General features: G+C 41.8%; 106 protein-coding genes and 1 tRNA gene (1 of these 107 only partly in view). 23 read left to right on the forward strand and 84 right to left on the reverse strand.

Annotation, left to right across the window (positions count from 1 at the left end; genetic code table 11):
* Positions 1 to 12 precede the first annotated feature (12 nt).
* The 42 genes from cheY to PQR79_RS05730 form a co-directional block, all read right to left on the reverse strand.
* Positions 13 to 396 (reverse strand): chemotaxis response regulator CheY, encoded by a 384-nt coding sequence (gene cheY, locus PQR79_RS05525; protein WP_007649667.1) that lies wholly within the window; start codon positions 394 to 396, stop codon positions 13 to 15.
* A gap of 45 nt (positions 397 to 441) precedes the next feature.
* Positions 442 to 1,161, reverse strand: coding sequence for an RNA polymerase sigma factor FliA (locus tag PQR79_RS05530; RefSeq protein ID WP_238107139.1), 720 nt, complete (start codon positions 1,159 to 1,161; stop codon positions 442 to 444).
* A complete protein-coding gene (locus PQR79_RS05535; protein WP_238107232.1) occupies positions 1,154 to 2,035 on the reverse strand; it encodes a MinD/ParA family protein in 882 nt (293 codons plus the stop codon). The genes PQR79_RS05530 and PQR79_RS05535 overlap by 8 nt, the downstream gene beginning before the upstream one ends.
* 4 nt (positions 2,036 to 2,039) lie before the next feature.
* Complete coding sequence (flhF, locus tag PQR79_RS05540) at positions 2,040 to 3,428, reverse strand: flagellar biosynthesis GTPase FlhF (RefSeq protein WP_238107138.1); 1,389 nt, start codon at positions 3,426 to 3,428, stop codon at positions 2,040 to 2,042.
* Between the two features lie 29 nt (positions 3,429 to 3,457).
* Complete coding sequence (gene flhA / locus PQR79_RS05545) at positions 3,458 to 5,557, reverse strand: flagellar biosynthesis protein FlhA (RefSeq protein ID WP_238107137.1); 2,100 nt, start codon at positions 5,555 to 5,557, stop codon at positions 3,458 to 3,460.
* A 114-nt stretch (positions 5,558 to 5,671) separates the two neighbouring features.
* Positions 5,672 to 6,805, reverse strand: a complete 1,134-nt coding sequence (gene flhB / locus PQR79_RS05550; RefSeq protein WP_238107136.1) for a flagellar biosynthesis protein FlhB — start codon at positions 6,803 to 6,805, stop codon at positions 5,672 to 5,674.
* Positions 6,806 to 6,814: 9 nt separating this feature from the next.
* On the reverse strand, positions 6,815 to 7,618 hold the full coding sequence (gene fliR / locus PQR79_RS05555) for a flagellar biosynthetic protein FliR (protein ID WP_238107135.1): 804 nt from the start codon (positions 7,616 to 7,618) through the stop codon (positions 6,815 to 6,817).
* 3 nt (positions 7,619 to 7,621) lie between these two features.
* Positions 7,622 to 7,891, reverse strand: coding sequence for a flagellar biosynthesis protein FliQ (gene fliQ / locus PQR79_RS05560; RefSeq protein WP_188917944.1), 270 nt, complete (start codon positions 7,889 to 7,891; stop codon positions 7,622 to 7,624).
* Positions 7,892 to 7,902: 11 nt separating this feature from the next.
* Positions 7,903 to 8,622: a flagellar type III secretion system pore protein FliP gene (gene fliP / locus PQR79_RS05565; protein WP_238107231.1), complete on the reverse strand. Its 720-nt coding sequence runs from the start codon at positions 8,620 to 8,622 to the stop codon at positions 7,903 to 7,905.
* 41 nt (positions 8,623 to 8,663) lie between these two features.
* Positions 8,664 to 9,065 (reverse strand): flagellar biosynthetic protein FliO, encoded by a 402-nt coding sequence (fliO, locus tag PQR79_RS05570; protein ID WP_238107230.1) that lies wholly within the window; start codon positions 9,063 to 9,065, stop codon positions 8,664 to 8,666.
* Positions 9,066 to 9,107: 42 nt separating this feature from the next.
* Positions 9,108 to 9,491, reverse strand: coding sequence for a flagellar motor switch protein FliN (fliN, locus tag PQR79_RS05575; RefSeq protein WP_160054621.1), 384 nt, complete (start codon positions 9,489 to 9,491; stop codon positions 9,108 to 9,110).
* Positions 9,492 to 9,501: 10 nt separating this feature from the next.
* On the reverse strand, positions 9,502 to 10,530 hold the full coding sequence (gene fliM / locus PQR79_RS05580; protein ID WP_238107134.1) for a flagellar motor switch protein FliM: 1,029 nt from the start codon (positions 10,528 to 10,530) through the stop codon (positions 9,502 to 9,504).
* Between the two features lie 29 nt (positions 10,531 to 10,559).
* Complete coding sequence (gene fliL / locus PQR79_RS05585) at positions 10,560 to 11,081, reverse strand: flagellar basal body-associated protein FliL (RefSeq protein WP_303648316.1); 522 nt, start codon at positions 11,079 to 11,081, stop codon at positions 10,560 to 10,562.
* A 93-nt stretch (positions 11,082 to 11,174) separates the two neighbouring features.
* On the reverse strand, positions 11,175 to 13,010 hold the full coding sequence (locus PQR79_RS05590; RefSeq protein ID WP_238107133.1) for a flagellar hook-length control protein FliK: 1,836 nt from the start codon (positions 13,008 to 13,010) through the stop codon (positions 11,175 to 11,177).
* A 287-nt stretch (positions 13,011 to 13,297) separates the two neighbouring features.
* On the reverse strand, positions 13,298 to 13,744 hold the full coding sequence (fliJ, locus tag PQR79_RS05595) for a flagellar export protein FliJ (RefSeq protein ID WP_238107132.1): 447 nt from the start codon (positions 13,742 to 13,744) through the stop codon (positions 13,298 to 13,300).
* 3 nt (positions 13,745 to 13,747) lie between these two features.
* Positions 13,748 to 15,088 (reverse strand): flagellar protein export ATPase FliI, encoded by a 1,341-nt coding sequence (fliI, locus tag PQR79_RS05600; protein WP_238107131.1) that lies wholly within the window; start codon positions 15,086 to 15,088, stop codon positions 13,748 to 13,750.
* On the reverse strand, positions 15,085 to 16,152 hold the full coding sequence (fliH, locus tag PQR79_RS05605; protein WP_238107130.1) for a flagellar assembly protein FliH: 1,068 nt from the start codon (positions 16,150 to 16,152) through the stop codon (positions 15,085 to 15,087). Before fliH ends, fliI begins: the two co-directional genes overlap by 4 nt.
* 106 nt (positions 16,153 to 16,258) lie before the next feature.
* Positions 16,259 to 17,305 (reverse strand): flagellar motor switch protein FliG, encoded by a 1,047-nt coding sequence (gene fliG / locus PQR79_RS05610; protein WP_238107129.1) that lies wholly within the window; start codon positions 17,303 to 17,305, stop codon positions 16,259 to 16,261.
* The gene (fliF, locus tag PQR79_RS05615; RefSeq protein ID WP_238107228.1) at positions 17,298 to 18,980 is read right to left on the reverse strand and encodes a flagellar basal-body MS-ring/collar protein FliF; all 1,683 of its coding nucleotides are present in this window, start codon (positions 18,978 to 18,980) and stop codon (positions 17,298 to 17,300) included. The genes fliG and fliF overlap by 8 nt, the downstream gene beginning before the upstream one ends.
* A gap of 72 nt (positions 18,981 to 19,052) precedes the next feature.
* On the reverse strand, positions 19,053 to 19,394 hold the full coding sequence (fliE, locus tag PQR79_RS05620) for a flagellar hook-basal body complex protein FliE (protein WP_238107128.1): 342 nt from the start codon (positions 19,392 to 19,394) through the stop codon (positions 19,053 to 19,055).
* A 189-nt stretch (positions 19,395 to 19,583) separates the two neighbouring features.
* A complete protein-coding gene (locus PQR79_RS05625) occupies positions 19,584 to 20,933 on the reverse strand; it encodes a sigma-54-dependent transcriptional regulator (protein WP_238107127.1) in 1,350 nt (449 codons plus the stop codon).
* Complete coding sequence (locus tag PQR79_RS05630; RefSeq protein ID WP_238107126.1) at positions 20,926 to 22,122, reverse strand: sensor histidine kinase; 1,197 nt, start codon at positions 22,120 to 22,122, stop codon at positions 20,926 to 20,928. Before PQR79_RS05630 ends, PQR79_RS05625 begins: the two co-directional genes overlap by 8 nt.
* A 332-nt stretch (positions 22,123 to 22,454) precedes the next feature.
* The gene (locus PQR79_RS05635) at positions 22,455 to 23,885 is read right to left on the reverse strand and encodes a sigma-54 dependent transcriptional regulator (RefSeq protein ID WP_238107125.1); all 1,431 of its coding nucleotides are present in this window, start codon (positions 23,883 to 23,885) and stop codon (positions 22,455 to 22,457) included.
* Positions 23,886 to 24,313: 428 nt separating this feature from the next.
* Positions 24,314 to 24,718, reverse strand: coding sequence for a flagellar export chaperone FliS (fliS, locus tag PQR79_RS05640; RefSeq protein ID WP_238107124.1), 405 nt, complete (start codon positions 24,716 to 24,718; stop codon positions 24,314 to 24,316).
* A gap of 6 nt (positions 24,719 to 24,724) precedes the next feature.
* Complete coding sequence (locus tag PQR79_RS05645) at positions 24,725 to 25,051, reverse strand: flagella biosynthesis chaperone for FliD, FliT (protein WP_238107123.1); 327 nt, start codon at positions 25,049 to 25,051, stop codon at positions 24,725 to 24,727.
* Between the two features lie 13 nt (positions 25,052 to 25,064).
* The gene (fliD, locus tag PQR79_RS05650) at positions 25,065 to 26,429 is read right to left on the reverse strand and encodes a flagellar filament capping protein FliD (protein WP_238107122.1); all 1,365 of its coding nucleotides are present in this window, start codon (positions 26,427 to 26,429) and stop codon (positions 25,065 to 25,067) included.
* Between the two features lie 110 nt (positions 26,430 to 26,539).
* Entirely contained in the window at positions 26,540 to 26,944 is a 405-nt protein-coding gene (locus PQR79_RS05655; RefSeq protein WP_238107121.1) for a flagellar protein FlaG, read from the reverse strand.
* Between the two features lie 105 nt (positions 26,945 to 27,049).
* A complete protein-coding gene (locus PQR79_RS05660; protein WP_238107120.1) occupies positions 27,050 to 27,868 on the reverse strand; it encodes a flagellin N-terminal helical domain-containing protein in 819 nt (272 codons plus the stop codon).
* Positions 27,869 to 28,167: 299 nt separating this feature from the next.
* The gene (locus PQR79_RS05665; RefSeq protein ID WP_238107119.1) at positions 28,168 to 28,989 is read right to left on the reverse strand and encodes a flagellin N-terminal helical domain-containing protein; all 822 of its coding nucleotides are present in this window, start codon (positions 28,987 to 28,989) and stop codon (positions 28,168 to 28,170) included.
* 80 nt (positions 28,990 to 29,069) lie between these two features.
* Positions 29,070 to 30,272 carry a flagellar hook-associated protein FlgL gene (gene flgL, locus PQR79_RS05670; protein WP_238107118.1) on the reverse strand — a complete coding sequence of 401 codons (1,203 nt, stop codon included), beginning with the start codon at positions 30,270 to 30,272 and terminating at the stop codon, positions 29,070 to 29,072.
* Positions 30,273 to 30,282: 10 nt separating this feature from the next.
* Complete coding sequence (gene flgK, locus PQR79_RS05675; protein WP_238107117.1) at positions 30,283 to 32,196, reverse strand: flagellar hook-associated protein FlgK; 1,914 nt, start codon at positions 32,194 to 32,196, stop codon at positions 30,283 to 30,285.
* On the reverse strand, positions 32,196 to 33,332 hold the full coding sequence (gene flgJ, locus PQR79_RS05680) for a flagellar assembly peptidoglycan hydrolase FlgJ (RefSeq protein ID WP_238107116.1): 1,137 nt from the start codon (positions 33,330 to 33,332) through the stop codon (positions 32,196 to 32,198). Before flgJ ends, flgK begins: the two co-directional genes overlap by 1 nt.
* A gap of 17 nt (positions 33,333 to 33,349) precedes the next feature.
* Entirely contained in the window at positions 33,350 to 34,447 is a 1,098-nt protein-coding gene (locus PQR79_RS05685) for a flagellar basal body P-ring protein FlgI (protein WP_238107115.1), read from the reverse strand.
* A gap of 10 nt (positions 34,448 to 34,457) precedes the next feature.
* The gene (flgH, locus tag PQR79_RS05690) at positions 34,458 to 35,132 is read right to left on the reverse strand and encodes a flagellar basal body L-ring protein FlgH (RefSeq protein ID WP_238107114.1); all 675 of its coding nucleotides are present in this window, start codon (positions 35,130 to 35,132) and stop codon (positions 34,458 to 34,460) included.
* 9 nt (positions 35,133 to 35,141) lie between these two features.
* Positions 35,142 to 35,930 carry a flagellar basal-body rod protein FlgG gene (gene flgG / locus PQR79_RS05695; protein WP_188923629.1) on the reverse strand — a complete coding sequence of 263 codons (789 nt, stop codon included), beginning with the start codon at positions 35,928 to 35,930 and terminating at the stop codon, positions 35,142 to 35,144.
* A gap of 11 nt (positions 35,931 to 35,941) precedes the next feature.
* Complete coding sequence (gene flgF / locus PQR79_RS05700; RefSeq protein WP_188917902.1) at positions 35,942 to 36,685, reverse strand: flagellar basal-body rod protein FlgF; 744 nt, start codon at positions 36,683 to 36,685, stop codon at positions 35,942 to 35,944.
* Between the two features lie 251 nt (positions 36,686 to 36,936).
* Positions 36,937 to 38,292 carry a flagellar hook protein FlgE gene (gene flgE, locus PQR79_RS05705; RefSeq protein WP_274408414.1) on the reverse strand — a complete coding sequence of 452 codons (1,356 nt, stop codon included), beginning with the start codon at positions 38,290 to 38,292 and terminating at the stop codon, positions 36,937 to 36,939.
* Positions 38,293 to 38,352: 60 nt separating this feature from the next.
* Positions 38,353 to 39,132 (reverse strand): flagellar hook assembly protein FlgD, encoded by a 780-nt coding sequence (gene flgD, locus PQR79_RS05710; protein ID WP_238107113.1) that lies wholly within the window; start codon positions 39,130 to 39,132, stop codon positions 38,353 to 38,355.
* Positions 39,133 to 39,155: 23 nt separating this feature from the next.
* Complete coding sequence (gene flgC, locus PQR79_RS05715; protein ID WP_238107112.1) at positions 39,156 to 39,572, reverse strand: flagellar basal body rod protein FlgC; 417 nt, start codon at positions 39,570 to 39,572, stop codon at positions 39,156 to 39,158.
* Between the two features lie 2 nt (positions 39,573 to 39,574).
* Entirely contained in the window at positions 39,575 to 39,973 is a 399-nt protein-coding gene (flgB, locus tag PQR79_RS05720; protein WP_188917894.1) for a flagellar basal body rod protein FlgB, read from the reverse strand.
* A gap of 136 nt (positions 39,974 to 40,109) precedes the next feature.
* A complete protein-coding gene (locus tag PQR79_RS05725; RefSeq protein ID WP_238107111.1) occupies positions 40,110 to 40,943 on the reverse strand; it encodes a CheR family methyltransferase in 834 nt (277 codons plus the stop codon).
* Between the two features lie 55 nt (positions 40,944 to 40,998).
* Complete coding sequence (locus PQR79_RS05730; protein WP_238107110.1) at positions 40,999 to 41,919, reverse strand: chemotaxis protein CheV; 921 nt, start codon at positions 41,917 to 41,919, stop codon at positions 40,999 to 41,001.
* A gap of 378 nt (positions 41,920 to 42,297) precedes the next feature.
* Between PQR79_RS05730 and flgA the strand changes: the two genes are divergently transcribed.
* The 3 genes from flgA (at position 42,298) to PQR79_RS05745 (ending at position 43,930) form a co-directional block, all read left to right on the forward strand.
* Positions 42,298 to 43,005 carry a flagellar basal body P-ring formation chaperone FlgA gene (gene flgA / locus PQR79_RS05735; protein WP_238107226.1) on the forward strand — a complete coding sequence of 236 codons (708 nt, stop codon included), beginning with the start codon at positions 42,298 to 42,300 and terminating at the stop codon, positions 43,003 to 43,005.
* Between the two features lie 73 nt (positions 43,006 to 43,078).
* Positions 43,079 to 43,408, forward strand: coding sequence for a flagellar biosynthesis anti-sigma factor FlgM (gene flgM / locus PQR79_RS05740; protein ID WP_238107109.1), 330 nt, complete (start codon positions 43,079 to 43,081; stop codon positions 43,406 to 43,408).
* 96 nt (positions 43,409 to 43,504) lie between these two features.
* Complete coding sequence (locus tag PQR79_RS05745; protein WP_238107108.1) at positions 43,505 to 43,930, forward strand: flagella synthesis protein FlgN; 426 nt, start codon at positions 43,505 to 43,507, stop codon at positions 43,928 to 43,930.
* Positions 43,931 to 44,042: 112 nt separating this feature from the next.
* Here the strand turns inward: PQR79_RS05745 and PQR79_RS05750 are convergent, their stop codons facing one another.
* Positions 44,043 to 44,603 carry a chalcone isomerase family protein gene (locus PQR79_RS05750; RefSeq protein ID WP_238107107.1) on the reverse strand — a complete coding sequence of 187 codons (561 nt, stop codon included), beginning with the start codon at positions 44,601 to 44,603 and terminating at the stop codon, positions 44,043 to 44,045.
* A 69-nt stretch (positions 44,604 to 44,672) separates the two neighbouring features.
* Positions 44,673 to 45,152, reverse strand: coding sequence for a DUF2947 domain-containing protein (locus PQR79_RS05755; protein WP_238107225.1), 480 nt, complete (start codon positions 45,150 to 45,152; stop codon positions 44,673 to 44,675).
* Between the two features lie 454 nt (positions 45,153 to 45,606).
* On the opposite strand from PQR79_RS05755, the gene pseB reads away from it, so the two are divergent.
* The 6 genes from pseB to PQR79_RS05785 all read left to right on the forward strand — a co-directional run bounded on the left by pseB (position 45,607) and on the right by PQR79_RS05785 (position 51,859).
* A complete protein-coding gene (pseB, locus tag PQR79_RS05760; protein ID WP_238107106.1) occupies positions 45,607 to 46,620 on the forward strand; it encodes a UDP-N-acetylglucosamine 4,6-dehydratase (inverting) in 1,014 nt (337 codons plus the stop codon).
* 13 nt (positions 46,621 to 46,633) lie between these two features.
* Positions 46,634 to 47,329 (forward strand): pseudaminic acid cytidylyltransferase, encoded by a 696-nt coding sequence (pseF, locus tag PQR79_RS05765; protein WP_238107105.1) that lies wholly within the window; start codon positions 46,634 to 46,636, stop codon positions 47,327 to 47,329.
* The gene (locus tag PQR79_RS05770; protein WP_238107104.1) at positions 47,326 to 48,186 is read left to right on the forward strand and encodes a sugar nucleotide-binding protein; all 861 of its coding nucleotides are present in this window, start codon (positions 47,326 to 47,328) and stop codon (positions 48,184 to 48,186) included. Before pseF ends, PQR79_RS05770 begins: the two co-directional genes overlap by 4 nt.
* Positions 48,170 to 49,258 carry an N-acetylneuraminate synthase family protein gene (locus PQR79_RS05775; protein ID WP_238107103.1) on the forward strand — a complete coding sequence of 363 codons (1,089 nt, stop codon included), beginning with the start codon at positions 48,170 to 48,172 and terminating at the stop codon, positions 49,256 to 49,258. The genes PQR79_RS05770 and PQR79_RS05775 overlap by 17 nt, the downstream gene beginning before the upstream one ends.
* A complete protein-coding gene (locus tag PQR79_RS05780; protein WP_238107102.1) occupies positions 49,240 to 49,923 on the forward strand; it encodes a glycosyltransferase family 2 protein in 684 nt (227 codons plus the stop codon). The genes PQR79_RS05775 and PQR79_RS05780 overlap by 19 nt, the downstream gene beginning before the upstream one ends.
* A 622-nt stretch (positions 49,924 to 50,545) precedes the next feature.
* Positions 50,546 to 51,859, forward strand: a complete 1,314-nt coding sequence (locus PQR79_RS05785) for a tyrosine-type recombinase/integrase (RefSeq protein ID WP_238107101.1) — start codon at positions 50,546 to 50,548, stop codon at positions 51,857 to 51,859.
* Here PQR79_RS05785 and PQR79_RS05790 read toward each other — a convergent pair.
* From PQR79_RS05790 to PQR79_RS05845, 12 genes are all read right to left on the reverse strand, one after another.
* A complete protein-coding gene (locus PQR79_RS05790) occupies positions 51,845 to 52,666 on the reverse strand; it encodes a sterol desaturase family protein (RefSeq protein WP_238107100.1) in 822 nt (273 codons plus the stop codon). The genes PQR79_RS05785 and PQR79_RS05790 overlap by 15 nt on opposite strands.
* Before the next feature lie 559 nt (positions 52,667 to 53,225).
* The gene (locus PQR79_RS05795; RefSeq protein ID WP_274408415.1) at positions 53,226 to 55,106 is read right to left on the reverse strand and encodes a UvrD-helicase domain-containing protein; all 1,881 of its coding nucleotides are present in this window, start codon (positions 55,104 to 55,106) and stop codon (positions 53,226 to 53,228) included.
* Complete coding sequence (locus tag PQR79_RS05800; protein WP_238107098.1) at positions 55,099 to 57,309, reverse strand: ATP-dependent nuclease; 2,211 nt, start codon at positions 57,307 to 57,309, stop codon at positions 55,099 to 55,101. Before PQR79_RS05800 ends, PQR79_RS05795 begins: the two co-directional genes overlap by 8 nt.
* A gap of 117 nt (positions 57,310 to 57,426) precedes the next feature.
* Positions 57,427 to 57,903 carry a hypothetical protein gene (locus tag PQR79_RS05805; protein WP_238107097.1) on the reverse strand — a complete coding sequence of 159 codons (477 nt, stop codon included), beginning with the start codon at positions 57,901 to 57,903 and terminating at the stop codon, positions 57,427 to 57,429.
* 119 nt (positions 57,904 to 58,022) lie between these two features.
* Positions 58,023 to 59,912, reverse strand: a complete 1,890-nt coding sequence (locus PQR79_RS05810) for a replication endonuclease (protein WP_238107096.1) — start codon at positions 59,910 to 59,912, stop codon at positions 58,023 to 58,025.
* The gene (locus tag PQR79_RS05815; RefSeq protein ID WP_274408416.1) at positions 59,905 to 60,183 is read right to left on the reverse strand and encodes a hypothetical protein; all 279 of its coding nucleotides are present in this window, start codon (positions 60,181 to 60,183) and stop codon (positions 59,905 to 59,907) included. Before PQR79_RS05815 ends, PQR79_RS05810 begins: the two co-directional genes overlap by 8 nt.
* Positions 60,183 to 60,401 carry a hypothetical protein gene (locus PQR79_RS05820; protein WP_274408417.1) on the reverse strand — a complete coding sequence of 73 codons (219 nt, stop codon included), beginning with the start codon at positions 60,399 to 60,401 and terminating at the stop codon, positions 60,183 to 60,185. The genes PQR79_RS05815 and PQR79_RS05820 overlap by 1 nt, the downstream gene beginning before the upstream one ends.
* The gene (locus tag PQR79_RS05825) at positions 60,385 to 60,570 is read right to left on the reverse strand and encodes a helix-turn-helix domain-containing protein (protein ID WP_238107095.1); all 186 of its coding nucleotides are present in this window, start codon (positions 60,568 to 60,570) and stop codon (positions 60,385 to 60,387) included. Before PQR79_RS05825 ends, PQR79_RS05820 begins: the two co-directional genes overlap by 17 nt.
* 131 nt (positions 60,571 to 60,701) lie before the next feature.
* The gene (locus PQR79_RS05830) at positions 60,702 to 61,844 is read right to left on the reverse strand and encodes a hypothetical protein (protein WP_238107094.1); all 1,143 of its coding nucleotides are present in this window, start codon (positions 61,842 to 61,844) and stop codon (positions 60,702 to 60,704) included.
* Positions 61,845 to 61,858: 14 nt separating this feature from the next.
* Positions 61,859 to 62,737, reverse strand: a complete 879-nt coding sequence (locus tag PQR79_RS05835; RefSeq protein WP_238107093.1) for a hypothetical protein — start codon at positions 62,735 to 62,737, stop codon at positions 61,859 to 61,861.
* Positions 62,738 to 62,946: 209 nt separating this feature from the next.
* Positions 62,947 to 63,022, reverse strand: a tRNA-Arg gene (locus PQR79_RS05840).
* A 158-nt stretch (positions 63,023 to 63,180) separates the two neighbouring features.
* A complete protein-coding gene (locus PQR79_RS05845; RefSeq protein ID WP_274408418.1) occupies positions 63,181 to 64,386 on the reverse strand; it encodes a flagellar assembly protein FlgT in 1,206 nt (401 codons plus the stop codon).
* 281 nt (positions 64,387 to 64,667) lie between these two features.
* Between PQR79_RS05845 and PQR79_RS05850 the strand changes: the two genes are divergently transcribed.
* Both PQR79_RS05850 and PQR79_RS05855 read left to right on the forward strand, forming a co-directional pair.
* Entirely contained in the window at positions 64,668 to 65,375 is a 708-nt protein-coding gene (locus PQR79_RS05850) for a FlgO family outer membrane protein (protein ID WP_274408419.1), read from the forward strand.
* Positions 65,372 to 65,821, forward strand: coding sequence for an LPP20 family lipoprotein (locus PQR79_RS05855; protein WP_238107091.1), 450 nt, complete (start codon positions 65,372 to 65,374; stop codon positions 65,819 to 65,821). Before PQR79_RS05850 ends, PQR79_RS05855 begins: the two co-directional genes overlap by 4 nt.
* 87 nt (positions 65,822 to 65,908) lie before the next feature.
* Here PQR79_RS05855 and PQR79_RS05860 read toward each other — a convergent pair whose 3' ends face one another.
* Together PQR79_RS05860 and PQR79_RS05865 are read right to left on the reverse strand one after the other, a co-directional pair.
* Entirely contained in the window at positions 65,909 to 66,841 is a 933-nt protein-coding gene (locus tag PQR79_RS05860) for a TonB-dependent receptor (RefSeq protein WP_438270806.1), read from the reverse strand.
* Positions 66,842 to 66,940: 99 nt separating this feature from the next.
* The gene (locus PQR79_RS05865; RefSeq protein ID WP_238107090.1) at positions 66,941 to 67,591 is read right to left on the reverse strand and encodes a TetR/AcrR family transcriptional regulator; all 651 of its coding nucleotides are present in this window, start codon (positions 67,589 to 67,591) and stop codon (positions 66,941 to 66,943) included.
* Between the two features lie 220 nt (positions 67,592 to 67,811).
* On the opposite strand from PQR79_RS05865, the gene PQR79_RS05870 reads away from it, so the two are divergent.
* Both PQR79_RS05870 and PQR79_RS05875 read left to right on the forward strand, forming a co-directional pair.
* Entirely contained in the window at positions 67,812 to 68,933 is a 1,122-nt protein-coding gene (locus PQR79_RS05870; protein ID WP_238107089.1) for an efflux RND transporter periplasmic adaptor subunit, read from the forward strand.
* Positions 68,930 to 71,971 carry an efflux RND transporter permease subunit gene (locus PQR79_RS05875; RefSeq protein ID WP_238107088.1) on the forward strand — a complete coding sequence of 1,014 codons (3,042 nt, stop codon included), beginning with the start codon at positions 68,930 to 68,932 and terminating at the stop codon, positions 71,969 to 71,971. Before PQR79_RS05870 ends, PQR79_RS05875 begins: the two co-directional genes overlap by 4 nt.
* A gap of 53 nt (positions 71,972 to 72,024) precedes the next feature.
* On the opposite strand, the gene PQR79_RS05880 is transcribed toward PQR79_RS05875, so the two are convergent.
* Complete coding sequence (locus tag PQR79_RS05880) at positions 72,025 to 72,648, reverse strand: pseudaminic acid biosynthesis-associated methylase (RefSeq protein ID WP_238107087.1); 624 nt, start codon at positions 72,646 to 72,648, stop codon at positions 72,025 to 72,027.
* Between the two features lie 303 nt (positions 72,649 to 72,951).
* Between PQR79_RS05880 and PQR79_RS05885 the strand changes: the two genes are divergently transcribed.
* Positions 72,952 to 75,423, forward strand: a complete 2,472-nt coding sequence (locus tag PQR79_RS05885; RefSeq protein WP_238107086.1) for a 6-hydroxymethylpterin diphosphokinase MptE-like protein — start codon at positions 72,952 to 72,954, stop codon at positions 75,421 to 75,423.
* 75 nt (positions 75,424 to 75,498) lie between these two features.
* Here PQR79_RS05885 and cydX read toward each other — a convergent pair whose 3' ends face one another.
* The 4 genes from cydX to purL all read right to left on the reverse strand — a co-directional run bounded on the left by cydX (position 75,499) and on the right by purL (position 83,234).
* Positions 75,499 to 75,609 carry a cytochrome bd-I oxidase subunit CydX gene (gene cydX / locus PQR79_RS05890; protein WP_059747876.1) on the reverse strand — a complete coding sequence of 37 codons (111 nt, stop codon included), beginning with the start codon at positions 75,607 to 75,609 and terminating at the stop codon, positions 75,499 to 75,501.
* A 17-nt stretch (positions 75,610 to 75,626) separates the two neighbouring features.
* Positions 75,627 to 76,766 carry a cytochrome d ubiquinol oxidase subunit II gene (gene cydB / locus PQR79_RS05895; RefSeq protein ID WP_238107085.1) on the reverse strand — a complete coding sequence of 380 codons (1,140 nt, stop codon included), beginning with the start codon at positions 76,764 to 76,766 and terminating at the stop codon, positions 75,627 to 75,629.
* Between the two features lie 15 nt (positions 76,767 to 76,781).
* Positions 76,782 to 78,338, reverse strand: a complete 1,557-nt coding sequence (locus tag PQR79_RS05900) for a cytochrome ubiquinol oxidase subunit I (protein WP_238107084.1) — start codon at positions 78,336 to 78,338, stop codon at positions 76,782 to 76,784.
* A 1,014-nt stretch (positions 78,339 to 79,352) separates the two neighbouring features.
* Positions 79,353 to 83,234: a phosphoribosylformylglycinamidine synthase gene (gene purL, locus PQR79_RS05905; protein ID WP_238107222.1), complete on the reverse strand. Its 3,882-nt coding sequence runs from the start codon at positions 83,232 to 83,234 to the stop codon at positions 79,353 to 79,355.
* Between the two features lie 358 nt (positions 83,235 to 83,592).
* On the opposite strand from purL, the gene mltF reads away from it, so the two are divergent.
* A complete protein-coding gene (gene mltF, locus PQR79_RS05910) occupies positions 83,593 to 85,029 on the forward strand; it encodes a membrane-bound lytic murein transglycosylase MltF (protein WP_238107083.1) in 1,437 nt (478 codons plus the stop codon).
* Between the two features lie 312 nt (positions 85,030 to 85,341).
* On the opposite strand, the gene tadA is transcribed toward mltF, so the two are convergent.
* The 3 genes from tadA to guaB form a co-directional block, all read right to left on the reverse strand.
* Positions 85,342 to 85,851 carry a tRNA adenosine(34) deaminase TadA gene (gene tadA / locus PQR79_RS05915; protein WP_372943390.1) on the reverse strand — a complete coding sequence of 170 codons (510 nt, stop codon included), beginning with the start codon at positions 85,849 to 85,851 and terminating at the stop codon, positions 85,342 to 85,344.
* A gap of 177 nt (positions 85,852 to 86,028) precedes the next feature.
* Positions 86,029 to 87,606 carry a glutamine-hydrolyzing GMP synthase gene (guaA, locus tag PQR79_RS05920; RefSeq protein WP_238107082.1) on the reverse strand — a complete coding sequence of 526 codons (1,578 nt, stop codon included), beginning with the start codon at positions 87,604 to 87,606 and terminating at the stop codon, positions 86,029 to 86,031.
* Between the two features lie 91 nt (positions 87,607 to 87,697).
* A complete protein-coding gene (gene guaB / locus PQR79_RS05925; protein WP_238107081.1) occupies positions 87,698 to 89,170 on the reverse strand; it encodes an IMP dehydrogenase in 1,473 nt (490 codons plus the stop codon).
* Positions 89,171 to 89,289: 119 nt separating this feature from the next.
* On the opposite strand from guaB, the gene xseA reads away from it, so the two are divergent.
* Complete coding sequence (gene xseA, locus PQR79_RS05930) at positions 89,290 to 90,630, forward strand: exodeoxyribonuclease VII large subunit (RefSeq protein WP_238107080.1); 1,341 nt, start codon at positions 89,290 to 89,292, stop codon at positions 90,628 to 90,630.
* Between the two features lie 106 nt (positions 90,631 to 90,736).
* Here xseA and PQR79_RS05935 read toward each other — a convergent pair whose 3' ends face one another.
* Both PQR79_RS05935 and PQR79_RS05940 read right to left on the reverse strand, forming a co-directional pair.
* Positions 90,737 to 91,414 carry a YiaD family glycine zipper/OmpA-like lipoprotein gene (locus PQR79_RS05935; protein ID WP_238107079.1) on the reverse strand — a complete coding sequence of 226 codons (678 nt, stop codon included), beginning with the start codon at positions 91,412 to 91,414 and terminating at the stop codon, positions 90,737 to 90,739.
* Between the two features lie 94 nt (positions 91,415 to 91,508).
* Positions 91,509 to 92,357 carry a choice-of-anchor H family protein gene (locus PQR79_RS05940; protein ID WP_238107078.1) on the reverse strand — a complete coding sequence of 283 codons (849 nt, stop codon included), beginning with the start codon at positions 92,355 to 92,357 and terminating at the stop codon, positions 91,509 to 91,511.
* Positions 92,358 to 92,620: 263 nt separating this feature from the next.
* Here PQR79_RS05940 and PQR79_RS05945 point away from each other — a divergent pair, with 263 nt between their 5' ends.
* The 4 genes from PQR79_RS05945 (at position 92,621) to PQR79_RS05960 (ending at position 96,579) form a co-directional block, all read left to right on the forward strand.
* Complete coding sequence (locus PQR79_RS05945; protein WP_238107077.1) at positions 92,621 to 92,965, forward strand: PepSY domain-containing protein; 345 nt, start codon at positions 92,621 to 92,623, stop codon at positions 92,963 to 92,965.
* 3 nt (positions 92,966 to 92,968) lie between these two features.
* The gene (locus PQR79_RS05950; RefSeq protein ID WP_238107076.1) at positions 92,969 to 93,652 is read left to right on the forward strand and encodes a response regulator transcription factor; all 684 of its coding nucleotides are present in this window, start codon (positions 92,969 to 92,971) and stop codon (positions 93,650 to 93,652) included.
* Positions 93,645 to 94,973 carry an ATP-binding protein gene (locus PQR79_RS05955; protein WP_238107075.1) on the forward strand — a complete coding sequence of 443 codons (1,329 nt, stop codon included), beginning with the start codon at positions 93,645 to 93,647 and terminating at the stop codon, positions 94,971 to 94,973. The genes PQR79_RS05950 and PQR79_RS05955 overlap by 8 nt, the downstream gene beginning before the upstream one ends.
* A gap of 118 nt (positions 94,974 to 95,091) precedes the next feature.
* Positions 95,092 to 96,579, forward strand: a complete 1,488-nt coding sequence (locus PQR79_RS05960; RefSeq protein ID WP_238107074.1) for a DUF3300 domain-containing protein — start codon at positions 95,092 to 95,094, stop codon at positions 96,577 to 96,579.
* A 79-nt stretch (positions 96,580 to 96,658) separates the two neighbouring features.
* Here PQR79_RS05960 and PQR79_RS05965 read toward each other — a convergent pair whose 3' ends face one another.
* The 7 genes from PQR79_RS05965 to PQR79_RS05995 all read right to left on the reverse strand — a co-directional run bounded on the left by PQR79_RS05965 (position 96,659) and on the right by PQR79_RS05995 (position 102,472).
* A complete protein-coding gene (locus tag PQR79_RS05965; RefSeq protein ID WP_238107073.1) occupies positions 96,659 to 98,059 on the reverse strand; it encodes a sensor histidine kinase in 1,401 nt (466 codons plus the stop codon).
* Between the two features lie 37 nt (positions 98,060 to 98,096).
* On the reverse strand, positions 98,097 to 98,756 hold the full coding sequence (locus tag PQR79_RS05970) for a response regulator (protein ID WP_238107072.1): 660 nt from the start codon (positions 98,754 to 98,756) through the stop codon (positions 98,097 to 98,099).
* Positions 98,757 to 98,760: 4 nt separating this feature from the next.
* A complete protein-coding gene (locus tag PQR79_RS05975) occupies positions 98,761 to 99,675 on the reverse strand; it encodes an FAD:protein FMN transferase (RefSeq protein ID WP_238107071.1) in 915 nt (304 codons plus the stop codon).
* An 80-nt stretch (positions 99,676 to 99,755) separates the two neighbouring features.
* Positions 99,756 to 101,051 (reverse strand): DUF3570 domain-containing protein, encoded by a 1,296-nt coding sequence (locus PQR79_RS05980; protein WP_238107070.1) that lies wholly within the window; start codon positions 101,049 to 101,051, stop codon positions 99,756 to 99,758.
* A complete protein-coding gene (locus PQR79_RS05985; protein WP_238107069.1) occupies positions 101,042 to 101,281 on the reverse strand; it encodes a DUF4266 domain-containing protein in 240 nt (79 codons plus the stop codon). Before PQR79_RS05985 ends, PQR79_RS05980 begins: the two co-directional genes overlap by 10 nt.
* Entirely contained in the window at positions 101,274 to 101,789 is a 516-nt protein-coding gene (locus PQR79_RS05990) for a TlpA disulfide reductase family protein (RefSeq protein ID WP_238107068.1), read from the reverse strand. Before PQR79_RS05990 ends, PQR79_RS05985 begins: the two co-directional genes overlap by 8 nt.
* 116 nt (positions 101,790 to 101,905) lie before the next feature.
* Positions 101,906 to 102,472 (reverse strand): cytochrome b/b6 domain-containing protein, encoded by a 567-nt coding sequence (locus PQR79_RS05995; RefSeq protein WP_274408420.1) that lies wholly within the window; start codon positions 102,470 to 102,472, stop codon positions 101,906 to 101,908.
* Positions 102,473 to 102,613: 141 nt separating this feature from the next.
* Here PQR79_RS05995 and PQR79_RS06000 point away from each other — a divergent pair, with 141 nt between their 5' ends.
* Positions 102,614 to 103,018 carry a hypothetical protein gene (locus PQR79_RS06000; protein ID WP_238107067.1) on the forward strand — a complete coding sequence of 135 codons (405 nt, stop codon included), beginning with the start codon at positions 102,614 to 102,616 and terminating at the stop codon, positions 103,016 to 103,018.
* Here the strand turns inward: PQR79_RS06000 and PQR79_RS06005 are convergent.
* The 9 genes from PQR79_RS06005 to rlmN all read right to left on the reverse strand — a co-directional run bounded on the left by PQR79_RS06005 (position 103,002) and on the right by rlmN (position 112,197).
* Entirely contained in the window at positions 103,002 to 103,217 is a 216-nt protein-coding gene (locus tag PQR79_RS06005; protein WP_238107066.1) for a DUF3565 domain-containing protein, read from the reverse strand. The two genes, PQR79_RS06000 and PQR79_RS06005, sit on opposite strands and share 17 nt — an antisense overlap.
* A 68-nt stretch (positions 103,218 to 103,285) precedes the next feature.
* A complete protein-coding gene (gene der, locus PQR79_RS06010; RefSeq protein ID WP_238107065.1) occupies positions 103,286 to 104,752 on the reverse strand; it encodes a ribosome biogenesis GTPase Der in 1,467 nt (488 codons plus the stop codon).
* A 103-nt stretch (positions 104,753 to 104,855) separates the two neighbouring features.
* The gene (gene bamB / locus PQR79_RS06015; protein WP_238107064.1) at positions 104,856 to 106,088 is read right to left on the reverse strand and encodes an outer membrane protein assembly factor BamB; all 1,233 of its coding nucleotides are present in this window, start codon (positions 106,086 to 106,088) and stop codon (positions 104,856 to 104,858) included.
* Positions 106,089 to 106,100: 12 nt separating this feature from the next.
* Complete coding sequence (locus tag PQR79_RS06020; RefSeq protein WP_238107063.1) at positions 106,101 to 106,721, reverse strand: tetratricopeptide repeat protein; 621 nt, start codon at positions 106,719 to 106,721, stop codon at positions 106,101 to 106,103.
* 14 nt (positions 106,722 to 106,735) lie between these two features.
* Positions 106,736 to 108,010 carry a histidine--tRNA ligase gene (gene hisS / locus PQR79_RS06025; protein ID WP_238107062.1) on the reverse strand — a complete coding sequence of 425 codons (1,275 nt, stop codon included), beginning with the start codon at positions 108,008 to 108,010 and terminating at the stop codon, positions 106,736 to 106,738.
* 91 nt (positions 108,011 to 108,101) lie between these two features.
* The gene (ispG, locus tag PQR79_RS06030; protein WP_238107061.1) at positions 108,102 to 109,217 is read right to left on the reverse strand and encodes a flavodoxin-dependent (E)-4-hydroxy-3-methylbut-2-enyl-diphosphate synthase; all 1,116 of its coding nucleotides are present in this window, start codon (positions 109,215 to 109,217) and stop codon (positions 108,102 to 108,104) included.
* A 34-nt stretch (positions 109,218 to 109,251) separates the two neighbouring features.
* A complete protein-coding gene (locus tag PQR79_RS06035) occupies positions 109,252 to 110,259 on the reverse strand; it encodes a RodZ domain-containing protein (protein WP_238107060.1) in 1,008 nt (335 codons plus the stop codon).
* A complete protein-coding gene (gene pilW / locus PQR79_RS06040; protein WP_238107059.1) occupies positions 110,259 to 111,044 on the reverse strand; it encodes a type IV pilus biogenesis/stability protein PilW in 786 nt (261 codons plus the stop codon). The genes PQR79_RS06035 and pilW overlap by 1 nt, the downstream gene beginning before the upstream one ends.
* A 31-nt stretch (positions 111,045 to 111,075) precedes the next feature.
* Positions 111,076 to 112,197: a dual-specificity RNA methyltransferase RlmN gene (rlmN, locus tag PQR79_RS06045; protein ID WP_238107058.1), complete on the reverse strand. Its 1,122-nt coding sequence runs from the start codon at positions 112,195 to 112,197 to the stop codon at positions 111,076 to 111,078.
* Between the two features lie 240 nt (positions 112,198 to 112,437).
* Between rlmN and PQR79_RS06050 the strand changes: the two genes are divergently transcribed.
* Positions 112,438 to 113,496 carry a CNNM domain-containing protein gene (locus PQR79_RS06050; protein ID WP_238107057.1) on the forward strand — a complete coding sequence of 353 codons (1,059 nt, stop codon included), beginning with the start codon at positions 112,438 to 112,440 and terminating at the stop codon, positions 113,494 to 113,496.
* 269 nt (positions 113,497 to 113,765) lie between these two features.
* Positions 113,766 to 115,343 carry the 5' portion of a bifunctional metallophosphatase/5'-nucleotidase gene (locus tag PQR79_RS06055; RefSeq protein WP_238107056.1) on the forward strand. The gene runs 177 nt beyond the window's last position, so only the first 1,578 of its 1,755 coding nucleotides appear in the window; the start codon lies at positions 113,766 to 113,768; its stop codon lies off the right edge, out of view.

The raw sequence follows: 115,343 nt of genomic DNA on the forward strand, positions 1-115,343 counted from the left end.
ACTTATCCTTGCTTATGCGAGTCGTTCAAAGATTTTGTCTAACTTTTCTTTTAACGTAGCTGCGGTAAAAGGTTTAACAACATAACCGTTTACGCCAGCTTGGGCCGCAGCAATGATTTGTTCGCGCTTAGCTTCAGCGGTCACCATTAATACGGGTAAATGTTTCAGTGAATCGTCTGCTCGAATTGCTTTAAGTAAATCAATCCCCTGCATTCCTGGCATGTTCCAATCTGTTACAACAAAGTCAAAATCGCCTTTTTGTAACATCGGTAAGGCCGTTGAGCCGTCATCTGCTTCTTGAGTATTATTAAATCCCAAGTCTCGCAACAAGTTCTTAATGATACGTCTCATTGTTGAAAAGTCGTCAACAATAAGAATCTTCATATTCTTGTCCAAGGTTTCCTCCGGTGAGCTAACAATCGTTTGCTCTATAATTAGTTATTATTCTTGTGTCCAATGCTTGAGTTTCGCTTTTAACCGGAGCATAGCCTGACTTAATATCTGGCTAACTCGCGACTCGCTGACTTCAAGGATGGCACCAATTTCTTTTAAGTTTAATGCTTCGTCGTAGTATAACGACAGCACTAACGCATCTCTTTCTGGCAATGTTTTAATTGCTTCGACTAGCGCAGATTGGAATTGTGTCTCAGCAAGAGAGTCAAATGTTTCATCTGGTGATTCGTCATCTGTGATTAACACATCCTGAGAAACACCAAGATCTTCTATGCCTATGATTTTCCCCACGGAAACATCATTTAAGATATGATGGTACTCATCAAGAGACATATCAAGCTTTTCAGCTATTTCTGTGTCACGTGCATCACGGCCTAACTGTTGCTCTAGTTCATCAATGACTTGAGCAACACGACGATTGTTACGATGAACAGAGCGCGGAACCCAGTCACCACGACGGATTTCGTCAATCATTGCCCCGCGAATACGAATACCGGCAAAGGTTTCAAACTTAGCCCCTTTACTGCCATCAAATTTTGATGACGCTTCAAGTAGCCCCATCATGCCGGCTTGCAATAAGTCGTCTAGTTGCACTGATGCTGGTAATCTTGCCAACATATGATGAGCAATTCTTTTCACCAACGGTGCATACTGTTCAACAATCGATGTTTTGTTATCGAACTGAGTATACGCTGCGGCTTTATTCACTCGCTCTTTCCTCTTCTGTTGACTTACGTTGTACTAAACGTTCAACAAAAAACTCTAAATGACCACCCGGTTGCTGTGGAATAGGCCAAGTCATAATTTTGTTAGCCAAACCATGGTAAGCAATCGCTGATGGAGACTTGGGGAAAGCTTCAACAACTAATTTTTGTTTACGGACAGATTTACGTAAGTTCTCATCAAAAGGAACAGTAGCAACCAATTCGAGTGCCACATCTAAAAATCTATCTGTCACTTTACTGAGTTTAGCAAATAATTCCATACCTTCGCGCAAACTACGCACCATATTTGCCACAATTTTGAAGTGGAACACACCGTGCTCGCGACTTAAGATTTTAATTAAGGCATAGGCGTCAGTAATGGATGTAGGCTCATCACACACAACAATGAGCACATCTTGCGAAGCTCGTGAAAAACTCAACACCATATCTGAAATACCGGCTGCAGTATCGACGATTAGTATGTCAAATTGAGTACGCATTTCGCTAAATGCACGAATTAATCCTGCATGCTGCGCTTGAGTCAATTCAACCATGGCTTGGGTGCCTGAGGTTGCTGGTACAATACCAATGCCTTTAGGCCCACGCACAATGATGTCATCTAGCTCTGCATCGCCAGATAATACATGTGATAAGTTTTTCTCTGCTCGGATACCGAGCATGACATCGACGTTGGCTAAGCCTAAATCAGCATCAAGCACCAATACACGTTTGCCCTTTTCGGCTAATGCAACTGCGGTATTAATTGACACGCTTGTTTTGCCGACTCCACCTTTACCACCGGAGACGGCAATGACTTTAACTTTATCGTTATTTGGTTGATTCATCATACGTAAACCACTTGCTTGATCCCGAGTCATATCTTTACTCAAATGCATAGGCACTGTCGTTTGACCATGCCGTGTCTTGTGACGTTTGTTGTTCTGTATCGTTTAATGCTGTTAGGGCTTGTTTAGCTAATTCTAACGTATCAGCCACTTTCATGTCTTCAGGAACACGCTGGCCGTCAGTCACATAACTTAATGGTAACTCATTTTGAATCAATACGCTCAATGCACCTGCAATTGAGACGGATTCGTCTAATTTGGTCAAAATAGCACCTGATAATGGAATGCGTTTAAAGTGCTCAACGGCATCTTGTAACACACGACGTTGCCCTGTGGCAGACATGACCAAGTAACTGCGGATAGGGATCCTACTATTTGCTGTCAAATTATCAAGTTGTTGATAGAGACGCATGTCACGTTGTCCCATACCCGCGGTATCAATTAACACTAGCTTACGATTTCTAAATTGATACAAAATTTGCTCTAACTCACTTAAATCATGTGCTTGCTTTACTGGGCAGCCCATAATTTTACCATAGGTCGCCAATTGCTCATATGCCCCGATACGATAATGATCGGTAGTAATTAATGCCACTTGCTCTGGGCCATGGTGTGCAGCAAAACGCGCAGCAATTTTGGCAAGTGAAGTGGTTTTTCCTACACCCGTTGGCCCCACAAACGCCACAACACCGCCACGTTTAACAATATCATCACCTTGGTTATCCAGTAGGTTAGCCAAGCTTTGCGGTAATGCTCTAACTAAGTCAGCGGGGGAATAATGCTGACTTAATCCGGCTAGTTTAGCAGCAACCGCAGGAGAAAACTCTGCAGCGACTAATTTACTTTCTAACATTGCGCCCACAGGATCTGTACGCTTTTTATGATCTTTCATTAACGATGACACTTGATGAGTCAATAAGCTTCTCAGTGACGCCATTTCTTCCCGTAATGAATCCATTTCAGCAGAGTGGTTCTTATTGGATTTGTTAGATTTATCTAGCTGATTAACTGGCGCCACACTTGGGCTAGGCTTAGGGGTTTTCGCCCCTTCTAATTGGCGCGCCCATTCAGGCAGTTCAGGCTCATCATGACGGGTAGCGGTCATTTGTTGAGTCATGCGATTGTGTTGCTTTTCAAGTAGGGCTTGCAATGAGTCAGCGGCTGGAGGCGGACTGACTTTTGAATGCGCTTTGACAGCGGGTTTAGCCCCTAGTGATACTTTGTCTTCGCTCACATCCATAAAACTGGTTGTGGGTGCTTGAGAGGCAATGGCCGCTTTTGGCTCGTCGTAGTCAACTGCAGCAACGATTTCGATGCCACCAGTGACTTTTTTGTTTGACATAATGACAGCGTCAGACCCTAGGGTGTCTTTTACTTGAGCCAATGCTGCACGCATATCTTTGGCAAAAAATCGTTTAATTTTCACGTACGCACCTCTTTAAACTGACATTATCACTATTGACCTACCGCAGAAACAATCCTGATTTGTTTCTCATCGGGAATTTCTTGGTAAGAAATCACCCGTAAATTTGGAATAGTGTATTTAACAAATCGTGACAAAGTGGATCTTAGCATGCCAGATGTCAATAATATGGCTGGTTGTCCTACCATTTCTTGCTTCTGGGCAGCGTCTAAAAGTGACTGCTGCATGCGTTCTGCGAGACCAGGTTCAATATTTGGCCCTTCTCCACCTGTCGCCTGCATGGACTTATGCAACATCTGTTCCAATTCAGGTGCCAATGTTATGACAGGGATTTCTAATTCTGGTCCTGAGATTTCTTGCACTATCATGCGTTTTAACGCGATACGCACCGCAGCGGTCAGCACCTCGGTATCATTACTCTTACCGCCATACTCTAACAAGGTTTGTACAATGGTGCGTAAATCACGTACCGACACCCCTTCGTTAAGTAGATTTTGCATCACTTTAACCACCGACCCCAGCGGCATGATGTCAGGTACAAAACCATCCACAAGTTTTGGCGAGTTCTTAGCGAGCATATCCATTAATTGTTGCACTTCTTCGTAGCCCAACAACTTAGCAGCATTATTACTGAGTAATTGACTAATATGGGTTGCAACAACGGTCGCGGTATCCACAACGGTGTAGCCTAACGTTTGTGCATGTTCTCGCTGTTCAGGTGCAATCCACACGGCTTCTAAACCAAAAGCAGGATCACGGGTTTCGATACCATCCAGCTTGCCATATACCTGACCAGGGTTAATCGCCAGTTCACAATCATGTCTCACTTCGGCTTCACCGACCACCACACCCATCAATGAAATACGATACGCATTAGGCGATAAGTCAAGGTTGTCACGAATATGCACTGCTGGCACTAAAAATCCGAGTTCTTGAGACAATTTTTTACGTACACCTTTAATTCGGCCTAATAATTCACCACCTTGTGATTTATCGACCAGTGGGATCAATCGATATCCCACTTCAAGGCCAATTGTATCCACATGGCGAACATCATCCCAGCTCAATTCTTTTGGCTCTTTATCTTTGGTTTCTGCAGGACCTTTTGTCGCCACCGCTAATGCCGCTTGTTTTTTATCCATATTGCGTTTGTAAACAAAATAAGCCGCACCCGCAGTAATGAAAGCAAACGTTAAAAAGGCCACATGGGGCATGCCAGGCACAACGCCCATGATAAATAACAACCCTGCAGCAATAGCTAACGACTTATGATTGTCAAACATCTGACTCATCATCATCTGGCCCATATCACCAGACTCGTTTTGACGGGTTACCATTAATGCCGCGGCAATCGACAATAACAAACCTGGAATTTGCGCGACTAAACCATCACCAATAGTTAATAGGGTATAAATTTCAACCGCACTGGAGAAATCAAGATCATGTTGAACAATACCAATAACAAAGCCACCTAAAATGTTGATGACAAGGATCATAATACCGGCAATCGCATCACCCTTAACAAATTTTGACGCACCGTCCATCGCACCGTAAAAATCGGCTTCACGAGTGACTTCAGCACGGCGAATGCGCGCTTGATCTTGGGTTAAAGTGCCAGCGTTTAAGTCAGCATCAATGGCCATTTGTTTGCCGGGCATTGCATCTAAGGTAAAGCGGGCACTAACTTCAGAAATACGCCCAGCACCTTTAGTCACTACTGCAAAGTTAATAATAATAAGAATAAGGAAGACCACTAAACCCACAGCATAGTTGCCACCAATCACCACAGAACCAAAGGCCTCAATCACCTTACCTGCTGCATCGCCGCCATTATGCCCTTCAAGTAATACGATTCGAGTAGAGGCGACGTTTAATGCCAATCGCAGCAGCGTTGCAACCAATAACACGGTAGGAAATGCAGCAAAATCAAGAGGACGGTCAGTATAAATCGCCACCAGCAATACCACTAAAGCCAGTGCAATATTAAATGAAAATAAGATATCGAGTAGAAAAGCGGGGATTGGCAATACCACCATGCCCAACGCAGCAAGCACCAATAATGGTGTACCTATGCCTTTAAACGTGGCTGGTCTTATTTGTTTAAATTGCCCAAAAGCTGCTTTTGCATCCATAAAAGAGGAACCCTTTGTGTCAGTCTACGGCGTCAAAGGACTGTTAATTGACGCGAATAAACCTACGAAGCAAAAATTAAGCCATATATAGTAAAGCAACAAAGATTAATTGATTTAGTATTTTAAATCGTCAGGAATAGGTTGATTGAGTGGGATAGGTTTAGGCCTGCGACCTTTACCTTTTTGATATTGCCTAAGTTGAAAGACATAAGCTAAAACCTGCGCAACGGCAGTAAATAAGCCCTCGGGCACTTGTTGATCTATCTTGGTGGTGTGGTAAATCGCCCGCGCGAGTGGCGGCGCTGACACAATCGCCACATTATGTTCGCGAGCAATCTCGCGAATTTTAAACGCAACATCATCCACACCTTTGGCAACTAAAAAGGGTGCTGATGAACGGCTAACATCATATTTAACCGCCACTGCGTAATGCTCTGGGTTAACCACAATCACATCAGCATTAGGTACCTCTGTCATCATCCGTCGCTGTGCCATCTCGTGCTGCATTTGTCTAATGCGGCTTTTCACTTCTGGCTTACCTTCGGTATCTTTGTACTCGTCTTTGACTTCTTGTTTGGTCATTTTAAGCTGTTTATTGTGATTCCAGATTTGAAATGGCACATCAATCACCACAATTAATAGCATCGAACTGCACAGTAAAATAAACATCCACACCAACAGATCCAACGCGTGGTATACATTAGCGGGCAGATGATCACTTGATAAGGTTAAAATATCGAAAAAGTAAAAGCGTAATAAAAAATAAGCAGATAATGCCACTACAGAAAATTTAGCTATCCCTTTGGCTAACTCAACTAATGCTTGGGTTCCAAACATCCGCTTAAAGCCATTCATGGGGTTTAATTTACTGCCTTTTGGCATAAAGGCTTTGACCGAAAATGACATACCACCTAAGGCGATATTGCCAATAAACGACACCAATGCCAGCAAGGCAATAAAACTAATCAACGGCCAAGCAAGTTCATTTCCGACCACTCCCCAAACACGAAACATCGAGTTGGTATCAAATATTTGGTCGCGCTCCATTGTGAAAATTTGTTTCATCATGGTGTACAGACTGATGGCGATTGACGGCCCCGTCATTGCAAAACCCACCGATGCAGCGAGTAATACTGCTGCAGTGCCTAACTCTTTTGAACGAGCGACTTGGCCTTTTTCACGTGCTTGCTCAAGTCGCCTCCCGGTGGGGTCTTCTGTGCGCTCTTGACTACTATCATTTTCTGCCATGCCGCCTCCTTAAAATACGACAACAGCATCTGTTTGACATTGAAGTTGCAATACATCGCACATCAATACCTGTGCTGCCTGCCAAACTTCATCAAAATGCGCCATGATAGGACTCAAAGTTAACCATAAAATCAACAAGCCGCTGACCATGGTTACAGGGAAACCGATTGAGAAAATGTTGAGCTGCGGTGAAGCTCGTGTCATCACACCAAACGATAAGTTAATCAATAACAGGGCAACAATCGCAGAAATTGACATGGTTAATGCAGAGCCAAACATAAAGCTACCCCACTCTGCCAAAGCGCGGTAATTGGCAATAGCGATACCTTGAGTTGACACCGGAATGGTTTCAAAGCTGGCCACCAGCATTCTAAACATCAGCAAATGGCCATCAACGGCTAAAAATATTAACGTCGACAATAATAAAAAGAAGTTGCTCACTACCGGCGTTTGCTCACCAGAGCCAGGGTCGACCATTGAAGCAAAACCTAAACTGGTTTGCATACCAATAATTTGCCCTGTTAACACAAAGGTTTGCATCACCATTAATGTAATAAACCCTATCGTCACACCAATCAAAATTTGCTGAGCAATGACAAACACTGAGCTAAATGCCATCAGTTCAATGCTATCCATAGGCGGCAAAACAGGCGCGACAGCCATGGTAATGGCCACCGCTAATAACAGTCTGACCCGAGAGGGTGTAGTGTTAGCGCCAAATACCGCCATCACCATCAACATTGACGAAATACGAAAAAATGGCAGCAGGTATGCAGCAATTGTTTGACTGATTTCATCAAACAAAATATCCATGATTTACCCTATTACCATGGGAATGAGATTCACCATCTCAATAAAGAAGTCCATCATGGTTTGCACCAACCAATGCCCTAAAAACATCAAGGCAAATAAGGTCATCAATAAGCGAGGTAAAAAACTTAAGGTTTGTTCGTTAATCGAGGTTGCCGCTTGGAATACCGCGACAATTAAACCAATAAATAAGCCGGGTAAAATAATCGCTGACACGATCAGAACAATAACTGATAGTGCTTCTCGAAAGATATCAATGAGCGATTCAGGAGACATAAATATCGGCCTTATATTCCGAAACTGTTAGCTAATGTACCCATCACTAGGCCCCAGCCATCAACTAACACGAATAACATTATCTTAAACGGTAGCGACACAATCATCGGTGACAACATCATCATACCCATCGCCATCAAAATACTGGCGACCACTAAATCAAGCACTAAAAATGGCACAAATAACATAAAGCCTATTTGGAAAGCGGTTTTTAGCTCACTGGTAATAAATGCGGGGATCACCACGCTCATTGGCGCTTGTTCGGGTGATTGAATGTCTTTATAACCCGATATTTCAATAAAAGTTTGTAAGTCTGTTGTGCGAACTTGCGACAACATGAATGTTTTAATCGGCTCTTTACCCACATCATAAGCTTGGGTGAGTGTCATGGTTTCATTTACATAAGGCTCAACAGCCTCAACATAGATTTTGTCAAATACTGGCGCCATGATAAAAAAAGTCATAAACAAACTAATGCCAATAAGCACTTGATTTGATGGCGTTTGCTGTAAACCTAACGCCTGACGTAATATTGACAACACCACGATGATTCGCGTAAACGAAGTGAGCATTATCACCATGGCAGGGATAAAGCTCATTGCGGTCATTAGCAACAAAATTTGTAACGTAACCGAATACTCAGTAGATCCATCTGCGCCTGTGGTTACGGTCACAGCAGGCAGCACACCGTCTTGTGCCAATGCCTCTGGCGCAAGTAACATTGCCACCATGGAGACGATGGTGATCACCAATAAACTGGTGCATTTATTCATTATTGCTGTTCCTTGGCTTGTTTAAGACGGTTGGCAAATGAGCTGGTTTGTACGTCAACTTGGGTGTCTAACTTATCAATTAAACTGATTTGTTGCGAAGTCACCCCAAGTAAATATTGTTGACCGTTCACCTCAATCAACACCACTTTCTCACGTTGACCAATAGGCGTTACCGCAAGGCTTTTAATCACTCCGCCGTTTGAGGGGACAAGATTTAACCGTTTAACGATGTATGCCAATACAAAAATGAGGGCGAGTACCACAATTAACCCGCCAACCATGTTTGCTAAAGTCGCGGTGTTTGACGCCTCGCTAGTGCGAGTGAGTACTGCGGTAGTGGTTGAGTTAGCCGCATCGACATCGGTCAGTGCTTGGGCCATCACACTAAGCATTGAAATCATATTCGCCACGGTAATCCCTTGTGTTGTTGTCGATAAAAAAGATTACTTAAGCTTTTTGATGCGTTCAGTTTGGCTAATCACATCTGTTAAACGGATACCAAATTTATCGTTAACTACGACCACTTCGCCATGAGCTATCAAGGTACCGTTCACCATGACATCAAGAGGTTCACCCGCAACACGGTCAAGTTCAACTACCGACCCTTGGTTTAACTGCAGTAAATTACGAATGCTGATAAAACTGCGACCCACTTCCATTGAAATAGTCACCGGAATATCAAGAATGGAATCGAGTTTAGCGGCTTCTTCTTTTGTGATAGGTTTAGAGTCGTCAACTAACTCATCGAGTTCAACTTGTTGCGCTTCTTCTAAAGCCTGTTCAGCCATTGCTGCAGCCCAATCATCACCAGTATCTTCTGTACTCATTTACATCACCTTATAAATCTGAAATATCACGAGATTTGCCTTTACGTGTTACCAGTTGTAATTCTGATTTAACCGTTTCAGGTCGAGCTATTTTCTCACTGATTTTTAATGCTAAATTATCTCGTGACTTGCCTAGCTTACAACGATAAGTGGGTAAGTCTTCAATTCGCATCATAATATGTTCTGGCAGGTCTATTGGAATAATATCACCCGCTTTAAACCCCATCACATCACGCAACGTGACTTCATGCTCTACAATGTTGGCATCAAAGCCGACTTGAACATCCATGATTTCATCACGTAACGCTTGCGACCAACGCATGTCGGTATCTTGCTTATCACTTTGTACACCGGCATCAAGCAGTTCACGAATAGGCTCAATCATCGAGTAAGGCATGGTGATATGGAAATCCCCGCCGCCGCCGTCAACTTCAATATGGAATGAATTAATGACCACAACTTCAGTCGGGCTCACAATGTTAGCCATTGCAGGATTGACTTCTGAGTCAAGATATTCAAACTCAACATCCATCACCGGTGCCCAAGCGTCTTTATAATCTTCAAAAATAATCTTTAACAGCAATTGGACAATACGGCGTTCTGTTGGAGTAAATTCACGGCCTTCAATTTTGGCATGAAATCGTCCATCGCCACCAAAGAAGTTATCCACCAATATAAACACTAAACGTGCTTCCATGGTGATCAGAGCCGTGCCTTTTAATGGACTAAAGCGCACCATGTTCAAACTGGTTGGTACAAATAGCGTATGGACATATTCGCCAAACTTAAGCATTTGCACGCCATTAATTGACACTTCGGCCGCTCGACGCATCATGTTAAACATGCTGATGCGAAGATGACGCGCAAAACGTTCGTTGACGATTTCAAGCGTGGGCATTCGTCCACGTACAATCCGGTCTTGGGACGAAAAGTCATAAGAGCGCGCCTCTTCGCTGCTCTCCTCAATTTCATCCTCATCGACATCATCTACTCCATGAAGTAGCGCATCGATTTCATCTTGGCTTAATAAATCACTCACATCGTAGCCTTAGCAGTTAATGCATTTGGTTATTGCATAACAAAACCAGTAAACAGGACTTTTTCGACCACTTTTTTGCCTGTTATTGGTTGCAGCGTATTTTGCACATTAAGTAATGCTAATTGACGAAGCTCATCTTTACCTGCTTGGGTACTGAGCTTTTGCACATCAGCACCGCTAAAAGTGGTGAGTAATGCATCTTCAATTAAAGGAATATGTTTTTTGGTTAACACGCTGTCATCTTCACCGCGCACCATCAGCTGCACTTTTATTTCAACTAAACGTGCACGGTCAACACCGGGTAAATTAAATAAAAAAGGTCTTGGCATGCCAACATAATCGGCTTGAGCCATCACTTCGGGCTCTGTTATCTGAGCCTCTGCCTCGTTGGGGTTTTCAATAGCTGTTGCATCGTCTGAGCCCATAAAAAACCAAGCAGCACCCGCAGCCAATAACACCACCACTAAACCAATACCGCCAAACAGCACCAACTTGTTTTTCTTTTTGCCACCCTCTGCGGCATCTTGTAACTCTAATTCTTCTTCAGCCATGATGGTTCCCAATTAACAATGTGATCAATATGATGACAAACTCAATCACCCATTGTTATAAAAAAATCGTATTATCTCATATAGGTTACCTGCTTAAGCATAATAATCTATAGCAGAATGTAAACTCCTTGACGAATTTGTCATCAAGTTCACTTCTTGTGCTGCAATTTCATCCAATTGACTGTCTGTGGCTGCGCCCTGATGTCCACTTTGTCCTTGTTGCTGTTCACGCCCATCCCCCCCTTGAGACACATGGCTATCGGTCAGTTGTAACCCTTCACTGGCTAACATGTCACGTAAACGAGGAATCGCTTGCTCAACTAAGTCACGAGTTTGTGATTGCGCAACGTTAAACTGCACCTGGGTTTGGTCGCCTTGAATTTGAATTTTAACGGTAAGGTGGCCTAACTCTGGTGGATCAAGGCGGATTTCAGCCTGCTGAATACCATTGCTTACCATTGTGATTAACTGCTGTTTCATCACCGGCGAAAACTTCTGGATCATCTCCTGCATTTGCGTACCCGCCTCTGCCTGAGCTTGCGGTCTTAACGATAGTTGAAACTGTGGTACCTCACTCTTGTGTGCTGGGGTAAAACTGCTTTGATTTTGCAATGCTTTAGTCTCTAAATCGCCGGTTTCAGCCATAAAGTCGAAGCCATTTGTGGTAACGCTGGCTGTATTACTTAATTCATTGGCAGATACTTTAGCGGCAACGGAGTCGAGTACCACAGAAAATTCAGCCTTTGCCAAAACCTTACTATTGCTAGGATCTGCTTGAATATTACCGTCAATACGGGTTTTATCGCCTAAAATTGATTTAGGGTCAGCGGTTAAAGTCGAAGCGGTTTGTAAATCAACTTTAGACGCTGAAGCCTCTACGCCAAGTGTTGACACTGACGCGGAATTTGATGATGACGATGCGGTTACCGGAGACGTTGATTGCGTCAAAATGATATCCATATCGTCACCATCTGTGCTGTCCATGTTAGCGGTTGTAACATCAACATCATCTGAAGCTGTTGCCGAAGCTTTAATATCACTGTCTTTTGACGCTGTTGTAAAATCAATGCCATCAATATTATCAGTTACAGCTTGTGACACTGACGCGGTATTCTCTTTGACTTGTCCAGTAAAAGTGGCGCCAAGTGCTTTGTCTATTTCACTTTGCTCATCACTATTAAGCAGTTGCAGCGATACCTCTTCAGTATCATCTAATTCAAAGTCAATGTCTGCCATCGCTAAAATTGACTCATCGACCACAGGAGCCTGCAAATTAAAGTCAGTAATGATTGCACTTAACTGATCGCGATCTAAAGCCTGCAATTCTTTTGCTGATAAATGACTAAAGGCCATTAAATCACTGAGCTCTTGTTCACTCAGTTGCGCCACCACCTCTTTTGACGAGCTAAGCTGCGGCGCAAGATCAATCGCATTGGTAAATAATTCGCCTTCAATCTCAATAGTATCAAGGTTAATTTGATCAAGTTCGAATGAGTTATCTGTCACAGGAGTCGCAGATGAAGAAACCACACTTGGCGCATCAACAACCGGTTCTAATTGAGCACTTTGCTCAACGTATACCCCGAACTTGTCAATATGCGGCAATTGATTTCCGCCACCAGAGTGACGCTTACCGATTGAGTCTGCCATGGTTAACTGCGCAAAAATCATATCAGCGTCAGCATTTTCATCAACAAGTTGCTCGGCCGTTTTATTGAGTTCTTTTTCGATATCGGCATCGTATATTGGTACTTCGATATTTGTATCGGCGGCATTCGCACTGGTGTTTTTTGATTGCTCACTTGATTCATTCGCTTGATAAAAAGCAGACAAGAATGATGTGTTTTCAATATCTTGTATATTATTCTTCGAACTTACATCAGCAGATTGGCTGCTATTACTAAGTAAGATATTGCTCATTTGCTGCATAATGGGCTCCACTTAATCAAATCAAGTTTACTGTTGTATTATCAACAACGGGTTTAACTTACTTTCACCAGCGGGGGATTCATTCCCCTCATCACCCCAGACAATAAATACGGCTAAAACACCATTGGTGACTGTCACTTCGCTGACGACTTTGCTATCAATTAATAACATTAAGCAATTAAGGTGCCACTTATTTTCTGTACATGATGGTAGATGGGCAAAGAGAAAGTGAAGTGACTGAAAAGTGAAATCAAGCAGAGGTAGAGAGCGCAATAACAGCGAGTACACTATTTCATTTTATTCCTAAAATATTGTTGCATAGCAAACTCATCAGACATTTTTTGTTCGCGTTTTGATTCTGCCAATTGTTCTTTGGTGGCTTTTTTAGCGAGTAGCATTTCAACGGCTTTGCGTTTTTGTTGGGTTTCTTGCCAATGTTGCTGCCGATAACCTACTTGTTTCTCACCGTCTTGTACAACCGCCACTTGTTGATTTATCGCACTGTCTACCTGACGAATAAACTGATGAAATTGATGATACTGATTTGCACGCAATGTTGTGCCGGTATGGCCTTCCATTTGTTTCATGTAATCTAGGCGGTAATTATTTAATGCATCGAGTTGTCCTTGACGCTTTTGCCGCTCAAACTGGGCCGCTTTTAACTGCAATGCGGCTTTCTCTTCGGCCTCGACCGCTAATTTAAGTACTGTTACAAGGGGATCTGTTTTAGCCATGGGTTAACCTTGGCACTGTGCAGCAATTTGAGTCAGCATCACTTTACTGTCATCAAAACTCACTGGGTCTTTAAAGCCTTGGCGTAAAAAGGCATTCATGGCAGGTTGTAAGCGAATGGCATTATCAATACGCGGATCGCTACCTTGCGCATAAGCCCCAATAGAAATTAAATCGCGGTTTTGTTGATAAAGCGAATACATTTGCTTGACTCGGCGCATGGCCTCTAAATGCTCACTACTAATGACCATTGGCGCCACACGGCTAATCGATGCTTCAACATCAATGGCAGGATAATGGCCAGAGTCAGCCAGTTGACGCGACAACACCACATGACCGTCTAAAATCGCCCGCGACGCATCGGCAATGGGATCTTGTTGATCATCACCTTCGGTTAATACGGTATAAAACGCGGTAATTGAGCCTTGTCCAGGCCCGCCATTACCTGCGCGCTCAACTAAGCGCGGCAATTTGGCAAATACTGACGGCGGATAACCTTTGGTGGCCGGTGGCTCACCCACAGCTAAAGCAACCTCACGCTGAGCCTGAGCATAACGGGTTAAGCTGTCCATGAGCAGTAATACGTCATAGCCTAAATCACGAAAGTACTCGGCAATACGAGTCGATGTTTCGCAAGCACGCAGTCGCATTAATGGCGATGTATCCGCAGGCGCGGCGACCACAACCGAGCGCGCACGACCTTGTTCACCTAAAATCTCTTCAATAAATTCTTTTACTTCTCGGCCACGCTCACCCACCAGCCCAACCACAATAATGTCGGCAGTTGAGCCGCGGGTCATCATGCCTAACAACACACTTTTACCCACACCAGAGCCGGCAAACAAGCCCATACGCTGGCCCTTGCCGACGGTGAGCATTGAGTTAATGGCTCTTACGCCCACATCTAAAGGTTCTGTGATTGCTCTGCGTGATAACGGATTAATATTGGGGCCGTGGCGAGCCGCTTGCTGATCGGTATTAAGTGGCCCCAATCCATCTAATGGAGCGCCACTGCCGTCTAGCACTCGCCCAAGTAATGATAAGCCAACCTGTAAACTCGACTGCTCACCTAACGGCCTGACGCGCGCACCGGGTAATACCCCGCGCAGTTCTTCAATGGGCATTAAGTAAAGTAATTTATCATCAAAACCAACCACCTCGGCAACCAATTCGCCCGCCATGGTTTCAATAGAACATAAACTGCCTACTGGCGCACGACAACCGGTGGCTTCGAGTGTTAACCCAACAACCCGCACTAACTGCCCGCTGGCAACAGGCCGAAGCGGTAACACTTGCTTATGGTGAATGGCAAATTTATTGAGTAACTGTTGCTGACGCGAACTCATCCATTGTCCTTAGCATCATTGGGTTCATCTGTGAGCGTCACATCTTGTTCAGCACGCTGAGTAGAAGTTTGTGACTCTGCCGCTAATGTTGGTTCTAGCTCAGGTTCGAGTTCTGTTGCAGCCGCATCTGGGGTTTGCTCAGCTTGCGCGAGATGTTGCGGTTGTGAATTTTCTGGCTCAGTTTGCTTAGCTTGAGTTTGTGCTTGCTGGTAAGCACTTAAATCATCCACTGTGGTTGTTTGATATGTGGGTGTTGCTGTTTTTAATTGCTGTGCATTTTTGGCCAATTGATCTGCCTGCAGTGCTAACTCAGTAAACACTTGTTCAATGCGCTGCTCTACCCGTAAGTCTACCGATGAGCGCACGCTCTCAATGACACAGTCGCCATTTGATAAGGTTGGGTCAATATCGATTTGCCATTGATTTTTTTGCAGTTGTTCTGAAGAATAACTGTGTGAAACTAGATCAGCATCATGTTGATTTAAGCGTAATTTAACCAACTGATCTTTTAAAGGCAGTGCGTCAACACCTTGACGAAGGGCCGATAAAATATGTTCTGGGTGGGTTTTTAATTCATGCCCAACTACCGACTTAGCTAAGCTAATGGTCATGGCCAGCAATTCTGCTTCAATTTCAGCATCTAAAACCGCAAGCGGTTGTTCAAACTGGCTAATGAGTTGAGACAGTTGCTCAAGCAACTGATTAACTTGGATTTGGCCAGCTTCTAGCCCTTGTTGTTCACCTTGAGCAAAGCCCTCACTGTGGCCTTGCTCTAAGCCCTCTAAGCGACCTTGTTCTAACCCTTGCTGATAACCGTCTTGCTTGCCTTGCTCAAACCCTTCTTGTTCAGCAGCAGCACGAATATCTTCAATCTGTGCCATGGTTGGCGGCGCCATTGATTTTTCAGCCGTGACGGGTTTGGCTTCGTATGGTTTTGACGACTGACCAAACATATTTGATGGGTCTTGACTTTGATCTCGGGTGATATCAGGCAGCTGCCAATGACTGAATTCAACTTCATCATCAACACTAAGCACTTTTTTAGACGATTTGGATTCAGACATAGGAGTCTCTTTAGTTGTCGCTGTCGGTTATCATGGCAACAAAGTATTGCCGTAATCAAACGGTATCAAAAGCTAGCGAGATAAGGCTAGAGTGGTCAGTTAACAGTTATAAAAACTCTTCACCACCGCCACCGCCAAGCATAATCTCACCACTGTCGCTTAAACGACGTGCAATGGATAAAATTTCTTTTTGCGCCACTTCCACTTCGCTGATACGAATAGGGCCCATCGCCTCTAAATCATCACGTAACAGTTCTGCGGCACGTTTAGACATATTGCCCAAGATTTTCTCTTTTAGGGCTTCGTCAGCACCTTTAAGGGCTTTCATTAGAATATCTTGCTGCACTTCACGTAACAAGGCTTGAATGCCACGGTCGTCTACATCGATAAGGTTTTCGAACACAAACATCATGTCTTGAATTTGCTGCGCCATCTCTTCATCAGACTCACGCATGGTTTCCATGATTTGGCTTTCAATGCCAGTATCGAGGTAGTTCATAATATTGGCAGCGGCTTTTAGGCCGCCCATTTTAGCGGCTTGCGCCCCGCCTTGTCCGGCAAACTGTTTCTCCATGATGTCGTTCAACTCTTGTAATGCTGCTGGTTGCACTTCTTCAAGATTGGCAATTCGCATCATTAAGTCTAAACGCGTGTTTTCAGGGAACTGGCTAAAAATTTCTGCCGCTTGGTCCGGTTCTAAATAAGACAACACAATGGTTTGAATTTGCGGATGTTCATTTTGAATAATGGTAGCCACCTGGCGTGCATCCATCCATTTTAACGAATCAAGCCCTTTGGCGCCGCTGCCCATAATGATTTGTTCAATCAAGTTACCGGCTTTATCTTCACCGAGCGCTGCGGTTAACGCTTTGCGCACAAACTCTTCGCTGTTAAAGCCAATTGACGAAAACTTTTGAATATCGTCCAAAAACAACTTATGTACACCAATGACCTTTTCTTGGCCAAAGTCTTCCATTGCCGCCATCGCCATACCCACTTTTTGAACCTGTTTAGGCTCTAAGTGCTTTAAAATTGACGCGGCATCGGCTTCACTTAAACTCAGGAGTAAAATCGCGGTTTTTTCAATACCGCTTAGTGACTCAGGGTCAAAAGCTGCGGCTTTTGCGGGTGCTTTTTCATTTTCATTAGCCATTGTCTTGTAACCAATTCTTAACTACTTGAGTGGAAAGCTCAGGCTCATTGGCCACGAGTGCTCTAATTGCTTTAATCATATCATCATCTTTATGCAAATTAGGAATTTGAATTGATCCATCATCAGCATAACTGTATTCCGCCTCTCTGGTATTGAGCATACCTAAGGTATCTGCAGCGTATTGGTCTTCAATTTCAGCTAATTCATGCCCTGGGCGTGTTTCTGGCGGCATTTCGGTGCCTTGCGGATTTGTGAGCTTTTTAAGCATTGGACGAACCACGGCTAAAAACAACACTAAAATTAATAATGCGCCTAACACCAATCTAATGGCACGCCAAAACCAAGGTTGCTCCCACATGTCTGGCTCAGGTAACTCTTCAATCAACTGATCCATAAACGGCACGGTGACCACTTCAAGCGCATCGCCACGTTGAGTGCTAAAGCCCACAGCCCCCTCAAGTAAACGGCGAATGTTGGTTAACTCTTCTTCAGTACGAGGCACACGAGACACCTGGCCATTTTCATCTACTTGTCCGGGTTTAAAGTCAATGGCTACCGACACGCTCACTCGGCGCACCACACCTATTTGCTGGCGAGTATGGCTAATGGTGGTATCAAGTTCATAATTACGGGTCGCCTCTTTAGACATATCGCCAGAGGTTGTTGAAGTACTGCCCGCCTCGCCTGCAACTTGCGGAATGTTAGACTCCATTGGCGGTTGATTACTTAACGCCCCAGGAATGCCACCAGCACTTTGACCTGTTGAGTTACGTTCAATGGTCATTTCGCTGCGAATAGCGGGTAAATCAGGTGAAAAACGCTTAGCGGTTTGCTCAATCGCGGTAAAATCCATATTCACATCCACTTGCGAAGTGAAGTTTTCAGGCCCGAGAATGGGCATTAATATGGATTCGATTTTTCTGCGGTACTCAGCTTCTTTTTGTTGTACCAGCTCAGACTCGCGGCGTGCTCTAGCAGACGTACCATCCTGACTGCCCGAATTTAGTAAGCGGCCATTTGAATCCGTCACTGTCACGCGAGACGGCTCAAGCCCAGGCACTGCAGAGCCGACGATATCAACAATAGAATCAATTTCTTCTTGGCCTAATCCACCACGGCGAACACTCACAACCACAGTAGCGCTAGCCTTTGAGGCATTGCGAGCAAACACGTTTTCTTTAGGTAGGGCTAAAATCACTTTGGCGCGGCTAATACTTTTTAACTCTTCTATGGCGCGCGCAAGGTTTAATTCTTGGCTGTGTTTTAAGCGGGCCTGCTCCATGCGCTGACTGACGCCAAAGCCACTGTCTTGGCTTAAGTAGTCATTCGCTTGGGTAGTGCTTTCAATACCCGCACGACTTAATAACAATTTTACATCTTGGTATTTATCTTCTGGTACCTTAACCACATCAACATTAATTTGATAATCAATTTGGTTTTTATCAAGTACATCAAGTACCTGGATCATTTCTGCCGTGTCCATTTTACCCAAAGGACGATATTCAGGCTCTTGCGCCCACATCATCACAAATACCGCTAACGCAAGACACACTGCCAACGCCAAAATCATGATCACCTGGCGCATCATGTCAGCCCCGCCAACACCGCCCATTAACCCAGACTTATTCTCTTGTTGGACACCGGCGTCAACTGTTGAATCTGAACCTACCATTATGTCTGTGCTCACAATATGTACCTGCTATCTGTCTGATGTGATTAATTACCTAGCGCTTAAAACCGACAGCGGCTAAACAGGCATACTCATGATTTCTTTATAGGCATCAACTAACTTGTTACGCACTTGCACCGTGGCTTCAAATGCCACACCGGCTTTTTCACGGGCAATGACCGTGTCAGACAAACTGACCGTGGTGTCACCCATGTCTAATCGTGATGCTAAATTTGATGATGTTTGTTGAAGTCCGTTCACGCTACCCACAGCCTGAGATAACAACTGGCTAAAATCAGCCCCTGTGGTGTTATTCACTTGCTGGGTTAAGTTAGGAGCAATAGACGAGCCAATAGAAGGCGCTATTTCGCCACGAAGCGATTGCATTTCTTGTAATAGTGGATTTGCGCTAATCTGCATGATGTCACTCCCGTTTGTCGATTTTTTGACGACTTCAATAATCTTATAAGGAGTTAAAGCAATATAGATGCCAAGATTTAAAACGAAAGGCGTAACATCGAACAAAAACAACTTATCTACGTGTGCGCAGATAAGTCAAATACGATTAAAGTTAAATAAATCAAATATTTAATTTTTTAAAAAACAAAGTTAAGCCGGTAATTGAATCCCCATATCACGCATTTTTGCCATTTTATAACGCAAAGTTCGCGCACTAATGCCTAATTTTTCAGCGACCATTTTCCGACTCCCCTGACATTGATTCAGGGTTTCTAAAATAATCACGTGCTCTTGGGCTTTCAATTCATCGCCTAGGGCTTCAACATCATGGGGTTTGTCATTATCCAGTTGTTCGGCAGGCATTAAACTGACATCAGCAGAATCAATAATAATATCATTCACCCCAATCTCATCATTAACGCGTAAAATCAATGCCCGCTGAATCACATTATCAAGTTCGCGGACATTACCTGGCCAACGATGGGTTAACAAACGTCGGGTAGCGGCATCGTCAAGCTTTGGCACTGACGTCATATTTAATGCTTTAGCATGCTTAGCCAGTAAATGACGCGCTAACGGTAAAATATCTGCTGGACGTTGATGCAGTGCTGGCCACGTTAACGGAAACACGTTAATGCGGTAGTATAAATCTTCTCTAAACTCGCCAGACGTTGCCATGGCTTTAAGATCGCGGTTTGAGGTGGCAAGCACCCGCACATCTAACTTAATGGTTTTACGACCACCTAAACGCTCTACTTCACGCTCTTGCAATACACGCAATAACTTGGCTTGTAAGCCCAGCTCCATTTCAGATATTTCGTCTAATAATAGCGTGCCGCCTTGGGCTTGCTCGAATTTACCCGGGCATGCCTGATACGCCCCAGTAAATGCGCCTTTTTCGTAACCAAAGAGTGTTGCTTCAAGCATGTTTTCTGGAATGGCGGCGCAGTTAATCGCAATAAACGGCTGACCATTACGTTGGCTGTGTTGATGAATATAACGTGCTAGCACTTCTTTGCCCGAGCCGCTTGGACCCATGATCATCACCGAGGCGTCAGACACTGCAACACGCTGAGCCAGAGCCAGTAACGCTAAACTCTTGTCATCGGCAACCACAGGATTATCGTGGTTTTGCTTTAAAGGTAAATAACGAGACACTTGGTTTAGCAACACTTCAGGCGCAAAGGGTTTAGCGAGGTAATCAACCGCGCCTAACTTCATGGCACTTACGGCACTATTAATTGTGGCATAAGCTGTCATTAACAGTACCGGCACTTTGGGTTGATGTTGCTGCATGTAACTTAACAACCCCATGCCACCAATGCCGTCCATTTGCACGTCACTGATCACCATATCAAATTGATTGGCTTTTAAGGCGACAATAGCGTCTTCTGCACTACTCACGTCAACACAGTCATAATGTGCTAATAATAAAGTGTCTAACAGTGCTTCACGTAAATCAGCATCATCTTCAACAAGTAATATATGTGCTTCAGCCATGTGCCACCTCCTGATGCTGTGCTTGTTTAGCGTGCGGAAAAATCAATCGAATATGGCAACCCATGCCGGGTTTGCACGACAATTGAATTTGTCCGCCATGGTTACGAACCACAGACTGTACCACGGCTAACCCAAGGCCAGTGCCCTGGCTTTTAGTGGTATAAAATGGCTCTAACACTTGTTTTTGCATGGCAGGGTCAAGGCCTTTACCATTGTCGATTACATCTAATAATAGACCTTCTGCGGTTTCACTGGCAGAGACTTTAATTTTAGTCGCGCCCGCTTCAATGCTGTTCATCACCAAATTATTCACCGCCGAACTTAACGCATTAGCGTTAGCAAGCATGGTCGAATGCGAAGTGTTTTCAGCTTGTAACTGGCAGTGTTTTTTATCTGCTATTGGCTCACAGTTTGCCATTACCTGGGTAATAATGTCATCGAGGGTAACCGACTCAGCCATGCTATCTTGACGACCTTTAGCCATAAGCAACATGTCATTAACTTGACGCTCTAACTCATTTAAACGGTCCACCAATTTTGATTGAAATTTAGTGCGCGCCGTATCAGTTAACTTGGGGCTAGCAAGATTGGAGGCATATAACAGCGCCGCAGACAATGGCGTACGCACTTGATGTGCCAACGTTGCCACCATTTTACCGAGTGAAGATAAGCGCTGTAAATGCGATAAATTCTTTTGTAATAAACGGGTTTCAGTTAAATCTGTCAGTACAATTAATTGTCCAGGCTCGGGCGCTAATGGCGTAATGGCCAGTTTTACTCTGCGGCCATTTTTAAGCGACACTTCATGTCCATCATCATCTTGCGGCGCAAATGCGCGGTGAATAATGTCAAACCAGCGCGCCCCTTGTAATGGGCGACCTAATAACTCTGTCGCGACAGGATTGGCTAGGGTAACCACGCCATCACCATCGATAATCACTACGCCTGATGGCATAGCCTGAAGAATATGCGCCATTTGATTCGACATATTGGCAGCCTTACTTGAATAAGCACTTACAACCGGCGCAAATACCGGTGCTTTCGCATGCGCAATACTTTGACGGATTGCATTGTCACTTGGCCGATAATCAGACTGTGACGCTGCATAAGGTGTGGTGGTAAACGATGCTGTCATCGGCAACTCAACCTCCGCGACACGCGGATTTGATAACACTCGAGCTGAATACATGGCCACTCCGTCAAAAGAATTACATTTAATCACCTTAATGCATTTAGTGTGCCAAGGCGAGAATAGGAGGGCTAAGATTTGGGTGCTAGGTTATCGGTCTAAGAAATGGGAGCTAAAATCAACGTCAACAGAAACACCTGGCTCTCTCCCGGTAACTCTTATAAAGCTGGGATCTAAGCACTCGAGAATGACCTGCGCGGGTAGTGCGCATCGAGGGTTTAGGTATACAGTCCACAGTCTGCCGTCTAAGCTCTAAAAACGAAAAAACACATCCGTAGATGTGTTTTTAGATTAATCGCTAATAACCAATCAAAGCAATCACAAGCTAATGGTTATTCTTTGCTCATGCCGTATTTACGCATTTTTTCAACTAAGGTGGTACGGCGAATCCCGAGCATTTCAGCGGCGCGGGCGACGACATTATCTTGTTGCTCTAATGCTTGGCGGATCATGTCGATTTCGAGCTCGGCCAGTAAATCTTTTAGGTTAACCCCTTCTGGCGGTAACTCACTCGGAAAACGCGTTTCAGGTAACTCAACCGGTTCATCATCACTGAATATCGACGCCAGAGCATCACGTTCAAGTTGCTCTTCGCTAATTTCAACGCAATACTCGGGAACATCAATGTAACGGTATTTATGCGGTAAATCGTTTACATCAACGAGTCCACCTGGGTATAAAATCGTTAAACGCTCAACCAAGTTAGATAATTCACGCACGTTACCCGACCAGTTATGCTCTTTTAATGATTCAATGGCGCGCTGGGTAAAGCGTACCTTGCCACGGCCTTCATTAAAGACTCGGTTCACTAACTCGTGCAACAACAGAGGCACATCATCTCGGCGCTCGCTCAAGGCCGGCATTTCGATTGGAAACACATTGAGGCGATAGTATAAATCTTCACGGAAATCATTTTCAGTGATCATTGACTCTAAATCACGGTGAGTCGCCGCCACAATACGCACATCGGTAGGAATAGTTTTACTGCCGCCAACACGCTCAAATACACGTTCTTGCAATACACGCAGCAACTTTACTTGCATTTGCAGCGGCATATCGCCAATTTCGTCTAAAAACAGTGTACCGCCTTCGGCTAGTTCAAAACGGCCTTTACGGGCAGATATCGCCCCAGTAAACGAGCCCTTTTCATGGCCAAATAATTCGCTTTCAAGCAGTTCTGGCGGAATAGCACCACAGTTAACCGGAATAAACGGTCCATCTCGGCGCTCAGATAAATAATGAATATTACGCGCAACCACTTCTTTACCGGTACCAGACTGGCCTAATACCAGTACGGTAGCGTCAGAACCAGACACCTGATTAATTAAATGCCTTACGTTAGCAATACCTTCACTGCGGCCAACTAAACTGCGAAATAATTTGGTTTGGTTGCCACTGGTTAAGGTGTGTTCGCGTTTGGCTTGGCCAAAGACCTGACAAAAATGCAGTAGTTCGGTTAATTGTGGATAATTGAATGGCTCTTCTATTTGCCCAAGAATATTAGATAATTGCAGCGTTGTGTCGCCCAATATTAACAGAGGTTGCCAGGGTGCAATAGAAGCGATATTTTTAATGCTGTCGGCTGTTATGCCTTCATCAACGATAACCACGGCACGAAACCTCGATTGTTCAATCAAGGTCAATAAAGATTCATTAGAGACGACTTCGCACTGCTCACCTAAGAATTCGAAAATGCAGCACAAACGAGTCACGCGCTCTGATGGGGTACCGACAATTAAGATTCTTTGTTCTATTTGCATCATTCAGAAGGCCAAAAGCTCTTGTTATAGGTTTTTATCCGGGATAATTATGCCGCAAACAGCCACATAAACCAAAGTACATTGTATCAAAAATAGTAGCAAAAAAAGTCGCCAAAAAACTGACAACATTGACAATATTCTATCATTATTACTAACTCGGCTCGTTAATCTGCCATTTTAGCAGCAAGAAAAATGAGTTTACTCATAAATATTGTATTATCAGCGTGGCATAAGCAAGCAACAGTTACATATTATCTACATCAAGCCACATTTTTTATGGAAACGCTGTTTTTTCAGTCAAAAAATTGCCCATTTAACCAGTGATAACAGAATTATAATCAGTTCAGGCAAGCCAAAACCATTCACAAACGCCACAAAGCAAAAAAGACGCAAAGCGCCTTTTTTAGTTTAAATACAGTATGCTGTAACGTTTAGCTTGCCTCAGAGGTCAAGTGATGTTGATCTTGTGGAATCGCATCCCAACCTTCTTTGAGTGTTCTCAACACACTAACAGCATCATCAATAGCTTGAACATCATTATTCAAATTCGCCTCGGTGGCCTTCATAATGATAAAATCATATAACTGACTCAAATTACCAGCAATCTCTCCGCCAGCGTCCATGTTCAAACTATTATTTAATCCATTTACAATCCCAATTGCTTTACCAATAAAAACGCCTTTATCCGACATGTTTTTATTTTCAATAGCATAGCGGCTTTGAGCGAGTCTCTCTAGACCACCAGCAAACATCATCTGAACAATACGATGCGGTGATGCTACTGAAATTTCGCTATCAAGTGACACCTTGCGATATGATTTTAAAGAACTTCTCATAATAACCTACCTATTTGCATCAATATTCTGGTATACCTTAACTTGTCTTTGATGAGTGCGTTTCAAATTCAATAAATTTTGTCTATGTGACATAATTTTAGATGCCCTACTACTAAAGCTTTCTGTTAATTTCAGTTGCCGAGATAAAGATGGGGCAAATGTGTCATCTACAGCATCATTTATAATTGAATCGATACTTATTTGACGCTCTCTAATGTTTTCTAGCAATAATAATACCAACTTATCAGATTCATCATTTTCAGCCGCAGTTTGTTCTATCTGATTCAATAAGTCTTCAATTTTGGCATTGGTAGCTTCAAGGTTATTATCCAAAAGACAGCTCCTTTTATGAACTTATGACACCAGGTAGCGATGCTAAACTACTGGTCAAACTACTCCCTTGAGAGTTTAATTCAGAAACAATAAGATCCATTGCATTAAATTGTTTAAGTAAACGAGCTTCTAATTGTTCCATTTTTAAAGTAAAAGCTTCTCTTTGATCGGTTATTCTACTTTTTTCTGAGGTATAAGTATTATTTCGACTATCAATAGTACCACCGGTTTTAGTGTAGCTTTGGACTAAATCATCAAATTTATACGCAAGGCCGGTATCAGCCGTTGAAAAGACGCCCTCAATCAATGACATATTATTGGTAATAGCATCTGTTAGTTTAGTATCATCAATAGACAATTTTCCGTCTCGGTCAGTTGAAATACCTAATTCATATAATGCAGACTCAACACCATCAACACTAACACGTTCACTCACCATTTTTCTGAGTTGGGATTCCAATGAACGAATCATAGAATCACCTTGTAATGCTGCAGCGGTACCTTCATCAACATCAAAAGAAGACAAAGTAGCCATTTTAGTAATTAGAGAATTATATGAGCTAACAAAATTTTCTATGTTAGTTTTTACCGAGTCGGTATCTTGAGCAATTGTCAGTGTTGAACTAGTGCCTAATTCAGCTTTTGTTAAAGATAATGTCACGCCTGTAATAGCATCATCAATAGTATTACTTTGTGAGGTTAACTTTTGCCCATCAACATATATAATTGAGTCTTGCGCATCTTGTAAGGACTCTAGATTCGTTCCAGAGAACATATCAGATAAACCAGTACCCGTTGTATCTGTAGCTGTCACAGTGATTTGATTATCTGTACCGGTTTCAGTCGAGGTAAAAACTAATCGGCTACCTGCGTCACTTTTAATCACCGTAGCCGTTACACCGGAATTATCTGAAGCATTATTTATTTTAGATGCTATGGCGGCAAGGTTATCAGTATCAGTAATAGCGACAGAGAAACTTTCACCATTAACAGAAAAATCTAGACTTCCCTCACCGACACCTGCTGTGGCATCACTAACCGTTGCTCCAGCAAGCTTTTGTGACTGGGCTAGTTGCTCAACCATGATTGAGTAGCTACCAGGTTGGGAATATTGATCTGCTGTAGCAGTAAAAAAATCACTGTTTCCTGTGGATACAGTGCGAATATTCAAAAACTCACCGCTTTGCAGCTTTTCAGCAGCATCTTGGAATGTAGATAAAGCGCTTTTAAGTGTACCAATAGCTGACACTTTAGCACTAATCGCTGTTTCTCTTTCAGTAAATAGTGCTTCTTTTGGTGTTTTTTCAGCGTCAACAAGTACACTGACGATACTTGAAACATCAAGACCTGAACCAATACCCGTTGCTGTTAACGCCATAAAAACCTCTCGTTATGCCTATTATTTACTGAAAAACCAACCTAACCAACTAGCATAATTAACCAAAGCATAAATTAAGCCAACTTTACTTTTAGTGCCATTAAAGGAGATTACACTTCAATTTTCATCAATACACCTGACACTTCACTAATTTTTTGTGCTAATTGTAATGCTTCTTCACTTGGGATTTGCCTGATGATGTCACCTGACTCTATATCTTGTACCTTAATGACTCGTTTCCCTGAATCATCATCCACAGAAAACTTTAACCCTTTCTGCATCATTGCTACCATATCAGTTAAATCTGTAGCAACTTGCTGTAATTGCTCCTCATCAGGTTCTGTTTCAGTCACTTGAGTTGTAACTTCTGATTGATTTACAGGTTTATCCAATGATGATACATCAAGTTTTTTTTGTTCTAAAATCGACTGGTTAAAAGCTGATGGTACAGCAGAATCTAATCTACTAACATCAGAGCTACTGGCAAATTGTGCGGTATTATTGATTTCCATCATGCACCTCAGTATAACCTAAAAAATGTAGCTTCCTGGAAGCATTTTAACAACAAAGGGAGACCCTACTTGGATCTCCCTAAAGCTATGGAACTTAAAGCTGGTTGACTACAGTAGCGATAGAGCGATCTGAGGTAGTTGGTTAGCCTGAGCTAACATAGCAGAACCCGTTTGTTGTAACACTTGGTTTTTAGTCATTGTCGATGTTTCTTTAGCAAAATCGACATCAACAATACGGCTCTTAGCATCGGCAACGTTTGCTTGAGTGTTAGCACTGTTACTAATGTTATAAGCTAAGCGGTTTTGTTTCGCACCCAAGTCAGCTCTTTGACTATCAATTGTTGCAATTGCATCATCAATAGCACTTAGCGCAGATGCCCTGTTAGCTGATGTAGCATTATTAAGTGCATTTACTGATAAGGATGTTGCATCGCTTGTCGCTACATCAATACTGATATTCTCACCATCTTGATGACCTACTTGGAAGTTTTTACCTCCAGAGAATGTTCCGTCGAGTAACTTGGTATCACCGAACGCAGTATTGTTGCCAATTTCTGTAATTTCTAATGCTAACTCATCCATCTCAGCTTTTAACGCAGCTAAATCTTCTGTGCTGTTTGCACCGTTAGCTGATTGCACGGTCAAATCACGCATACGTTGCAACATATTGGTTTGTTCTTGCATTGCCCCTTCTGCAATTTGCGCAATTGAGATAGCGTCGTTAGCATTACGCATGCCCACTTCTAAACCATTGACCTGAGAGTTTAAGCGGTTAGAAATAGCCAGACCTGCAGCATCGTCTTTCGCACTGTTAATACGTAAACCTGACGACAAACGTTCCATAGAAGTGGCAAGCGCATTGCTTGACGAGTTTAGGTTTTTCTGTGCTTTCATTGAAGTCACGTTAGTATTTACTGTAATAGCCATGATTGCTTCCTCATATTGTTTCTGACTTGAGATTGCCTGTTTGCTTTATGTCAAGTCAGACAGGTCTTGCTCGTTACAATATATTTAACGGCACAAATGTTTTTATCTTTAGCTTTTTTTTTACTTTTTTATCAACCAATAAAAAAGTAGCTTAAAGAGATACTTGTTAATAGCATTTGCAAAGCAGTGGCAAGATAACGTAATCAATTAAATGGGATGACAAGAAAAAAAACATGACAAGCCCAGTTACTTACCACCAACTCTAAGTAACTGGGCAGACTGATGGTTTATCTACTAATTTACCCAAGTAATGATAAAGCAACTTGTGGTAGTTGGTTAGCTTGCGCTAACATTGAAGACCCTGTTTGCTGTAACACTTGATTCTTGGTCATTGTTGCAGTTTCTTTGGCAAAGTCCACATCCACAATACGACTTTTCGCATCGGCAACGTTAGCTTGAGTATTTGCGCTATTACTAATGTTGTATGCAAGACGATTTTGCTTCGCACCTAAGTCAGCTCTTTGGCTATCAATCGATTGGATTGCGGCATCAATAGCGGTTAGCGCAGATGCTCTGTTTGCTGATGTAGCATTATCAAGATTATTCACCGATAAAGATGTAGCATTACTAGTTTCAACAATTATAGTGATATTTTCACCATCTTGATGACCTACTTGAAAAGCTTTACCTGTAGAGAAATTGCCAGAAAGTAATTTAGTGTCACCAAATGCAGTAGTATCACCAATACTCTGTATTTCCTCAGCCAACTGATCCATTTCAGCTTTCAACGCTGCTAAATCTTCTGTGCTGTTCGCACCGTTTGCCGATTGTATGGTTAAATCACGCATACGTTGTAACATATTAGTCTGCTCTTGCATCGCACCTTCAGCTATTTGCGCAATTGAAATAGCATCATTGGCGTTACGCATACCCACTTCTAACCCACCAACTTGAGAATTTAGTCGGTTAGAAATAGCCAAACCTGCTGCATCATCTTTGGCGCTGTTAATGCGTAAACCACTCGATAAACGCTCCATAGATGTTGATAACGCTTGGCTCGATGTATTTAAGTTCTTTTGCGCTTTCATTGATGTTACGTTGGTATTTACTGTAATAGCCATAAGTCATTCCTCATTCCTAGTTTTGTTGCCAAGACTGTGGAGCTTGGCTAAATTTTACAATTTAACGTGATTGCTTATTGTTAGATGTAATCAAACAATGAAAGCGAACCTACCGTACTAAACACACTCGATATTGCATTAAGTGCGAGTTGTTGCTTCTCAAACTCAGTAATGGCTTCGGCCAAGTCGAGATCTTCGAGCATAGAAAGTGCACTGCTATTAATAATCTTTTCTTCTGAATGGTTTGACGAGATACTCTCTAAACCTTTCAAATTATTACCTGCGATACTTCTTGCCGTACTGACTTGATTTTGACCACTGCCTATATCATTCAATAGTTGTGCCAATTGTGATTTACTTTGAGGTGTTGTTGTCGCATCAGGGCTTTCTAAGAAAGCTATCGCTTGATTAAAAGCATCAAAAATACTTACAGTCTCTTTAGGCTCAATCGTAAAAGAGTCGCCAGCTGCCGGTGTTCCCGTTAATTTCACTTCAATGCCATTGAAAGATACCGCGCTTGTTGCGTCAAAATTAGTCATAGTTGTTGCAACAGTCCCTGCAGAATTGACCACCTGCAGATCAACTCCAGCGCCATTATCAATAAAATTAAATGTATATGTATCAGCAATATGGGTTGTTTCATCGATGATTTTTACACTCAACAAATTGAACTCACCTTGCTGAGAAGACAAATAATTGACACCGTAATCACCAAGTGGGTTTGCAGCATTCATGAATGCAGTATCACCTGGAATATTTGTCGTCATTGCAATGCCAGATGCAACCACACTTTTTCTGATACCTGAATCACCGCTATAAACAATTTCACCACTAGTATCAAAAGCAAATGGCTGATTATTCGTTTTAGTACCCGAAAATATATAATTGCCAGATTCATCTTTACTATTTGCAATAGAAAGCAGCTCTTCTAAGCTTTGTTTCATTTCATCGGCAATCATTTGCCGCTCATTTGAACTAAGGCTGCCGTTAGCACCACGCAATAACTGTTCACGCATTGAGTCCATCAAAGACTCTGTGCTACCAATTTTAGTCTCTGTTAGGCCTAGACGATTTGTCGCGTAATCAATATTCTTTTCATATTGATCAACCAAGGTATTCTTTTGCTTGAGATTATCGATAGCAATCGCCGCTACAGGGTCATCACCTGCGGTTTCGACTCTTTTGCCGCTCGAAATCTGCCCCATGATGCTATTAGTGGCTGATTGCTTTTCTAAAATGCTGTTAGTGCTTTGCTGAAACATTTGTCCGGTAGAAATTCTCATGGCTTATCTCCTAGCGAACCGAGCTTAATAAGGTGTCAAAAATGGTTTGCGCAGTAGACATAATGCGCGCGGCGGCTTGGTAAGATTGTTGAAAGCGCAATAAATTGGCGGCTTCTTCGTCTAGGTTAACGCCAGATTCGCTTTGCACCCGGTCATAAGCTTGCTGATAAATGGCTTCTGCCGAGCTTAAACTCACTTCTGCGGCTTTGGTTTGGCTACCAATGTCTAATTTGGTGTTTTCAAATACGCTAGTTAAGGTGCCGGTGCCGTTGTTCATTAATTTGACGTCCGACAATTTGGCCATGGCGACGGCATTGCTGTTGCTGCCTTCGGCAAACGTTAAGTCGAACGTAAAGCTGTCAGCGGTTGCGGTGGTACTTGATGTAATATCAAAGTCCATACCAAAGGCATTAATGTTGTTATTAGTAATAGTGCCTGTGCCTAATGAAGTGCCTGCACTATTGAATGCCTCATAAGTATTGGCAGCAGTATTTAGCTCAAAGGTGATTGATGAGCCAACGCCTTGAAAACCTGTCGCGCTTGAGTCCATGCTGTTTAAGCTAACTGAAGTATTACCTGAATTTGTTGTGGCGGCGGTTAAGGTTGGCCCTGCGGCGGCAATGCCTTTAGGGTCGGTCATGACGACACTGATACCCGCTGCGGCGCCGGCGGTTGGGCGAATTTCGAATCTATCGCCAGCATTCATCGCACCACTGGCAATATTGATGGTGAAGCCTTCGTCACTTACAAGCTGACTGCCGGTTTGGGTTAGCGTTGTCACACTGCCCGTTTGGGTATCTGTTAATTCAAAATCGCCTGCGGTGGTATAACTTAGCTCGTAACTGCTACCAGACAAGGCGCCGACATCGTCAATATTGACCGACATCACCGCAGTACCGGTATTGCTGGAGAACTCCCCAACGCGGCCTGCTGCCATTAGCGGATTGTTGATATCTCGAAAAATATCACTGCCAACATTACCGTTTAAATCAAAACCGCTAGATTGCATTTGGTTAAAGGTGTCGGCGACACCTAAGGCCAATTGGCCCAGTTCATTGCTGGCAGGGATTAAAGTGTCGTCGCGATAAGCAAACAAGGCACCTAGCTGCCCGCCTAATTTACTGGGGTCGACATCTAATGTTTTGTTAGTAATAGAGGCGGTAATTTTAGGCTCGTTAGGGTATGGGTCGCCGGCACTCACGCCCATGCTCATTGCCACTTCGCCCGACACCAACATGACAGACCCGCCTAACATGATCGACTTAGCGCCTGTATCTAACGGGATCACGTTAACTTGCGCGTATTCGCTCAGCTCTAATATCAGTGCGTCTTGTTTGTCTAAAATTTGGTTATTGTCGCCTTGATCTTTCATCAACTCTAAATTGATGTTAGCCAGCTCTTTGCTGATTTCGTTAACGCGAGTGGTCACCGACTCTATTTGGCTATTGGTTTGTTTTACCTGGTTATCCAGTTGCGACTGCATTTGATTTATGCCAATGGCCATTTGTTCGGCCGCGCCTAAACTGCTGCTACGAATACCTAAGTCGGCAGGCAGGTCGGCTACGCTGTTAAGGCTGGCAAAAAAATCATTGATACCATTAGGCACCATGTTACCCACTTGCGCATAAAGCTGGTCGAGTTCGCTTAATTTTGAATATGAGGTTTCAGCTGCGCCCATACTGGTTTGGCCAATACGTAACTCGCGTGCGGCAAACTCGTTATAAACGCGTTTTACGTCTGACACATATGTACCTGTACCATAGTAGCTGTCGCCAAGACGTTGCGACTCTAACGTGGCCTGAGTTGCCGTTTGGCGGTTATAACCTTCGGTATTGGCATTGGCGATGTTATTACTGGTTACCCCAAGTTGAGACTGGGATGCCGCGACACCGGTACGTGCGATACTAAGTAGATCAATCGCCATTATTTAGTCTCCAGAGGTAATACAGATTTAAGGCCTTCTTTTACCGACTTCATCACGTTAATCACCTTATTGGCATATTGTGGGTCGGTGGCATAGCCCGCTTTTTGCAATGCCCGAATAAATTGAGTCGGCTCGCTGGCCACTTTACGTGCATCTTCGTATCGGTCACCTTGGCCAATAAATGACACAAAGTCGCTAAAGCTTTGTTCAAGGTTGTCGTACATTCTGAAATCTGCTTTTTGTTGCACAGGAATGCCTTTTTCAAATTCCAGGGTGTTCACCGAGGTTTTTTCACCTTGCCAACGTTTATCTGCTTTGATGTTAAATAAATTGTGGCTCATGGTGCCGTCGTTACGGCGAATCACTTTTTGACCCCAACCGGTTTCGAGGGCCGATTGAGCAATTAATACTTCAGCTGAGGTGCCTAATGTTTTGGCGGCTTTTTCAGCATGTGGGTATAAGGTTGAAATAAAGTGTTGTGGGCTGGTAAATTCGCTTACCGCAACCCCTTTCGCTTTTAATTTGTTGGTTTCTTGCGGCAAATCATTGCCAGCGTTTACCGCCGAAATCGCCGGTATTGTGGCCTGTGTATTGGCAAACGATTGGCTCGCGAGCTGCTCACCGCGCAATACACTGGCAAGCTGTTGTGGCATTGCCGCTTCTAGTTGAGCGTCGTCAATGGCATGGTGCGATGTTGCCACGTGTTGATTTGACGCAATGCTGGCTAATGTGTTTTGGTCTAGCTCACTTGGTTGCGCCACAAACATGCTTGGATTGACTTTGTTGTCGCTGTCGCCACGCAGTACAGAGGCAGGAGTAACTGGGCTGTTTTCGGGGTCTAGTTGTTGCACCATTAGCTCTGCTAGCCCCAACATGCCTTTGTTTGAGAGATCTACCGACATTTGCTGGTCGCGCATTTGCTCAAAAAACTCTGTGGTTTGGCTGTTCATCGGATTGTCTGACTTAAACGCGGCATTGGCATCTCGCATGCTTTTCATCAGCATTTGAATAAAAATACCTTCAAATTGCTTTGCCGCTTCTTTAAGTGCCCCCTTCTCGTCTTTCTGGGCTTGGACACGAAGTGAATCTAGTCCTCCTAGATCCAGAAAGTTCGATGAATTTGACAACTTTTCCATAGTCATACCGACAATTTTTAGATGATGATAAGTTCACCATGCAAAGCGCCTGCCATTTTTAATGCTTCGAGTATGGCAAGTACATCAGATGGTGCGGCGCCCACTAAATTGACGGCTCTGACAAGCTCATCAAGGCTGGTGCCTGGATTAAACATAAACATACGACGGTCTTTTTCTGACACATCGATAGTGCTGTTGGTGGTCACTACAGTATCGCCACCGGCTAACGCATTAGGCTGTGACACTTGGGTAGCCTCAGCGATGGTGACCGTTAAGCCGCCATGGGTCACCGCAGCGGGTAATAATTTAACGTGCTGCCCCACTACTATGGTGCCGGTACGTGAGTTAACAATGACTTTGGCTGACTCATCAGCAGGCTCAACCTCAATGTTTTCAAGGGTTGATAAAAACGACACCCGTTGTGATGCATCACGCGGCGCACTCACTTGGATTGAAGTTGCATCAATGGCGCGGGCCATTTCTGGGCCGAGTAAATCATTAATGGCATCGGCCATGCGTTTTGCAGTTGAAAAGTCTGAGCGACGTAAATTAAATGTCAGGTAATCTCCGCTTGAAAATGGGCTAGCCACACTGCGCTCAACAATTGCGCCACTGGGGATACGGCCTACCGTTGGGGTATTTTGAATCACTTGTGAACCATCTAAACCTTCGGCGCTAAAACCACTCACGATAAGGCTGCCTTGAGCAATAGCGTATACGTTGCCATCAACCCCTTTTAGGAAGGTTTGAATCAGCGTACCGCCACGTAAACTTTTGGCTTCGCCTAAACTCGACACGGTAACGTCAAGGTTTTGACCCGGTTTAATAAACGCTGGCATGTCGGCGTGTACAGCAACTACGGCAACGTTTTTTGAGTTGGGTCTAACTGAGTCAGGCAAGTTAATGCCAAAGTTTTTAAGCATGGTGCGAAAGGTTTGCTCGGTATAACGGGTTTTTTCACCCGTGCCAGGTAAGCCCACCACCAAACCATAGCCAATCAACTGATTGCTTCTTACGCCTTGAATATTAGCAATGTCTTTAATCCGTTCAGCGTGAACGGGGGCGCTAAGGATTAACAATGAGGTCATAAGCGACATCAACAATTTGGTTTTCATGTCTTACTCCTTAAAAAGGCCACCAGTCGCTCATGAAAAACGAATTCAACCAACCCACTTTTTGTGAGTCTGCAAATGAACCGGTGCCACTGTATTGAATACGGGCATTGGCCACTCGGGTTGAATCGATGGTGTTGTCTGGGTTGATGTCTTGGCTGCGAACAATGCCAGTAACGCGAATAAACTCATCACCGTTGTTAATTGATATCCACTTTTCACCGCGAATAACGAGGTTGCCATTGCTTAACACCTGCATGACGTTGGCCGAAATGCTGCCGTCTAAACTGTTAGATTGATCAGCGTCGGCTTCGCGGGTGGTGTTGATGCTATCGGAATAGCCTAAATCAAGTGGAATACCATTAATGGTGACGTTTTTACCGCCGGCATAAACGGGTTCGACATTAAGGTCACTGCCTTTAGAGATTTCATTATTTGCGCTTTTTTTCGCTTGAGTAGACTCTTTTAACGTAACAGTAATGATATCGCCAACGCGATGAGCACGAATGTCGGAGTACAAGCTCGATGCTTGAGTATCAAGAAAAATAGATCCCGAAGCGGCAACTTGCGTCGGCGGCGTATCAGGGTAAACCGGCGCATAGTATGGGTCATCAGCAATCGGCTTTTTTTGTGTAGAGCTGCAGCCAACCAATAAAATCATCGACGCTAACGTAATATATTTAATCATGATAACTCCTTAGAGGTTCTGATTAACGTAAGACAGCATTTGGTCAACCGCTGAAATCACTTTTGAGTTCATCTCGTAAATACGTTGACCTTGAATCAAATTGACTAGCTCTTCTGTCACGTTAACGTTAGAGGTTTCTAGCGCCCCTTGACGAATAGCGCCTAAACCATCTTGTGAGGCAGTACCTTGAATAGGCGTACCACTGGCACCGGTTTCGGTGTAAAGGTTTTGCCCTAATGGGTCTAGCCCTGACGGATTGATAAAGTCTGTCATGGTGAGCTGACCAATAACCTGGCTTTCTGCGGTACCCGGGATTTGCACTGACACTTCACCTTCAGCAGACACCGTGATACTGGTTGCATCGTCAGGCACCGTAATGGCTGGCTGCACAACATAACCTGAACCTGGGGTCACAATTTGGCCGGTATCGTCCAAACTAAATTGCCCATTACGGGTGTAAGCTGCGGTGCCGTCTGGCATTTGCACTTCAAAAAAGCCAGAGCCTTCAATCATTAAATCTAATGAATTGTCGGTGGTTAACATGCTGCCCTGGGTAAACATTTTTTGGGTGGCAACCACTTTAGTACCTGCGCCAATGTTTAGGCCATTAGGTAGTTTGGTGTTGTCTGCACTGACACCACCGGCTTGATTGACGGTTTGATACAACAAATCTTCAAACACCGCGCGACTTTTTTTGAATCCTACCGTACTGGCGTTAGCCACGTTGTTAGAAATAACCGAGATGTTGGTTTGTTGGGCATCGACACCGGTTTTACTTATCCATAACGCTGGAATCATAACTATTACTCCTAACTAATTCTCATCAAGGAAGTCGACGCGCGATCAATCTCTTCGGCGTTCTTCATCATTTTGACTTGCATTTCGTATTGACGTTGAATGTCAATCATCGCGACCATTTCATGCACCGAGTTGACGTTACTGCCTTCAACCGCGCCACTTTCTACTTCAACATTAGGGTCATTTGGGGCATTGCCGCCGGCCATGAGACGAAATAAACCGTCTTCACCGCGCATCATTTGATTGTTACCTGGGTTAACCAGTTTGATGCGAGCAACTTCTTCAATCACTTCTGCTGTCGCGCCTTGTGGCCTAACAGAGATAATACCGTTGGCGGCAATTTCGACTTTTTCAATTGGCAACGGTAATACGATTGGCCCTGCATCTCCCATCACGGGGCGATTACTGCTGTTAAGCAACAAACCTGTACTGTCAAATTTTAAACTGCCGGCACGGGTGTAGGCTTCAGAGCCATCTGCCGCTTGAACGGCTAACCAACCATCGCCTTTAACGGCAACATCTAAGTTACGGCCTGTTGTGACAATGGGGCCACTTTCAAAGTTAGTGCCAGGGCTTTCAATCATCGAGAAAACACGACTCGGCAAACCTTCACCAAACGCTTGCATAGCACGAGCTTGCGTCATGTCAGCTTTAAAACCGTCAGTATTGGCGTTGGCAAGGTTGTTAGCACTGACCGCTAAGGCATTCATGCCTTGCTTAGCGCCAGTCATGGCAACATAAAGAAATTTGTCCATTTGCTGCTCCGTCAAACTTTCTACAAAAATAACATATGCAGTGATAAAGCAAGCATCGTGCCAACGAAACTTACTTAGACAGCTCTAAATTTAATATGTTGAATATAAAGGAGTTAAGCTAATAGGAAGATGTGACTAAGAGTCAAAAAAACAGCAGTAGTACGGTAAAAGATGTGAGGTAAACTTAACATGGCAAGGTGTTGCCGATAACGGCAACACCTTGTGTGTTAATCAAACATAGTGAGTAAAGATTAACGGATCTGTAGTACTGTTTGGTTTAGGGTATTGTTCACTTCAAGGGTACGAGAGTTAGCCTGGAAATTACGCTGAGCCGAGATTAAATCTACCAATTCGGTGGTTAAATCTACGTTAGATTGCTCAAGTGCAGATGACTGAATACCACCAAACGTACCGCTATTTGCTTCACCGGCTAATGCTTCGCCTGAATCTAAACTGGCTTTCCATGACGTATTACCCACCTGGGTTAATCCTTGCTCGTTAGCAAAACGCACTAAGGCAACACGGGCTAACGGTACGGTTGAACCATTACTGTAACTGGCGGTGATTAAACCATCTGAACCAATACCCACATTGGTTAAACGGCCCACGGTAATACCGTCCTGGCTTAATGCCGTGACTTCAAATGGCGACGAATATTGAGTTGGGCTATCAAATCTCACTTCAATGGTTTGCGTACCATCGGCGCCCGGATCTAGCACTCCAGCACCCGTAGACCCAAGAGTTATCGTCGTAATAGGGTCAGGATCGCTTCCGGTGTAAGCGCCTACATCATTAAATGTCAACACCGAACCATTCCAAGTCCCCGCACTGGCTGTACCTGTTCCATCAGAAACACCATCGCCGTCAGTATCAGTGTTATATGTTCCGACGCTATCCACACTAACAGGCTCACCGTCTACTGCATAAAATGCCACCCAATTACTCTCACCGGTGAGTGATGCATTAGTTGGCTTAACAAAATAAGTGGTCATGATATGAGACTCACCTAATGAGTCATAAATGGTCACCGAGGTTGAGTTGTTATAGGTATCTGAGTTATCAGGATCAAAGGAAGCTGGATCTAACGCCTCTTCACCCACATTAAGGTTCATTTGCATCTCAACAAGCCCAGTTTTAACTGGACTACCTGCCGTATCAGGAATTTGAATGGGCTGGGTTGTGGTTAAACTCACTGAAGTAGAGTTCCCTTCATCATCGACAGGGAAGCCTTGTAAAAAGTTACCTGCTGCATCAACCATATAGTTGTCTGAATCAACTTTAAATGCACCAGCGCGAGTATAAGATAAATCTTGAGTGCCTACACCCGACGACGTAACAAAAAAGCCACCGCCGCTGATCGCCATATCCAATGAGTTGCTGGTAAATTGTAAACTGCCTTGATGAAATTGCTGCGCAACTTGAGTGGTTGTTACCCCGCCGCCGACAGCCGTTTTGCTGTTAGAAAAAATCGAGTTGGCATACACGTCGGCAAACTCAGCACGTGACTCTTTAAAGCCGACTGTGTTGACGTTAGCAATGTTGTTTGCTGTTGTATTTAAGTCTTTTTGCGCGGCAGAGATACCACTCAGAGCAATGTTAAATGACATAATTCACCTCAAATGTTTAATTCAAAATCTACAGGCTAGTTCAGCACTCAGTAAATATTGTTAAGTTTCAGATACGGCAAGTACGTCAGTTAACTTAATACCGCCGACACCGCGCAAATTCAAAATAGCCCCTGTTGCTGAAGTGCCTAATGACACACTGCTAACATGAGCATAAGTAGATACCGCTAACTCTTGTGCTTCACCGTCCACTTTTCCGCTGGCTTTAATTGAATACAAGCCTTCTTCCACTGGAGAACCATTTTTATCTAAACCGTCCCATGACACATCGATGTTTCCGCCTGCACTGCCGTCGACACTAAAGGTTTTAATCACCTGCCCCGATTGGTCTTCAACACTAACAGTGATTTTATCGATAGCCGATGGGGTACTGATAACACCGTTAATATTTGGGCTTTCAGCTGAAATAGCCCCTGTATCAGATGGAACAAGTACCTTACGCCCCACTAAGCCCGAGGCTTGTAAAGCCTGACTTGAACTCATTACCGTGTTGAGATTTAAAATCTCATCATTAAGATTAGAGATACCATCAACGGTTGAAAACGATGCCATTTGGGCAATCATTTGATCGTTATCGACTGGTTCAAAGGGGTCTTGCATTGATAACTGTTGGCTGAGCAATGCGAAAAAGTCTTCCTGTTTCAGCATTTGATCATTCGCTTCAGGTATCGCACTTTCTTCAGGTAACCTAATCGAATCAAGGAACGAGTTACCCGTTGTTGTCGTTGTGCTTTGTACCGAACTTTTTGTCACCGCACTCGTATTGGTCGTACTACTGGATGCTTGCGGTAAAGACTGACTGTAAGAATTAATTAGGCTCATAGCTGCCTCCTTGAAAAATCAAACTATTTACCCATATTCAATGTTTGTTGCAGCATGGATTTTGTCGCATCTGCTACTTGCACATTCATTTGGTAAGATCGCGAAGCAGAAATCATGTCTGCCATTTCTTCCATTACATTAACGTTTGGCTTGTAAATAAACCCATCACCATCAGCCAGCGGATGGCTTGGCGAATATTCTTTTATTAGAGGTTTGTCGCTTTCAACAATGCCTTTGACTGACACCCCTGGCGATTGATTTTGTTGGCTGTTGGCTTTGGCCATTTCAGCTTCAAACACAGGATGTCGCGCACGGTAAGTTTTATCGACGCTACTCGAAACAGAGTCAGCATTGGCTATGTTACTGGCAGTGGTGTTGAGCCTGACAGATTGCGCTGACATTCCAGAACCAGAAACATTAAAAATATTGTATAAACTCATGATTAATCACCTCGCAATGCTTTACGCATGCCACTAAATTTACTTTCAAGAAAACCCAGTGACATTTGATATTCGAGCGCATTTTGCATAAATGCAGTCTGTTCTTTTTGCGTATCAACGGTATTGCCATCGCCTGTGTCAGCTTGATTTGGCACGCGATATTGCACGTGCTGCTGCGTTAATGACGTTAAATCAAAATGTTTTTCTGTGGTTTGGCTCATGCTTAAGCCTTTTTGCTGAGACGTGGCCGCTTGCATAGCCGATGCAAAGTCTACGTCTCGCGCTTTGTAGTGAGGAGTATTGGCATTGGCGATATTACTTGAAATCACTTCAGCTCTTTGCGCACGCACGCCCAAAGAATATTGGTGAACACCTAATGCATTATCGAAATTAATCGCCATAAAATTGCCTCCGTCAGCTAACTGATAGAATTAAAGCAAGGGTTATGCCAACAATTTAAATATTAGGATAAACGATATTAAAAACGAACATGCCGACGAACGCCGGCATGAGATAAATTATAAACCATTAATTTAGCTAAACTTTTTTCTGGTAATAAATACCTGGGTTACAACGAACCATGTTAAATTCTTCGGTTAAACCGGCAATAGATTCTGACGCACCTAAAAATAAAATCCCTTTTGGATTTAGCGCGGCAGCAAATTGCCGCAAGATTTTTGCTTTTGCCTCTGGAGCAAAGTAAATCAGCACATTACGGCAAAAAATAATGTCGTATTTACCTAATAAGCTATAACTTTCAAGGAGATTGTGTGCTCTAAAATTAACTAAACGCTTTACATTATCTTTCACTTTCATGTTGCCTGACGGTAAAGCATCAAAAAACTGACGCTTTCGCTCATCAGACAAACCACGTGCTAACGCTAAACTGTCGTACTCAGCATTTTTACAGCGCTCAAGCATTGATGGTGATAAGTCCGTAGCTTGAATTGATGCACCGCCACTTAATGCGCCAGGTTTACGTTGTTGATACTCTAAAACCGTCATTGCCAACGAGTAGGGCTCTTGACCCGATGAGCAGGCAGCAGACCAAATTTTTAATGGTCGCCCGAGCTTGCTGTATTCAGGTAATAGTGTGTTGTGTAATAACTCAAAAGGATAACGGTCACGAAACCATAATGTTTCATTAGTGGTCATCGCATCAATAACTTCAGCACGTAACTGACGTTCAGTCGGTTTCATCGACTTTTTAACCACCTCTGATAATGACGGTAAATTATGTTTACCCATCAAAGGAGCCAAACGGCTACGCACTAAATATTGTTTATTCTCGCCTAACACAATACCGCTATGCTGCTCTAAAAACAGCCTAAATTGATTGTACTCTGCTTCAGCAAGTGATTTATCTGTCACATTATCATCCTAAAATAAGTAAGCTTTTATACGCTTAACAACTCAACCATTGTCATTATAAACTCAAATGCTTATTTACCGCAGCGGCTAATTCATCTGGGTTAAATTTAGCGATAAAATCATTTGCACCTACTTTTTGAACCATTGCTTGGTTAAATACCCCACTGAGCGATGTATGCAGTACCACTTTGATGTTTTTCAATTTAGGATCGTCACGGATTTCAGCGGTTAAAGTGTAGCCGTCCATTTCTGGCATTTCGATATCAGAAATAATTAACGGAATTTCGTGCGACACGTCATCCATTTCACTGGCAATACTCTTAAGCTTATCTAACGCTTCTTTTCCGTCTTTGGCGGTATCAATTTGTAGGTTTAATGATTCTAACGAGCGGATAATCTGCTTACGCGCAACCGCTGAGTCGTCAATAACCATAATATGGTAATGCTGTTCTCTGTCGATAGTCAGTGTTTCATTCACTTCTTTACTGATGGCTGTTTTTACTGGAGATATTTCATCAAGAATTTTTTCAACATCTAAAATCTCAACTAACTCACCTTCAATTTCAGTCACTGCGGTTAAGTAAGAATAACGACCAGCCCCCTGAGGAGGAGGCATAATCGCCGACCAATTCATGTTGATGATTCGCTCTACAGAGCTCACCAAAAAGCCTTGTACGCTGCGGTTATATTCAGAAATGATGATAAAACAATTTTCGGTAGAGGCTAACGGACGACCGCCCGTTGCTGCGCTTAAATCAATCACAGAAATGGTTGCACCACGAATGTGAGCAATACCTTTAACAAATGGGTTTAACTTAGGTAATGTTGTTAATGGCGGACATTGCAGAACTTCTTTTACTTTAAACACGTTAATGCCAAAGCGTTGACGGCCATTAAGTCTAAATAGCAGTAACTCTAATCTGTTTTGCCCAACAAGCTGGGTACGTTTATTTACTGATTCTAAAATGCTCGACATATCGCGGCCTTGTAGTTAACTGTCACCCTAAAGGATAAAATTTGTTATTAAAATTATAGTAAGCTTGGTCGTTTATCGTGGCTCATTATAATTGATACTTGGTTAGCCACACCCTTTATTGGTCGCTAACACGTGTTAATCATTGTATGCACGCTCCGGACGACAATACCAACCCACTAATTCAATCTAAAATAGGCATACAACTTGCTTTAAACTACTTTACAAGACAATACGGTACTTTATTGACGGAGGGTAACATTGATGGTTAGTCCTTATACCGTCCCGCTTTTTGTCTATCCAATACGCCATTATGGTTTGCGTATTTATGGCTTTTCAAAGTATAGGTGTATTCTGGCAAAACAAGCTAGTATCTTCATTATGAAAGTAATTTTTTTATGTTTTTTGTGCTCACTCTCGCTTTCTTTGCCCGCATTTGCCAGCGAAGAAGCTGTCGCTCCCTCATTATCGACCATTTATCAGTTAGCTAAAGAGGCGGTTGAAGAAAAAATAGATGTAGACTCAAATGCTAAGGTTGATATTACCCCTCAAAACCTCGAAGGGAGACTCACTCCACCGCGCTGTTACCCTCCCATATCAGTCGAATTAGCCAGCGACAGGGAAATATCTCGAAATAACACCGTAAAAATAGGTTGTGAAACACCCGATTATGATTATCCGTGGCAAATGTATTTGTCTGTAAGAGTGAGTATTCAGTACCCTGTAGTCGTAGCGGCAGAGTTATTATCACCCGATGAAATTATTGATTATCATCATTTAAGTATTGAGTATATCGATCAATACAGTTTAAAAGGTCAGTTTTTTTCTGATGTAAAAGCGTTAATTGGTTCGCGTGTTAAGCGCAGAGTTGCTAAGGATTCACCACTAATAGGCAATAACCTGTGCTTTGTGTGTAAGGGGGACATGATTTCAATTTATGCAAAAACCGAAAGCATACAGATAAAAACATTAGGTGAGGCCTTACGTGACGGTAATATTGGTGAATCAATCCGTGTTAAAAACAGTCAAAGTAACAAACAATTAGAAGCCATAGTAATTGCCGTTGGCGAAGTTGAAGTAAGAATGTAAAATAGACTAAAGTTTTTTCCTGGAGCGCCGATAGCCTGTAAGGAAAACCTGATTCATTACGCTGGAGCCTCACATGGCAATTGATATTAAGCACAATACTGCGACCAATACACAGATGCGCACCGCACGTGACACGCAGTCTACTTCGCAAACAAATACCGATGCGGCGCAAAAGTCTGCAACACCGGTTAAAACTGATTCGGTTAGCATCACTTCGCAAGCTCAACAGCTGCAAGGTGCTCAAACTAAAATGGCTGCATTGCCAGAAGTCGATCAGAAAAAAGTGGCTGAAATAAAACAAGCTATCTCAGAAGGTCGCTACAAAGTTGACCCAGAAAAACTAGCAGCAAATATTGCCAGTTTTGAAGCTGAATTAAGTGGCTTATCATTCGATAAAGAGTAGCAGTAACTCGTTACTCTTTATGGTATTTTCAACGAACTCTTCGGTGCTTAATGGCATCATAGGAAAGTGTTGATAACGTAAATAAAAGAGTAATATATGACCGATCTAACTGTGCTTCTTGATGCTCAGCATCAAACTCTGACTCAGCTAAAACAACTTATCAGCGACGAAAAAAATGCATTGCTAAAACAAGATGCAGACAAACTTCTGCAGTTGGCCAAAGACAAAATGCAGCGTATGAGTTTACTCAAAGTCACTGATGAAAAGCTCGCAGCACATCCTGAACATGACAAACTCACCTCTCAGCCAGAATTGGCCGAAAAAGTGGCATCAGCTAAAGCAATATTGGCTGAGTGCAAAGACATCAATGCACAAAATGCGAACTTAATCGAACACAATATTGCGACCATCAACCGCCTGTCTCAAGCACTGCAAGTGAGCCGAAATGCCTCTAGCCTTACCTATAATGACAAAGGTAAAACTTCAACGATTTCAACCTTAGGTAATGACTTTACCGCGTAGCACTGCGTCAATGCTGTGCGAATTGTAATGACTAAATGATGGCCATAAAAAAGCAGCGGGCAATACCGCTGCTTAACGAAAACAACTGTTAATTAAAACTAAGCCGTAACGCTTATTGCGCTAACATATCCTGCTTTAAGCTCTTTTGTGCTGGGTTATCACCTAACCAAATCTTTAATAATGCCTGACGAAAAGCCTCTCCCGCAATTTCGCCCTGCACTTTACCATTCTTAATACTGGTAACGCCCTTACCTTTTTGAGTGACAAAAGTGAATTGGTCGCCCTCAACAATTTCGTCAGCAAATAATTGGCTGAAGTGTTGGATATCCGATTTAATCGAACCAATATTATTATCGGTTGCCGCGTCAAAGCCTTCTTCTATGGCATTACGCATTTTGTCTGAAGTTATCATCCCCGACGTAATGGTTAACTGAATTACCGCAATGGGTTGTTCAAGTACGCTGTCTAAGTGATCTGCTGTTGTCGGCAAATATAAACTGCCAACATATAAGTCCATAAAAAACTTACTGCGCACACCTGCGCCATTAAGTACTAAAGCTTGTTCTGCAAATGTTGCTTGCTCGGCAATATCTACGTCGGCAACGACTTTTGCTTGAGCTACAACTGGCAACATCACAGCAAAAGCTAACCCAATTAATTGATTAAGTTTCATATATTCTCGTTATCGTTATGTATTTTATGCTTTAGGTAGGGGAACTGCCCATAAAGGCGCCAAGGCCGATTAGCCACGCATGCCCAATTTGTATTGACCGTTTTGCTCAAACATCAGTGCTTGTTTGTGTTTAGGCGCCATTAAAATTGGACCGTCATCAAAAAACAAAAAGCATTTCCAGTTACGCACAAATACGTCCCAGCGTGTTTCAATCACTTGATATTTTTCATAGCAAAAATAAACCACCGCTTCATCTGGCCATTGAATATGCTCAATAATCGCTTCTGGCAATGCGTTATCATTTGAATCCCACGCTGACTGCCAGTGTTCGGTTGCATTCCAGGCATCTTGCTTTGCTGGCCAATCACCTTTAGCAAATTGTTCAGCACGGCTGCTTTTATTGCTTATCCACTTATTCCAGACTTCCATGGCACTTTTATCAGCCAACGGCTTAATCAGTACCTTGTCATCATCTGACACAGGCAAATCTTTATGGTTAAAAATCCACTTACGTTTATAAAGATCAAACGGAATATATGAGTGTGACAAACAACTGCTCCAGGACAAAAAAATGAACAGCATTATAAAGCCTATAACAGGGCATTGAAACAAGTTAATTACATTAGACAAGTCTGATGCTATGTGGTGGTAATTTAAAAAAATTCCTTCTTTATGATCAATATAGACGAATAATGTATAAAATAATATTAAGCTATACTCTTGATGTGTTGATTTTTTGCTCAGTGACAGTGTTAAGTAGCCATGCTAAAGCCACCTCTTAATCAATTTGAATCAGTTAGTTGCAATATTCTACTTGGGTAAAATTAAAGTAGAACTAGTTAATTTTTGGCTTTATGATAAAGGGCTAAAGCAAACAGTTAAGTCGTCGGGCACCTACGCATAGACTAGCTTGTTAGCGACATTTGATAAGTTTGCAGTCTAAAAATAGCTCTATTTATTTAGTAAAAGTCATTGTATTGGTTACATAAATTAGGAATAAACAATGCTAAATAGTAAAACAGTACTTATCACTGGAGGAACAGGCTCTTTCGGTAAACAGTTTATCGAAACAATTCTTGAGCAATACCCAAAAGTAAAAAAGATTATCATTTATTCACGTGATGAGCTGAAACAGTTTGAAATTAGACAAAAATACTCTCACAAACTTTACCCACAACTGCGTTTCTTCATTGGAGATGTTCGCGATCAAAATAGGCTAATACAAGCATGTGAAGGGGTTGATGCCATTATACATGCAGCTGCTATTAAACAAGTAGATACAGCTGAATATAACCCGACCGAATGTATACGCACTAATATTGATGGCGCTGAAAATGTGATTCAAGCAGCTCTAAAATGCGGAGTAAAAAATGTAGTTGCACTATCTACCGATAAAGCTTGCGCCCCAATCAATCTTTATGGTGCAACGAAATTAGTTTCAGATAAACTTTTTGCAGCTGCTAACAATATTAAAGGATCTAAAAATATCCGCTTCAGCGTTGTTCGTTATGGTAACGTGATGGGGTCACGAGGTTCAGTAATTCCTTTTTTTATAAAGAAAAAAAATGAAGGCATCCTCCCTATAACCCATGAAAATATGACTCGTTTCAATATCTCACTTCAGGATGGTGTTAACATGGTTTTATACGCTCTTGAAAACCATCTTGGAGGAGAAATATTTGTTCCTAAAATACCATCTTATAGGATCTTAGATATAGCAAAAGCGGTTGCCCCTGAATGTAAAATAAAAATAGTCGGTGTTCGACCAGGAGAAAAATTACATGAAGAAATGATCACTGATACTGACTCATTAAATACAATTGATTTAGGTCGTTATTATGCAATCTTACCTTCAGTATGCTTTATGAACAACGAAGAAGATTTTATAAAACATCATAATGCAATAAAAGTACCTTTTGGATTTAAGTATAATTCAGAAACAAACACCGAATGGGAAACAGTTGAAAGCTTACGCGCTTTAATTAAAGAGCATGTAGATCCCGAATTTACTGTTTAAAGGATTAATTTTAATGTTAAAAATATTAGCAATTATACCCGCTCGAGGAGGAAGCAAACGTATTCCTGATAAAAACATAAAGTCTTTTTTAGGAAAAGAAATTATTAGCTACCCGATACAAGCATTAAAATCTGTTAAAAGAGTAACTAAAATTATAGTTTCAACAGATTCTGAAAAAATAAAAAAAGTAGCGGAAAAGTACAACTGTTTAGTTCCATATATGAGAAGCGAAAAGAATTCAGATGACTTCGCAACGACATTCGATGTCATATCAGAAGTTATTGATAAAGAATCTGATGTGTATGATTATATTTGTTGTGTATATCCCACATCCGTATTCACAACACCTGAAATACTTAATGAAGCAATTGACAGATTAATATCTAATAAACAAGCTTCAAGCATCTGTTCAGTTTTAGAATATAGCCATCCAATACAGCGATCATTAAAAAACAAGTCAGGTTTTTTAGTTTCAAATAATCCAGAAAATTACAACTGTAGAAGTCAAGATTTAGAGGTTAATTATCATGATGCTGGGCAGTTTTATATTTTTAAGCCCTATTCCGCGTTAAATGAAGCAAAACTTATCACAAAAAAATGTATTCCATACATAATAAAACCTAATCATGCACAAGATATTGACACTCATAATGACTGGACTTTGGCTGAGCTAAAATACACGTTAAAAAACAATAAGCCTATGCTATGAAAACGATATTACTTATAGGTTCAAATGGATTGCTAGGTTCTTCGTTATCAATTAAATTAAAAAATAATTTTAATTTAATTACCGTGACACGAAAATCAAGAGATAGCAGCTACCAAACTGATATGTCATCAAAAGTAGATAGCCATGATATATTTAACACAACAAACCCTGATATAATAATTAACCTTGCTGCTCTTACTGATGTAGACCTTTGTGAAAAAAATATATCGTTAGCATACAGGACAAATACAAAAATAGTTGAAAATATTGCGGATTATGCAATAAAAAAACCTAAAACATTTGTTATTCAAATCTCAACGGACCACCTTTATAATTTCAACATGTCAGCTGAAGAAGATATTAGAATCATTAATAATTATGCAATGACAAAATATTGTGCAGAAAAATGCTTAAATAATGTTAACTCTATAATATTACGCACTAACTTTTTTGGAAAAAGTTTAAGTTCTAGCGCTCAAGGCTTGTGTAATACAATGTACCAAAAGGCAGCTAAAGGGGAAGAGTTACACTTATTTAATGACGTATACTTTTCTCCAATATCAATAGATAGACTATGTGATATTATACTGATTTGTATAAAGAAAAAAATACCCGGAATATATAATATAGGTTCAAACAATGGCATGTCGAAAGAGTTGTTTATACTTTATTTTTTAAAATCATGCGGTCTACCAAACATAAAATATAAATCTATAAGTGTAGACGATTTTAAATTATCAACGGATAGACCTAAAGATATGAGAATGAATGTCAGTTTATTTGAAAAAACATATGGACTTAAACTTCCTACACTTAAATATGAGATTGAGAGCGTAGCAAATGACTTCAAAAAATAAATTTTCTAGCGAATTCAAAATTGGTAAGACTACAATATCAAGCCAAGGGGAACCTTATTTCATTGCGGATATAGGTGCTAATCACAACGGTAATCTAAATAAAGCAATAGAGTTGATTAATCTTGCTGCGAATGCAGGTGCAAATGCTGTAAAGTTTCAGCATTTTAAAGCTGATACTATTGTCAGTAAATATGGGTTTGAAACATTAACTGATGTAAAGTCTCATCAAAAGAACTGGAAAAAAACTGTATTCGAAGTATATCAAGATGCATCAATTAATTTAGATTGGACACAATCATTAATGGATGAAGCTAAAGTAGCAGGCGTAGAGTTTTTCACTAGTCCTTATTCGTTAGATTTGGTTGATTATGTAGATCAATATGTTTCAGCTTATAAGGTAGGCTCTGGCGATATTACTTGGCAAGATATTATTGATAAAATGGCATCAAAAGGAAAACCTATCCTTTTAGCATGTGGCGCCTCTACTTTAGATGAGGTTGACAGGGCCATTCAGCAAGCTCTTTCTCACACTGGTGAGATTGTTATAATGCAATGTAATACTAATTACACTGCTTCCCTAGAAAACTTTAAATATATCAACCTTAATGTAATAAAAACCTTCAGAACAATGTACCCAACTGCAATCCTTGGTTTGAGTGACCATACACCTGGACACTCTACTACTTTGGGAGCTATTGCTTTAGGAGCTAATGTTATTGAAAAACATTTTACAGATAATAATAATAATGAAGGCCCTGATCATAAGTTTGCTATGAATCCTAATTCATGGAATGAGATGGTTGAACGTTCAAAAGAACTTTATTTATCATTAGGCTCAAGCATTAAAAAAGTTGAGGATAATGAAAAGGATACAGTTATAGTTCAACGAAGATCTATTCGTTTACGCAACGAAGTAAAAATAGGTGATATACTAAAAGCTGATAATTTAGAATGTTTACGCCCATCACCTGAAGACAGTATAGCCCCCTATTACTTAAGTGAAGTCATAGGTAAAAAATCTTTAGAAAACATTCCTGCTGGAGAGTATATAAAATGGCATCAAATAAAATAGCAATTATAATTCCAGCATTTAATGAAGAAACAACAATAAACTTTGTCATAAAAGAAATTTTTGATTTAATTGATGATAAGATCAATATTATTGTTGTGAGTGACTGTTCAAGTGATAATACTGCATCTGTCGCCAATGAAAGTGGTGCTATAGTATTAGAGCTAACAAAAAATCACGGCTATGCTGGAGCAATAAATGAAGGGTTATCTCATGCAATTGCTAAGCTTGACGTTGATTATCTAATAACAATGGATGCCGATGGACAACACGATCCTAAATCGGTAAAAATATTAATAAATAGGTTACTTGTTAATGATATAGATCTTGTTGTCGGCAAGCGACAATATACAGCTAGGTTTTCAGAAAAGTTATATAGTCTTTTTTTTAAAATATATTTTAAAATTAACGATCCCCTTTGCGGTTTAAAAGGATATAAGAAATCTATATATCTTGAATATGGTACATTTGAAACCTTTGACTCTATTGGAACAGAGCTACTAACTTGGGCATTAATTAATAATAAAAATGTATCTCAAATTCCGGTAAAGATAAGATCACGGGAAGATAGCCCAAGGTTTGGTTCTGGTTTAATCATAAATCTAAAAATACTAAAAAGCTTAACAAAAACAATTGCATACATACTTATTAACAAGTTAAAAAATTAATTGCTCACTTATTTATAGCTTACAGTAATAATATTAATCATTTGAAACTATCTATATAAAATTAATCCATTTATTAATGCCTTCACTATAGATATAAATAATTAAAATTGACTGCACATCAAGAAAGACTAGATTTTGTATTATTAGGTTTACTTTTTATCTCATAGTCAACGACCTTGAGGCAAGAGCACAGGTGTTTATCGAACATCGGTTAGTCATTAAATGATCTGCTGTAATGCAATAAATCTTAATAATTAACATTTTTTATTGTTCATTTTTTGTAAATTAAGTGTGGCGTTTAAAAAAGTAAGCACTCACAGAGTGACTGTTTCAACGAACTTACATGCCTTTAAGAGCGAAAATACGCTAAATGTCCATGAATGAATCCGAACTATCAAAACAAAGTTTTGAAAATACTTAAAAACTCAAAAAACATTTATGGTCTCCCCACAGGTGAGTTTGGCTGACTTTAACCAAAGTTAACCAAAATTAACTAAATGTTATTTATCAATACCTTAAATCGAAATTCACGTTTTTGACATTAACCAAAATTACTGTAAATTAGTCAAAATAGATTCCAGAGGCGGCACATAGGCGGCACAACTTTTGAGGCTAAGTGATTATGAGTAAAGAATTTACTTTCAATAAACGTTGTTTTGAACAGCTAAAAAGTGCCCCAAAACGCTATAGAATTGCCGATTTAGACCAAAGAGAGTCAGTAAAAGGCCTAATTTTAGAAGTTATGCCATCAGGAAAAAAGTATTTTCGCTTTAGACGTAAGCACTTAGGCAAAGACGTTGCCGTCACTATTGGCCTCTTCCCCAATTTGACCATTGAGCAGGCACGCAAGCAGGCTAAATTAATCGCGGTAGACATTGCCCAAGGTATTAACCCCAACGAATCTAAACGACAAGCCAAAGAAGCCATAGCGCTTGAAGATGCCCTATCCATTTCAGTTCAACAATTATTTGACGCCTATGTTGCTGAGTTCAGCATTAAGATTAAGTCAGGTGAACGTCGGCAAAAGTCATTGGATGATGTTCATTCCATTTGGAACAAACATATCAAACCGCGCATTGGTCATTTAAGAGTTGAAAGCATTTCTAAAACGGATGCTGACAATTTCATTAAACTCATTATCACCAAAAATTCCGCCGCAATTAGAAATAAATGCCTAACCTTGCTCAAGTCAATGTTCAACGACCAACCGCTAAACCCGTTTGTGCATATCAAAAAACTAGCAGGTACTAAACGAGAGCGTATTTTAGCCGAGCATGAAGTCAAGCGACTACTAGAAGCCTTAGAGTTAGAGCTTCCTATTTACCGCGATGTGGTGATGATGTTGCTATTAACAGGCCAGCGCAAAAGCTGTGTTTTTAGCATGGAATGGCGCGAGATAGATCATCAACGTGGCATTTGGCTGATTCCAACCAGTAAAATGAAAGTTAAAAAGCCTCATGCTGTGCCACTCACTAAAGAAGCGATGGATATTCTGACTAGACGCAGCCAAGACGCTGTTAAAGGTGAGCGTTTTGTATTCCCGAGTGAGCGCAGTCAATCAGGCCATATAATCGAAAAGGCAGGCAAAGGCAGCTTCTGGCATCGCATCACAGAACGCGCAGAGCTTCGTGGCGCTGAAAAAGGTGATAACGTTACCATTCACGATTTAAGGAGAACCATAGCAAGTTGGAGCGTCATGCGAGGCGGTAACATTCAAACCACCAGTAAGCTGCTAGGCCATAGCGATATCAGTATTACGGCTAGTACTTATGCGCATTTAGATATTGAACATGTTAGGGCTGAATTGGGTATTACTACGGCTCACCTATTAGGTACTTTTCAACATGAGTCGAATGTTGATAGGTTAGTGAGGGAGATTAAGCTACTCTCGAATGAAGAGCAGCAGGAACTATTGAGATTATTAACTACCAACTGAATTTGTGGGTCGATTTTTACGTTGGGGAAAATATGATCTGAATTTTAATGGATAAAGCAGCTGGCCAATTAAGTTTCCACCAACATTATATGAAATACCTAAAGGAACATTACACAAGCTTGGCACTCGGTATGTTCCAAAAACTCTGTCGAAAATAGAAAAAACAGTCGCAAAATTTGTATTGTGTGCAGCAGATTCGGCAGCATGATGCCATCTATGCATTACTGGTGAAACAAAAATTTTATTCCAACGTCCATAATCCCAAGGTAAATCCGCATGAATAAAATAACCATAATAGTGACGTACTAGATTACTCGCTATTAAGGCATATGGCGGAAAACCAAGACTCAAAAGAAATATCGAATCAATAACCATTGTTGATAACCTATTGAACGGATGGAATCTTTGTAAGGTTAACCATGTCATATGAGTATCAGAATGATGCATCGCATGTGAAGGCCATAATAATCTAGTATGCTCCAATCTATGCCGCCAATAGCCTATAAAGTCTCCACAAAAGATAGCAACCAAAATAACTAATATTTCCGGAACTGAAACCCAGATAGCACTCAAGTAATCAAACGAATAAATCCAATCGACATTAAAAGCAACCATTGGAAGTAAAATCAAATTAAAGCACATGATACTTAAGTTAAACATACTATTAGAAAAACTATTTCTAAAAGCCGTTACAGCCTCTTTGCCTTTGACAAGAAAAGCGAGTAAAAAGAACAGCACACTTAACATGCCTAAATTTAAAATTGCTGTAGAAACGACATTCCAAATTTCATAAATAATTTCAATCACTATAAATATCCAATCATTCTTAACTTAGCGTTAAATATCCATTTAATCATATGAAAGTTCAAGTGTTAACAAATAATTTAGCTATAAACAATCCTAGCAGCGAAAGCCTTCTATAGCTGAGCATTTTATTTAACCCATAGACTTGTTCACGTATAAAAAAGGATGGTAAAGGCAGCTTTTAGCATCGCATTACCGAACGTGCAGAGCTTCGAGGCACAGAAAAAGGCCTACGCTTTCAAAAGAGTTGTCACCATTCATGATTTAAGGCGAACCATCGCCAGCTGGAGCGTCATGCGAGGCGGTACCATTCAAACGACGAGTAAGCTGTTAGGCCATAGCCCTAGGGATTTAAACAAGAGCCAGTATCACAGCCAGCACTTATGCGCATTTAGATATTGAACAAGTTAGGGCTGAATTGGGAATTACTACCGCTCACTTGTTAGGGACTTTTCAGCACGAATCGAAAATGGATAGGTTAGTGCGGGAAATAGAAGAGCTCTCCACGGAGGAAAAGAGAGAGCTGCTTGAGAGGATAAGCTAAGGTTTGATATTATTAAATTTAAAATGGAAGTATATGTATATTTTTACGATCGAAAATGGCTTTTTTTATTATAGCTTCTTTTGCTAAATTCACATCAGGAGCGAACAATACAACGGCTAAGTCTTTGGTCGATCTAGAACAAGAAACATAGAAGAGCCTTCTCGTTCGATCTATTACGGAATCTATACCTTGCTTTATATTTGATTCGTCTTTGTCTGAAAGTTTAGTAAATCCAAAGTACTTCCCATATGAGAAAGAGTTCCCACTGTCCTCTTCATCACTTAGAACTGTCATCACTCGTTCAAACTCAGCTCCTTTGACTCCTTGCTGAGTTGCAAAAGGAGACATCTCCTTTATGTATTTATTGTAATTCCAAAGTTCTTTAGCAGGGCTTGCTAAGAATGCTTGAATTCCATCTGATTCTGAAGTTTCGGAAAAACTGTTGTCTAAATATGGTAAAAACCGCTCATCTATTGAAAGCAATTGATTATCAATAATAAAATTAAGAACCTCTCTTATTTTAATTTGACTGTCGATGGACATCAGATCTAATAGTTGCGAAATACTTTCGGATAATGAACTTAGTACAGAGGAAATCTCCGTACTAATGCTGTTAATAGCAGTAAGCAAGGGGGAATGAATCTTTAGGGAAGAAATAACTTCAAAATGATTTCCATTTCTAGCTGACTCAATGAGAGGTAGAAGTATTCTTATAAATAGACGTAAAACCCATGCAGATCCATCTTTAAGGCCAGCTTTTAAATTGGTATCTCCATTATCATTAAGAGATGAATATATATTTATAAAGCCTAACCGTGTAGCTGCCATCCTATGAACAACAACTAGAATTTTTACTTTTCTATCTTCTCCTTCAGCTTCTACTAACCAAAGAGGATCGTTATTTTTTTCGGACAGATACTTTCTTACATTACTCAATCTATCTGTATTTGACTCTTCTAAAGGGAATATGAAGAGATTCGCTGTTCCTTCAATGAACTGGTTAACTCCATCTATTTCTATAGTTCTGCCTCTAACTTGTTCAAGCTTGTCATCTTCAGATCTGATCTGATTGATAACCCTCAAAATGCTCTGGGGACATCGAAAGTTTTCGGGTTTCCTAATACTTATCCAGCTTTCATCTACCTCAATTTTTCCAATACCATCCATATATATTTTTTGCATAGGGTCGCCAAAGAAGCCTAGACAGAAATTGCCGGTAATTTCCAGATAAATTGATTTTAATGCAGCTACAAATTGTGGATTTGTATCTTGACTTTCATCTACAAAAATAATCGGAAACCTCTTGGCTACGAGCTTTCTTAGTAGTGGTTGTGCAAGAATTAAATCTGGCCCTAACTTTAGAATATCACTGTGGCCAAGAATACCACTTTGATAGTTGCTACCTGTACCGTACGTAAAATGAGAAACAGCTGAGATGTTAGGTATTTGAAGTTTATAACGAGCAATATCATTTCTTAGGCTTTCTCGGGTAGCCTCTCTAGTACGTGAATTAGCAATTTTTTCATTAGCTTTTAATATTTTATGTTCAAGCTTTGTTGTTATCCAGCTAGCAATATCTTCAGTAAATGGACGTATTAGGGTCCAAAGAAAACTATGTATTGTTGATATATGAAATAGGGAAGCGTTACCAACATCGCCCCATATCTCTTTTACTGCAATATCAGTATAAGTTATGCAGGCAATCTTCTGACCTCTTGATAAAAGTGGTTTTCCTTGAGTTTGAGCTAAATGGCTTAAAGCCTTAACTAAAGATGTTGTTTTTCCTGAACCAGCCCCTGCGATCATTACAAAACCAGTCGTTTGACTCAGACTTAGACTTAGACATTCTCTAAGTTGCAAATCGGCATTCGTGTCGGGAGAGTCTATTCTACTAGTCATTATCTACCCCCTGATTACTTTCTTGTATTAGTTGTTCCTGTAGCCATAATAATCCTTCACTGATATATAAAGGTACCATCCAGTCATCTGAATTCTTCATGAGCAATCCAAGTGCAAATTCAGTTTTTTTGAATGAGCTACCTTTAATTCTTTTGTGCAACTTCTCAACTAATGTATCTAGTGAGTAATCATTACTTCTTGGAAAACGAAGTTTAATATCTTTTTGTTTAATATCTTGGCACCAATTAATATTTTCAAAAGCAAAAGATTCTTCAAGAGTACGGCCAGTTTTATTAGCGGAAACATCATTCCAAGTCATATTTACTGACGTTTGATAAGCAACCTTAACCAAGCTTGTTTCATTATTTTGGGTTTTATCTTCAGCTGTCGCTTGAAGTAAGTCACTTATATTATTTAAGCATGGTAACCATTGCCTTAACATTTGGTTTGAGGTGATTGAATTTTTTGTTTCAACTAAACAAGTCTTGCCTCTAATCGTTGCTTCATCTTCATCTTCATCTTCATCTTCATCTTCATCTTCATCTTCATCTTCTTCATATATCTGGCTATTATCGACACTGTCAATATCTGTAATAATTAAAGTCGTAATTCCTAAGTATTCAATCAAAGATTTAAATTTATGACCAAATGCTCCACCAATTTCTAGTATTGAAATGTAAGTTGACTTTAGTTCGGGGGCACTCTTTTCTATCATCAGAGGTAATAGTAAACGCTCCACATTTCCTTCAACTAAAATTGCAGCGTCAGCAAAAAATAGGTCGCAATGAGTCAATTTCATGTATCTTTGCAAAAAATCTCTTACTGGTTTTTGATCATCAGGGAAACTTTTGTAAAAACCATTCAAATTGAGAACCTTCGTGGAATGCTCAGATTCAGTCTTATGACGCCTAAAATAGCGTAATGGCAAAAATCCTCTCTCATATAAAATATGTGTAGAATGAGTGGTTATGACTAATTGGCTACTCAAAAATGCAGATTCTTCACCTTCAATCTTTAAAATATCAATAACTTTCCTTATAAAGGTCTGTTGTAATTGTGCGTGAAGATGTGCTTCTGGTTCTTCAATAAAAATTAGATGTAGAGGGGGACGATTCTCCTCTATATCCATCCACTGAGTATGAATATCAATCAATTCAACTACCATGTAAATTAGATTTTTATAGCCAAGTCCGTTATAGCGGTCTGGCAATGTTATAACATTATTTTCATTACCTGCTTCACCAAGGGAGTAATATACTTTTGCACCATCATTACTTGATAAGACTGTTGCGGGGTTTAATGTTGACTTGATAATTAATTTAGGATTATTGACACCTGGGTACCCTAAAACCCCTAATTTATCTAAAGTGGGTTTAAAAACCCGTGATAGATGCTGATTAAGTGTGAGTTCAGAAATTGATAAAGCTTGCATTGCATCATAATCTTCACCAAGCTTTTCAAGATTACGTTCATAGAATCGTCCTAACCGTTTTGATAATTCTTCAGTTCGGCTGCCATCATTACTATCAGAGAGATGTCTTTGAGCATTAAGAAAGTCTACTTTTAATATTGAATTCAATATTTCCTTCCCACTTCTAGACTTATCTTTAGGGATTAAGCTTGGTTTGTAACCTTCTGTTTCAATTAGTTCTTCAGTGAAGTTGCTTCTATTGAGAATGTAATACTTAAATTCAAACTCTTTTTTTAAATTATCCTCTAGATATTCATTTAAGTTTTTTGGTCTTGGGTGATACAATATTTCTTCATTTTCTCCTCTGCGGATATTTTTTTCTGCTTGTTTTTTTGCGGATAAAAAGTTAGTTAGTAATAGGTTTTGATCTACAGCAGAAAACTCAACTCTTAATCCAATCAAACTGTTGTTCCAGTTGAGATTGGGTAAAAGATCCATAACTCTATGCAAATCAGATTCTTCTACGTGAAACCATAGATCTATATACATAGATGGTAATTTACTATGTTGAACTTGATCGCCGAAAGAGGTTATTTCAGACCAGCAGTCCACATTAAAGTCATGTATAGAAAGCTTTTCTTTTGATGCTGTAGTAAAAAGTTGAAGCGCATGCCCTGTTGAGGTTTTTCCACTATTGTTGGAGCCAACGAAGATTGATAAGTCTTTATCAAGCTCTATTACTACATCTTTAAGTCTGCGAAAATTTTTTATTTTTACTGCATGTATATGCATGTGATATTCCTTTATCTTTAGTGGAAGAAAGCTAAATAACAATAGCCCTCAATTCGTAATTTAATCTACGCTGGAAAAGTATATCTTCTATATTAATTGGAAGGCCTGACTCATAATTTATTTACTACATGCAACTTCTTTCTTTTGTAACACTTCTTCACTACTATCCTGCATTGCCATTAGTATCATCAAATTACATTCTTTTTCTTTCAATTCTTGTTTAGTCTTTTGCTTTGGCTCACTGATATAAGCAACCATAGGTTTGTAATTCAAAGATGCATTGCAGTACATATTAGATAAGCTTCGCCCTCTCTGATTCAGATTTTCCATGCTGGATAGTTGAGTGCAAAGTTCAGTGAACATAGCCTTGGCTTGTTGAGTACATTTAGAGAATTGAGTGGCTTGTTGCTCAAGGTCTGAGCAAACGCTATTGGGTTTTATCTTCCATAGCTGATGCTGAAATCTGATATTAGTATCATTGTATACTAAGCTTTGCGAGGTAACCGTGGTGTTCATTGAATCAACATACACTTCAGCAATACTATTGCTTACCGTATGCAGGTAGGCTGCAAACAATTGTGAAAATGGATCCATTACTCTTCCTTAAGCATATGTTGAATATTCTATAACGCACTAACAATACTCCTTTTTCTATCTTAGTTGAACATTTTTATTACGACCTCATTTAACTATTAATTTCGGATTACGTACACTTATTGACAGAACTCCAAGTTAGAGCGATTAGGCTCAATTTTCCCATTAGCTTGTGAATAGCTTAACGTCCACTCATGTACTCTAGTGACTATCTCAAAGCCTAAAGCCACAATGCCTTTTAACTGCACGATAAGCTCATCACCATATCGATTTAGTTTATAGATACTATGCTCAGCATTATCATGAACTGAATTACGGGAATGCTTAGGTAATACCTCGCTTCTATCAGAATTTATTCCCGCATTAATTTCCGCATTTGCATCTTGGAATTTTCCTGGATTTCCAGAAATGCCATTAGTGTTCAATCCCTGATGACACTTAGCATTTCCGGCATTTGTAACAGTTAAATCTAACGGGTTTAAAAAAGATTGAACGCCTGCATCCCTAGAGTCTTCATAGGCATTGCGGCAATTGTCATCAAAAGTATGATTTAAAGGCTTTTGTTTTTTATGTTCGTATAAAGGTCTAATTAACTGATCATCACGCTTACAAAAAACACCCCCCATGAGTTCAGTGTAACGACCCCAATCGGAGTCATCAGCGGCTTGTCTAATTTCTTCCACCCACTCTAGGCTTTCATCAGTTATTTTACTTAACCGTCTTAATTCGCGCCAAGGTGTTACCCCTACCCCTCCAATTTGCTGAAATTGACGAATACCCCAGCAAGAAGCCCAAACACGAATACGAGTGGCTGCGGTGACAGACTCAGTTCCATAAAGGTCATGTTCAATCCCTTCACCATCAATTCCTTTGGCTACATACTTAGCAATATATCCCGTTGCAGAACCTTTATTAGGATCGATATATTCAATCTTAAAACGACGCTCTTTTGCGCCTTGTTCGTCACCCTCTTCTTGTAGGCAATATTCTTGGAATGTTTTCACTAACGCTTCTTGCTGCTCAGTTTCAACAAATAACAACAAATGCCAATGCGGTGTGCCGTCATGGTGTGGTTCGGCCACTCTAAAACCAAATGGAGTGATCTTGTCACGGTTAAGCGATGCGCGTATACGCTGAAAAGTTCGGTTTAGGTAATCTTGACCATCCAAAGGTGTAGCCCCCTGCCATTTAGGGTTTTCAGCGCCCGATTTGGCAAAGCAACGGTGATATTTAGAGGGTGTAGTCATTGTCAAAAATACAGCTGAATAGCCATGCTTTGTAGCGTAATCTTCAAAACCACGAATGCGAACCATCAATTCAGCTTTACGGATTTTAGGATTAGACACATTAAGGTCTGATAATTCAGCGAGGCTTACACTGTAATCAAGCTCATTAGTGGCTAAGGTATTCTCAAGCTGTTCACGACTGTTCAGCCATTGGTTCTTAATGCTCTCAACGGTAATGTCACTGGCATAAATACTACGATGACGATTAATTTGGTTTAGGAGCCGCGAAATAGTTTCAACTTGCCTGTTATGGAGCCGTCTAAGTTTTGGCTTCCACCATAGCGGATCACAAGCACGCTTAATCACCCCCATGACTTTTGAATATTCTTCATCGGTCAAACAGTCATTTTCGAGGTGATTTAAAATAGTATCCGTTAATGGGCACGGCTTAATTTGATGGCAATTTATATAGCGCGAAATTGCAAAATAGGTATGCTTTAAACCATTAGAGTGATGCCTAATAACCATATTGCCGCATTGGCGAGCATGGTGTTTAGACTTTTGCTTAAAATTTGGAGATTTAATATTAACGCTAGTCATTCGAATACTGCTGTGACCCAGTATTTTTGAAATAGCTTTCGTTGTTTGTATCAAATCTAAATTAGCTTCACTATGGTGTGAAAAGCGATCATAACGCTGCTTTAGTACAGTCTTATAGATTTGAGGAATGCCATGAAGTCTTTTAGCCACAAAGCGAGCATTATCCATTTCAACTCTAGTCATTAGATTGGCCTCCATGTTGCTTTAGCCATTCATGCCCACGATGATTGAGTGAGCAACGTTGCCACTTTACGCCCGCAATGTAATGGGTACTCTCGACTAAGAAGCCTTGTAGCTTCAATTTACACAATGTTCGTTTTTGAAAATGACCCGTATATGAGTCATAACCGATCATCTTGCCTAGGTCGGGACATATCTCAATACAGACCTCGATGTGGTTATCTTGAGATAACCACTCAATGAATGTGACTTGTTCATTAGTAAAGGCGGCCATTATTTGCCTCCTTTAACTTTATGTTCTGTTACGTTATGTAACGAGCTGACTTCATAAACATTGCTACTATCATCTTCAGACTCATTAACAGGTTCATGTTCCTTTGACGGGTACAGGCTCGATTCACGAAGCGATTTAACAGTACTTTCAAGAGTGCTGTTCATATGTAATAGCGTGCTAAAAATGCAACCTAATAAAAAACTAGTAAGTATGCTCATATACCCTCCCGTTAACGAAGTTTTCAACATCGCTTTGGCGGTACATCACACGACGACCAACTTTGATAAAATTAAGAGGATAGCGGCCTGTACAACGCCACACTGAAAGAGTGCCTATTGTCACGCCTAAGTATCTCGCCACTTCCGCAGGGGTGAGTAGTGTATTCATATTAACTCCGATTAGATTGTGTATGTCGAAGTGAAGAATATGATCGGAAGTTTTTGAAGTATTCACGCCACAGGGTGTGAAGGTATTACTTGGGGTGTAAAAGTACCGTCACAGGGTGTGACGGTATAGATTTATAACCATTTATATTTGTGACCAGTAGCTACGAGGTTTTGTTTTAACCTATTTTTCATTTCATCACTTGCCCTAAAATAAACAGATTTAATATCATTATCGTAAGCGTCTTGGCTAAATCCTCGTTCTTTTGCTTTGTCATACCACTCATGCCCTAAGTCAAATTCACCCGTTGAAAGGTAAACAGCGCCTAGCAAAGTACATGGCCTGAAATTTAACGGTGTCACTTTATGTGCTTCTAAACCAAGTTTAATTGAATTCACATAATCCTTTAAGTCTCTACAAACGCCACCGTATGTGGTTAATAAAGCAGATTTTAATTTCTTTTCATTCTTAGGGAGGTTGAATGGATATGATTCATCTAAGGTTCTTTTTATTTTTGTCAGCACTTCAGCTTTACGATAGGCGGCACTAGCATTAACCAGCTCCCAAGGTAAGCTTTTCTGTTTCCAGTTTTGAAAATGCTGATGGGCTAAATGAAGGTGATATTTCTGTACGACAAGTTCAGTTGAAAAACCAACATTATCTAGCCATTTGAACTCTTCAAGAGTAATTGTCTTTTTACGAAGTTGGGTCAAAAGTTTATCTACACGAGAGTTTTTTTGGATGCCATAAAGTTCAAAATCTTCAAAATCAACATGGCTTGCTTTTAATGCTTCGATTTCCTTTCTACGTTGATTATTCCTTGCAGCCTCTTCTTTTTTGAGCTGTTGCTCCCTTTCAGCCTCTTTGAACTTTTTTTCTTCCAAAACCTTCAGGAGTAACTGTTGTTCATAAGCATTTATCTCATCAAGTTGAACTTGATACTGAGAGATCACTAATCTAACTACATCACGATTAGAATGATTCGATAATTCTGTATTGGCAGTATATAGCCATTTCAATATTTCAATTTTTAACTTAACTGAATGAGAAAAGACGGTTTTTAGTTTTTCGCTAACCTCTTCCGAAGACATAACCATCTGAAATAATTGATGTGTTTTATCACCTAAAGCAATCGATAGTATTTCAATATCAGACTGACTAATACAACTGTCATCACGACTAATCATAGTTAAAAGTAAGTCGATGTAGTCTCTATATATTGGATATTGTTTCTTAGGAAACAAAAACTTAATTTCAGATATCTGTTTATTAACCACAGTAAAAATCCATTTTATTTAGTTGATTTAATATGCTTGCTCAGCCAAGAATTGATTGTCCTGATCGCTTGATATGATGAAGTAAAAGCGTAATCGACGCTTTTTGCATATTCCATAACATGGTTAACCATAGCTTGCGCTGCTTGGTGGGGATTAGCATAATTTTTCTGAGTATAAAACTGTATAGCAAAAGCTTCTACTTTATCTTTTTTAGCATAACGCTTATCTCGACCTGCTTTTCCAGCTTTCGATGAAGCTTCTGCATAACCTTTGAATTTGGTTATATCAGTTTGAAGTGACTGATACCCATCATTAGCATCAACAAATTGACGTTTAGCAAATATTTCAAACAATAAATTGGCTTGCTTAGGCATACCAGCCATTTGACAAGCTATAGCACCATGAATAACTTCAGCACTATCTTGTGGGATCGCATTTAGAAATGTGAGAGCTTCACTACCTTCTTCACCAAATGCTTCATGTAAGTTGGCAGCATTCGCAAATCGTCTAATCTCTTGAATATCATCACATGGCTCAGCAGCTATTGACTCAAATAGTGATATAAATATCTCTGCACCTTCAAGCTGTTCAGTCTCAAGTATTGACTGACTATCATCAATTTTAGACAGCGCTTTAGCGACAGATTCTTCAGTAGTGCCTTCAGGAAGCAAAGGTTTAATGGCTGAATCTTTTTGAGTGAGCATGTCGAATGACTGCAAGCTGGTTAAAAAATCGGCTTTCAGCTTTTGATTAGCATGTTCTGACGAATTTAAAATATTAACCATTTGCAACTTCAGCGCTTCAGGCATTTCGGTTAGAAGTTCTTCTAACTGATTATCGACTTCAGACTTGTGAGGTTTAGTTTGTAGGTCAGACTCTTTCTTGAGGTTCATTACACAATACTTCCATGTTTTAGCTTTAATAGAAAACTATTGGAAATACGCTTAAATGTCCATGATTGGGTTCAAACTATCGAAAAGCGGAGTTTTGAAGAATGCTTAAAAAAAATTCCAAAAAAGTGGTTTCCAGAGGCGGCACATAGGCGGCACAACTTTTGACGATTTTATTAAGTGTTTGATTTTTAAGGTAAAAAGAGGTGTTATGGTCTCCCCACAGGGACTCGAACCCCGATCGGCCGCTTAGGAGGCGGCTGCTCTATCCTGTTGAGCTATAGAGAGACCCATTGATTATACTGAGTTTATAATTGATTTAAACCCTTTAAATTTAATTGCTTAAATCTTAACCGAGTTAATGGTGTTTCTGGATAACATTTATCTACTACGCAGTTCAAAACAGCATTAATGGTATTAAAAACACACTAAAATAATATTGATGATTAGTTTTTAATCGCAATATCATTGACTTGAATATTATCAGCGCTGTCAATACCGTCAAATATCGATGTGGCGCTGTCTTCGCTAACTTGATCAATGACAATATTTGCCCGACTTTTAGTGGCTATTGGCCTCATTGTATTTAGGCGATCGGGGATATTTTTTTGCAAAACGACCTGAAATTTATCACCCATTTTCACCCCATTTTTACGGCCCAAATTAATGATAATTCTGTCGCCTTGCCTTGCGACAATTTGGCCCAACAATGGTCGGCAATTTAACTGTTGATCTAAATTAAGCACACTTGTTTGAAAAATCTCACTGATGGCTTGACCATAAGATGAACGCCAAAAACGTTGACTCGCGGGTGACACGATTTCTTGTTTTTCAAACTCCCACTCTGTTGATGTGGCGAAGGTTTCTGTCCATACGACCTCACCACTGATGCCATGATAGAGCGTAAGTTTTAGCATGAACTGCCTGATGGGATAATCTTCCGTTAATCCCAAAAAGCCACTTTGTGCAGGCTCGGTTGAAATATCAATAATTTCAGGCTGTAACACGTATTGGCTTTCGGTTATTTCGCCTAACCAAGTAGGAATACGATAACCTCTAAAATTAACCAATTGGTTAGTGTTATCTATTTTTTCATCTGCATGTATTCGCGCAAAGCTATAACGTGATTGAGCATTGATGGTTTTACCCAGTTTTTCAGTAATGTGTTGCTCAAAGTTGGCTAATTGACCGTAACGTAATTGGGCGCGATCTTGTAAATAAGATTGCGGCAACATAATAGCGGCTTTTAATGATTGGCTTTTGCATTGCGCGTTAGGTTCTGGCTCAGTGAGTGCTAACTGTAAAACCACAGTGATGGTATTTTGGCTGATCATTTCGCTCATCAACTCAACATTATTCACTGATCCCATACGCTGAATTTGAAAAACATCTTGAGTTAATCGCCCCTGGTCGATTGATTGCTCGCTCGAAAAATTAACACCCGCCTTTAAGCTTGCATAATTTAACGCTTGGCTAATGGCATCTTCGCGGGCTTTGTCGATATCGCCGTTCACAATTTTTGCTCGACCTGTCACCTCGACCTGCTCAGCGAAAGTCGATTGCACCTGAAATAGACTCGCAAATAGCATTAATGCTAGTACAAGTTTGTTTAAGCTTGTTGCGCGCTGAGTAAGGTGTGTTTGCGTCGGCATACGATATCCTAATGTCAAAAAATCGTCAGTTGGGCACTAAAAATCATTGATCTTTAACAAGCAAAAATCGCGCCATTAAATTAATCATCACAATTTGTCTTGGTGAGACTTAAATACAGTAAAGCTTTTAAGGTATTTGCCGATAAAGTTTTATAGTTCATTTGCTGCTTTGTCGCGCATCGTAGTGACAAGCAAGATAACTGTTTACTAACTTATTGATGACAGTAAATAAAATCTTAGCTATTGACACTACAAACAGCAGACATTTAAAAGGAACCATCATGATTAATAGGTTTACTCTCACAGCAGTGTTGGCGATATTAACTGTCGCTGCGTGTAATCAAACACCGAATCCAGCAAACAATTTAGCGTTTGAAAATAACGGTAAATACACTAAGGTTGCTGATGAAAATGGGGTTTATCAAAACCAGCTCATTTACGACATCCAAGGTGCAGGGTTAGCACCTAAGGGGCAAATTAATGTGTGGGCTGAAAAGCTGGTTAATGAATTGGTTTTGCAAAACGATGCCTTACGCTCTGATCAGCCGTTGCTCATAACAACCCCTGTACTGTCTAATAACTTAAATGCTACCAACGAGTTGGCATTACAGTTACAGCAAGGCATGTTGGCTGCGTTTCATGCCCGCGAGTTTAATTTGGTTGACATGAATGTTGCGATTAATTTACGTGCAACAGAACAAGGCGAGTTTATGTTGAGCCGCAACTGGGAATTATTACCCTCGGGTTTACCTGTGTCGCATGTATTAGTGTCGACAATGTCAATGACGCCAGAAGGCGTTGTGTTCAACGGTCGAGTGGTTAATGTAACAAACAACCGCGTGCTTTCTGCGGTACAGTCATTTGTCGCGGCTTCGAGTTTGTCGGGTTATTTACAACCATCTGAATTAATCGAATCTCGTAACGGCTTACTTTATCGCCATGAGAAAAAAGGCGACAGCCGTTATACCGTGTTAGGAGATGAGCTATGAAGCAACTGCTATGCGTTATGATACTGGTATTTTTAAGTGGGTGTGCCAGTAAAGATAAATACGTGCAGTGGGAAACCGAGGCACCAGAATCATTCCCGACGTTAACCGCTGTCGGTTATGCCCCTTTAGCAACACAACCCAGCCCTGAAGCTTCACACCGAGTTTTAATGGCGATGCAAGCGTCAAAAATTGCCGCATACCGAGAGTTAGCAGAACAAGTTTACGGTCAAAAGATTTCAGCGAATAGCGATGTCAGTGAGTGGTTATTAACTGACGACAATGTTAAATCGAGTGTCAGCGGTATTATTCGTGGTGCTAAAGTGGTTAAAACCTACCCTTCTGGTGAGTTTTATGTCACTGAATTAGCGTTAGACTTTAAGCAAGTATGGCAGTTATACGAACAACAAAACCGTCCTAAACGAGTCAAAGAAGTCACTTATTTTTAACGTTTATGATTAATAAAAATGCCGCTGATGTCAGCGGCATTTTTTTTGTTCTAAAAACAGTATTAAACGTTAATTTATTTCCCGACCTTAAAAAGCCAATTTAAACACTAAACCAAACGCAGCTTGGTCTTCAATGTCTTCGGTCACTTTAGGATCGCTCAGTTCGATTTCACCACCAAAGTAATAACCTGCATAAGCATTAAGGCTTAAGCTATCGGTGGCTTTCCAGCCAGCACGGACAAAGCCGACCCATTCATCAATCTCGATGGTTTGGTCATCATCTGCGACTAATAAACGTTCTGTACGTTTTGAGCTACCAATGCCAAAATCAATATCTGGGCGATATTGATATCTTAACTCTAAGCCAGCTGGTCCACTGAAACCTGCTTGAAACGGGTTAGCTAGCACTAACTTGTCTTTAATTTGCCAGCGAACGGCTAAATATGGCACGGTACGCACTTCTGAAATATCATTCAAATAAGCCACACCAAAACCGAGCATATTACCTGAATCAAAACGGTACATACTGGATGCTACAACGCCGTAACTTTGTGCATTAGATGACGATGCCGTATCGGCATAAGCATATTTTAACTGCGGGGCGACTAAAAACATCCAATGGTTATCTAGGCGATATGTCAGTGATAATCCCGCGCTGTATTGATGAACAGTCGACCAGTCTTGCTCGGCTAATTGCAGTTGGGTGGCTTGGTTAATCCGCCAGTCATAATCTAAATTATCATAACCAATATTAGCCCCTATCGACCATTGTCGATTTAACGGCATGGAGGCTGAAAAACGGGTTTTCCAGGCGTCACGCTGAAGTTCATGACCCGTATTCGCACCGACATCAGCTGTGGCGGTAGAGGTACGAGCAACCGTCAATGAAAATGGTGAGCGTTCAGGTGCGGCAATGGCTTGTTGGCATAGTACTAAACCAGGAACAGGCATTAATAAGAGTGATTTGAGCAACAAACGGCATGCATTCGCTTGGGAAATTTGAGCTTTATAAAGCGTCATAGTGATGTGCATCCTTTCTAAATAAGAGTATGACCATTGCGTCACTTAATACTGGTTCTAATACTGACTTAATAACCATTCAGTTCAAATTAAGTTGAATTATTTTAGCGTAACTTTGTGAGCTCTCAAAAACATCTCCGCAGTATCTTGTAAGTATTGCTGCCTGCTTAACTCTAAATGATCTGTCTCTAATGCTAGCTCTAGACGTAACTTAAGTTCACCAAACAACATTAAGCATAGCCTTACTGCACTGTCGTGCGGATGTTCAAAGTAATATACGCCATGCTGATTAACCTTGGTTAAATATTCACGAATTAGCCCTAAAACATGTTTCGGACCCGCGTTGTAAAACAATTTAGAGGCCTCTGGATGAGTATCGGCCTGAGCAACGCAGGTTTTAAATACCGTCATGGTGTCTTTGCTAACAATCAACTCCCCAAACTGTTTGGCAAATTGCAGTATCACTCGCTGTGGGTCAGCGGCATCCATTAAGGTATCACTAGTGAGCTGATGTGCAACGCATTTTGAATCAATCGCGGCAACAAATAAATCATCTTTAGAACCAAAATGCGAGTAAACCGTTTGTTTTGATACGCCCGCATGTTTTGCGACTTCATCCATGCTGGTTAGCGGAAAGCCATTTTGACAGAATAACTCCATAGCCGACTCAAGCACTTGATTTCGCTTTTGTTCACTGCGGCTCAAATTCACTGGTTCGTCATTATTTTTGGTTGAAGTATCTTTTGTCATGTGGGTTCCGTAGGGTGACTAAAAAGCAATTTCGATTAGCGGTTTGTGCTAGCACGATAAAATTATCATAACCAAAAATAGACTGGACAGTCTAGTTTTATAAAATTAGACTACCAAGTCTAGTTAACAAAAAAGTTACATATTACAGTGTGGCGTGCATTTTTTTAACGCCGTGATCTGAACTAAACATCGATACACATAGCGCTTTAAGGGATTACTTATGTTTGCTGCAATGTCATTTACTCAACATGCAAAAGGCTTAGCATTAGGGTTAAGCTTACTTCTGTTAAATGGTTGTGGCTCTGAGGTCAAGGAGCATTCGCATACGGTTGAGTATCAGTCCGTACAAGCGCAACCATTAGTCCTTAGTGATCGTTACCAACAAATGCAAACTTACACAGGGACGATTCGCTCGGCTAACACAACAGGCATTGGTTTTGAGTTACCTGGCAAGCTAAATAGTATCGTGGTCGACAGTGGTGACACCGTTAAAAAAGGCCAAGTGCTCGCGCAATTAGATATCGATTTATTAATTGCAGAAAAACAACAGCTTGAAGCCAGTTTATTGCAAACTCAAGCTGACATCGATTTAGCCAAAAGTACCCTGCGTCGTACTGAAAAATTAAAAACGCAAAACTATGTATCAGCACAACAACTCGATGAAACCCAACAACAGGTTATCAGCCTACAAGCTAATCAAAAACGAATAGAAGCAAGCTTGAGTGCCACCAACTTAAAACTTGAAAAATCAACCTTACTTGCGCCGTTTGATGGAACAATTAGCCAACGTTATCATAATCTTGGTGAGGTTATTGCCCTGGGCAGTCCTGTATTTACCTTAATCGGGAATAGCCAAGCAGTGGCTTATATTGGGGTTCCGGTCGATGTAGCGCAGCAATTAACGACTCAACAACATGTTGATGTGCGTGTTGGCAAGCAAACCTTTACCGCCCAAATTGCCGGCATAAGTGCAGAAGTGAATGCCATTAGCCGTACCGTGCAACTGCGGATTCAATTACCTGAGTCAGCAAGAGTGATCAATGGCGAAATTGCCTACCTTGCCTATCAACAAGACAACTTAACCGCCGGGTATTGGGTGCCAATGTCAGCGCTGACTGACGGAGTACGCGGGTTGTGGAATGTCTATGTATTGGCAAAAGACGATCAAAACCATTATCAAGTTGAGCGCAGAGACGTCGAAATTATCTACACCAATGAGCAACAAGCATTCATCAACGGGGCGATTAAAGCCGATGAACAAATCGTCTCAGACGGGTTGCATAAAATAGTCGTTGGCCAAAAAGTCACTCTCGCTAATACCCAGCTAGTGGGGGCGTTATGATTAAGGCGTTTTTAGAAAATGGCCGCTTAACAAGCTTATTTATTGCACTGTTAATTGTTGCCGGCTTAGGAGCAATATCGAGCCTGCCTCGCACTGAAGATCCACACATCACTAACCGTTTTGCCTCAGTGATTACCCAATATCCAGGCGCATCTGCAGAGCGGGTTGAAGCATTAGTGACCGAGGTGCTTGAAAACCAATTACGCCGTTTAGAAGATTTAAAATTAGTTCAATCAACATCTCGCCCAGGTATTTCGGTTATACAGCTCGAATTGAAAGACACGGTAATCGATACCGACCCTGTATGGTCGCGTGCACGTGATTTAATCGCCGACAGTAAATTCTTATTACCCGAAGCTGCGCAAAATGGCGTGTTAGATGATCAACTCGGCTATGCCAGCACGGCCATATTAGGCATAGTATGGGCCGATAACTCTCCCGTTAGAGTCGACATTCTTAACCGTTATGCTAAAGAGTTACAAAGCCGCTTACGCTTACTGAACGGCACCGATTTTGCCAAACTTTACGGTGCCCCTGAAGAGGAAATACTGGTTGAGCTTGATGGCAATAAAATCAGTGAACTGCACCTAACGCCAGCAGGAATTGCAGCGATTCTAGCCAATGCAGACAGTAAAATATCTGCCGGCGAGATTAATAATAATCAGTTTAGAGCCTTAGTGGAGGTTTCTGGTGAGCTCGATTCACAACATCGTATTCGCCAGGTGCCATTAAAAGTCGATGAATACGGCCAGATTATCCGTTTAGGTGATGTGGCTAATATCACTCGACAGGCTAAAACCCCAGCAAGCAGTATTGCACTAATTGATAGCCAACAAGGCATATTGGTCTCTGCCCGTATGCTTAACGACAATAGGGTAGATTTATGGCAACAACAAGTTAGCCAAACCATTGATGCGTTTTCGGTAAACTTACCTGCCAATATTGAAGTACAGTGGCTGTTTGACCAACAAGGTTACACTCAGGATCGCCTTGGCGATTTGGTGGTTAATTTACTCCAGGGTTTCGTTATTATCCTGGCAGTGTTAATGCTCACCTTAGGCCTGCGTAACGCCATCATTGTGGCAATATCGCTACCATTGACCGCATTGTTCACACTAACTTGCATGAAATACACCGGATTACCCATTCATCAAATGTCGGTCACCGGCTTAGTCGTGGCATTGGGCATTATGGTTGATAACGCGATAGTGATAGTTGACGCCATTGCTCAGCGCCGCCAGCAAGGCATGTCGAAACTTGAGGCTGTGTCAAAAACCTTACATCATTTATGGCTACCGTTAGCAGGGTCAACCATTACCACTATGCTGGCTTTTGCACCGATAGTGCTAATGCCGGGCGCTGCAGGTGAGTTTGTTGGCGGGATTGCTATTTCGGTTATGTTTGCCCTGCTTGGCTCTTATATTATTTCGCATACTATTATTGCTGGTCTTGCGGGCCGCTTTAGCCGCAGTGAAAAACCAAGCGCCTGGTACCAACAAGGCATGGCATTTCCAAAAACTAGCCAGGCATTCACTGCAAGCTTACGTTTTGCTTTACAGCGACCAGTATTGACTGCGGTGGTTATTGGTATTTTACCCGTAGTTGGCTTTTTTGCGGCGGGCAAAATGACCGAACAATTTTTTCCGCCATCAGACAGGGACATGTTTCAGCTAGAAGTGTATCTAGCACCTCATGTCAGCATCGAAAACACCCTCGCCCAAGTAAAGTTGATTGATAACAAACTGCAAAAAATTGACGATATTCTCGCGGCCACCTGGGTTGTGGGCGGTAATACGCCATCGTTTTACTACAACCTCACTCAGCGTCAGCAAGGTGCCACAAACTACGCCCAAGCCATGATTAAAGTCACCGACTTTGTTGCTGCTAACAGGCTTATTTTACAATTACAAAAAGAGTTAGATAAAGAATACCCACAAGCGCAAATACTAGTACGAAAACTTGAGCAAGGCCCACCGTTTAATGCCCCTGTAGAGCTACGAATATACGGTCCAAACTTAGACACATTAAAAACATTGGGTGAACAAGTGAGAGGCATTTTAAATGCCACCCCAGATGTCATTCATACTCGTGCCACATTAAGCTCTGGTGCGCCAAAAGTGTGGCTACAGGTAAATGAAGACGCCAGCTTAATGAGCGGTTTAAGCTTAAGTGATATAGCCAGCCAAATTCAAATGGCCACAACGGGGATTATTGGCGGCAGCATTTTAGAACAAACAGAGTCTCTGCCGGTACGAGTCCGTCTAGGCGATACCAGCCGCGAACAAGCAACCCGTTTAGCCGAAATAAACTTAGTATCACCGTCGGGTTCTGGTATTCCTTTGTCTGCACTTTCTTATAATGAGGTTAATGTGAGCCGCGGCGCCATTCCGCGTCGTAATGGTGAGCGGGTCAACACCATTGAAGCCTATATCACCAGTGGTGTTTTACCTGCTCAGGTATTAGATGACGCCAAAGATGCCATTGCAAACCTTGATATTCCAGCGGGATACCACCTTGAAGTGGGCGGTGAAAGCGCTAAGCGTAATGAAGCTGTGGGCAACTTACTGTCTAACATCGTCCTAGTGTTCACCTTATTGCTAGCCACGGTTGTACTGTCGTTTAATTCGTTTAGATTAACGGCCATTATCCTACTTAGTGCGTTTCAATCGGCGGGGTTAGGCTTGTTAGCGGTTTTTGTGTTTGGCTACCCATTTGGGTTTACGGTGATTATCGGTTTGTTAGGATTAATGGGATTAGCGATTAACGCCGCTATTGTGATTTTAGCAGAATTAGAAGATGTGCCCGATGCCAAGCAAGGTAATTTGGCGCTCATTATCGATACAGTGAGCAGCTGCGGGCGCCATATTGGTTCAACCACTATCACCACTATTGGCGGTTTCTTACCGTTAATTATTGCTGGCGGCGGATTTTGGCCACCTTTTGCCATCGCCATTGCTGGCGGTACATTACTGGCTACCATGTTGTCGCTAGTGTGGGTGCCAGTAATGTATATGTTATTGATGAAGCTACAAAAGTAAGCTATGAATAGCTTTGTATATATTCCGCTCATAATTTAGAAGGGCGATGAGCACTACTGAGCACATTTTTCTAACAAAAACCATGTCATATCGTCTTGAGGAAAATTAAGATCTCGATGATATACAAACCCATAATCAACTAATTTTAGATCAGGATACTTATCAAGCATTTCACCGGCAAAATCACGTTTGAATAACCTACCATCATGACCTCGATAATTGGTTTCAACGGGTGTTGGATTGTAATACTCAGAGATACATATATAACGATCACTCGACACATATAACTTCTCATATACATTTTGTAATTCAAATGGATTAATGTGTATCAAAACGCCTTTAATAATAGCTAATTCATGAGTCGATTTCGGAGTAAAATCCAAAATAGAAGAATGATAAACTTTTAAGTTATTGAAGCGTTTTAAGGTTTCAACAGCCTTAGCATTAATTTCAATTGCAGATAACTCAACCTCAGGTAAAAGTATAGATAGCGCCTCAAGATTTAGACCAACATTTGATCCAAATTCAATAATGGATTTAGGTGAGTTTATATGAGCTAGTACTTTGGTAAATAATGCTATGTTGGAAGCGATTATTTGCTTTCCTTGATTTCGCTCTAAGTAGTCATCACCAAATTCGCCAGCCCAAAAAGCTTCTTGTTCAGTTTTATAGTTCATGTTGAATCTCCCATTTTATCTGCTCTCAGCAATACCTTGAACAAGTTAATCACACTTAACCCATAAAATATTTCACGACATCTATGATATAATTTTTCTTTATATTATAACCACTAATGTTGGTTTAGTTAACTTAGAATTGCTTTTAAATACAGGAAGCAGATAAATAAAAATATTTCTCTATTTTACAGCCATTAGAAACATCTCGCCACCAACACACTACATCTTGGCATAAAAACTGCTTAAAAAAGCATGTAGACGTTAAGTTGACTATACTAGGTAAAATACAAAAAGAGGAATCGTATGTCATCACAACAATCGGTTATTACCAATATTTTTACTGTTTCTCCATTTAACGAGTATTACTTGCCAAGTGTCAATCGTCGTATTTTTGAGAAGGTTGACTCTGTATCTCTATTTAACAAAAAATTCCACTCAAAATTTAAGCAAGAAAACACGCTACATATCATAGTTGGTATGGATTCTGGTTTACTCGCTAACTATGTTATGGATTATCCTTTAGCAGACGGTTCAAAGTACCTTTTTGTAGAGTTAGATGAGGTTTTAAACTTTCTTAATGTAGATATCCCAGACTCGATAAATAATTCATTTTCAATTTGCAGTGCAACACAATTCAAGAAAATATTAAAGGATAAAGATTTCAACCTATTTATTGTTAAGCATAAATTCAAACTCCATTATTCAACAGCTGCAACAAGCAATGACATTTACACATTATTAAATCATGATATTGAAAAAGCCATAGAGCATGAATATTTTGAAAGCAGTATCGGATTCACTCAGAAAATTTTTTTTAAACGACAGTTAGATAACTTGTCAGAAAATTTAATGCCAGCAAAACTACTAACAAATAGCTTCTCAGGTAAAACATGTATAGTACTGGGTGGAGGGCCTTCTTTAAATGAGCATTTAAATTGGATAAGAGAAAACAGGGATAAACTTATCGTTTTCTCAGTATCAAGAATTGCAGGGAAATTATCTAAAGAAGGTATAAAATCTGATATTATTGTAACGGTTGATCCTCAAGATCATAGCTTTGAAGTCAATGAAGCAATGATGAGTTTAAGCGATGAAAGTATATTAATTAGCGCAGATCATACTTGTGCAGAAATCGTAGCTCAATGGAATGGTAGTCTACTTTATACAGGTAAGCAAATTCCTTGGGATGATGAAAGAAATAATGGAAATATAAAAACTGAAGGTCCAACCGTTACTAATAGTGCGATAAATATTGCAACGGAAATGGGCTTTTCTCAAATACTTTTATGCGGAATAGACTATTGTCACTCACAAACAGGACAAACTCATACCTCAGACACATACAGAGCTAATTTAGGACCTGATATTGGCACTATCTTTGAGTGGGTAAAAACTTATAAAGGCGAAATGGCCGAAACACCTATTCAACTTTTACATGCGATAAATGATCTTTCTCAATTTGTAAAATCCCACCCTAATGTCACCTTCATAAATCTTTCAATTGATGCTGCAGTTGTAGAAAATGTCGATTTTAGAGTTGCTAGTGACATTACATTAACGGATATAAGCACTGCACAAAGAGATTTAATTTGTCCGCAGCGCTTTATTCTGAATGCAAATGAAAAGAAGTTAATGTTAAATGAAGTAAAAGTAACTTTAGACGTATCAATAAAGAAACTAGAACAGTTACTGACTAAGCTAGAACAAGCAAAAATTCTATGCAAAAAAATTAGCAAGATTAAGTCAAATAACAACACTTTGATTTCGATGGTGAAAAAATTAGACTCTTTAGAGAATGAGTTCAATAATAAATATAAAAAATATTCATATATTATAAAGTATTATGGGTATTACGAGTTCTCACAGTTTCTTACGACTAAAAGTACTGACAGTTGGACTTCTGATGATATTCATAATCAGAGTAAAGTTTACTATGATGTCTTTTGTAACGTTGCTCAGGAACTATACGATTTAACCTTAAGCGCTAAAGCTCGACTAAAAAGTAGAATTTCTGAGTATGCTGAACCATTAAACTTTAGTGCTTTTATTCCTCAATGGCGTAATGACCGCCATTTTGGCAGGGTTTTAATTTGGCAACGTGAAAATTCAAATATCATTGAGAATTTAACCTTAGATGATAGAACTACGCTGAAAAAATTAACAGATGAATATAGAAACCTATTTGTAAAAAAAGATGAAAAAACCAATAGCAATTTAATTGAAAACCTTAATAATGCAACAAAAAAGTTGAACATACTCATTCATCAGAAACATCTTATAGGTATAAAAAAAATGGTTGAGTATTTAGAACCATTTAGTAAACAAGACGTTAAAATAGAACGATTGTATTATCTTGCAAAAAGTTATTATCAGTTTTTCACTAACTCATTCGAAAATGCATTAGAAACAATATTACAACTTAGTGACACACACAGAGAGGAACAGGAGCTTAGTCTGATTATAAGGTTATCTTTAAAGCTTAATCATATTGAACAAGCTATAGAAAGTTTATCCAAAATCGTTCAATACAACGATGAATACTTACCACAGTATGCTCAAACTTTACACTTACAAGGTCAAAACCAATTAGCTCTGACAGCCTATTTAGACTACTTAGACAAATACCCTGAAGATGTACCAGTGTTACTTAAATTCGGTTTATTCCTAGTTAATGTAGGAGAAGTTGATAGTGCTAAATCTATACTTTTGCAAGTAATGAGTATCGACCCTAACAATCAAACTGCAACAAAATACCTAGCAATATTAAACAAATAGTTTAAATTATAGCCAATAAAAAACCGCTTTATCACTAAAGCGGTTTTTTGTTACTGGATAGTGCAAAGCAAAAGATTAGTCTTCGCTTTGACGGTCCATGTTTTCAGTGTTCTCAAGCCATAACGCATTGATGATACCGAATGAACAAGCCAGTAATACACCTAGAATCCACGCAAAATACCACATAGATATAGCTCCTTAAATTAGTACAGTGAGGTTTTATTGTTTTCAATAAACTCACGATTTAAGCGACCGTACATCTTGTAATAAGTCCAGATGGTGTAGCTTAATACGGTTGGTACGAAGATAATAGCAGCAATGGTCATTACTTTTAAGGTCATTTGACTTGCTGTTGCATCCCACATGGTTAGACTCACATTAGGCTCTAATGATGATGGCATAACAAATGGGAACATCGCAGCACCACAAGTCACAATAACACCGGCGATAGCAAGCGAGCTAAACAAGAAAGCAAAACCACTACGGTTAAAGCGACTGGCTAAAATAACCAATATAGGCATGACTAAACCCAATACTGGGAATAGCATGGTCACTGGGTATTTGTCGTAGTTGACTAACCAGGCACCGGCTTCAATTGCCACTGTTTTTGTGGTTGGGTTTGATTGGCCTGCTAGGTCAAGCGTTGATGTAATCACATACCCATCAATACCATTGACTAACCATAAGCCTGCTGCAGCAAATAGTACAAACAACAAACCACCACATATTTGCGATGCTTTAGCACTACGTACACGTAACTCGCCTTCGGTTTTCATTTGTAACCAAGACGCGCCTTGCATCATAAACATCGTGACACTGACAAGACCGGCTAACAAACCAAATGGATTTAACAAGCCGAATAAGCCACCGTGGTAAGTTGCACGTAGATATTCGTCAAAGTTAAATGGCACGCCTTGCAATAAGTTACCAAATGCAACGCCAATGATCAGTGGTGGCACAAAGCCGCCAACAAACAATGCCCAATCCCAGGTTTTACGCCATTTTGGATCTTCAATTTTTGAACGGTAATCAAAGCCAACTGGACGCATATATAGCGCGAACAACACTAACATCATCGCGATATAGAAACCAGAAAATGAAACCGCATAAACCATAGGCCAAGCAGCAAATAAGGCGCCACCTGCGGTGATTAGCCAAACTTGGTTACCGTCCCAGTGTGGGGCGATGGAGTTAATCATAATACGACGCTCAGTATCGTCTTTACCAATAATCGGTAATAACGCACCTACGCCCATGTCAAAGCCATCAGTTACAGCAAATCCGACTAGCAATACGCCGATTAATGCCCACCAGATAAATCTTAATACTTCATAATCAAACATAATCAGGTCCTCCGATTAGGCATCTTGGGTTTCAAAGTGATAACGACCAGTCTTTAAGCTACTTGGGCCAAGACGAGCGAACTTGAACATTAAGAAAGCCTCTATCACCAGTAAAATGGTGTAGAAAACCGTAATCGAAATAATACTGAACCATAAATCAGCAGGCGTTAAGCTCGATGCCGACATAAAAGTAGGTAGCACTTCTGAGATAGTCCATGGTTGACGGCCAAACTCTGACACAAACCAACCCGCTTCAATCGCAATCCAAGGCAGGGGTAAGCTGTAAAGTGCAGCTCGTAATACCCATTTTTTCTCAGCAATTTTATGACGCGTGCTTTGCCAGAATGATGCAGCAAACACAAATAACATAATCACACCACAACCTACCATCAAGCGGAAAGTCCAGAACATAGGTGCAACGGTAGGGATTGAGTCGTACGAAGCTGCAATAATTTGCTCTTCTGTCGCGTCAACCACTTTATCGGTATAACGTTTTAGTAAGAAGCCGTAGCCTAAGTCGACTTTGGTTGCTTCAAATTGCTCACGGGTTTCAGGCGTTTCATCACCGGCACGTAATTTTTCAAGTAACGCATAGGCCACCATACCGTTACGGATACGCGCTTCATGTTCTTTTACAAGATCTTTAAGGCCTGTCACCTCTTCATCTAAAGAACGTGTAGCAATAATACCCATTACATATGGAATTTTAACGGCATAATCTGTGTGCATGGTTTCTTGATTAGGGAAACCAACGGCAGTAAACGCAGCAGGAGCAGGCTCAGTGTGCCATTCGGCTTCAATTGCAGCTAATTTAACACGCTGAACTTCACCGACTTCGTAACCTGATTCATCACCCAGTACAATAACCGACAAAATCGCCGCCATACCAAAGCTTGCTGCTACTGCAAATGAGCGGCGTGCAAACGGTAAATCACGGCCTTTTAATATGTAATAAGCACTGATAGACAGGACAAACATCGCACCTGCAACATAGCCAGATGCTACGGTGTGAACAAATTTAACCTGTGCAACAGGGTTAAATACTACCTCAGCAAAATTGACCATTTCCATACGCATGGTTTCATAGTTAAACACAGAACCAACAGGGTTTTGCATCCAACCGTTTGCAATCAAAATCCACAATGCTGACATGTTAGAGCCAATGGCCACTAACCAGGTCACCGCAAGATGTTGACGTTTGCTAAAACGATCCCAACCGAAGAAGAACATACCCACTAAGGTAGACTCTAGGAAGAACGCCATTAACCCTTCAATCGCCAAAGGCGCACCGAAAATGTCACCTACATAATGAGAATAGTATGACCAGTTAGTACCAAACTGGAACTCCATAGCTAATCCCGTAGACACACCTAGGGCAAAGTTAATACCGAAAAGCTTACCCCAAAACTTAGTCATATCTTTATAAATCTGATTATTCGTCATCACATAAAGTGATTCCATAATTGCCAGAATAAAGGCAAGACCTAGGGTAAGTGGAACAAATAAAAAGTGGTACATGGCTGTCAACGCAAATTGAAAACGCGATAGCTCAACAACCTCTTCGATAATCATTGGCGACTCCTTAACTTCATTCAGTTCGACCAAATGCGATACGGCAATGACACATTGCCACAGTGATGATGTTATACCTGAAAACATTATTTTAAAGTTAATAATGTTAATGCGTTTATTAATGAAAATAGACGAATCAAACCATTAGCTTAGATTTTCAAGCCCAATCCTAAACGTTCTATATCTTACGGCATACAAGCAGGTGAGATCAGATTTTTTAATCAAATTTGTGACAAACATTAGATTTTTTGCATAGTAACAATTTAATCCTTTTGTAACAATCACTTACAACACACTCGACCTTGTTGAAAAGCATAAAATAATGATTTTTGTGATATAGATCCGAGCGGGTTTTAGTAAAAAGCTTTACAAACCTAACAAATTGCCGATTTCACCCTCTCTAGAGGTATTGACAATATCACCCCAATTGCTAGGAGCAAACATTTTAAATACGTTAAATGCTCATAAATACCTTATTGATTAATATTATTAACGAATACATAACCATTTAATAAAGTACGCAAAATGGATTAGCAGTCCTGAATATACAAAAACATTACAATATAAAATTAACTATATTATTCAGATAGGTAGAGATATTCAGACTTGGTAGATAATAAGAAAAACACAGTAAACATGAATAAAACTAATTCAAAAGATCATTTTTAGCATTTGAGCCCCTCAAATGCTGAACGTATGATTTATCCCCCCCCCTTGCAGTGTGTTAGACACCTTAGTCTAAATCTACCATTCACACGGTTCAGAGATATCGTATGCCACTGTGATTTGAATATACTATTAACTAAGCACGTCTTTTCTGAGATGTTTACTTCAAAAGAAGACAAATAACTGTCATTGAGTTAAGTGACATTATCAGTGCTTTAGTTCGTTACACCCTATATGGTATTAATTGACTGAATAAGTACTTTTTAGTGTTTTATTTTTCAGATAATGATTCACAATGTCATAAAAAAAGCGACTCAATTGAGTCGCTTTTTTGTTCACTAAACATGCTTAGCCAATCTTAACCCGTGCATTACGGAACATGCGCATCCATGGGCTGTCTTCACCCCAACCATCTGGGTGCCATGAGTTAGCAACGGTTCTGAATACTCGCTCTGGGTGTGGCATCATAATGGTGACACGACCGTCAGTAGTACAAATACCGGTTAAGCCGTTTGGCGAACCATTAGGGTTCTCTGGGTATTGCGTAGCGATTTGGCCGTGGCCATCAACATAACGCAGTGCAATTGTACCGGAGGCTTCAGCACCAGCAAGCGCTTGAGCATTGGCAAATTCTGCTAAACCTTCACCGTGCGAGACTGCGATAGGCATACGCGAACCGGCCATACCGTCAAAAAATACCGATGGTGACTGCTGAACCTCAACCAGACTAAAACGCGCTTCAAAACGCTCAGAGCGGTTGCGCACAAAGTGTGGCCAATGCTCACTGCCAGGAATAATTTCTTTTAAGTTAGACAACATCTGACAACCGTTACACACACCTAAAGCAATGCTTGAATCACGCTCAAAGAAGCGGCTAAATTCATCACGAGCACGGCTGTTAAATAAAATCGACTTAGCCCAACCTTCGCCGGCGCCAAGAACGTCACCGTAAGAGAAACCACCACAAGCCACTAAACCTTGGAACTCTTCTAGGCTGATGCGGCCTGATAAAATATCAGACATGTGCACATCGCGGCTTTCAAAACCTGCGCGGTCAAATGCCGCAGCCATTTCAATGTGCGAGTTAACACCCTGCTCACGTAAAATAGCCATTTTAGGCGCTGCGCCTTTTAAAATATAAGGTGCGGCAACATCTTCACTTGGGTTAAAGCCTAATTTAACGGTTAAGCCCGGTGCATCAGCTTGTTGTTTAAGCTCAAACTCTTGCTTAGCACATTCTGGGTTATCGCGCAGGGCTTGCATGCGGTAGGTGGTTTCAGACCACAAAGTGCGTAATGCAGTGCGGCTGTCAGCAAAGATAACACGCTCACCATCAGTAATACTGATCTTATCGGCAACTTGCAGACCACCAATGTGATGGCAGCTCACGCCTTTTGCTTCAAACTGCGCGGCAATGTCGGTTGCTTGCTCGGCACTCACTTGAATAACAGCACCCAATTCTTCGTTAAATAGACGCTCTAAATCAGTGCCGTTTAAGCCAGCTAAATCAATATTTAACCCCGTGTTACCAGCAAATGCCATTTCAACTAAAGTGGTAAATAATCCACCGTCGCTGCGGTCGTGATAAGCGATAACAGCCTGGTCTGCCACTAACTTTTGCATCACTTCAAAGAAGCCTGCAAGATTTGCCGTGTTATCCAGTGTTGGTGCTATATCGCCTAGCTCACTGTACACCTGCGCTAAACATGAGCCACCTAAACGATTTTGACCGTTGCTCAAGTCAAGCATTAGCAATGCGCTGTCGCCTTTATCAGAGCGCAGCTCTGGAGTGACGGTTTTACGAATGTCTTGCACAACACCAAAGGCAGTAATCACTAACGACATTGGCGATGTTACGGTTTTATTGACGCCGTTGTCTTCCCATGCGGTTTTCATCGACATTGAATCTTTACCGACAGGAATGGTAATCCCAAGCGCTGGACATAAGTCTTCACCGATAGCTTTTACCGCTTCATAAAGGCCGGCATCTTCACCAGGATGACCGGCTGGTGACATCCAGTTAGCCGACAGTTTAATGCGTTTGAACGAGCCAATATCTGCACCAGCAATGTTCATAATCGATTCTGCGACAGCCATACGCGCAGAGGCATCAAAGTCTAAAAGTGCAAGCGGTGTGCGCTCGCCCATCGACATGGCTTCGCCAGTGTAGCTGTCATAACTTGATGCGGTTACCGCACAGTCAGCAACAGGCACCTGCCAAGGACCCACCATTTGGTCGCGATTGACTAAGCCAGTAACAGAGCGGTCACCAATGGTGATTAAAAAGGTTTTATCGGCAACAGTTGGTAGCGTTAACACGCGCTTAACGGCTTCGGTTAACTCAATCTTAGTTTGATCTAATGCCGGTGATACTGCTTTAGCGGTTACCACATCACGGCTCATTTTAGGCGCTTTACCCAGTAACACTTCAAGCGGTAAGTCGATTGGTTTGTTATTAAAGTGGCTATCGGCAAGCGTTAAATGCATCTCTTCCGTCGCTTCACCCACAACGGCAAACGGCGCACGTTCGCGAGCACAAATATCAGCAAACTGTTGTAAATTCTCAGGTGCTACCGATAACACATAGCGCTCTTGCGATTCGTTACACCAAATCTCAAGCGGGCTCATGCCTGGCTCATCAGATGGCACGTTACGTAAATTAAATACGCCGCCTCGATCACCATCGTTAACCAATTCAGGGAATGCATTTGATAAACCGCCGGCGCCCACGTCATGAATAAACTGGATCGGGTTGGCGCTGCCTAATTGCCAGCAACGGTCGATGACTTCTTGACAACGACGTTCCATTTCTGGGTTTTCACGCTGCACCGATGCAAAGTCTAAATCTTCACTTGATTGACCTGAAGCCATTGAAGAAGCCGCGCCGCCACCTAAACCGATGTTCATCGCAGGACCGCCTAACACAATCAGTTTAGCGCCAACGGTAATTTCGCCTTTTTGCACGTGTTCTTCACGGATATTACCTAAACCACCGGCAATCATAATCGGCTTATGGTAACCACGCACTTCAACACCGTTATGGCTTGAGACTTCTTGCTCGTAAGTACGGAAATAACCGGTTAACGCCGGACGGCCAAATTCGTTATTAAATGCCGCGCCGCCTAATGGGCCTTCTAGCATGATTTCTAACGGGGTCACAATACGGTCAGGTTTGCCGTAATTGCCTTCCCACGGTTGGACAAACCCAGGAATTTTAAGGTTAGATACGGTAAAACCGTTTAAACCGGCTTTAGGTTTAGAACCTCGACCAGTGGCACCTTCGTCACGAATTTCACCACCAGAACCGGTAGCGGCACCAGGATATGGGCTGATCGCGGTTGGGTGATTGTGGGTTTCTACCTTCATCAATACGTGCATCGGCTCGGTGTGATAGTTGTATACACCGTCAGGATCAGGGAAGAAACGACCTGCAACAGAACCCGTCATTACAGCCGCATTATCTTTGTAGGCCGATAATACATAATCAGGCGTGACTTCAAAGGTGTTCTTAATCATTTTGAACAATGATTTAGGCTGTACTTCGCCGTCAATCGTCCAATCGGCATTGAAAATTTTATGACGACAATGTTCTGAGTTAGCCTGAGCAAACATCATTAATTCAATGTCATTTGGGTTACGGTTTAGGCGGATGAAATTTTCGACTAGGTAGTCAATTTCATCATCTGCTAATGCTAAGCCTAACTTGACGTTAGCGACTTCAAGTGCGCGGCGACCTTCGGCTAAAATATTAACACTGTTAAATTTAGCAGGCTCAGTGCGGGCAAACAGCACTTGGGCGTCATCAAAGCTTGGCAATATCACTTCAACCATGCGGTCGTGCAATAATCCTTGTAATTGCTTTTGCTGTTCAGTCGTTAATGTAGCTGACTCAACATAATAGGCAATACCACGCTCTAAACGCTTCACTTTACTGAGGCCGCAATTATGGGCAATATCGGTCGCTTTAGAGGACCAAGGAGAAATCGTGCCCGGGCGCGGAGTAACAAACAGTAACGCTCCCTCTGGCGCATGTGACTCGATTGCAGGGCCGTACGTAAGAATGGTTTCTAGTTGTAGACGTTCATTATCATCGAGTTGTTCAGTCAGATCGGCTAAATGCACATATTCGGCATAAATTTGCGATACTGGAAGCGATGCGTTTTCGCAAGCCTCCATGAGTTTTTGAACTCTAAATGCAGATAGTGCAGGGGCTCCGCGAATGATTTCCATCACGTCTATTCACCTTATAATTTATATAGGAGGGTCAGAATTGGCGCTATTATAGGGAATTGCACCATACAAATCACGTTCAAGCACGGGTGAAAACAGTGTTTCCTGATAGGGAAAATATCTCTGACGATGAATGCTACAGTGAATAGTATGACAACTTTACATCTGAACAATAACAGTACATTGTTTGATGTTTTTTTGTACAAGCCTAGGCGTTTTGCAAAACTCCTGATAAAGTATGCGAAAAATAACGCCTACCCCTACATATTTAAAGGCTATTCGACAGTATTAAACTCGTTTTTCTCGTATTACTCTCGTGAACATTAACGATACAACTTAAGATAACCAGTTAATAAATATGATCAAAACCTTATTCATCATTTTACTATGTGCCATATTAAGTGCCTGTCATCCAGTTGATATTCAACAGGTCGATATTGCTGCGCCTGCACAAAAGCGTTCAGCTTTAAAGGTTGGTACCCTGTATGGCCCACAGATTTACCTTAATTCTGAATTAGGTGAAACCGGTTTTGATTATGAAATGGCTCAGCGTTTTGCTGATTATTTATCATTGCCATTAGAAATGATCCCTTACACAGATCGCAAAGCGTTATTTAAAGCGTTAAAAGATAACGATATCGACATTATTGCTGCAGGTATTGCCAAAACCCCTAATCGCAGCCAGCAATTTAAGCTTGGGCCAACACTGTATAAAGTCAACCAAGTGCTGGTCTACAAAGAAGGCACACCAGAGCCTAAAGACATTGGCACCTTGTCTGGTGAAATCACCGTCATGGCGAACTCATCGTCTGTCAATACCCTAACTCAACTGCAAAAAGATTATCCAGAGTTAATCTGGAACCAAGTTAGCGATAAAGACAACGAAGAGCTATTTGCACTTATCGCCAAAGGTGAATTGAACTACACGATTTCAGACTCAAACAGTCTGCTGATCAATCAGCGCTTTTTACCCGAATTGCGCGCGGGGATGATTTTAGAAGAAAAAGTAGAAGTTGTGTGGTTATTGCCACCGAAAGACAGTGACCGTTTAATGAGCCAATTGTTAGCTTTTTGGCACAAAGAGAAACGTGCCGGCACCCTTGAGCACTTAAATGAAAAATATTTTGGCCATGTTAAGCGTTTTGATTATGTAGATACTCGCGCCTTTATCCGTGCTATTGACAATATTTTGCCCGAATATCGCGGCATGTTTGAAGAATACGCTGGCGAACTCGATTGGCGTAAGCTCGCGGCGGCGAGTTATCAAGAGTCACACTGGAACCCAACTGCCCGCTCTCCTACTGGCGTACGAGGCATGATGATGCTGACTCGCCCGACTGCCACTTATGTAGGAGTGGATAACCGTTTAGATGCTGAACAAAGTATCCGTGGCGGGGCATATTATTTAAAAGATATGTTAGACCGCTTACCTGAATCTATTCCTGATTCGCAGCGAGTATGGTTTGCTTTGGCCGCTTACAATATTGGTTTGGGCCATGTTGAAGATGCACGCCGCTTAACCGAATCCATGGGCATGGACCCTAGCGCCTGGCGAGACGTAAAAAAAGTATTACCTCTGTTGCAACAATCAAAATATTACAAGCAAACTCGATATGGTTATGCACGTGGCAGTGAAGCGGTACATTATGTTGACAGTATTCGCCGTTATTATGACACCTTAGTCTGGGTAGACAACCAAACTAAACAAATGGAAATCATTGAAGAAAACGACAGCATTGAAGTGATCGCTGAAGAAGCACCAATTAATACCAATGTGTCTGCACAGCAACCTTGAAAGAACAACAAGCCATAACTAATCATTCACAATAAACCATTGCATTGAGGGTATTGAAAAAATACTATGGCGGTTCTACGACGAGCTATCGCTTATCGCTACACCATTTCACACAGTAAAAATGATTGAGGTCTGGGTATGAGAAGAAGAATAATGAGCAACATGGTGTCACGCCGCCGAGTCATGCTTAAGGTACAAAAAAAACGCATTCAAAATCGTCAACGTGCTCATTTTTTACTTGTTCAAACAGAAAGTTAATTTAAGTCTAATCACTTTTCGTTCACGCTAACCGCTAGTCCTCAAAAAAAGCCATTAATCCGTTTGCTGTTTAGCTAACTGTTTAAGGGCTTTTTTTTCAGCTCGTCTACGCTTAAAAAACGCACTTAGCTGCGCCGCACACTCATCGGCTAATACACCCGCACTGACCGATAATTGATGATTAAACGCCGGATGTTGTAATAAGTTAATCACGCTGCCAGCAGCCCCTGTTTTTAAATCCTCAGCCCCATAAACCACCCGTTCAATACGGCTATGCACCATTGCACCTGCACACATTGAACACGGCTCTAGTGTCACATACAAGGTTGTCCCCAACATACGATAGTTTTCGAGCACGTTACCGGCTTGGCGAATACATTCCATTTCTGCATGGGCAGTAGGGTCGTGATTTAAAATACTGAGATTAAACCCACTGGCAATCATCACATCATCTTTTACTAATACCGCCCCGACCGGCACCTCGCCCTTTAATTCAGCCTGCTGTGCAAGCTGCATTGCTAAGCGCATCCACTTTTCATCTATGGCTAACTGAGCACGATCTATCGGCGCATCTTCGATGTCATTATCAACCTTGGTATGTACCCAAGGTTCGTTTGGGCGCTCTGCCTTTGGAGTATCTGTCACACTATTAACCTAGGTAAAGTTCATGCTTTCTATTCTACCAAATAAAAAAGACGCCGCAGCGTCTTTTTTGTAGAACCAAGGGTTAATCCGCTTGGATTATTCCCATTCAATCGTTGCCGGTGGCTTACCTGAAATATCGTACACCACACGAGAAATACCATCGATTTCATTAATGATGCGGTTCGATACACGACCCAAAAAGTCGTAAGGTAAGTGCGCCCAATGTGCTGTCATAAAGTCGATAGTTTCTACCGCGCGAAGCGACACAACCCAATCATATTTACGACCATCGCCCATCACGCCCACTGAACGTACTGGTAAAAATACCGTAAATGCTTGGCTGACTTTGTTGTATAAGTCAGCTTTATGCAACTCTTCAATAAAGATAGCATCAGCACGGCGTAACAAGTCACAGTATTCTTTTTTCACTTCGCCAAGTACGCGTACACCAAGGCCAGGCCCAGGGAAAGGGTGACGATAAAGCATGTTGTAAGGTAAGCCGAGCTCTAAACCGATCTTACGCACTTCATCTTTAAATAACTCACGTAGCGGCTCAACTAAACCTAATTCCATATCGTCAGGCAAACCGCCTACGTTATGGTGCGACTTAATTACATGCGCTTTACCGGTAGCACTGCCTGCAGACTCAATCACATCTGGGTAGATAGTGCCCTGAGCTAACCATTTAGCATTGACGCATTTTTTAGATTCTTCATCAAAAATCTCAACAAACACACGACCAATGATTTTACGCTTCGCTTCTGGGTCGGCTTCACCGGCCATCGCATCTAAGAAACGGTTTTCAGCATCAACATGAATAATGTTCAGTCCAAAATGATCGCCAAACATTTCTAATACTTGATCGGCTTCGTTTAAACGCAATAAACCGTTGTCAACAAACACACAAGTTAACTTGTCGCCAATGGCGCGGTGTAACAGCATAGCCACAACCGATGAATCTACACCACCAGAAAGGCCTAAAATCACTTCATCATCGCCAATTTGTTGCTTTAAACGCTCAATGGCATCTTCGATAATGGATGAGGGTTTCCAATTTGCCTCACAGCCACAAATGTCTAACGCAAAATGCTCAAGCATGCGTTGACCTTGACGAGTGTGAGTCACTTCAGGGTGAAATTGCACGCCGTAAAAACGTTTTTCTTCATTGGCCATTGCCGCAAAAGGACAGGTTTCTGTTTTAGCCACTGTCACAAAGCCTTCTGGGATCACCGATACTTTATCACCGTGGCTCATCCATACGTCAAGTAATGGCTTACCGTCTGCGCTCACGGCATCTTCAATGCTTTTAAACAGTGCAGAAGTGGTTTGCAGTTCGATTTGAGCATAGCCAAACTCGCCCTCGCCCACACCTTGAATCACTTTACCGCCAAGCTGCTCAGACATGGTTTGCATGCCATAACAAATGCCCAATACAGGAACACCAGCAGTAAATACATATTCTGGTGCGCGCGGAGAGTGGTCAGCAGTAACGCTCTCAGGCCCACCCGCTAAAATAATGCCGTTTGGTGCAAACTCACGAATTTGTGCTTCGCTGACGTCCCACGCCCATAACTCACAATACACGCCAATTTCACGAATACGACGGGCAATAAGTTGAGTGTACTGAGAACCAAAATCGAGGATCAAAATCTTATGATCATGAATATTAATCATGGGTAACCTTTACAAATTGATTAAATGCCATAGCCAATACATTGGCCATATGCGATTAACAAAAGGGCGACAAATGTCGCCCTCACAAAAATTATGAACCTGAACGGTAATTTGGCGCTTCTTTAGTAATGGTCACATCGTGAACATGTGATTCACCCATGCCTGCTGAAGTCACTTTTACAAACTGTGCTTTTTCATTTAAATCTTTAATGGTGGCACAACCTGTTAACCCCATGCATGAACGTAAACCGCCCATGTGTTGGTGAATAATTTCTTTAATCTTGCCTTTATATGGTACACGGCCTTCAATACCTTCCGGTACTAACTTGTCAGCAGCGTTGTCACTTTGGAAATAACGATCTGATGAGCCTTGGGTTTGCCCCATTGCACCAAGCGATCCCATACCACGGTATGACTTATAAGCACGGCCTTGGTAAAGCTCAGTCTCACCTGGTGCTTCGTCAGTACCTGCAAACATAGAACCGGCCATGATACATGATGCACCTGCCGCTAATGCTTTCGCTAAGTCACCAGAGAAACGAATACCGCCATCAGCAATAACAGGAATGCCAAGCGCAAGCACTGCTTCTGCAGCATCAGACACCGCGGTTATTTGCGGCACACCCACACCGGTAACAATACGAGTAGTACAAATTGAACCAGGGCCAATACCCACCTTAACGGCATTAACACCTGCTTCGACTAACGCTAATGCGCCAGAAGCTGTTGCAACGTTACCACCAACAATTTGTAAATCTGGGTATTTAGCACGAGTGTCACGAATGCGTTGTAAAACACCTTCTGAATGGCCGTGAGATGAGTCAATTAGCAGTACGTCTACCCCCACTTTAACAAGCGCGTCGATACGCTCTTCGTTACCAGGGCCAGCACCTACCGCAGCACCTACACGTAAACGACCTAACTCGTCTTTACATGCATTTGGTTTACGCTCGGCTTTTTCGAAATCTTTTACGGTAATTAAGCCTTTAAGTTTAAAGTTGTCATTAACAACAAGTACTTTTTCAATACGGTGTGAATGCATTAACTTTTGCACTTCATCTAACTTGGTACCTTCTGGTACTGTCACTAGACGATCTTTTGGCGTCATCATGTCGGCAACGGTTTTGCTCCAATCGGTCACAAAGCGCACGTCACGGCCAGTAATAATACCGACAAGTTCGTGTGCATCATTTACCACAGGGTAACCGGCAAAGCCGTTATGTTCAGTCAGTATACGTAGATCAGTTAAGCTGGTAGCAGGTGTAACGGTAACAGGCTCTTGCACAATACCTGCTTCATAGCTTTTAACTTTACGCACTTCTTCGGCTTGTTGCTCAATGCTCATGTTTTTATGAATAAACCCTAAACCCCCTTCTTGCGCGATAGCAATTGCAAGACGAGATTCAGTTACAGTGTCCATCGCGGCAGACACAAGTGGAATATTTAATTCGATTTTATTCGTTAAACGAGTTTTGAGAACAGCGGTATTAGGGAGTACGGTCGAGTGGGCAGGAACCAACAACACATCATCAAAGGTTAGTGCATCTTTCAGTAAACGTAACATGGCAACATCTCCCTAGTTAAGTAGGATTTGAGGTGAAATATTGCGGCGAGATTATACCTTGCATATTACCGTTGGTAAATGGAAAATAGATTTTTATTACCTTTAGAATGAGAACACTCATGAGTGCCACAAAAAACAATGTTTACACTGTTTCGCAATTAAACGGCGAAGTCAGGCATATTCTTGAAGGTCAAATAGGAAAAATTTGGTTAAATGGTGAAATTTCAAACTTTTCCTCACCAAGTTCTGGCCATTGGTATCTCACGTTAAAAGACAGTCGCTCACAAATCCGTTGTGCCATGTTTAAAGGCCGTAATCAATCAGTACGCTTTAAACCCGTTAATGGTCAACAAGTGTTAGTTAAAGGCGCCATCAGCGTTTATGAGCCTCGTGGTGACTATCAACTGCTATTAGAGTCAATGCTACCTGCCGGCGACGGTTTGTTAGCACAAGAATTTGAAGCGTTAAAGCTCAAATTAGCCGCTGAAGGTTTATTTACCACAGAAACAAAACGCCCTATTCCACAAAACATTCAACGCATTGGTGTAATAACCTCTGCAACAGGCGCGGCATTGCGCGACATATTGCACGTATTAGCCAGACGCGACCCATCAATTGAAGTTATTGTTTATCCCACTCAGGTACAAGGCGCTGCGGCGAGCCAGTTAATTTGCCAAGCCATAGAGACAGCAAACCAACGCCTTGAAGTCGATGTACTATTACTGACCCGTGGTGGCGGCTCGTTGGAAGATTTATGGTGTTTTAACAGCGAACACTTAGCTCATGCCATTTACAACAGTGCTTTACCAGTCATTAGTGCTGTCGGCCATGAGATTGACACTACCATTAGTGACTATGTTGCCGATGTGCGCGCCCCCACGCCTTCTGCTGGAGCAGAACTGTTGTCTAAAGATAAAGGCAATAAAGCTGAAAAGCTTATTTTGTTGTTATCTCGCTTACAACAAGGAATGAAGCATTATCAATTACAGCAAAGCAGCCGCTTAACCCAGTTAACCCACCAACTTCAGCGACATGAGCCACAACGAAAACTGCAACAGTTTGAGCAGCGTTTCGATGAAATGCAAATGCGCTTAGAAAATGCCTTACAACATAAGCTGAGCCGTTTAACCTTGCGCCACCAGCAATTACATAATCGTTTACAACAACGCTCACCAGCGAACTCTTTAATACTCGAAAAACAGCGCCTACAGTATTTAACCGAACGGTTTAACGACGCCAGCAGCGACTATTTTAAACAGGCAGCGGTGCGCGTTGCACAGGCTGCTCACAAACTTGATACCGTCAGCCCATTGGCCACCTTAAGCCGTGGCTATTCAATCACTAGCACGAATCAACACGTTGTTGAAAATGCTCAACAGTTAATGTTGGGAGATGAAATTCACACCCGCTTAAAACACGGTGAAGTCACCTCGACCGTGACGAAAGTCATCAGTCACTAATATCTAAACCCAAAAAAGCCATCTTGCGATGGCTTTTTGTTTAATCAACCTCAGCTAGAGTTAATCTAGGGTTATCATTCACGAGGCTGAATCAATTGTCACTTGGTTACTGAGCCATTGGCGTAAGCACAATTTCTACACGGCGGTTTTGCGCACGACCATCGGCGGTATTGTTGCTGGCAATCGGGCTTGATTCACCCATGCCGGTTGCTGACACGCGTGAACCACTTACGTTTTGGCTAGTAATGTATTGTGCCACTTCACTGGCTCGCACTTGCGATAAACGTAGGTTGTATGACTCAGAACCAGAGCTGTCTGTGTAGCCGATAATGTTTAAGCGCGTATCGCTGTATTCTTTGGCAACCAAAACAACACTGTTTAACACCGATTTAGCACGTTCACTTAATACGGTTTGGTCAACGGCAAACGTGACTTCGTTTGGCATATTGAGGATAATGTTATCACCATCACGAGTGACACTAACGCCAGTAGACTGTAATTGCTTGCGCAATTTAGCTTCTTGCACATCCATATAATAACCAATACCACCGCCGACAGCCGCACCAGATGCAGCCCCAATCAATGCACCTTTACCACGATCTTTCTTACTGGATGAAGCAACACCAATTGCTGCACCGCCAATCGCACCAATAATTGCGCCATTGGTCGCTTTAGCATTTTCAGACTCGCCAGTATAAGGGTTTGGTAATTGGCAACCTGACAACAACAGCGCCGTCCCCAATAAAGAGCCACATAACAACGATGATTTTAATTTAACTAACATACACTCTCCTAAATACTTATTTTTTAATGTAATAAGTAAAAAACTGAGGACCTCAAAAAACGTCATTCTACCTTAGGTGAATCTGATGTTTACGTTATTTTTTGTTCATCAAACGACGACAGCATGCCAATGCGCCGAATAAGCTAACCATTAGCCAGGACAACGCACCGCCATGTACATCTTCCACATATACCGTATCACGATCGCCACTTTCAAGCGGCAATGCATACAATGAATCAAGATCATCACTGCTGATGGTAGCTACAGGGTCGGCATAACCTAGCTCGTATAAGTCAATTAACACATCGTAGTGATCAGTTTGATAACCGTTAGCTAGAGTGGTTAATACTTCATAATCATCAAAGCTTGAGTCAGCGTTGAGCGTGAATACGTCAGTCGAGTAATAATGGATCCAAGGACCACCGTTTTGGCTTAAATATAATTCAGCAAAAACATCAGCTTGAACTTCGCCACCACTGCTATTGATGTCTGCATCGAAGGTCACGCTAAAGGTTTGGTAAAACCCGTCGTAATCGTAATCTTCGTATAAACGCGTTTGAGCATCATAAAATGAGAAGTCATAATAAATGACCTGATTTTGCTGAGCTAACGCCCGTAACTGTTGGTTTTCTTGAGTAGCAGCTGCTTTTTGATGAACAACCATACGTTGTTCGCGCGTCATTTTTAAGTGGGTATCAGCTGTAGCGGTTAGTAACGTCGCTTGTTGATGCAAAGCCGCCACTTGGGTTTCATTATTGTCGCTAACGGGCGCATCCAATAATCTTGCCTGGCTTACCGCGCCATTGACCTGAATCGCAGTGACTTCTTCACTATTAGCGTCAGCAGAACTTAACCCCATAGCACATGCTACGCATAAACTGATTCCTAATTTAACATGACTCAATGATGTTGCTTTACTGATGTAATTTGAATATGGGTTCATGGTGATTCCTCGCAACCATTAATGTTGCAGTCATTAAACCGCACTCAAAATGAACACAAGCTGAACATTACCAAACAGTTAACTCCCCACGTTATCCTATCGTCATGCCGTTATTGTCATTCAGTTAATGTTCATCTGTCAGCCGGTATACTTACCCAACCACTCATTTTGAATCGACTCCCAGTGCAATTGTTTAAGTAGATGTTTCTATATAGAAAAGGATCTTTTACACTAGCGGTAATGAGGTAAATAGGATTAACACTATGCAGCGAATGTTCAAACTTAAAGCCACTCTTTTAGGCTTGATGTTACTGATTTCATTACCCAGCGTTGCTGGCGCTTCGCCTGTTTTATCGTTAAGTACTGTCGCCCCATTTGAGCTTGCTCCTGGCCTTAAAGACAATCGCCAAAGTAACAATAATTTGGTGGTAACTAGCGCACAACAAGCCATTCAAATTGCCAAGCGCAGTTACTCCGGCAAGGTGTTAAAAGTTCAATCTAGCAGTGTGAATGGACACCCTGGGTACCGAGTCAAACTACTTACCAATGATGGCGTTATTTTTTATGTCACTGTTGACGCCACCAATGGTTCAGTTAGAAGGAACTAGCCCATGAGATTATTACTGGTCGAAGACGACTTAGCCTTACAAGCTAACATTAAGCAGCACCTTATTGAGGCACAGTACACTGTCGATGTTGCTTCTGATGGTGAAGAAGGCTTATTCCAAGCCCAAGAATATCAATATGATGTGGCGATAATTGATGTCGGGTTACCTAAACTTGATGGGTTAACCTTAATAAGCCAGTTGCGCGAACAAAATATTAGCTACCCTATTATTATTTTAACTGCTCGAGACAGCTGGCAAGACAAAGTCATTGGTCTTGATGCCGGAGCGGATGATTATTTAAGTAAACCATTTCAATTAGAAGAGTTAGTCGCACGCATTAATGCATTAATACGTCGCTCAGCAGGCAAAGCCAGCCCTGTGATTCAAAATGGACCATTTAGTATTAATACCCGCAGCCTTGAAATTAAAATGCACCAAGAAGTCGTCAATTTAAGCGGATCTGAATACAAATTATTTGAATACCTGATGTTGCACCCTGGTTCTGTGCATTCAAAAAGCAGTTTGATTGAGCATATTTACGATCAAGATTTCGATTTAGATTCCAACGTTATCGAAGTGTTTATTCGCCGCTTGCGTAAAAAACTCGACCCAGACAATCAATACCAACTCATTGAAACTTTACGAGGCCAAGGTTATCGTTTGCGTCAATTAGGGCAGCATGAATAAGTTATTAGGCTCGCTTAAAGTTCGCATAGTGGTCAGTGCGTTACTGCTTATTTTGGGGTTATTGCCCATCATTGGCATTACCGTTAATAATGCCTTTGAAACCCAAATAAACGTTGCCGCCAAAAACCAACTAAAAGCTTATGTGTATTCAGTGTTAGCCATGGCAGAAGTGGAAAACGATGAATTACTCATGCCTGAGCATCTGCTCGAGAATCAATTTAATGTTATCGGCTCCGGACTTTATGCACTGATAACCACTAAAGATAACCAATTATTGTGGAGTTCTAATTCGTTTTTAGGCTTAAATACTCCAATCAACTTACCCAAGCCTGCAACGGGTAGAAACAGTTACGGCAGCGTGTTAATTAACGACACGCCGCAATTAATTTACAGTTACAGTGTCAGTTTCGCCACCAGCGAGCACCCTTTTACCATGACACTGCACATCATTAAAAATCAACAAGAATACCAACAACAAATTAGCCAATTTTCAAAGACGTTATGGACCTGGTTATTAATCTTAATGGCACTGTTATTTAGCGTGCAATTGAGTTGGTTGTTATGGACCTTAAAGCCGTTAGGCAAATTCAGTCAAGAACTCAGTGCCGTTGAGCAAGGTAAGTCGATGCAGCTAAGCACCCAATACCCTATAGAGTTGCAAAAGGTGGCTAAGCAGCTTAATACCTTGCTGCAAACAGAGCAAAATCAGCGTAAACGCTACCGTAATGCCCTTGCCGATTTAGCCCATAGTTTAAAAACGCCACTGGCAGTCATGCAAACTCAAGCCAATTTAAATGACGCATCGTTAGAACAAATTAATCGTATTAATCAAATTGTGGCTTATCAACTAAAGCGGGCACAAAGTGCTGCTGGCACGGGTTGGCACCTTGGGGTCAGTGTTGATGATATTGCGGCACGATTAATACGCACCTTAGGTAAAATTTATCAACAGCAACAGCTGACTATTGACTATCACGGTGATGCCAACGCGCGCTTTAAAGGTGATGAGTCAGACTTAACTGAAATGCTGGGCAACGTGTTAGACAATGCCTGCAAAGCGGCCAATAGCCGAGTGTTACTCACGGTTAAACAATTACCCAACAGTTTACATATCTGCATTGAGGATGATGGTGCTGGCGTACCTAAAGACAAGCAACAACAGATTTTTGAGCGAGGCATGCGAGCTGACACCTACGCACAAGGCCATGGGATTGGTTTGGCGATTGTGCGCGATTTAGTCGATAGCTACCATGGTACATTAACGGTGGGACAATCATCGACTTTGGGCGGCGCCAGATTTGAGTTTGAATTTACCCATTAATCAATGCCCAGATAAAAATCATCGCCGTTTTTCCTCCTTCATTAGTTAACTTTCAGCTTATGTTCATCTTCGGGTCGTTATGATGAGTTTAACAGTCATCAATGACACTGGAGATAACATGAAAAAAGCCATTCAAACACCCGCTAAAGCACTGATTGCATTAGCCTTGGTTTGCATGCCATTAGCAAGTGTGCAAGCCGCACAACCTACCGAGTCATACACTTATAATACAGTGGATGAAGTCGTTAGTGATGCAGAATTAGCACAAATGCTCGCGCCTATCGCGCTATATCCAGACAGCCTATTAACTCACATACTGATTGCGTCTACTTACCCGCTTGAAATCGTCCAAGCCAAACGCTGGTTAACCAGCCAGGGTGATCGCGATACCAGCCAAATTATGACCGCGGTAGAGTCACAAGATTGGGACCCAAGCGTGAAAGCTTTGGTGGCCTTCCCTAATGTACTTGAACGTTTAAATGACGATTTAGTCTGGACTCAAAACCTCGGTGATGCCTTTTTACAAGACGAAGGCCGCTTACTTGACACTATCCAGTCGTTAAGACAGCAAGCAGATGAGGCCAATAACCTAGCCGATCTTGAACAAGTTAAAGTCACACGAGTTGAGCGTAGGATTATTATTGAATCTGTTCGTCCTGAAATAGTGTATGTACCTTACTATGACAGCCGCATTGTTTATGGCAACTGGCGTTGGAACCGATACCCACCAGTATATTGGCATGCACCAGCTTATGTACATTACCGCCCAAGTCACCGTGCGATATTTTGGGATGCTGGTGTGCGCATTAGCTTTAACTTCTTTTTTAGTGGTTTCCATTGGCATGATCGCCGTGTCATTGCAGTACCGGTACATAAAAACTATCGTTATTACACGCCACGTAAAATTAGCTACAGCCACGGTGCACAGCATTGGCAACATAAACCGAAACATCGTAAAGGTGTGGCTTATCGCAGCCAAGTAGTGAGTAAGCGTTACAATGGACATTATGAGCAACGCCATAAGCCAGTGACCTATTCACGTGAGACAAAACGTCAGATGGTTAATGAGCCTCGTAAACAAGTGAGTCACAGCACGAAACAAGACAAGCGCAATAAACATTCAACAGTAAAGAGCGTAAACCGTAATCAAGTAGTAGAACATCGCAGCACAACACTAAAGCGTGAGCTAAGCCAGCAGCGTCAGACTAAATCGTTTGATCGTAAAGGTGAGCCAATGCGTTCGAGCTACAGTAATAAGCGCGATGTGGTGAATAATAAATCCAAGTATGAGGCAAAACCGGTAACCAATGTGGCTCAAAAGTCACGACATGTTGAATCTAAAAAAGCTGCAACGCAAAAAGTACAACGTGCAGCAAAAGTAGAACAAACACGTCAACCACAAGCCGCTTCGCGTAATGTTCAGCAAGTGGTAAAACAACAAAGCAGAAGCGAGCCCAAACAAGTGCGTTCTGTCACTCGAAGTGCACCGCAAAAAGCACAGCGCTCAAGCAATTCTCAACGTAGCATGAGCAGCCAACAGCGCAGCAACTCATCGAGGCAAGCAAGCCACTCAATCAGCAATAAACAAACAAGAGAAAAACATTAGGGCCGCAAAATAAAAACAGCATGAGTTTGAGCTCATGCTGTTTTTATTTTTAGTCTCTAAGCATGTTATGCCAATCCGTTTATGAGATGGCAGGTAAGCTGATGCATACCGATAATCCCTGCGGCTCAATACGGCGTAAAGTCAATTCACCTTGATGTAAACTAATAATATGTTGGCAAATCGACAAACCTAACCCTGCCCCCTGCGAAGCATTTTCGTCGACCCGGTAAAAGCGATTTTGAGCTAAACTGATTTGCTCATCTGTCATACCACTGCCCTGATCGCTCACATAAATGTGAATAGCCGCATGGGTTTGTTCAGCACGAACGGTAATTACAGAATCTGTCGGGCTATATTTACAAGCATTCTCAATGACATTTTTTAACACTAGCTCCAAATAAAATGGATCGGCATTAACCATTAACTCATTGGGAATATCAATGTGCCATTGGTAATCGGCGATTAAATGCAACAATTGATTAATCACATTATCGATAACCGCTTGAAGCAGGCAGTCTTGACGATTTAAGGCATCTATCGCATCAACCCGTGATAACAATAACAACTGCTCTACCGTGTGGCTGATACGGTTAACCCCTTCATCAATAGCGTTAATATAAGGCAACGTAGCTTGTTGAACCGACTCTCCATGAACCGACAACTCATCACTTAACCCATCACTATGAAGCTTGATAATGGCTAGAGGAGTTTTAAGCTCATGAGCAGCATCGGCACTAAAACGGCGTTCCCGGACAAGGGTTTCGTTAATGCGCTGTAAATAGTTATTGAGTGCTTTTTGAGTTGAGCCTAACTCTGTCGGTAAGGCGTAATTAATGGGTGTTAAATCTTGGGCTGACCGATTAGCGAGGTTTCGCTCGAGTAATTTCACAGGTTTAAACAAATAGTAAGTCACTAATAGCATGATTAGCATCATCACAGGGGTAATGAGTAAAGGGGCTCGCCATGAGTTGTTAATGATCATCGAGACGATTTCTTGGCGAACATCATCGCGTTGTGCGGTAATAATCCACACTTGCTTAGGTTGAGAGAAAAAACTGTACACATGCCATAAATTACCGTCAACAATGCGGGTGTCATAGCCCTGAGTAAAGTGGGTCAATAATTGCTCGCCTGAGCTATCAGAATACGCCAATATTTGCCCTTGCTCTGACAATAATTGAAACGATAATTTGTGTTCATATGACAAGGTGACAGCGTTGGCTTTCTCGGCCAAGGTTTCAATTTGCGAGTCAGCAACATGAAATAACACCGGCTGTTTAATAAGAGCGTTAAGTTGCGAAGCACTGAGCTGATTAACATAAAATTGCTCAAGCACTTTAGCCGTTTGTACCATTTGGGCATCAAACAGTTCTTCGACCTCATGGGTTGCATCACGATGACTTAACATGCTCGAAAATGTCACCGTCAACACAATGCCAACAAGCATCAATAAACTTAACAATAATCGTAATGAAAACATAATATCCTTATCTACACCGCAGTTTGGCGACCAATGACTATAGCGTGTCAGTCAAAATATAACCGATACCCCGTACGGTTTTAATGAGTTCTGTGGCGGTTTTCTTACGTAAATGATGAATGTGCACCTCAATGGAGTTACTGCCCACCTCATCCCAGCCGTAAGTTAACTGTTCCAATTGATTACGCGTTAATACACGCCCGGCAGATTGAGCAAACTCCAGTAGCACTTGGTATTCACGGCGCGATAATGACACCAATTCGCCACGAAAATGCACCTCGCAACGAGTAAAATCGATATTGAGTGCGCCATAACTAAATTGATTATTATCGAGCCCATGTTGGCGCCTAATAATTGCCCGTAACCTAGCAATAAGCTCTCTGACGTCAAAGGGTTTACTTAAATAGTCATCGGCCCCAATGTCTAGGCAATCGAGGCGGGTATCAAAATCGGTATTGGCCGTTAACACTATAATGGGTAATGATACGCCAGAGCGGCGCCACAGTTTGAGCAAATCGGCGCCATTACCGTCAGGTAAACCTAAATCTAAAATGATTGCGCTAAAGTCTTCATTATCAAGTGCCACTTGGGCTTGTTTATAGGAAGGTAAATGGTCGACTTGAATGCCTTCTTTTGCCAAACTCATCACCACGCCTTGAGCCAGTAACTTATTATCTTCAACCAGCAATACACGCATTGTTTTAACCTCGAAAGACTTTAAAATCGACACCTTGTTGCTGTAAAAAGGCTTCAGCATCTGGCCCTTTTAACATCGACATGGTGGCTAACATACCGGCCATCACACAATTTTGCGCAAGCACGGTAACCGATAAAGGTGCTTGCTCAACTGGATAACCTGTTTTAGGATTAATAATATGCCCATAGCGCCTGCCATCAACTTCAATGTAGCGGCGAGTGGTTCCACTGGTGGCTAATGCCCCTTGGCGTATGGTTAATAGCGCTGCGGCATTATCTAAATGCAGCGGATTTTCAATCCCGACCTGCCAGCCATCGGCTTTGCTGATTGGGCAAGCAATATCGCCACCAAAGTTAACCAACACCGAATAATCCGGCCATTGCTTTGCAAGCATCTGCGCGGTTTTATCAACCGCATATTCTTTACCTATGCCCCCAAAATCAATACTCATGCCAGAGGGCAAATACACATGGTTATCGGTCAGCGTCATTCGCGATAAACCAACATGCTGTATGGCCTGCGTTATATCGCTGTGTTTTGGTAAGCGCTGCTGACCGTCAAAACGCCATAATGACATTAACGCACAGGCACTAATGTCAAAGGCGCCATCACTCAATTGATAGCATTGTTGGGCAAATTGAAATAAATGTAAGGTCTCGGCATCAATGGGCTTTGCGACACCGTTAGCATGATTTAAATGCCAGATAACATTGCCTTCAATAAAACGACTAAATTTTTGTTCAATACGCTTCGCTTCTTGAAACGCCAATTGCAGCATTTGCTCGGCAATGTACGGATCGCTAACGGCCATCAACACTTCACAGGGGCTAGCCATCGCCCTAAACGAACCTAAAAAGCCCCACTCGCGGGGCTGTATACTAATGTTATTTGCCTGTGAGTTTGTCGAATTAGCGGCCATGAGACTCTCGTTTATAGCATTAGGCCATGATGACTCATGCAATAATGGCCTACTATTCAAATTATGACACTAGGCCCACATTAAAACGAATAACTGACTTGAGCAACAATCGCTTTCACTGACGGGAACAAATCATAGTTTTGTAATTGCCCCGGGATGTCAGTGCCGTTGTTTTCAGGGTTTTGCTGATAATACTCAAGACGATATGTCATCTCGTGCCCACCCGATAAACGCTGGCCAAATTTAAGCCCAATGGTATATGCCGTCATATCACCTATCCGGTAATCGGCGCTGGCATATTCTGGTAACGCATCGCCGGCCATTAGGAAAGGTTGATAGAACTCAGCCGCTTGCTGTTGGTAGTAACGCAAGTGTAACTGACCATAAAAACTCGGGCTAAAGTAATAACGATAATGCGTTTCTAACGTGTGCGAAGTGATGTCCCAGTCATCTGTACTGTAGCGATATGAGAAATCCACCACACCAGAATCAAGCGCGCCTTTCGTCATTAAAAACACACTGTGTTTTAAGCGAGAATCTGGACGGTTCTCATAACGATAACCTTGGGTTAATCCGTTAACGTCTACTTCGCTTAATATTTTATAAGGGTCGGTCATGTAACCCGAGACACTCGACAAACCATAATTAGCTTGCATCAACCAGTTACGGTTTAGGATCTGAGTCACGCCTATCATCACATCCGTCGTTTGCTTGGTATCGTCACCCTCTAAACGGGTTTGATCAAACGCAGCTTGATACTCAGCGTCACTGTTATAGTCTGAACGAAACACCATTTCAGACAACGCCACAGGACGGCCACCAACAGGGTCAACAACGTCATGAGTAAATGCCCCCGACAACGCGAGTGTGGTGTTGTTTTTGTTAAAACTACGTTCTATCCCGCCGTTTAACCCCATTGATAAATAATCAAACTCTTTAGAGGCATATACGCCAACATTGCCGGTCCAATCTTGATTTAAGATCTCTTGCCAATTGGCACTTAACTGTACGCGAGTATCATGAAAAGTATCGTCTAGTGGCGTTTCACCCGCCTTCACTGTGTATTCGCCTTTACCTGATGGACGCGTAAATGTTTGGCTTTGCGCTTGAGCAACCGCACCGGATGCAGAGGCACCGGTTAAGCTATCAACTACGATCTTTAGGTCTAATAATGACGAGTCGCCAAAGGCTTTTTGTACATTGCCTATCGCTTCTGCAGCTTGTACACGGTCTTGCTCACCGTAATACATAATCGCTGCATCGACTTTCCAATCATCGTTAGCAGGCAGGGTCTCTGCCGCTTGGCTTTGGCCAATAAGGCTACAACTGGCTAGCGCCAATGCACTCGCAATACTTTGTGTTGACGTTAGTTGCATCCACAACCTCCACCGGCTAATGAACGGCCACCACTGGTGCCTTCCTTACTGAAATAAATGTGATCATCTAATGCTAAATCCAGCTTCTCGCTGTTAAGCGCCATGTCTTCACGGGCAAATTGATCTTTTTCCCATGGTTGTACACCTAAACTCGAACAACCAAGCAAACTGCTGGCAATAGCTAGTGCCAGCACGGTTTTGATTAAAGGGTTATGTGGCAGATTACTCATGCGATGACTCCTGTAACAACAATTGAATTTCTTGCTCATATGCAGGAATATTTTCTTGATAAAATCCCACATGAGTTTGTACCAGTTGCCCCTGGCGATTAAACAAAAAGCTGCTTGGCATACCTTGTAAATCATAGGCTTTAGCAACATCACCTTCGGGGTTAAAAACAAGATTAAAATCGGCTGGTAATTTAGCCAAAAACTCATGAGCAAGTGCACTATCAACATCAAGGTTAATGGCCACCACTGCTAATCCTTGCTGTTGATATTTTGCATGCATGGCATTCATCCAAGGAAATGACTTACGGCATGGCCCACACCAAGAAGCCCAAAAGTCGACATAAACCACTTTACCGGCATATTGCTGTAAACTGACCGATTGCCCCTGAGCGTTTAATACTGAATGTTCTAACGACGGGGCTGCATACGCCGCCGAGCTTAGACTCAGTGCCACACTCAATAGGGTAAAACTGAATTTATTTGTGAGAGAAAATAACTTTTTAGACATTCTATTTTCACCTTATGATTTGATAAGTAACACACTAGGTTACCAGTCTTAAGGTTTACTTAAGCTAAAAACAGATTTTGAACATTAGTGCCAAACAGCCAGTAATGTCACCCGCATTAGCCACCAATCATTTTGGATACTATGCCTTTTTCATCAGTTGATTCGGCAATGAATATACCAGCCACGTGCAAGCTGATAAACGGAATAAAGTACCATAACGCCAGTTTATGTATTGTTTCTGCTTGATGTTCTATGGCCTCTGGACCAAATTTGATTAGTAACCCGGTGATCACCGACAAGGCAACGCCGGCATAAAACACCCAATACACCCATGCTTGGAACTTTTGCTTTGTTGTCGATTGGCGGCTCAATGGCGAAGGATAATGCAGGCCAAATTTAGCCATATACACAAAGCGAGCAAACACCAAAACACTTACCGCATAACCAAAGTAAATATGCCATTTAAACATCACCCCGCGGATCACTTTCGCAATACTTACCGCTTGTTTATCGGTGATCAAGACATCAATATTGGCTAAGCCTTGAGTCATCAGGGCTGCCATATGATTTTTCTCCATCCAGCCTAAACGCAACAATACGGTTAATAACATCACCAGCATGGACAAGGCCAATCCCCAGTGAAGAAAACGATGAAGTAATGGAAAATTGGATTGAGTATACATATACACCTCGATAGATTAAGTTAACCACTGCATTATTGCCCCTTAAACTTAACAATCACTTATGGTTTAGGGTTGTATTCGTAATATGACTGACCGAGCAGCAAGATAAATATGAAAGGGATTTATGAATAGGGCGTTCTCATGGCTGAATTTTTTAAACGTACACAAACCTTAGCACTGCTGATTGCCGGTATTGGTACATCGTTAGGTGGGCTTTATACTATCGCGCCTCAATGGGCTTTAGCCCAGTTAAACCAATTGCCCTATATTGTTAGCGACACAATATTTATTCAGCATTGGGGCTTTTTAGTATTGATGATGGGCTGTAGTTTCTTGATTGCGATATTTCGTAATGACTGGATCATCTCAGTGTTTTGGGTAGCATTAATTGAAAAATTATTTTTTGTCAGTTTAGTTATAGGTTATTCAAGCCAACCTTTTACCCATGGCTTTTGGTTATCCATGGCAATGGACAGTGTTATCTGCCTGTATATTGCCGGCTATCTATTGAGCTGTAGACAATCGAAAACTAAGACGCTCCAATAGCATCTACAGGTTCTTCACGATCACATTTTTTACAGTTCAGTTGCATACCTAAATGTTGTTTGCGACCAAGATCGGTAGTGACCCATTCACGGACACTCCAGGGTGGGTCATGGCGCACATGTTGAAAATGGCCACATACTAACTGGGCAACCCAATGCTCTTCTTCATCTTGGTGGTAAGCCATTATTGCTTGTCGCATGCATTTCCCTGTTAATATTGGGGCCACAAAAAAGCCTGAACATGTCAGGCTTTTTGTTATTGCTATCGCTATTTTTTACGATCGCGGATATGGCTCATTGCCCGCTTGCGGCGACGTTCTTGCCCTAAGGTTAACTTGTCTGTTTTACCTTCAAACGGGTTAGCGCCTTCATGGAAACGTAATTGGATTGGCGTACCAACCACTTTCAATGAACGACGGAAATAGTTCATCATATAACGTTTGTATGAGTCAGGCAGTTTACTGACCTGATTACCGTGTACCACAACAATTGGTGGGTTATATCCACCTGCGTGGGCATATTTAAGCTTAACACGGCGACCATTAACCAATGGCGGTTGGTGATCTTCTTGCGACATTTGCATGATACGGGTCAACATCGAAGTGCTCACTCGACGAGTTGCACTGTCGTATGCTTCTTCAATTGACTCATATAAATGGCCAACACCGGTACCGTGCAATGCAGAAATAAAGTGAATACGAGCAAAGTCGATAAAACCTAAACGACGGTCTAATTCGCTTTTAACTCGGTCTTTAACAAGTTGATCAATACCATCCCACTTGTTTACAGCAATCACAAGGGCACGACCAGCGTTTAAGGCAAAGCCGAGTAAACCAAGGTCTTGCTCTGCAATACCTTCGCGCGCATCAATCACTAACAATACCACGTTAGCATCTTCAACCGCTTTTAGGGTTTTAATCACCGAGAATTTCTCGACAACTTCATGCACTTTACTACGACGACGCACACCTGCAGTGTCAATGAGCACGTACTCACGGCCTTCGCGCGACATTGGAATGTAAATACTGTCGCGAGTGGTGCCTGGTTCGTCATAAACCACGACACGTTCTTCACCTAAAATACGGTTAATCAGTGTTGACTTGCCCACGTTTGGCTTACCAATAATGGCCAGCTTAATTGGCAAGTTTTGTAAACGCGTTTGTTCAGCTTCTGCTTCTTCTTCGGTGTATTCACGCTCAACCTGCTCGCCTTCTTCATCAAGCTCACGGACAATGCCCATGGCTTCAGCATAAGGGGTTAACGCGTAGTCAATCATGTTGGTAACACCACGGCCTTGTGCAGCAGCCATTTGGTATACTTCACCTAAACCGAGAGACCAAAATTCACCACAGGCTGAATCGGCATCGATACCGTCAACTTTGTTAGCAACCACAAAGGTCACTTTGTCACGACTACGTAAATGCTGTGCAATGGCTAAGTCGGCGGCTGTTAAACCGGCGCGGGCATCGGTCATAAACAACACGACATCAGCTTCTTCAATAGCAGCTAATGACTGCTCAGCCATTTTAGTTTCGATCCCCTCTTCGGTGCCATCAATACCGCCGGTATCAACAACGATAAACTCGTAACCAGCTAAAAATGCACGGCCGTATTTACGGTCACGTGTTAAGCCAGGAAAATCAGCTACTAACGCATCACGAGTACGTGTAAGACGATTAAATAATGTCGATTTACCGACGTTTGGTCGCCCCACCAGGGCCACTACAGGGATCATGATTTTGCCTCTAAAAAACTTTTCAATAAAAAGCCCCCGGAACGCTTCCAGGGGCTCTAGTAGAGATATTATACCTTAATTAATCCAGAAATGGTCCTAGGACTTATTCTGCACTGGCTACGGTATCGTCCTCAGCATTCATTTGTTCTTTGTCTAAGACGACAATGGCAACTTTACCACTGCGGCCTTGCACATAGATTTTGTCATCAACCACTAATGGCTGAGCATATAAACCATCGCTGTCGACTTCAATACGGCCTACAACCTCGCCGTTATTACGGTCTATGAAATGTAAATAGCCTTCCAAATCACCAACCACTAAATAGCTGTCGATAACCGCAGCAGCAGTCAGCTCACGATTTTTAAGCGTTGAGTTATTCCATAACTCTAGACCGTTACGACGGTCAACTGAATAAATTCGACTATGGTCGTCAACGAGATATAAGCTTAAGCCCGCTTCCGCTAACTCATTAAAGCTTGAATATTTACGTGACCAAACAGTACGGCCGCTTCGTAACTCCATTGACACTAAGTTACCATTGTAGCTGGCAACATATAAGTTTTCGCCAAGAATTAACGGGGTCATGTCAACGTCAGCCATACGGGTAAACTCATTACCGCCACTTGGGCTGTATACGGGTTGTTCCCAGGCGGCTTGGCCATTATTTTTCACTACAACAGCCACTTTACCGTCAGCGGTACCAACAAAAAATCCACCCGCTTCATAGGCAGCAGAAGATGTACCACGTAATGTTAAGTTAGGCAGTTGGCTTTCGTACGTCCATAACTTGTCGCCAGTATCAACGCTAAAAGCTTCAAACGCACCTTTAGCGGTATTGACAGCAACAACGTCTTCGGCAACCGTTGGCGCAGAAAGTAATTCACCGTTGGCCTGAGCAGACCACACAACTTCACCGGTAGCTTCATCTAATGCCACCAATAAACCGGTTTCACCACCCACAAACACTTTTTTACGAGCTGCGGTAACACCTGCAGCTAAGCGAATGCCTTTGGTTTTGGTTTTGAGTTTTTCTTCGAACGTATCATTAAAGTCTGTCGACCATAACTTTTCGCCGGTTATTTCATCAAATGCAACCACAAGTCCACTGCGATCAGCAACGAATAATTTACCGTAACGAACCGTAGGACGAAGCTGTGAGTAATAATCACCTACACCTTCGCCTACACTGGTGTCCCAGCTGATTACTGGAAACACGGTTGCTTGAATATCAACTAATTCACTAACAGGTTCTTCTTCAACATCACTTGAAGAACAAGCTGATAAAAAAGCAACACTTAGCCCAACGGCAAGTAGATTTCTACACCACGACTTCATCGGCTAAGTTCCTTATGCCTTGTTTAGATTGTCTAGTTTCATTGTCAGCGCAGGACTGGTTAACGCACCACCATTATCTACTGCTGCTTGATAAGCTAACTTGGCTTTATCCAAATCACCTTGACGCACTAAAAAGTCGCCTTTTAACTCTTCACGTTGCGAAGCAAATGCTTCGTCAGTGACTTGTTCAAGTGTGGCTAACGCAACACCTAAGTTATCTTGTTCAGCTTGAACACGTGCTAAACGAATGGTCGCCACCATGTCTAAACCTGAGCCTGGTTTTGCAGCAATCACTTTTGTTAACGCGGTTTCTGCTTTGGTTAAGTCACCAGCATCAATGGCAGCCTTAGCGACCATTAATTCAAGCAATGCTTGATAACCGGCTTGATCGTGCTCAGCAGTAAAGGTTTCTGCTTGAGTTAAAAATGCAGCAGGATTCGTTGATTGCTCAGCGATAGCCTGAAAAGTTTCAGAAGCTTTTTCAGCTGATTCAACTTTCATGTCTGAATAGGTGTTCCACCCATATAGGCCACCAAGACCTACCACAGCCCCGACGGCAATTGAGGTTCCATAATCTTTCCAGAACTGCTTGATAGCATCGACTTGTTGTTCTTCTGTGCTATAAATTTCCACTTACGCTTCCCCTCTTAAATCAGTTCTGCAATTTTAGTCACCAGTTCAGTACGGGCGACTAATTGTTGTTCGTTGTTATTTCGTAATGGCTTAATGGCAACTTGGTTATTTGCAATTTCATTTTCGCCAATAATTAGTGCATATTGTGCACCGCTTTTGTCTGCGCGCTTCATCTGCTTTTTAAAGTTACCACCACCGCAGTGAGACATGACTTTAAGCGTTGGTAACTGTTGACGCAACTCTGCGGCGACTTTAATCGCTTCGACTAAGCAATTGTCACCCATTGCTGTGACGTATACATCAACTTCAGCGGCAATGTCGTTGGTTAACTCTAGCGTCTCAAGCAATAATACAATGCGCTCTAAGCCCATAGCAAAACCAACAGCAGGCGTATCTTTACCACCTAATTGGCCAACTAAGCCATCATAACGGCCACCAGCAAGCACAGTACCCTGCGAGCCTAAGCTTGTGGTTACCCATTCAAATACCGTGCGGTTATAGTAATCCAAACCACGCACTAAACGCGGATTGATGGTGTATTGGATACCAACAGCGTCTAAGAGTTCACATAAAGTTGAAAAATGTGTTTTTGTGTCTTCCCCCAAGTAGTCCATCAATGCTGGTGCATCGGCTAAAATAGCTTGTACTTGTGGGTCTTTGCTGTCTAATACGCGCAGTGGGTTTGAATACATGCGGCGCTGACTGTCTTCGTCTAACTTATCTTTGTGTTGCTCTAAAAAGGCAATTAACGCATCACGATATGCAGCACGCTCAGCGGGATCACCTAAGGTATTAAGCTCTAAGGCAACATGCTCTTTAATGCCAAGTTGGTCCCACAAACGTGCAGATAACATTAACACTTCAGCGTCAATGTCAGCGCTACCAATGCCGTAAACTTCAACACCAAATTGGTGGAATTGACGGTAACGACCTTTTTGAGGACGTTCATGACGAAACATTGGGCCCATATACCATAGGCGTTGTTCTTGGTTGTACAATAAACCGTGTTCATTACCCGCGCGTACTGTTGAAGCCGTACCTTCTGGGCGAAGAGTTAAACTGTCACCGTTACGGTCTTCAAAGGTGTACATTTCTTTTTCTACGATGTCGGTCACTTCACCAATTGATCGCTTAAAAAGGTCGGTACTTTCAACGATAGGAGTGCGGATTTCACTGTAACCAAATGCACTAACTGATGAGCGAAGCACCGCTTCGACTTTTTGCCAAATTGGGCTTTGAGTAGGCAGAATGTCATTCATTCCGCGAATTGCTTGGATTTGCTTTGCCACTGTTACTGGTCCAATTTTAAAATTAGCTTGCACTAATAAAAGTAAATTTACCCGCTCAATCTATGCTAAACACAACGAGCAGGTTAGAGAATTATTCTGTTTTGTCGGCAATCTCAATACGATTAGCCATCATCGCTGCTTTAGCGCGAATTTTGGCCTCTAAGCCGTCAACAATGCTGTTGTTGTCAAAACGCTCTTTTTGACGCACACCATCATCGTAATAACCACTTTTGGCATGACCACCGGTTAAGCCAATATGCGACACTAATGCTTCGCCTGGGCCATTAACCACACAACCAATAATGGACACATCCATTGCCGTTGTGACGTCTTCTAAGCGGCGTTCAAGTTCATTCACTGTGTTGATTACATCAAATTCTTGACGAGAACAGGATGGGCAAGCAATGAAGTTAATGCCGCGACTTCGAATACGTAATGACTTTAAAATGTCAAAACCGACTTTGATTTCTTCAACCGGATCGGCAGCCAAAGAAATACGAATGGTGTCACCGATACCTTCGGCTAACAACATGCCTAACCCTACAGCAGACTTCACAGAACCAGAACGCATTCCGCCCGCTTCGGTAATACCTAAATGTAAAGGTTGGCGAATTTGTTTTGCGAGTAATCGATAAGATGCGACCGCTAAAAAAACGTCAGATGCTTTAACACTGACTTTAAATTGATCAAAATTAAGACGGTCTAAAATATCAACGTGGCGCATTGCTGATTCAAGTAAAGCCTCAGGCGTTGGCTCGCGGTACTTGTCCATTAAATCTTTTTCAAGTGAGCCGCCATTCACCCCGATACGAATGGGAATGTTTTTGTCACGAGCACACTCAACCACATTGCGGATACGTTCTTCGTTACCAATATTACCCGGGTTGATGCGCAAGCAATCAACGCCGTACTCGGCCACCTTTAACGCAATGCGGTAATCAAAATGAATATCGGCAACTAACGGCACATCAACCGATTGTTTGATGATTTTGAACGCTTCAGCAGCATCCATCGTTGGCACTGAAACGCGTACAATGTCGGCACCCACTTTTTCTAAAGCTTTAATTTGCGCCACAGTTGCTTCAACATCTGTGGTTTTTGTATTGGTCATCGACTGTACGGCAATCGGTGCACCGTCACCAATAGGCACATTGCCCACGTAAATACGTGTGGAAGGTCTGCGAATAATTGGGGATTCGTTATACATGCAAATACGCTCTACTGCTTGTTGCTAAAGCACTTTATGCTTTTGGCAGGGTTAATCTTGCGACTCGACCGTTAGCAAATTCAGCTAGGCTGACTTGGTCACCGTCAAGGCTGATACTGGCAACCTGTGGGGCACCGAGTATCACTTTAAAAGGCTTGGTTCCACGCACTTCAACTGACTTAGCCGCGGTTTTCACACCATCTACTAATACTTTTCCGTTGGCATCGGTCACGTTAATCCAGCAATCACCACTTAACTCAATTTTGAGTATACCTTCAGTGCCAGAAACACTTAACGCTGCACTATCAAGATTGACAATTGATTCAGTGCTAGCTTGATTTAAGGTACTGTTCGCCGCTGGGGTTAACGTACTGGTAGGCATTGCGCTGCTTGATACATTAGGCTGCTCAAGGCTGCTAGTCGAAGCATCGATTTCTGCACCGACCGCTTGCCCACCATTGTCATCGACAACAGTGCTTTGCTGCGCCCCCTCTTGAACATCACTCACTGGTGCAGCTTGTTCTGTTGGCACCATTGTTTGCGACTCAGGCATACTGGCTTCTGCAGCAATTTCTTCAACCGTAGGCATCGACACATCTACATTGGTTAACAATGATGACTTTTGCACCCACCAAAGCACAAACATGGCAATTAGCACAGCCAAAATAAGGTAAGTCACCAAATTAAGCCGACTGTTACGAGCCTGATGAGTTGTTTTACGTGAAAAGCTTTGCATTGCCGGAGGAACAATTTCAGGCAATTGATGGCTTAAACATAATTGAATTTCGTTCAAATCCGCATTAATGAAACGCGCATAGTTTCTGATATACCCCCGCACATAAGTGGTGGAAGCAATATTATCAAAAATGTCTTGTTCAATATCACTGACTATTTTTGGCCGTAAATGTAATTGCGTTGCCACCGTCTCAATAGACAGTCCTTTGGCTTCGCGAGCCGCTTTTAAAATTGCACCCGCGGTAACAACATTGTTTAATAAAGCGGCTTTTTCAGCGTCTTGTTCTACTTCGAATTCTTTAGTCATTAATTCAAGTTAGCTCTATAATTTTTGGCTTGTGGAGATGCAGGAAACTTCGCAATTAATAAAATGCCAAATCGTTTTACGGCTTCTAAGTCATTTGCCGCCCGCTCAATCTTGATCCCTAAGGCTAAACTTTCTGCAGATTCACTTGCAACTCGATGGTATCTTGCGAGTTGTTTGCGCGCATCGCCGTAGTCAGCTTCTTCCATGGCTAACTCGGTTAACTCTAATAAGGTTACTTGTCTTCTTGGATCATACTTTAACGCCATATTAAAATACTGTCGCGCTTTTTCTTTATTGCCTGCTTTGCGACTACACACACCTAAATTTTCGTAACTTGATGCTGTGCGGGTGTATTTTGGCGTATTAATGGCCTCAAGAAACATTTTTTCTGACTCAGCAAATTTACCTTGTTGACACAAAAACACCCCGAAATTATTACGCGCATCACCGGTTGCGTCGCTAAGGCTAATCGCCCGCTTGTAGGATTCTTCAGTGCGAACCACATCGTCAACGGTTTGGTAATAATAGGCCATCGCCACATGCACTTCACTTAAATTTGGCGCGTGCTCTACGGCTTTATTTAAATTATATTTTGCTTGCTCGCTATTACCTCGACTTAAATATTTCAATCCAAGTTGCATGCGCTCGCGGGCCGCACTCTCTTTATCAAATTTACGTTCAGCCACCGGGGTATCAGTACCACTATAGGTGCGTTCAGTTACACAACCGGTAACCGACAGCGCCATTATGGTCATCACAACAATTTTTTGCATTCCATGCTTCATTTTTGAGCCTATTATCTATGCAAACAACAAGTTAATCCATTGTGACTGAAATCTGGTTTTGTTGCATTTGTTTTTTTGCTAAACGCTTTGTTCTATCACGTATGTCACCCGCTAATTGACCACAAGCAGCATCAATATCGTCACCACGGGTTTTACGTACGATGACGGTTAAACCGTATTCCATCAAGACTTTAGAGAAGCGGTCAATACGTGAGTTTGACGAGCGACCATAAGGCGAACCAGGATATGGATTAAATGGAATTAAATTAATTTTACAAGGCGTATCTTTCATTAACTTAGCTAATTCATGGGCTTGGTCTGTGCTGTCATTGATATGATCTAACATCACATACTCAACGGTGACACGGCCACGGTTCGCGTTAGATTTTTCTAAGTAACGACGAATACCCGCTAAAAACTCTTGCAGTGGATATTTTTTGTTAACAGGTACAAGCACATCACGCAGTTCATCATTAGGCGCGTGGATACTCACAGCTAATGCGACATCGATTGCATCACCAAGCTTATCAAGCGCAGGGACGACACCAGAAGTCGACAAGGTGACGCGGCGTTTCGACAAACTAAAGCCAAAATCGTCTAGCATAATGTCCATTGCAGGGATTACGTTGGCTAAGTTCAGTAGAGGCTCGCCCATCCCCATCATAACAACGTTAGAAATTGGCCGGTCGCCGGTATCTTTATGAAAACCCAAAAATTGCGATACACGCCAAACCTGGCCGACAATCTCAGACACGCTTAAATTACGGTTAAAACCTTGTTGAGCTGTTGAGCAGAAAGTACATTCTAGTGCGCAACCAACTTGCGATGATACACACAAGGTCGCGCGGTCGTCTTCTGGAATGTAAACGGTTTCTACTTCTTGGCCTTGGCCAACGTTAATCGCAAATTTGATAGTGCCATCATTTGATTTTTGGAAGCTTGAAATTTCTGGCGCAACAATTTCACATCGTGCGGCAAGCTTTGCACGCAATGCTTTGTTAATGTTGTTCATTTCTTCGAAGTCACTGACGCCAAAGTGATAAACCCACTTCATTAATTGATCGGCACGAAACGGTTTTTCGCCCATTTCGGTGAACAACGCACGCAGTCCTTTACGATCAAGATCTAATAAATTGATTTTTTTTACACTCATCTGCCTAACCTCAAAACGCCAAAACCTGTAACAGGGCGGCAAATTATACAGGTAGCATAACCTTTTAGCCACAGTAAGCTTGCGTTAACGACAAACTCAGCCACTTATCGTAATGTGAATCCATTTAACCTCTTAGATTTCAATCATACAGACAAAAAATTCAGCTTGTATTAACCTAGATTGGTGTAATATCACCCATGGCCATGTGGCCTGCTATGAGGAAGTTTTGACTTTCAACCTATGATAACCCTTCTGTTTATCGTTTTTTTCGCTATATTTATCTCGTTTTTATGCAGTATTTTTGAAGCCGTATTACTATCGGTCACCCCAAGTTACATTGCTAACCTTAAAGAGCACCACCCTCACGCGGCAGCACGACTGCATCAACAAAAACAAAATATCGACTCACCTTTAGTGTCTATTCTCACCTTAAACACTATCTCTCACACGATGGGAGCCTCGGTTGCAGGCGCACAGGCTGCGATTATTTTTGGCAGTGAGCTGCTTGGGGTATTCTCTGCGGTTCTGACATTTTTAATTTTATTTTTCTCTGAAATTATCCCCAAAATTATTGGTGCTAATCATTGGCGCAAACTCGCCCCAGCGGTGTCGCTGTGTTTATATTGGATGGAAAAATTTACTCTGCCGCTGATTTGGTTATCACAGAAAATCACCGGTCTATTAGGTAAAAGTGATAGCCATCATTATATTCGTCAAGAACTCAGCGCCATGAACCAAATGGCCAAAGACAGCGGTGAATTCAGCGAACAAGAATCACAAATTTTAACCCAAATGTTGGCGATGAAAGACATGACGGTCAGCGACATCATGACCCCAAGAACGGTAATGTTTAAATTGCCAACGAGCGTCACCAACGAACAATTTATGCGTCAGCACTTAAGCAGTCCATTTACCCGCATTCCTGTTTATCAAGATGAACGTGATAACGTTATTGGCTATGTTAATCGTAATGACATTATTTTGCATGCAAGCCAAATGCCCAACGAAGCTATTGGCGTTCTTGTAAAAAGCTTATTGGTGGTGCAGTCGTCAGTGAGCGTGCTGCCTTTATTTCAAACCATGATAAAACGTAATAGTAAAATGGTATTAGTGGTTGACGAATACGGTGAAAGCGAAGGGATTGTTACGATTGAAGACATCATCGAAACCCTTATTGGCTTAGAAATCGTCGACTCAAAAGACATCGCCCCAGACATGCAGGCATTGGCTCGTAAGCTTTGGCAGCGACGAATTAAACATAAAGGATTAGTGATTTACGCCGACACCGAAGCCAACTAACTGACAATTCACTGTACATCTAACAGGATCATAGGGCTGCAGAGCGTTGTAGCTAAGTTAGATAGCAATGAATAACCTGTCGCGCAGACTGATACTGACCCTCTATTGCGCCGTACAGTATGGCCGCTTATCGAAATGAACACGATAAGCCGGCCACTCTTTTTATGCTCAAAATCAGTACATACTAATATTTTATTGTTTTCAAATGACTGCGGATGACAGCATTACGCCAGATACGTTAAGATGATGTCATTACTCAGAGGGAACTAATGCAAAATTCTTATCGCTTATCCATTGCACATATCAACGACACGCATTCAAACTTTGAACCAAGCCCAGTCCAATTTAGTCTCACTACCGAGCAGCAATCTTATAAGTTGGAAACAAACTCAGGAGGCTATGCTCGCTTAGGATTTCAAATCGACCAAGCAAGGCAGCAAGCAGCCCTACAGCAAACGCCATTTTTATTTTTACATGGTGGCGACAGTTTTCAAGGCACACTGTATTTTCGTGAGTTTCAAGGCGCAGCCAACGCCCATTTACTTAACCTGTTAAAACCTGACGCCATGGTATTAGGCAATCATGAAATTGATGCAGGTAATAGCCCAGTACAAGCCTTTTTAAACCGCATCGATTTTCCAGTGCTTGCGGGTAACATGGACTTAAGTCATGAAGATAGACTAAAAGCCGGCAGGTTGTACGGTCATCCAATGCTGTACGACTTTGATGACAGCAGCGAAACTGCCAAGGTCTTAATAAAGCCTTTTCATGATACAAAAATGGCAATTATTGGCATCACCTTAGATCAAATGCGCTTGATTGCTAGACCCGACCCTGACACCGACTTTGTCAATGCCATTGATACTACCCGAGCCACCATTGCACGCTTACATCATCAAGGTATCAAACACATCATAGTGTTAAGCCATTTGGGGCTAGACCAAGACCGAGAGCTCGCCCAGCAAGTGGATGGTATTAGCCTGATTGTAGGTGGCCACTCTCATACCTTGCAAGGACAAATGAGTGACATTGGTTTAAGCAATATACCTTATGCAGAAACCATTAACTCAACGCCCATTTTACATGCAGGTAAATATGCAGAGACCTTAGGCTTGGCCGAAATAATCTTCGACCAACAAGGCTGTGTCACTGAGCTTATTGGTAATAATTATTTTATGGTTGATAGCCATATTCATGTCAGCGACGCTCAAGGGCAAACAGTGTCACCCGCAATAGCGCAACAGTTAATTGAGCAATTATTTGCCCATCCAAGCATCAAAGGTGATCAACACGATGATGGCATTCATCAAGTGATCCACAGCCAATATCGCCCTGCATTAGATGCATTAGAAAACCAAATATTGGCCCACATTCCGCGCGACTTTGTCCATACCCGTTTACCCAGTAAACATTTACCTCACGGCAGTGAAATTGCCCCCTGGGTTAGCCGCAGTATGTATAAAGCAGCCAAAAAAATTGAACCCGATATTGATTTTGCATTGCACAATGCTGGCGGCGTGAGACAGTCGCTTAATAAAGGGCAACTGTCACTGGCCGATGTGGTGGGGCGTATTTTACCGTTTGAGTTGCCATTAACTCTGTATCAAATTATGGGGAAATACGTCATCGAAGCGTTAGAATCGTCCATTAACAGTGCCACAAATAATGGTATTGTGGGGACGGGAGCAGGCAGTTTCCCCTACCCTTATGGACTGCGTTATTTTTACGATGGCAAGCAAGCTAAAGGTCAACGTATTACGCAAATTGAAATTTACAAACAAGACCAATGGCAACCACTTGAACTCAATAAACTGTACATCGGAGTATCGAGCTCCTATACCGCTGCG

This window comes from Shewanella metallivivens (assembly GCF_028750675.1).
GTDB classification, from domain to species: domain Bacteria; phylum Pseudomonadota; class Gammaproteobacteria; order Enterobacterales; family Shewanellaceae; genus Shewanella; species Shewanella metallivivens.

Coding starts and splice junctions, on each gene's coding strand:
- PQR79_RS05535 (WP_238107232.1), bottom strand. CDS start 2,035: ATGACTCGGGATCAAGCAAGTGGTTTACGTATGATGAATCAACCAAAT.
- flhA (WP_238107137.1), bottom strand. CDS start 5,557: ATGGATGCAAAAGCAGCTTTTGGGCAATTTAAACAAATAAGACCAGCC.
- flhB (WP_238107136.1), bottom strand. CDS start 6,805: ATGGCAGAAAATGATAGTAGTCAAGAGCGCACAGAAGACCCCACCGGG.
- fliR (WP_238107135.1), bottom strand. CDS start 7,618: ATGGATATTTTGTTTGATGAAATCAGTCAAACAATTGCTGCATACCTG.
- fliQ (WP_188917944.1), bottom strand. CDS start 7,891: ATGTCTCCTGAATCGCTCATTGATATCTTTCGAGAAGCACTATCAGTT.
- fliP (WP_238107231.1), bottom strand. CDS start 8,622: ATGGTGGCAATGTTACTTGCGCCAGAGGCATTGGCACAAGACGGTGTG.
- fliO (WP_238107230.1), bottom strand. CDS start 9,065: ATGATTTCAATGCTTAGTGTGATGGCCCAAGCACTGACCGATGTCGAT.
- fliN (WP_160054621.1), bottom strand. CDS start 9,491: ATGAGTACAGAAGATACTGGTGATGATTGGGCTGCAGCAATGGCTGAA.
- fliL (WP_303648316.1), bottom strand. CDS start 11,081: ATGGCTGAAGAAGAATTAGAGTTACAAGATGCCGCAGAGGGTGGCAAA.
- PQR79_RS05590 (WP_238107133.1), bottom strand. CDS start 13,010: ATGCAGCAAATGAGCAATATCTTACTTAGTAATAGCAGCCAATCTGCT.
- fliJ (WP_238107132.1), bottom strand. CDS start 13,744: ATGGCTAAAACAGATCCCCTTGTAACAGTACTTAAATTAGCGGTCGAG.
- fliI (WP_238107131.1), bottom strand. CDS start 15,088: ATGAGTTCGCGTCAGCAACAGTTACTCAATAAATTTGCCATTCACCAT.
- fliH (WP_238107130.1), bottom strand. CDS start 16,152: ATGTCTGAATCCAAATCGTCTAAAAAAGTGCTTAGTGTTGATGATGAA.
- fliG (WP_238107129.1), bottom strand. CDS start 17,305: ATGGCTAATGAAAATGAAAAAGCACCCGCAAAAGCCGCAGCTTTTGAC.
- fliE (WP_238107128.1), bottom strand. CDS start 19,394: ATGCAGATTAGCGCAAATCCACTATTACAAGAAATGCAATCGCTTCGT.
- PQR79_RS05625 (WP_238107127.1), bottom strand. CDS start 20,933: ATGGCTGAAGCACATATATTACTTGTTGAAGATGATGCTGATTTACGT.
- PQR79_RS05630 (WP_238107126.1), bottom strand. CDS start 22,122: ATGTATTCAGCTCGAGTGTTATCAAATCCGCGTGTCGCGGAGGTTGAG.
- PQR79_RS05635 (WP_238107125.1), bottom strand. CDS start 23,885: ATGATGCAAATAGAACAAAGAATCTTAATTGTCGGTACCCCATCAGAG.
- fliS (WP_238107124.1), bottom strand. CDS start 24,718: ATGAGAAGTTCTTTAAAATCATATCGCAAGGTGTCACTTGATAGCGAA.
- fliD (WP_238107122.1), bottom strand. CDS start 26,429: ATGGCGTTAACAGCAACGGGTATTGGTTCAGGTCTTGATGTTTCAAGT.
- PQR79_RS05655 (WP_238107121.1), bottom strand. CDS start 26,944: ATGATGGAAATCAATAATACCGCACAATTTGCCAGTAGCTCTGATGTT.
- PQR79_RS05660 (WP_238107120.1), bottom strand. CDS start 27,868: ATGGCTATTACAGTAAATACTAACGTGACTTCAATGAAAGCACAGAAA.
- PQR79_RS05665 (WP_238107119.1), bottom strand. CDS start 28,989: ATGGCTATTACAGTAAATACCAACGTAACATCAATGAAAGCGCAAAAG.
- flgL (WP_238107118.1), bottom strand. CDS start 30,272: ATGAGAATTTCTACCGGACAAATGTTTCAGCAAAGCACTAACAGCATT.
- flgK (WP_238107117.1), bottom strand. CDS start 32,196: ATGGCGATTGATCTACTTAGTATCGCACGTACCGGTGTCGCGGCATCC.
- flgJ (WP_238107116.1), bottom strand. CDS start 33,332: ATGGAAAAGTTGTCAAATTCATCGAACTTTCTGGATCTAGGAGGACTA.
- PQR79_RS05685 (WP_238107115.1), bottom strand. CDS start 34,447: ATGAAAACCAAATTGTTGATGTCGCTTATGACCTCATTGTTAATCCTT.
- flgH (WP_238107114.1), bottom strand. CDS start 35,132: ATGATTAAATATATTACGTTAGCGTCGATGATTTTATTGGTTGGCTGC.
- flgG (WP_188923629.1), bottom strand. CDS start 35,930: ATGATTCCAGCGTTATGGATAAGTAAAACCGGTGTCGATGCCCAACAA.
- flgF (WP_188917902.1), bottom strand. CDS start 36,685: ATGGACAAATTTCTTTATGTTGCCATGACTGGCGCTAAGCAAGGCATG.
- flgE (WP_274408414.1), bottom strand. CDS start 38,292: ATGTCATTTAACATTGCTCTGAGTGGTATCTCTGCCGCGCAAAAAGAC.
- flgD (WP_238107113.1), bottom strand. CDS start 39,132: ATGAGCCTAATTAATTCTTACAGTCAGTCTTTACCGCAAGCATCCAGT.
- flgC (WP_238107112.1), bottom strand. CDS start 39,572: ATGAGTTTATACAATATTTTTAATGTTTCTGGTTCTGGAATGTCAGCG.
- flgB (WP_188917894.1), bottom strand. CDS start 39,973: ATGGCGATTAATTTCGATAATGCATTAGGTGTTCACCAATATTCTTTG.
- PQR79_RS05730 (WP_238107110.1), bottom strand. CDS start 41,919: ATGTCGAGCATTTTAGAATCAGTAAATAAACGTACCCAGCTTGTTGGG.
- flgA (WP_238107226.1), top strand. CDS start 42,298: ATGAAAGTAATTTTTTTATGTTTTTTGTGCTCACTCTCGCTTTCTTTG.
- flgM (WP_238107109.1), top strand. CDS start 43,079: ATGGCAATTGATATTAAGCACAATACTGCGACCAATACACAGATGCGC.
- PQR79_RS05745 (WP_238107108.1), top strand. CDS start 43,505: ATGACCGATCTAACTGTGCTTCTTGATGCTCAGCATCAAACTCTGACT.
- PQR79_RS05750 (WP_238107107.1), bottom strand. CDS start 44,603: ATGAAACTTAATCAATTAATTGGGTTAGCTTTTGCTGTGATGTTGCCA.
- pseB (WP_238107106.1), top strand. CDS start 45,607: ATGCTAAATAGTAAAACAGTACTTATCACTGGAGGAACAGGCTCTTTC.
- pseF (WP_238107105.1), top strand. CDS start 46,634: ATGTTAAAAATATTAGCAATTATACCCGCTCGAGGAGGAAGCAAACGT.
- PQR79_RS05770 (WP_238107104.1), top strand. CDS start 47,326: ATGAAAACGATATTACTTATAGGTTCAAATGGATTGCTAGGTTCTTCG.
- PQR79_RS05775 (WP_238107103.1), top strand. CDS start 48,170: ATGACTTCAAAAAATAAATTTTCTAGCGAATTCAAAATTGGTAAGACT.
- PQR79_RS05780 (WP_238107102.1), top strand. CDS start 49,240: ATGGCATCAAATAAAATAGCAATTATAATTCCAGCATTTAATGAAGAA.
- PQR79_RS05785 (WP_238107101.1), top strand. CDS start 50,546: ATGAGTAAAGAATTTACTTTCAATAAACGTTGTTTTGAACAGCTAAAA.
- PQR79_RS05795 (WP_274408415.1), bottom strand. CDS start 55,106: ATGACTAGTAGAATAGACTCTCCCGACACGAATGCCGATTTGCAACTT.
- PQR79_RS05800 (WP_238107098.1), bottom strand. CDS start 57,309: ATGCATATACATGCAGTAAAAATAAAAAATTTTCGCAGACTTAAAGAT.
- PQR79_RS05805 (WP_238107097.1), bottom strand. CDS start 57,903: ATGGATCCATTTTCACAATTGTTTGCAGCCTACCTGCATACGGTAAGC.
- PQR79_RS05810 (WP_238107096.1), bottom strand. CDS start 59,912: ATGACTAGAGTTGAAATGGATAATGCTCGCTTTGTGGCTAAAAGACTT.
- PQR79_RS05815 (WP_274408416.1), bottom strand. CDS start 60,183: ATGGCCGCCTTTACTAATGAACAAGTCACATTCATTGAGTGGTTATCT.
- PQR79_RS05820 (WP_274408417.1), bottom strand. CDS start 60,401: ATGAGCATACTTACTAGTTTTTTATTAGGTTGCATTTTTAGCACGCTA.
- PQR79_RS05825 (WP_238107095.1), bottom strand. CDS start 60,570: ATGAATACACTACTCACCCCTGCGGAAGTGGCGAGATACTTAGGCGTG.
- PQR79_RS05835 (WP_238107093.1), bottom strand. CDS start 62,737: ATGAACCTCAAGAAAGAGTCTGACCTACAAACTAAACCTCACAAGTCT.
- PQR79_RS05845 (WP_274408418.1), bottom strand. CDS start 64,386: ATGCCGACGCAAACACACCTTACTCAGCGCGCAACAAGCTTAAACAAA.
- PQR79_RS05850 (WP_274408419.1), top strand. CDS start 64,668: ATGATTAATAGGTTTACTCTCACAGCAGTGTTGGCGATATTAACTGTC.
- PQR79_RS05855 (WP_238107091.1), top strand. CDS start 65,372: ATGAAGCAACTGCTATGCGTTATGATACTGGTATTTTTAAGTGGGTGT.
- PQR79_RS05860 (WP_438270806.1), bottom strand. CDS start 66,841: ATGACGCTTTATAAAGCTCAAATTTCCCAAGCGAATGCATGCCGTTTG.
- PQR79_RS05865 (WP_238107090.1), bottom strand. CDS start 67,591: ATGACAAAAGATACTTCAACCAAAAATAATGACGAACCAGTGAATTTG.
- PQR79_RS05870 (WP_238107089.1), top strand. CDS start 67,812: ATGTTTGCTGCAATGTCATTTACTCAACATGCAAAAGGCTTAGCATTA.
- PQR79_RS05875 (WP_238107088.1), top strand. CDS start 68,930: ATGATTAAGGCGTTTTTAGAAAATGGCCGCTTAACAAGCTTATTTATT.
- PQR79_RS05880 (WP_238107087.1), bottom strand. CDS start 72,648: ATGAACTATAAAACTGAACAAGAAGCTTTTTGGGCTGGCGAATTTGGT.
- PQR79_RS05885 (WP_238107086.1), top strand. CDS start 72,952: ATGTCATCACAACAATCGGTTATTACCAATATTTTTACTGTTTCTCCA.
- cydX (WP_059747876.1), bottom strand. CDS start 75,609: ATGTGGTATTTTGCGTGGATTCTAGGTGTATTACTGGCTTGTTCATTC.
- cydB (WP_238107085.1), bottom strand. CDS start 76,766: ATGTTTGATTATGAAGTATTAAGATTTATCTGGTGGGCATTAATCGGC.
- PQR79_RS05900 (WP_238107084.1), bottom strand. CDS start 78,338: ATGATTATCGAAGAGGTTGTTGAGCTATCGCGTTTTCAATTTGCGTTG.
- purL (WP_238107222.1), bottom strand. CDS start 83,234: ATGGAAATCATTCGCGGAGCCCCTGCACTATCTGCATTTAGAGTTCAA.
- mltF (WP_238107083.1), top strand. CDS start 83,593: ATGATCAAAACCTTATTCATCATTTTACTATGTGCCATATTAAGTGCC.
- guaA (WP_238107082.1), bottom strand. CDS start 87,606: ATGATTAATATTCATGATCATAAGATTTTGATCCTCGATTTTGGTTCT.
- guaB (WP_238107081.1), bottom strand. CDS start 89,170: ATGTTACGTTTACTGAAAGATGCACTAACCTTTGATGATGTGTTGTTG.
- xseA (WP_238107080.1), top strand. CDS start 89,290: ATGAGTGCCACAAAAAACAATGTTTACACTGTTTCGCAATTAAACGGC.
- PQR79_RS05935 (WP_238107079.1), bottom strand. CDS start 91,414: ATGTTAGTTAAATTAAAATCATCGTTGTTATGTGGCTCTTTATTGGGG.
- PQR79_RS05940 (WP_238107078.1), bottom strand. CDS start 92,357: ATGAACCCATATTCAAATTACATCAGTAAAGCAACATCATTGAGTCAT.
- PQR79_RS05945 (WP_238107077.1), top strand. CDS start 92,621: ATGCAGCGAATGTTCAAACTTAAAGCCACTCTTTTAGGCTTGATGTTA.
- PQR79_RS05950 (WP_238107076.1), top strand. CDS start 92,969: ATGAGATTATTACTGGTCGAAGACGACTTAGCCTTACAAGCTAACATT.
- PQR79_RS05955 (WP_238107075.1), top strand. CDS start 93,645: ATGAATAAGTTATTAGGCTCGCTTAAAGTTCGCATAGTGGTCAGTGCG.
- PQR79_RS05960 (WP_238107074.1), top strand. CDS start 95,092: ATGAAAAAAGCCATTCAAACACCCGCTAAAGCACTGATTGCATTAGCC.
- PQR79_RS05965 (WP_238107073.1), bottom strand. CDS start 98,059: ATGTTTTCATTACGATTATTGTTAAGTTTATTGATGCTTGTTGGCATT.
- PQR79_RS05970 (WP_238107072.1), bottom strand. CDS start 98,756: ATGCGTGTATTGCTGGTTGAAGATAATAAGTTACTGGCTCAAGGCGTG.
- PQR79_RS05975 (WP_238107071.1), bottom strand. CDS start 99,675: ATGGCCGCTAATTCGACAAACTCACAGGCAAATAACATTAGTATACAG.
- PQR79_RS05980 (WP_238107070.1), bottom strand. CDS start 101,051: ATGCAACTAACGTCAACACAAAGTATTGCGAGTGCATTGGCGCTAGCC.
- PQR79_RS05985 (WP_238107069.1), bottom strand. CDS start 101,281: ATGAGTAATCTGCCACATAACCCTTTAATCAAAACCGTGCTGGCACTA.
- PQR79_RS05990 (WP_238107068.1), bottom strand. CDS start 101,789: ATGTCTAAAAAGTTATTTTCTCTCACAAATAAATTCAGTTTTACCCTA.
- PQR79_RS05995 (WP_274408420.1), bottom strand. CDS start 102,472: ATGTATACTCAATCCAATTTTCCATTACTTCATCGTTTTCTTCACTGG.
- PQR79_RS06000 (WP_238107067.1), top strand. CDS start 102,614: ATGGCTGAATTTTTTAAACGTACACAAACCTTAGCACTGCTGATTGCC.
- PQR79_RS06005 (WP_238107066.1), bottom strand. CDS start 103,217: ATGCGACAAGCAATAATGGCTTACCACCAAGATGAAGAAGAGCATTGG.
- der (WP_238107065.1), bottom strand. CDS start 104,752: ATGATCCCTGTAGTGGCCCTGGTGGGGCGACCAAACGTCGGTAAATCG.
- bamB (WP_238107064.1), bottom strand. CDS start 106,088: ATGAAGTCGTGGTGTAGAAATCTACTTGCCGTTGGGCTAAGTGTTGCT.
- ispG (WP_238107061.1), bottom strand. CDS start 109,217: ATGTATAACGAATCCCCAATTATTCGCAGACCTTCCACACGTATTTAC.
- PQR79_RS06035 (WP_238107060.1), bottom strand. CDS start 110,259: ATGACTAAAGAATTCGAAGTAGAACAAGACGCTGAAAAAGCCGCTTTA.
- pilW (WP_238107059.1), bottom strand. CDS start 111,044: ATGAAGCATGGAATGCAAAAAATTGTTGTGATGACCATAATGGCGCTG.
- rlmN (WP_238107058.1), bottom strand. CDS start 112,197: ATGAGTGTAAAAAAAATCAATTTATTAGATCTTGATCGTAAAGGACTG.
- PQR79_RS06050 (WP_238107057.1), top strand. CDS start 112,438: ATGATAACCCTTCTGTTTATCGTTTTTTTCGCTATATTTATCTCGTTT.